Consider the following 113,498-nt stretch of genomic DNA (forward strand, 5'->3'; position numbering starts at 1 on the left):
TCCCGGCGCAACGGCGTCAGTCGGGCATTCTTATGAATGTTCATTCGCGGCGATCCTTCCGACTCGAGGTGTGATAGCTCCAGTCTCCTAAATCCGCTTTGAATGGACAACCTCCCGAAAGCTCACAGCTAGCCACAACAGATCCGCGTCTCACGGACAGCTTGGGCACGTCACTATCGGCCAGTTGCGCCCAATGACGGCGGGGCGATATCTGCAACATCCACTTGGAGCCAGCGCTTATCGGGATATCTCTGGTGCCCGCCAGGCATCCGGAGGCCGATAACCGACTTAGGGGCCTTTGTCTCACGAGACTTTTCACGTAGAAATGGCGCGGTATGCATGGTTGTGGTAACCAGACGGGATCCAATATGGACGAGATCGCTGAACAGCTTCTGCAGCTCTCTGCGAACACCTCGACGCTCATGGCGGTCTATGACTCTAGCGACCGGCTGCGCTACGCCAACCTGGCGTTCCGGTCGGCGTATTTCATCGAGCGGGACGAGACCCCGCTTTGGCCGGATCTCATGCGACGCAATTTCGAACGCGGTCAGGGCACTGTCATTCACGCAAAAAAATTCGACGAGTGGCTGCGCTCGACGCAGTCCCGCCGGGGGAAAATCGGCTACCGGGCGTTCGAAACAGACCTGATGGACGGCCGCTGGCTCTGGATGACCGAGTCTGTCCAGAAAAACGGCTGGATGCTGTGCGTTGCAAGCGATATCACAACCCTGCGTGCCGAGGAGAGAAGTGTTCGGCAGGACCGCGACTTTGCGGTCAAGGCTTCGCAGACCGATGAGCTGACCGGGGTTGCAAACCGGAGATTCGTCATGGCGCGGATAGAGGACATGCTTGTTGCCGCCAAAGACGGTAGCGAGGGATGCCTTGCCGTGCTCGACATCGACAACTTCAAGCACATCAACGACAGGCTCGGCCATCACGCCGGTGATCTCGTGCTGAAGGACTTTGCGCAACGAATCCACCAGCATGTCCGGCGCAACGACTGTTTCGGTCGCGTCGGAGGAGAAGAGTTTGTTTTGGCGATGCCGGACACGGCTTTGGAGGACGCCGTCGAGATCATCGAAAACATGTTGACGATGATCCGGTTTTCCCGCCCGCTGACGGAATCCCCCGATTTTGCCTACACCTGTTCGGCAGGCGTTGCAGCCTCCCTCAGTGAGGATACTGCGGCTGAACTCTATAGACGCGCCGATCAAGCACTTTACGCCGCCAAACTTGGCGGCCGCGATCGGGTCCGCGCCGCTTGAAACTGTCGCTGCATCCAAGCACACCGGTCGCCACGCGTGATCTGGCCCGTAATCCGTTCGAAGTATATCGCAGACCCAACCGATGAGCGTCGGCTGTGGGAAGATCAAGCAGAAACCGTCGACTTCATGCAAACACCGCCTTTCCGATCACGGGCGTCGAAGGCACGGCCATGTCGCGCGGCTCCAGCATGCCGGCGCCGAATGCCTGCCTGCCGGCATCGATTGCCTTGGCAAAGGCCTCCGCCATTGCGGCGGGGTCGCCGGCGCCGGCAACCGCGGTGTTCAGCAGCACGCCATCGAAGCCGAGCTCCATGACGATAGCAGCATGTGAAGGCCGGCCGATGCCGGCATCCACGATGAGCGGTACGTCGGGAAAATGCGCCCGCATCGATCGAAGGGCTGAAAGGTTTTGTGGTCCCGCCGCAGATCCGATCGGCGCGCACCAGGGCATCAGCACCCGGCATCCGGCGTCGATCAGACGCTCGGCAACGACCAGGTCGTCCGTCGTATACGGAAAGACCTGAAAGCCTTCGCCGGTCAGAATGCCGGCCGCTTCCACGAGCGCGAAAACATCCGGCTGCAGCGTGTCGTGATTGCCGATCACCTCCAGCTTGATCCAATCGGTGCGAAACACTTCGCGGGCCATCTTCGCCGTCAGCACCGCCTCGGACACGCCGTGGCAGCCGGCCGTGTTGGGAAGAACGTGAACGCCGAGTGCACGGATCATGTCGAAGAAAGCGCCGCCATTGCGCCCTCCGGCCATTTCGCGGCGCAGCGATACGGTGACGATCTCCGTTTTAGAGCGCGTGATGGCTTCGGCGAGGATGGCGGGTGAGGGGTAACGGGCGGTGCCGAGAAGAAGGCGTGATGCGATTTGACGTCCGTAAAGATTAAGCATGCTCAGCCTCCCTGCATCGGGGTCAGGATTTCGATCCGGTCATAATCGTTCAGCATATGCTCGCCGCGATCCTCGCGATGGACCAGTTCGCCATTGACGGCGGTCGCCAGCCAGTCGCCTTCGTAGTCGAGCGCGGCCAGAAGCTGCAAAAGCGTTGTGGCGGCGGTTGTCTGGGCTTCGCCATTGATGATCAGTTGCATTGGGTGTTCCTTTGCTTCGGCTGTTGGGAAAAAACGAGATCGGCAGCCTCGGCCGCCATGGTCGGCGCCAGCAGAAAGCCGTGGCGATAGAGGCCATTGAAAACGACGGCCTTCCCCTCCCGCAGGACGCGTGGAAGATTGTCGGGCAGGGCAGGGCGAATGCCGGCGCCGGTCTCGACGACGGCGGCGTCGGCAAAGGCCGGGTGCAGCGCATAGGCCGTGTTCAGCAATTCCATCAGCGAACGTGCGGTGATCGGGCCGTCGGAATCGGTCTCGATCATCGTTGCGCCGATCATGAACAACCCGTTGCTGCGCGGGACGATATAGACGGGGAAGCGCGGATGCAGCAGGCGGACGGGCCGGGCAAGGGTGACCTCTTCGGTATGGAGATAGAGCATTTCACCCCGCACGCCGCGCAGATCGCGCTCTTGCCCGATGCGGGCGGCACCTGTGCAGTCGACGATATCGGAGAAATCGTCATCGCTCACATCTACGCCGGTAAAGGTGACGCCGTTTGCCGTCAGTTGCTCTTTCAGCCCGTGCAGCGCCTGGCGAGGGTTCAGATGCGCCTCACCGGGGAAGAACAGACCGTGCCTGAAACGGGCGGCGAGCATGGGCTCCAGGGCGGCGATATCGTCCTCTTCAACCCATTGATAACCGGTCGTGCGGCTGGCAAATCGCTTCAGCTCGCCATGGTCGCGCGTCGAGGCAACGACCAGCGTGCCGTTGCGGACGACCTTGCCGGGCAGGATCGCTTCCCAGCGATCGGCGGCATCGAGGCCGCGCGTCAGCACTGCCTCATCGGCGCTTTCCCGCTCGCACCAGGGCGCCAGCATGCCGCCGGCGAGCCAGGACGCGGCATGGGCGAAATTCGGATGCGGGTCGAAGACCGTGACATCGGCACCGCGGGCATGCAGCTCGCGGGCGACGGTGAGGCCGGCGACGCCGGCGCCTTTGACAAGCACGCGCATGTCAGTCCGCCCCGTGCGCGGAGGTCTCGATCGGCATATAGAGATCGCCGCCCTCCCGGTATTTCGCCGCCATCGCGTCCAGCCCCTCCTTCTGCGCTTCAGCGCGGATGTCATGCGATATGCGCATCGAGCAGAATTTCGGGCCGCACATCGAACAGAAATGCGCCACCTTGTGCGCTTCCTTCGGAAGCGTCTCATCGTGGAAGGAGCGGGCCGTCTCCGGGTCGAGGGAGAGGTTGAACTGGTCTTCCCAGCGGAATTCGAAACGTGCCCGCGACAGCGCATCGTCGCGAAGGCGCGCCGCGGGATGGCCCTTGGCAAGGTCGGCCGCATGGGCGGCGATCTTATAGGTGATGACGCCGGTCTTGACGTCGCTGCGGTCGGGCAGGCCGAGATGCTCCTTCGGGGTGACGTAGCAGAGCATGGCCGTGCCGAACCAGCCGATCATCGCCGCGCCGATGCCGGAGGTGATGTGGTCGTAGCCGGGGGCGATATCGGTGGTCAGCGGCCCCAGCGTGTAGAAGGGCGCCTCGCCGCAGACGGCGAGTTGCTTGTCCATGTTTTCCTTGATCTTGTGCATCGGCACATGGCCGGGCCCCTCGATCATCACCTGGCAATCCCTGGCCCAGGCGATCTTCGTCAGTTCGCCGAGCGTCTCGAGTTCGGCAAATTGGGCCGCATCATTGGCATCGGCGATCGAGCCGGGGCGAAGGCCGTCGCCGAGCGAGAAGGAGACGTCATAGGCCCGGCAAATCTCGCAGATCTCCTCGAAATGCTCGTAGAGGAAGTTTTCGCGGTGATGATGCAGACACCACTTGGCCATGATCGAGCCACCACGCGAGACGATGCCGGTGACGCGGTTGACGGTGAGCGGAATGTAACGCAGCCGCACGCCGGCATGGATGGTGAAATAGTCAACGCCCTGTTCGGCCTGCTCGATCAGCGTATCGCGATAGATTTCCCAGCTAAGATCCTCGGCGATGCCGCCGACCTTCTCCAGCGCCTGATAAAGCGGCACCGTGCCGATCGGCAGCGGCGAATTGCGGATGATCCATTCGCGGATATTGTGGATGTTGCGCCCGGTCGACAGATCCATGACCGTATCGGCGCCCCAGCGGGCGGCCCAGACCATCTTCTCGACTTCTTCAGCCATCGACGAGGTGACGGCGGAGTTGCCGATATTGGCGTTGATCTTCACCAGAAAATTGCGGCCGATGATCATCGGTTCGCTTTCGGGGTGGTTGATGTTGGCGGGGATGATCGCCCGGCCGGCGGCGACTTCCCGGCGGACGAATTCCGGCGTCACATGATCGGGAATATCGGCGCCGAAGCTCTCGCCGTCACGCACCAGCACTTCAGCCTTGGCCTTGCGGCCGAGATTCTCGCGAATGGCGACGAACTCCATCTCCGGCGTAATGATGCCGGCCCGTGCGTAGGCGAGCTGGGTGACGGCTTTGCCGTCCTTGGCGCGCAGCGGCCGGCGCCGCCCCGGAAATTCCGGCGTCAGCCGGTCGCCGCTGACAAAGCCGTTGTCCTCGGGGCGGACATGGCGGCCGTCATAGGCTTCGACGTCGCCGCGGGCCAGCACCCAGTCGCGGCGCAGTGGAGACAGGCCCTGCTCGATGCGGATCTCCGCACCTTCGATCGTGTAGGGGCCGGAGGAATCATAGACGATGACAGGCGGCTCGCCGGCAGTCGGATGGACACTGATTTCGCGCATCGGCACGCGGATATCGCCATGAATATCTCCTGGAATATGGATCTTCCGCGATGCCGGCAACGGGCCGGTGGTGACGGTCAGGGTGAGGTTCTTTGCGGCAATGGTCATGGTTTGAGGCTCCAAGTTGTAAGTTGGAGACCCAGTCAATCAGCCGGAATGATGGAAAGACACCGGCACGGATTCCACGCGTGAATCCAAAGCCTTCGAGCGCTTGCACCGTCCCTACGCCAGTATGAACTGGATCAGGTTCAACGGGTCACTGCGCCACAACAGGCAAAGCCTCATTGTCCAGCAGTATCTCAGCCCCTTGCGGGACCCCCCTGGTGAATACCGACAGTCGTAAAGCGCGGTCGCTGGTTGTGTCAAGCTTACAGCTTTGTCGTTTCCGTAGATCGTCCGGCTCGGAGCCTGTTGCGTTACGGATCGAACTGCGGCAAATGTCAATTCACTCAACGTCAGGTGGATTTATGTCGTTTCGGATTAAACGTCTTACGCTAGAACATCTCAATGACGCCGCCACTGTGCTGGTCAGCGCCTATTCGGGACCTCCGTGGAACGAGAATTGGTCGCTTGAAGCGGCGGCTGAAAATGTAAACACCGTGCTTGGAACGCCGAAATCCATTGCGCTTGCGGCCTTTGACGGAGGCAAGGTGCTGGGGATCGCGTTGGGCATACGACAGCGGCGCCATGCCGGTCCGGTCGTTTATCTTGACGAGTTGTCGGTGCTGCCTGAAGCCCAAGGTGCGGGAATAGGGACTGCGCTGCTATCAGCAGTTTTCGAAACAGCAAAGGCCGAGGGATGCAGCAGCGTCTGGTTGGTCTCACAGCGAGAAGGGGCGTTGTCGAAATTTTATCAGGGTTGCGGGTTCGCCCTCGGCAACAACCTTGGTCTCTACTCCAAATCGAGTGCGTAGCGGCCGCGTCTGCGGTGGCCAGCCATAGCCGAGGCCGAGCGGAAGAATTCGAGGTCCGTCAGCCCGATCTTCACTTTGAACCTATCTCGGCGGCTTTTGAAGCGATACCGCTCAATCCGGTCGTAATGTCTTGCCGGATGCCGCATCGAAAAGATGAAGCTTTCCTGGCCGAGCAGCGATCGTCGCGACCTGCCCCGGTTTAAACTCGTGACGGTCGGACAGCACCGCGACAAGCTCGCCGGTCCCGTAGCGCAGGAAAACCATCGTCTCATGGCCGGTAGGTTCGGTGACGCTGACGGTCGTGTCGAGGCCGCTTGGGCTGAGCGACAGGTGCTCGGGCCGCACGCCGAGAAGCACGGCCTGCCCTTCGGACGCCTGCGGGTTAAAACCGAGCGCGATCTCGTCGCCGGTCTCGGTGACGAAGATCGCACCATCGGCCTTGTAGCGGCCTTTCAGCAGATTCATCGACGGTGAGCCGATAAAGGCCGCAACGAATGTATTGCGGGGACGATCGTAGAGTTCCAGCGGCGTGCCAATCTGTTCGACCTTGCCGCCCTGCATGACCACGATCTTGTCGGCCATGGTCATCGCTTCGACCTGATCGTGGGTGACATAGATCGTCGTGGTTCTCAATCGCTGGTGCAGTTCCTTGATCTCCTTGCGCATCTGCACGCGCAGCTTGGCGTCGAGGTTCGACAAGGGCTCGTCGAACAGGAAAACCTGCGGTGACCGGACAATGGCGCGTCCCATCGCCACGCGCTGGCGCTGGCCGCCCGAAAGCTGGCGCGGATAGCGGTCGAGATAGGGCACGAGGTCAAGCGTTTCGGCCGCCGCCTGCAGCCGCTGCTTGATGATATCGGCAGGCTGTTTCTGCAGACGGAGCGCAAAGACCATGTTTTCGGCAACGGTTTTGTGCGGATAGAGCGCATAGCTCTGAAAGACCATGGCGATGTCGCGATCCTTCGGCGGCAGATTGTTGACGACCTTTCCGCCGATCGAGATGGTGCCGCCGGTGATGCTTTCGAGCCCCGCGACCATGCGCAGCAATGTCGATTTGCCGCAACCGGACGGGCCGACGAGCACCACAAATTCGCCGTCGCGAATGTCGATATCAACGCCATGCAGGATATTTACGGCGCCATAGGCCTTGCGCGCCTCCGAAATATTGACCTCAGCCATGTGCCTCCCCACTCGCTTTCCAGCTCCCCCGGCGGTTCCGGGAGATATGCATCTCTCGACAAAATCCAAGGCATGAGGCTTGGCGAAACGCACCCTGCCGCTGCTCGTACATGCTGTCAGACCTCCTCCATGAAACGTTTCATTTCATGTTGACTTTTGCCGCTTGCCGTCTAATTCTCGCTGGCGAGGCCGAGAGGAGCGGTTTCGAACATCAATATGAAACGTTTCATTTTTTTGTTTACCAGATAGTTCTGCATGAGACCAGTGCGAAAATCGGACCGGAGCCAATCCGGAAAGACGGGCTGGCGGCAGCGCAAAAACGTGGAGGAGGAAAGTATGAAAGTCGAAATATACGATGCATTGATGCGCCGTCAGGCAAGTCGCCGCGACGTCCTGCGCGGAACTGCGAGTGCTGCGGCTCTGCTCGGTCTATCGGGCGCGATGGGCGGAATTCCCGGCATGGCGATTGCCGCCGCCGACGATCTGCGCGCCCAGATCCTGCAGATCCCGGGCGTCGGCAAGGGCTCGCCGACGGATGCGGACTGGCAGAAGGTCGGCGAACTCTGCCTCGGTCCGACCAAGGCCAACGTCAAGCAGGGCGAATTTGCCGGTGTCGAGCTGACCTTCATGGGGCTCAACAATCAAAACCTGCACAACTTCCTGTTCCGCGGCTTCCTGAAGCCCTGGGAGGCTTATACCGGCGCCAAGATCAACTGGATCGACCTTGCGCAAGCCGACTACAATGCCCGCCTTCAGCAGTCGATCGCGACCGGCACGGTCGATTTCGACATTCTGGAAATGGGCGCTCCGTTCGAAGGCGATACTGCCGGACGCGGACTGCTGGACGAGATGCCGGACTGGGCTGCAAAGCAGATCGAGGCCGACGACCTGGTGAGTTACCTGAAGCCGCCGGTCGGCACCTGGGGCGGTAAGACCTATCGCGTCACGATCGACGGCGACTGCCACACCTTCGCCTATCGCAAGGATTACTTCGGAGAGGGCTCCATCAGCGGCATGGCCGAGCCGCCGAAGACCTGGCAGGAGGTCAACGCGGCCTCGAAGGCGCTGATCGGCAAGACCGATCCTCTGACCGGCCAGCCGGCCTATGGCTATCTCGATCCGCTGAAGGGCTGGGGTGGTTTCGGCTTCTATTTCATCGAGAACCGCGCGACGGCCTATGCCAAATATCCCGGCGATCCGGCCTGGCTGTTCGATCCCGAAAACATGAAGCCGCTGGTCAATAACCCCGCATGGGTCCAGGCGATCCAGGACGTCCTGGATCTGATCGCGGCCAAGGCCTATCCGGCCGATCAGATCAATGCCGACCCCGGCACCACGGCCTTCTCGCAGTTCCTGGCGGGCACCGGCGCCATGCTGATGTGGTGGGGCGACGTCGGGTCCGGCGCGCGCACTTCGGACTCGTCGGTCGTCGGCGATGTGGTCGGCTTCGGCATCAACCGCGGCTCCAACCGGGTTTACAACCGTAAGACCGGGCAGTGGGAAGACAAGTATAACGAAGCGCCCAATATGGCCTATCTCGGCTGGGGCATCTATGTCACCAAGCAGGTCTCCGGCGACGAGAAGAAGCGAAAGGCGGCCTGGTCCGCCGCCGCCCATCTTGGCGGCAAGGATCTGTCCTTGTGGACGTCGGCCTATCCCTCCGGTTTCCAGCCTTACCGCCAGTCCAACTTCAACTACGACGAATGGGAAAAGGCAGGTTACGACCGCGCCTATATCGAGGACTACCTGGGTTCGAACGCGGACAGCTACAACCACCCGAACGCCGCCATCGAACCGCGCATTCCCGGTATCTTCCAATATTATTCCGTCGCCGAGGACGAATTGGCTAAGGGCTTTGCCGGACAGTACAAGTCGGCGCAGGAGACCGCGGATGCGATTGCGGCCGCCTGGGAAAAGATCACCGACCAGATCGGCCGCGACAGCCAGCTGAGACTCTATCGGGCGAGCCTCGGGCTCTGATCGTTTGACACCAATACGCCGGCGGACCGGAAGCGGTTCGCCGGCGCCCATTCCGTCCGGGCGAGGAAAATCATGTCGACAGTCGAAGGCGACCTGCTCCACACGGTCGAAGCCAGCTCCATTTCCGCGAGCCGTCGTTTCTGGGGCCGCACGGCTCTATGGCTGAGCGCCATATGGTTCATAACATCCTTTGTCTTGCAGGGGGCGCATGAACTCGGCTGGACCGGGTGGGGTTTTGCGAACTGGCGGCCGGTTCTTTATGCCTATTTTCTCTGGGCCGCCGTTCTTTGCGTCACGCGCGTCGTCATCTACGGCGAGCCGGGCAAGAAGGCGCTTTTTGTTCTGCCTGCCGCGCTTTTCGTCGTGTCGATGGTGGTCTTCCCGCTGCTCTTCGCGCTCTGGATCGGCTTTTCCGATTGGAACCTCGCCTCCTCGACCGGTCGGCGCTTCAATGGGCTCGACAATGTGCGCCGGATGATCGCCGATCCGTTCTATGCCAATGCCCTGCTGAACATGGTCCTTTACTGCCTGGCGATCGTGGTCGAATATGCAATCGCGTTCGGGTTGGCGCTGCTCCTCAACCAGGAAATTATCGCCCGAAAATTCTGGCGGGTCACCTTCCTCATCCCTTTGATGCTGTCGCCGGTCGCGGTGAGCTGGATGGTCGGCAAATCGATGCTGGAGACCCGTTTCGGCCCGATCGCGCGCTTCGCCCGCTGGCTCGGCTGGGAAAACCCGTCCTTCTTCGGCGATCCGCTGACGGCGAAGCTGTCGATCATGATCATGGATGCCTGGACCTTCATTCCCTTCATGATGATCATGCTGCTTGCCGGATTGCAGGGCTTGTCCAGGGAGGTGCTGGAGGCGGCCGAAGTCGATGGGGCTACCAAATGGCAGCGCTTCTGGAAGGTCACTTTCCCGCTCATGCTGCCGGTTTCGGTGACGGCGGTGATGATCCGCGTGATCTTCAAGCTCAAGCTCGCCGACATCATCATCACGGTGACGTCGGGAGGCCCGGGCGGCGCGACCGACTCCGTTACCAGTTTCATCTATCGTGAATACCGCGACCGGTCGAATGTCGGGTACGGTACCTTGCTCGCGCTCGTCTATCTGGTGATCATCGTCTTCGGGATGACAATGCTGATGAAGATCGCAGACCGTATCGTGAAGCGGATGACAGGAAGGCTCTGATGGTTCGCATCGATTTCGAAAAATACGGGCGAGCTCAGCGCATTCGCTGGTGGGCGATGCGCCTGGCCGTCTACGGGCTGCTCGTCACCTGGGCGTGTGTCTGCATCTTCCCGCTGTTCTGGACGGTTTCGACCTCGTTCAAAACGGCTGCCGATGTCATGCGCGGCAATCTGGTCCCCTGGTTCAATTTTACGCCCAATTGGCTCGGCTGGCGCTCGCTCGGGCTCTCTCCCGATACGATCTCCCAGGTATCGACGGTGCGCGATGAATTTATGCGCCGGCTCTGGAACAGCGTCATCATCTCCGTGACCGCATCCGCGCTTGCGGTCGTGCTCGGATCGCTGGCCGCCTACGGCCTCAGCCGCTTTTCCTACAAGTTCGGCCATATGCGCAATTCCGACATTTCCTTTTTCTTCCTGTCGCAGCTGATCATGCCGCCGGTCGTCCTCGCCCTGCCGTTCCTGGTTCTCTATAAGGAGCTGGCGCTGCTCGACACTTATGCCGGCATGATCGCCGTCTATACGCTGATGGTGCTGCCGATCGTCGTCTGGATCATGCGCGACCAGTTCGCCACGATCCCGGTAGAACTCGAGGAGGCAGCCCTGGTCGATGGCCTGTCGATCTGGGGCGCCTTTGCCCGCATCATCGTGCCGCTCGTTCTGCCGGGCATGGTGGCCGCCTTCCTGTTGGCGCTGATCCTGTGCTGGAACGAATATTTCTTCGCCGCACTGCTGACCTCCACCAATACCAACACGCTGCCGGTGATGATTGCCAGCCAGACAGGCAGCCAGGGCATCAACTGGTGGTCGATGGCTGCCCTTTCCACCGCCGGCATCCTGCCGCTTGTCGTCGTCGGCGTCGTCCTGGAAAAGCACATCATCGCCGGGATGACCGCGGGCGCCGTCAAGTAGCTGCGGGATGTCAAAAATGTCAAAGATGCCGACAGTCAAGGATGTTGCCGAATATGCAGGCGTCTCTGTCGGCACCGTTTCGCGTGTGCTGTCGGGCGAAACCGCGGTCAAACCCATGCTGCGGGAAAAGGTCAACGACGCTATTTCAGCGCTCGGTTACCGCCCGAACGTCACCGCGAGAGCGCTGCGCACCAGCAGAACCGACGTCATCGGCCTCATCGTTCCCGACATCACCAATCCGTTCTTCGCCCAACTTGCGGCAAGCGTCGAGCGTGCGGCGCTGGAGCGTGCGCATAGCCTTATGCTGGCAAGCTCGCATGACGACCGCGAGGCGGAGCAGAGCCACGTTTCAGCCTTCCTCCATCGGTCGGTGCGCGGCATCATCGTCGTGGCTTCGAGCGACGGTTCGGGCCTCCAGCTGCCGGCATCGGTGCCGATCATCTCGCTGGACCGGCGCTTCGGCACATTTCCTCTGGTGTCGACCAACCATGCGCAGGCAGCCGCGCTGATTGCCGACCATCTCTACGGACTGGGGCACCGACGCATCGCCTATATTGCCGGACCGGCCGATACCGAGGCGGGGCGCATGCGCAAGGAAGGCTTCGTCGGCCGCTTGGAGGAGTTCGGCAAGACCGGCGAACCCGTTGAACTGGAAATTGCCTATGGCAGGTTCGACTACGAGTCCGGGGAAAGAATTGCCCGTGACCTGCTTTCGCGCCCGCCACAGGACCGGCCGACGGCGATTGCGGCTGCCAGCGATCAGCAGGCCATCGGCGCGCTGCGCACAGCGCGCGACCTGAAGATCGACGTGCCGCGCAAACTGTCGGTGACAGGGTTTGACGATATATCGCTCGCCAATCTTGTCGTTCCCAGGCTGACGACCATACGCCAGCCGGCCGACATGCTGGCCCGGCGTGCGGTCGGCCTTCTCTTGGCGGAACCGCCGGTCGCGGAGGACGAAATGGTCGACGGATCGCTGATCGTGCGCGGTTCGAGCGGCCCAAGCCCGCAGTCCAAGGCGGAAAGCGCCGGCCATACGAATTGAAGCAGGCCGGTGCTCCGGCAACGAAAGGATGGAAGATCGATGCTCAAGGGAATTCGGGCCGAACTCAACGGCGACATTCTTCAAGCACTTTGCAATATGGGACACGGCGACTATCTCGTCATCTCAGACATGAATTTTCCGTCGGATTCGATTGCCCGGCAGACTCGCCTGGGGACGCTGCTGACCATGGAAAACATTCCCGCGCCGCAGGCAATCGATGCGATCCTTTCGGTCTTGCCGCTGGACACGCCGATCCAGCCATCGGTGGGTCGCATGGAAGTGATCGGCAAGCCGGATGAAATTCCCCCGATTCAGCAGGAAGTCCAGGCGATCGTCGATCGTGCCGAGGGCAAGCCATCGCCGATGTATCCCGTCGAACGCATGGCCTTCTACGAAATCGCCAAAAAGGCCTATTGCGTCATCGCAACGGGGGAATTGCGCTTCTACGGATGCTTCCTTCTGACCAAGGGCGTCATTCCGGCGGATGAGGCTCTGAGATGAGCAAGAAAAGCGGGATTGTCATCCTCGGCATTTTTGCAGCCGACACCGCCTATAAAGCAAAACGCCTGCCCCATATTGCCGAGACGTTGATGGGATCGGGTTTCACGCTCGGGCCGGGAGGCAAGGGTTCCAACCAGGCGATCGCCGCGGCAAAGGCCGGCGGCAAGGTGACCTTCATTTCACGGGTAGGCAACGACCCGTTCGGCGAGATGGCTCTTGCGGCCTATGCGGCGGCGGGTGTCAAAGCCAATGTGATGAAAATGGACGGCGTTTCCAGTGGTGCTGCCTTCATCTTCGTCGACGAAGTGAGCGGCGACAATGCCATCATTGTCGTGCCGGGCGCCGCGGGCCTTATCGGCATCGAAGATGTCGATGCGAACCGGGCGGCGATCGAAAGCGCTCAGATTTTCATGACGCAGCTCGAACAGCCGCTCGAGGCCGCCTTGCACGGTCTCTCGATGGCGAAAAGGGCAGGGGTCACGACGGTCTTCAACCCCGCGCCGGCGCGCGCCATCCCGGATGAGATCTACGGCCTGTGCGATTTCATCGTACCCAATGAGGTGGAAGCCGCCGAATTGGTGGGGCATGCAATCACAACCGATGAGCAGGTCCGTGCGGCGGGCCGCACCCTGCTGGATCGAGGAGCGCGGGCGGCGGTCATCACCCTTGGCGGACGCGGCGCGTATTATCACACCGTTGATCAGAGCCAATTCGTCCCTGCATTCTCGGCAGGAAATGTCATCGACACCACCGGGGCGGGGGACGCCTTTCTCGGCGGTTTCGCGACGGCGATTTCCGAAGGACAAACACCGATCGAGGCCGTCCGTTTCGGCTCTGCGACCGCTGCAATCGCCGTAACCCGGCCGGGCACCGCCCCCGCCATGCCGTCGCGCGCCGAGATCAACGCCTTGATGGCCTCCTCATGATTGAACACCGCAAGGTGCGCTTGATGGTCGGCGGCGAAAAACCAGAGTTGCCTGCGAAATTTGCCAATCGGTGAACTGCAGAAGTTGAAATCCTGCATACTTTATGTATGCAGAAAGGGCCCCGTAAAGTCGGCCGAGGAGAAGCGCAGCATGACGATGACCACCTTGACGATTGTCGACTTGCATAGCCGTATTGAAGCCATCTTCCGCAAGGCCGGCCTCAACACCTTGCAGGCCGGTGCGCTTGCCCGCGTCATCGTTGCCGGTGAGCGCGACGCCTGCAAATCGCACGGCATCTACCGTATCGAGGGCGCGCTGCGCACAGTCAAATCAGGCAAGGTGAAGCCGGACGCCGTGCCGGAACTGGATCTCAACGAAGGTTCCGCCATCGTCAAGGTCAATGCAAAAGGCGGCTTTGCCAATGCGGCCTTCGAACTCGGTCTGCCGGCGCTGGCCGAACGCACCCGCAGGCTCGGCATTGCCGCCCTCGTCATCAACGATTGCAGCCACTTCTCAGCGCTCTGGCCGGAGGTGGAGGCGGTGACCAAAGAGGGTCTTGCGGGCCTCGTTATGTGCCCGAGCTATGCGACCGTCGCGCCTGCCGGCGGCAACAAGCCGCTGCTCGGTACAAACCCCTTCGCCTTCGGCTGGCCGCGCAACGACACTTCGCCCTACGTCTTCGACTTTGCGACCTCCGTCGCTGCCCGAGGAGAAATCGAGTTGCACCGCCGCGCCGGCAAGCAGCTTCCCGAGGGCTGGGCGATCGATGCCGACGGTAATCCGACGACCGATCCGGAAGCCGCCCTTGCAGGCGCCATGCTGCCCTTCGGCGGACACAAGGGATCGGCCATCGGCACGATGATCGAACTTCTCGCCGGTATCATGATCGGCGACCTCACCAGCCCTGAGGTGCTCGACTATCTCGGCACGACGACACTCGCCCCGTTCCATGGCGAACTCATCATTGCGATGTCGCCGCAAGCCTTTGCCGCCGGCCGCCCCGGCGATCCCTTCGCCCGTGCCGAGCTGCTCTTCGAAGCGATCGTCGGCAGCGGCGCCCGCCTGCCGTCGCAACGCCGCTTTGCCGCCCGCCGGAAGTCCGAGATGGAAGGTATCGTACTGACGGCAGTCGAGTTGGAACTGCTTGATCGCCTTTTCGACAAAAGTCTCGACGCGTTCTCGTGACGACTGCATCTTTCTCGCTGGTTTACAAATGACAAGCCCTCCGAATGAACTGAACCCGAAAGTTGGACATCAACCGTCGGGGATCAGTTCAGAGAGGAGGGCCGTCAACTCAAACCGATGGATTATGCAGAGGCTTTATATGTCTGCACGGCGCCCGGCAGCTTGCTCCACTCGGCGTACCAGGTGTCAAACAGCTTCAACTGGGCTTCGACATAGCCGCGCTGGCTCTCGGAGAGCACATCCGTCTCGTTGAAGTGCAGCGTGTATTCCTTGTCGCCCTTCAGCACCATCATGTGCTTGAAGTAGAGAACTAGGTCCGGGCCCTCGTCGAAGGAGGAGAGAACGGCAAGCGCCGATTCCAGTTCCAGGGCGCGCTGGCGGGCATCCGGATCGCCGGCGGCCGCGCCCTGTGCGAGGTTGCACATGTGGATGACTTCCTTCGGCAACACGCAGCCGATGCCGGTGATCGCGCCGACGGCGCCGCAGTTGACAAAGCCGTGGAAGACGCAGGTGTCGACGCCGATCATCAGCGAGACGTCATCGTCGCGGCTGGTGATGTTTTCGGCCGCGTAGCGCATGTCGGCCGCGCCGCCGAATTCCTTGAAGCCGACGAGGTTCTTGTGTTCCTGGCGCAGCGCGAAGAACAGATCGGCGCGGGTGGCAAAGCCGTAATAGGGGCTGTTGTAGATGACGGCCGGCAGGTTCGAGGCAGCCGAAAGGATCGCCTTGAAGTGGTTCTTCTGGGCGGCAACGACTGTGCCGCGCGACAGGACGCGTGGGATCACCATAAGGCCCTGGGCACCGACCTTTTGGGCGTGCGCGGCGTGCGCGACGGCAGAGGCGGTGTTGACGGCGCCGGTGCCGACGATGACCGGAATGCCAGCCTGCACCAGACGCTCCACGCCCTGCATGCGCTGCCCATCCGTCAGCAGCGGCCAGTCACCCATCGAGCCGCAATAGACGACGGCGGACATGCCTTTTTCGATCAATTCCTTGCCCTTGCGCACCAGTGCGTCGAAGTCTGGCGTGCGGTCGTCCGTGCAGGGCGTCATCAGGGCGGGAATGACGCCGGAAAAAATTGTGGCCTTCATGTCGATCTCCTTCAGCGCTGGGCGAGGCTTGATCGGCAAAGGTCGCCGACCTGTTCACGGATGGAAATAACATCCTGTGTTCTTTTTGTCGACAAGAAAAATACAAGATCTGTTATAGTGCTATGTCGAGCTTGCCGTTGCGGCTGAAAAGCTTCTGCACCTGGGCGACGATCTGTTCGGCGTGAACCTTGCCCAGGCGATCGGCCTCCTCGACATCGCGTGCCTCGATCGCGGCAATGATCTCAGCATGTTCATCGACGAACTGCCGGGGGAAAAGTTCATCGTAGGACTGGTAATAAAGCCGGAGAATCCGCCGGCCTTCATCGAGCAGCCGGCGAAAAAGGCCGGTGAAATAGGGGTTGCGCCCGGCCTCGGCGATGGCGGCGTGGAAGGCGGCGTTGGTCGCGATCATCGCCAGCGTGTCGCGCGCTTCGATTGCCGCCGAATAGTCCTCGTGGAAGCGACGGATAGAGGGCAGGTCCTCGGGGCGATGGTTCTGTGCCGCAAGGCGCGTCGTCACCCGGTACATGAGGACGAGGGCGTCGAAGAAGGTGCTGAGATTGAGAAAGTCGATGTTCGACACCATGGTCGAGCGGTTCGGCAGCGTTTCTATCAACCCGTCACCGGCGAGGCGCACCAGCGCTTCGCGGATCGGTGTCCGCGACATCTTGAACCGCTCCGCCAACTGCACTTCGTCGATCGGGCTGCCGGGGGCGAGCTTGAGGTCGAGTATCTCATCGCGCAGCAGGTCGTAGACCATTTTCACGCCGGAGCCGCGTTTGCGTTCGGGATGAGAACCGGGGTCGATGTCGCGCATAAAAACTCCTCTTGTCGACACGACAAATACAATGGGTTTCAAGCTGCAGCAAACCGCGGGGAGATGCCAGGGAAAGGGCGACCTTCGATAAGCGTGCGATAAGCTTAATTTACAATGTTATAACATAACAAAATTGCATAAGTTCTGTTATGGAACAGGAGCTTTTGCCTGCCATGCCTCTCCATGTTGGTCGCCAATCGGCTGAGACAGCAGGGCCATCGGCTGCGGTATCGGCGCTGCCCGCAACATTGATTGTGGATGGGCCGGTTTGAAGAGCCCATTTCGCTCGCGCCCCTTGGACGCGTGCTCCATATTCTATTGCTTACGGCCAGGTGACAACGACCGCACGATTATCGGTCAGCCCGCACCTGTTACACGATCTTATCGCAACACGATTCTGTATTCATGGCTTATCGTTTCGTCCACACGGCCGATCTCCATCTCGATTCTCCCCTGCGGTCGCTGGCGCTTCGCAACGCCGATCTGGCCGATCTCGTGAGCGACGCCAGCCGGCAGGCGCTGGTGGCGATCGTTGACCTGTGCCTTGAGGAACAGGTCGATGCGCTCGTCATCGCCGGCGATCTCTATGACGGCGAGCAGACGTCGATGAAGACGGCGCGCTTCCTGGCAAGCCAGCTGGAACGGCTGCACCGAGCGGGGATTCATGTCTTCAAGATTCGCGGCAATCACGATGCAATGTCGAAGATCGCCAGGGAACTGGTAATGCCCGATACGGTGAAGATCTTCGGCGGCCATGCCGAGATCGTGGAGGTGACGAAAGGCAGCCTGTCCGTTGCGATCCACGGCATGAGCTTCGCCAAGCCGCACGCGCCGGACCCCCTTCTGCCGAAATTTAAGCCGGCGGTGGCGGGTGCGGTTAACATCGGTATTATGCACACGAGCCTCGCCGGATCGGCCGGCCATGACGTCTATGCGCCCTGCAACGTGCTCGACCTTCACGCCTCGGGGTTCGACTACTGGGCGCTCGGCCATCTCCACCAGCGCAGCCAGCATCCCGGCGCGGCGACGATCATCATGCCCGGCATGCCGCAGGGCCGCGACATCAATGAGTCGGGCGTCAAGACCGTATCGCTGGTGACCGTGGCGGACGACCGGACCGTGACGGTCGAGGAGCGGCGCACCAGCGTCGCGCAGTTCGAGCGCGTCGATGTCGACCTCACGGGTGTCGATGATTGGCGCGATGCGGCCATGGCGGTCGAAGCGGCACTGACGGCACAACGCGACCGCACGGCCTCGCCGCATCTCGTCGCCCGCCTCAGGCTTTCCGGCCGCACGCCGCTCTCCTGGCAGCTTCGCCGCGATGTCGACCTCATGCAGGCGGAAGCCGAGCAGCGCGGCGATCTGATCGGCCGGACCTGGATCGAGAAGCTGGAGCTCGCCTTCGAAGCGCCCTCGACCCTTGCAGACGCCTCCGCTGCCGATCCCATCGTGGGGCTGGCTGCGCTGATGCGGGACGAGGTCATCTCCCGTAGCGGGTTTCGCGACGATATCAGGGAGATGGTTCGGGACCTGCTCGCCGACCTGCCGGCCGAGAGCCGAGTATTCGCCGGCCATGACGAGGCGGGCTTCGAATGCTTCATCGACAACATTCTCGCCAACGGCGCCGACGACATCGCCGCCCGAATGAAGGCCGCGGACCGGGGAGAAAGCTGATGCGCCTGCGCCGCCTCGACCTCACCCGCTATGGCAAATTCACCGACCACTCGATCGATTTCGGTCCGGCCCTTCCGGGCTCGCCCGACCTGCACATCGTCTACGGCCTCAACGAAGCGGGCAAGTCGACCACCTTTGCCGCCTATCTCGATCTGCTTTACGGCATAGGCGAGCGCAGCACCTACAATTTCCTGCATCCTTACAACACGATGAAGGTTGGCGCGCGGCTGGAATTCGATGATGCGGAATACGAGCTGGCGCGGCTCAAGCTTCGGACCGGCAGCCTCGTAGACGATCGGGGGCAAGCCGTGAACGAGGCGCTGCTCGCCGGCGCGCTCGGCGGCATCGGCCGCGAGGCCTACCGTACCATGTTCTCGCTCGACGACCAGTCGCTCAAGGACGGCGGCAATGCCATCATTCAAAGCAAGGGCGAGCTCGGCGAGTTGCTGTTCTCGGCAAGCTCCGGCCTCGCAGGCCTCAGCCGTTCGCTGGTAACGGCCGCCGACGAAGCCAATGGGATCTACAAGAGGCGGTCGTCCAGCACGAAGCTCGCCGAACTTAAACGCGCGCTCGAAGCGCTGAAGGCCGAGCGCAACGCCATCGACACGCTTGCCTCCACCTATTCTGCCCTGAAATCGACCCACGAGCAGGCCGAGGCCGCCTATGCCGGGACCACGCGGGAACTGGCCGAGGCCAAGGCCCGGCATCAGGAACTCACACGCCTTCTCGGTGCCCTGCCCGCGGCGCTAGAGCTCAGGCGGCTGGACACCGATGCAGCCGGCATGGGCGATCTGCCGCGGCCGCCATCCGAATGGTTCGCGCTGCTGCCGCAGCTATCCCGCGATGAGACGCGGCTGCAGGCGCTTGTCGAAACCGTTGACCGCACGCTGCGCCAGCTTGCCGACGAGATCGAGGCGATCGCGATCGACGACAAGGCGCTGGCGGTCGCCGCCCATATGGACCTGCTGGATCAGGGCCGGGCGCGTTATCTCGCGGCTGAGAGCGACCTGCCGAAACGCCGGCTGGCGCTGGCCGAACAGGAAGGTGTGCTGGTACGGCTGCTTGCCGATCTCGAGCAGCCGGGCAATGCGACGCCCGAGGCACTGCTGCTGCCCGCCTCGCTGATCGGCACCATCCGCGACCTCATCGAACGGCGTTCCGGCGTCGAGGCGAAACTGGCTGCCGCGGGGCGCGAGCTGGTGCGGGCGCGCGAAAATCTCGAAAGGCTGAGCAAGGAAGACGGCTCGCATAACGGAGCCGCGGTGCTCGATCCGGCGCGGCTTGGCCGCATCGAGGCCGCTCTCAGCCGGCTAACCGGGTCCGATCTCGCAGTGCGGCTCACCATGGAAGAACGTTCCCTTGTCCAGGCGAAGCGAATGCAGGCAAGCCAGTTTGCCCAGCTCGCGCCCTGGACCGGCGACGCCGCGGCCTTGCAATTGACGAGCGCGGCGGAGCCTCGGCAGATCGAAACCTGGCGTGGCCAGGCGACCGCTATCGACAAGCGGATCGGGGATCACGAGGCGCGACGGCGCGATCTCGGCACCGAACAGGCGCTGACCAGAGCCCGGATCGCCGCCTTCGTCGCCGGCGGTTCGATAGACGATGCCGAGGCCGTGAGGCTGCGCGACGAACGCGATGCCGCCTGGCAGGTCCATCTCACCAGCCTGAATGCCGCCACTGCCCGGGCATTCGAGGAGCGGATGCGGAAGGACGACGTGGTGTCCGCCGGCCGGCTGTCGCGGGCGCAGGAGCTGGCGGAGCTGCGCCAGCTCCGCCAGACGGAAGCGGCAACGGCAGCGGCGATCGAACGGCAACGGGAACTGCTCGCCGAGGCGCGCGCCGAACATGAGGCGCTTGCCGAACGCATACGTGGTCTGCTGCCTGGCACCATCGAATATGACGCCGAAGCTTCAGCGCTTATTGCGACACTCGAGACCTGGAGCACCAAGCGGGCCGCGGCGCTGGCCGCCTGGGGCGATCTCCAGCGAGCCGAAGAGACGGTGGACGCGCTTCGCGGCGAACTGGACGGGCATACCGCGACGCTTTCGGCCAGTCTTGCGGATGCTGGTCTTGGTGACGCAAACCATCTGCCGGTCACCGAGCTGATGCAGACAGCAAATGAGATGCTTGCCGCCGGCAAAGCCGAGTGGGCGGCGCGGCAGGCGCATGAGAAGGCCATCGACGATCTCAGCCACGATCTCAGGGAACGGGAGCGCGACCGGCAGGAGGCGGAAGCCACTATAGCGGCCTGGGATCGGGAATGGGCGGGCGCGCTGTCACGAAGCTGGTTTGCCGACAAGGCCGGCTCGATAGCCGCCGTCCGCGCCATGCTGAACGCGCTTGGCACACTGCCCGCCATCCTGAAGGAACGGGATGACCTCGCCAGCCGCGTTGCCGCGATGGAACGCGACCAGGAGCAATTCCGCGGGGATATTGCCGGTCTTCTCGCAGACTGCGGCCTCAGCCGGTTGGCGGCGGATACGCTCGCCTCCGCCAATGCGCTCGTCGAACGCCACGAGGCGGCGCGGCATGCAGCGCAACTTCGGGCAGACCGGCAGGCGGATCTCGAAAAACACTTGGAGAAACAACGGGCGTTGGAGGAAGAACTGGCCGTTCACAATGCCCGCAGGAACGAATTGACCAGCTATTTCGGCACGGACTCGCTTGCCTCAGTCGACGCATTCCTGAGCCAGGCCCGAGAGCGCGACCGGCTGGAGCAGCGGGCTGCCACCTTGCGCGGTCAGATCACCGAAGCATTGCGCGCGACGAGTTTTTCCGAGGCCGAACGGCGCCTTGCCGATGTCGACTCCGATGCCGTCGAGCGCGATGCAATGGAGCTTGCCGCCCGGATCGAAGATCTCACCGAACGGGCGAAGCTTCTCTATTCCGACGTGTCGCTGGCATGGCAGAAGCTCGAGGCCGTCGGCGGGGACGACGCGGTGGCCCGTATCGAGGCCAAACGCCGAACCATCTTCCTCGAGATCGAGGAACTGGCCGTGCGGCATCTGACGCTGCGCGCCGGCACGCTCGCGGCCGAACAGGCGCTGCACATCTATCGCGAAAAACATCGCAGCTCGATGATGAACCGCGCATCGGAAGCCTTTCACCTGATCACCGGCGGCAACTATTCCGGCCTGACGACGCAGCCCGACCGGGACAGGGAAATACTGATCGGCGTATCACGTGATGGCGGCTCGAAACTTGCAGACGCGATGTCGACGGGCACGCAGTTCCAGCTCTACCTGGCGCTGCGGCTGGCGGGTTATGAGGAATTCGCAGCGCTTCGCCGACCCGTGCCCTTCGTCGCCGACGATATTATGGAGAGCTTCGACAATCCTCGCTCCGAAGAGGTTTTCCGCCTACTCGGCGACATGGCAAAGGTAGGACAGGTCATCTACCTCACGCATCACTGGCATCTCTGCGAGATCGCACGGGATGTCGTTCCGAACGTGACCATCCACCAACTGCCATGATTGGCCGCAAGATATGTCGCCCGCCGCATAGGTGCTTACTTACATCTGCTGTCCGGAGAATGTAGGCGAGATCAGACATCAGCAGCCGTCCTACCCGTTGCTTCGCTCGATCGGCTGAGGGATCTTAAAGCGCGACGCGAGACCTATATCGGCCCTTGGCTACCCGAACCGATCATCGAGATCGAAGAAAACCCCGAGTGATGCTGCGGATATTGGCATTGCTGGCGATCTCTGGTCTAGTCTACCCGGCGTCCAGCCGCAGGCCTCATGGCATTCGAAACGAGCGAGAGCTGTATTCTCATGACCACTCACCGCTTCATTCCGACGAGCTTTCACAATGTCATCGGCTCCCTTCCGCCAGCCCTGCGCATCGCCGATGGCGACACCGTCGTGACCGAGACTCTCGACGCCGCCGGACATGACAAGGATGGCGTCAAGCAGGCAACCGGCGGCAATCCGATGAACGGCCCGATCTTCGTGGAAGGCGCCGAGCCCGGGGATGCGCTGAAGGTCGAGATCGTCAGCATGATCCCGACCAGAGACACGGGGTTTACCCGAAGCGTCGTCGCCGCCAGTGTGGTCGATCCCGAGACGGTGCGTGACCTGCCGCCACGCGATATCGCCATCTGGGCCATCGACCGCGAGGCCTTGACCGTCCGGCTTTCCGAGCCGGTCGCAGGCCTGGAAAATTTCGTTCTGCCGCTCGCCCCGATGATTGGCTGTTTCGGCGTGGCGCCCAGCCTCGGCCAGGCGATATCGACCGCGACCAGCGGCGAATATGGCGGCAACATGGATTATCGGCTGTTCGGTCCCGGCACCACGGTTCGCTTTCCCGTGTCGGCTCCCGGCGCCTTGTTCTTTCTCGGCGATTGCCATGCCGTGCAGGGGGATGGTGAGATTGTCGGAACCGGCATCGAGACCACCTTCGAAGTCACCGTTCGCCTGACGGTGGAAAAAAAGGCCGGGTTGGTCTGGCCGCGCGGGGAAACTGCCGAAGACATCTTCACCATCGGCAACGCCCGACCGCTCGACCAGGCGCTCCAGCATGCCACCAGCGAAATGCTGACCTGGCTGGCGTCGGATTATGGCCTGGACAGAACGGCAGCCAGTCATCTGCTCGGCCAAGTCGTGCGTTACGACGTCGGCAACGTCTTCGATCCGGCCTATACGATGGCCTGCCGTGTTGCCAAGAAATGGCTGGTTCGTCGATAGGCGATCGCCAGCTGGCGATCAATGATTGGCCGGCGGCACTTCCTCAATCGTGCCGTGACAGGAAAGCGGAAACGGTCGCTAGGCAAAGCTGCTTTTCCTCGACATGCGGCATGTGGCTGGAATTTTCGAAGAGCACCCATTCGCAGCCGGGAACACGGTCGAGATAGGGCCTTACCACCAGGGGTGTCGCCTCGTCGTATTGGCCGGAGATCAGCAGCGTTGGGGCTTCGATGCGGTCGAGCCTGTTTTCGATCGTCCAGTCCTTCATCGTGCCGATGACATGAAATTCGGTCGGGCCATTCATGTTGCGGTAGACAGTGCTGTCCTCGTCCATGATTTCGAATGTCCGCGCCACTTCGGGTGGCCACGGCACCACGCGGCAGACATGGCGGTCATAAAAGACGCGGGAGGCGGCGATATAATCCGGATCGGTCAGGCTTCCCGCCAGCTCATGCTTCAGCAGCGTGTCCTGCACCTCCTTCGGCAATTCCCGCCTCAGCCGGTTCGCTTCCGAAACCCAGGTGTGCATGTTGGCCGGCGAGTTGGCGATGACGAGCGCCTTCAGGCCTGGCGGCCGGCGCACCGCATGTTCGGCGCCGAGCATGCCGCCCCAGGACTGGCCGAGAAAGGCATAACGATGCTGGATGCCGAGATGGGCAAGCAACGCGTCCAGCTCTTCGAGAAACAGGCCGACCGTCCAGAAATCCGGCCCTTTGTCGGGAAGGCGGGTAGAGTTGCCATTGCCGAGCTGGTCGTAATGAATGACCGGGCGGTCGTCGAGCGCGGCGATGTCCTTGAAGGAATCGACGTAGTCATGGGTGCAGCCGGGTCCTCCATGGGCGACGACGAGCGGCAGCTTGTCGCTTTCCAGCGATCCGGTGACACGATACCAGGTGCGATAGTCGTGAAAAGGCAAATAGGCTTCATTCGTCACGGTTTCGGCCACCGGTGTCTCCATCTCTTGGCATGTCGGAAACCATAACGCGGCGGCAGCGGCCAAGGCAGCTATCACAACTTATAGGGTGACCATTAATCGGCCGGCCGGTCCTCGAGTAGGCGGTAATGGGTGGCGCGCACCACGGCCTGGGTGCGGTTGCGCGCACCGAGCTTCTTTGCCGCGGCATTGAGATGCATCACGACGGTCGGCACCGAACGGCCGATGATGCGGGAGATTTCCTTGGCGGAAAAACCTTCCGCGGAATGGCGCAGACACTCGCGTTCCCGCTCGGTCAATCGGACCGTGCCGACGCTCAACGCCTTCTTGTCGAAAAGCGAATACGCCGTCTCGTGGAAGACATGGGCCAGCAGGTTGAAGTCGGCGATATAACGCAGCGCATGCCGTTCGAACTCACTGTTCCCACCGAAGCGGATGCCGGTAACCGTCGCATAGTCGCCGCCCGGCATATGGACCGGCACGGTGACGCCGGTCGACATGTCGCGTTCGTACAGGTAGCGCGCTACCGGCGCGGTGTCGTCGCTGATGAAGCGATTGATCAGTGTGTCGGCATCGGTGTCGTAGTTCCAGAAGAACGGCGCCGTGCTGCGCAGCGCCACCTTCTGGACAGGATCGATGCGGAAATAACCGCGGTCGAACCAATAGTCGTGCATGTCGTCGGAAATATTCCGGAGCTTCAGCAGAGATGGTATCATGATCGCGCCGTCGAGATCGTAGGGCACCGGCGTATAGTCGTAGATCAGCGCCTCGAAGCCGATCTGCTTCATCGCCTCGAAGGCCTGGTCGATCCGGCCCTCCAGCGTTTCGTGCGCCGTAAACTGCCGTCTGATCGTTCCGATGTCGTCAATCATGGCCTCGTCAAGCATGGGCGGCTCCCGGTTCGGCATGCACCCCACCCTATCACTTCTTATAGCTGGCACGGAGCGAGATTTGCGATAAAAAATTAACCATGCCCAAATATTGAGCAAGCGAAATCTTCTGCCGGAGCGATCAATGTGGCGTGAAATACGGCCGGACCAGCGGTTCGAGATCGATGTCGATGGCTATCGCGTCGTTGCCTATAGCTTCGGGGCCGGCAGCGAGACGGTTTTCTGCCTGAATGGCGGACCCGGCCTGCCCTGCGATTACCTGCGCGAGGCGCATTCCTGCCTGATCGACAAGGGCTACCGCGTCATCGCCTTCGACCAGCTCGGCACCGGCGCATCCGATCGGCCCGACGATCTCTCGCTCTGGACGATCGGCCGCTATGTCGAGGAAACGGAGACCGTGCGCAAGGCGCTGGGGCTCGGCAAAGTCCATCTGCTCGGCCATTCCTGGGGCGGGTGGCTGGCGATCGACTACGCGCTGACCTACCCCGAAAATTTGAAGACGCTGATCCTCGAGGATACCGTTGCCGACATGCCGCATCTGATTTCGGAACTGGAACGGCTGCGGGCGGCACTCGGTCCCGAAACGGTCTCGATGATGCAGAAGCACGAGGCGCAGGGCACCTACAATCACCCGGAATATCTCGCAGCCGTCACCATTCTCAACTATCGCCACGTCTGCCGCCTGGCGGAATGGCCGGCGCCGGTGCGCCGCTCGCTCGACGATTGGAACATGGCGCCCTATGAGACCATGCAAGGGCCGAACGAGTTTCTCTATACCGGCAACCTCAAGGACTGGAACCGCATCCCCGATCTGCCGCGCCTGATGCTGCCGGTGCTGATCACGACGGGAGAGCATGACGAGCTGACGCCGGCCTGTGCGCTGAGGATGAAGCTTGCCCTGCCAAATGCCGAGCTCAAGGTGTTTGCCAATGCCAGCCACATGCCGTTCTATGAGAATCCGCAGGATTATTATCCAGCACTTCTCGATTTTCTCGCCCGGCACGAGGCAGGCTGATGCAACAGGAAGCGGACCGAACCCGACGAAGACAAAGGGGCGATCGCCGTCATGCATCGCTATAAATTCGTTCTGACGCGACCGCTGCAGTTTCTGCCCGTCATCTTCGGCATTAGCGTCATCACTTTCATTCTGGTTCGGCTGATTCCCGGCGATCCGGCGCGCAACATTCTTGGCACGCGCGCGACGCCGGCGGCTCTCGCCAGCATCCGCGCCCAGTACGGTCTCGACCAGCCGATGTGGCTGCAATATGTCTATTTCCTCAAGAATCTTGCCAATGGCGAAATGGGCAAGTCGATCCTCTACAAGATCGACGTGCTGAAGCTGATCGTCACCCGCGTCGAGCCGACGCTCGCGCTCGTCGTCTCCAGCGTCGTGCTTTCGGTCCTGATCGCAGTGCCGATGTCGGCAATCGCCGCACGCAATGCCGGCCGGGCTCCGGATCATGCGGTGCGCATCATCTCGACCTTCGGCATCGGATTTCCGCCCTTCTGGCTGGGGCTGATGCTGATCATCCTGTTCAGCGTTGATCTCGGTATCCTGCCGGTCTCGGGCTATGGCGCGACGATCGGCGAAAAGCTGTCGCATCTGGTGCTGCCGAGCCTGACGGTTGCGCTGTCGCTCTCGACCGTGCTGACGCGCAGCCTGCGGGCGGCAATGATCGAGCAGCTGAAATCGGATGTGGCGACCGCGGCGCGCGCCCGCGGCATGCCCGAAGGCATCGTCTTCTGGCGGCATGTGCTGCCGAATTCGCTGGTGCCGACGATTAATCTGCTTGCCGTCAACATCGGCTGGCTGATCGGCGGCACTGTGGTAGTCGAGAGCGTCTTTGCGCTGCCCGGCATGGGACAGCTGCTCGTCAGGGCGATCTTCTCACGCGACTACATGGTGGTTCAAGGCGTCGCCATGGTCTTTGCCTGCGCCACTGTGCTTATCAATTTCATCGCCGACATCGTCACTGTCGCCGTCGATCCGAGGGTGAAGCTATGAGCATCGAGGCGGTCGCCCCCGCCTCCCTCGGCTGGCGCCGGTTCTTCGGCCGGCGGCCGATGCTTGTGCTCAGTGCCGGCCTGCTGCTGTTCTTCGTCCTGCTGGCGATCGGTGCGCCCCTCGTCGCGCCTTACGACCCGATCATGCAGAATGCCGAGGTGCGCCTGCAGGCGCCTTCATTGTTGCATCCCTTCGGCACCGACAATTTTGGCCGCGATATTCTCTCCCGCGTTATCTGGGGCGCGCGCCTCGACCTGCAGATGGCGCTGATCGGCGTCATCTTCCCGTTCCTGATCGGCACGATCGTGGGCACGATCGCCGGCTTCTTCGGCGGCATCGTCGATGCGCTGTTCATGCGTCTTGTCGATATCATCCTCGCCTTCCCCTTCCTCGTGCTGATGCTGTCGATCATCGCCATCCTCGGCCCGGGTCTTGGCAGTTTCTATATCGCCATGGCGCTGGTCGGCTGGGTCTCCTATGCGCGGCTGATCCGGGCGCAGATGCTGGTGCTGAAGGGCAGCGACTATGCCGTTGCCGCTGTCAGCCTCGGCTTCAGCCGCCCACGGATCATGTTCCGCCACCTGCTGCCGAACGCGATCGCCGGCTCGATCGTATTTTCGATGTCCGATGCGACGCTGGTGCTGCTCAGCGGCGCTGCCGTCAGCTATCTCGGCCTCGGCGTCCAGCCGCCGATTGCCGAATGGGGCGTCATGGTCGCCGAAGGACAGAGCTTCATCACCACGGCATGGTGGATCACTTTGTTTCCTGGCCTCTCCATCGTCTGCCTCGCCTTCGGCTTCAGCATGCTGGGCGATGCCCTCGGCGAACTGCTGGGGGTGCATGAATGAGCGGCTCGGTGCTATCCGTTCGCGATCTCACAGTCAGGGCGCATGTAGATTCCGGCCCGCGCACGCTGCTCGATGCGGTCTCGCTCGACCTCGGCAAGGGTGAGATTCTCGGCCTCGTCGGCGAAAGCGGCTCGGGCAAGAGCCTGTTCTGCCGTTCCCTGGTGCGCCTGCTGCCCTCCTTGCTGCTGAAGATCGAAAGCGGTAGCGTCCTGCTCGAAGGGCGCGACCTCATGCGGATCGACGATGGCGAGATGCTGAAAGTGCGCGGCGGCGAGATCGGCATGATCTTCCAGAACCCGACCAGCCATCTCGACCCGGTGATGCGGATCGGCGATCAGATCGCGGAGGGCATCCGCTATCACCAGGGCCTCGGTGCCCGCGAGGCCCGCACCGCAGCGACGGAAATCCTGGCGCAGGTCGGTTTTCCCGATCCCGTGCGCCAATATGACAGCTACCCGCACGAATTTTCCGGTGGCATGCGGCAGCGGGCGATGATCGGCGTGGCGCTGTCCTGCAATCCGAAGATCCTGATCGCCGACGAGCCGACCACGGCGCTCGACGTGACCATCCAGGCGCAGATCCTGCGGCTGCTGATGGAGATTCGCGACCGGCGCGGGCTGTCGATCATTCTGATCACCCACGATCTCGGCATCGTCGCCCAGACCTGCGACCGCATCGCCGTGCTGCGCGGCGGCAAGCTCATCGAGGAGGGGCCGAAGCGGGCGATCCTGGCGCTGCCGCAGCACCCCTATACGATCAACCTGATCAACAGCCACCCTTCCCTGCCGGGCGAGATATCAGCGCCGCGGCCGGACATTGCCGAAGCCGGCCAGCCGGTGAGGCCATTGCTTGAAATCGACGATCTCCACGTGCGCTTCAAAACCGGCGGCAGCCTGTTCAAGGGCGGTGCCAGAAATGTCAGCGCCGTTGCCGGCGTCAGCCTGCAGATCATGCCCGGCGAGACGGTCGGCATTGTCGGTGAATCCGGCAGCGGCAAGAGCACGCTTGCCCGTGCTGTGCTCGGTCTCACACGGATTTCGTCCGGTCACGTCACCTTCGACGGCGTCGATCTGGCCCAGCAGAAAAGTGCTGGCCTGGCAAAACTCAGGCGCGAGACGGCGATGGTGTTCCAGGACCCATACAATGCGCTCAATCCGAGGCTGACGATCGGGCAGATGCTGGCCGAAGTGCTGAAGGTGCAGGGCAAGGTCGCCAGGAGCGATATCCAGGCGCGGATCGGCGAACTGCTCGATCTCGTCGGCCTCGAACGCGAATTCGCCGGCCGCAAACCGCGCAGCATGAGCGGCGGCCAGTGCCAGCGTGCCGGCATTGCCCGAGCCCTCGCCGTCGATCCGAAGCTGATCATCGCCGACGAATGCGTGGCGGCCCTCGACGTCACCATCCAGGCGCAGATCATCGAGCTCTTCCGCGAGCTCACGGCGAAGATGAACCTCACGCTGATCTTCATTGCCCATGATCTCGCAATCGTCCGCAATCTCTGCGAACGCGTCGTCGTGATGTATCGCGGCGAGATCGTCGAGGAAGGTCGCTCAGAAGAAGTCTTCGCGCGGCCGAAACACCCCTATACGGCGGCGCTGATCGCCGCCATTCCCGACATCGATCCTGACAAGCGGCTGCTTCAAGACGCCGACGGCAAGGACGATCCCCATTCGATGCCGATTCAATCAATCAAACGCATGCCATAACAACGAAGGGAACGAACTCATGACAAACAGGTGGAAATCAATCGGGCTTGCAGCCTTGCTCGCCGGTCTGACGCTCAGCGCAAGCTATGCCGAGGCCGCCGGTGTACTCACCATCGGCCGCCGCGAGGATTCGACGACATTCGATCCGATCAAAACAGCGCAGAACATCGACAACTGGGTGTTCTCCAACGTCTACGACGTGCTGATCCGCGTCGACAAGACAGGCACGAAACTGGAGCCGGGCCTTGCCGAAAGCTGGACCACCTCGGATGACGGGCTGACCTACACGTTCAAGATCCGCGACGCGAAATTTTCCGACGGTTCGCCGCTGACGGCGGAGGACGCGGCCTACAGCCTGCTGCGCATCCGCGATGACGCGGCCTCGCTCTGGAGCGATTCCTACAAGGTGATCGACACGGCGGTCGCAACCGACGCCCATACGCTGACGATCAAGCTCAAGAACCCGTCCGCGCCGTTCCTTTCGACTCTGGCACTGCCGAATGCCTCCGTCATCTCCAAGAAGGGCATGGAATCGCTTGGTCCCGACGCCTATGGCGAAAAGCCGATCGCATCCGGCGCCTTCGTGGTCGAGGAATGGCGGCGCGGCGACCGCGTCATTCTCAAGAAGAACCCGAATTTCTGGCAGGCGGACCGGGTGAAGCTCGACGGTGTCGAGTGGATCTCGGTGCCTGACGACAATACCCGCATGCTGAACGTCCAGGCCGGTGAGCTGGATACGGCGATCTTCGTGCCCTTCTCCCGCGTCGAGGAGTTGAAGAAGGACCCCAACCTCAACGTCGATATCGACGCTTCGACCCGCGAGGATCATCTGCTGATCAACCATGCGCATGGCGCGCTCGGCAAGAAGGAAGTCCGCCAGGCGCTTGATCTCGCGATCGACAAGAAGGCGATCGTCGATACCGTTACCTTCGGCCAGGGCACGGTCGCCAACTCCTACATTCCGAAGGGCGCACTCTATTATTATGCCGACAATCTGCAGCGACCTTATGATCCAGAAAAGGCAAAGGAGCTGTTGGCGGCTGCCGGCGCCTCGGACCTGACGCTGAATTATTTGGTGCGCGCCGGCGACGAAGTCGATGAGCAGACGGCCGTGCTGGTCCAGCAGCAACTGCAGAAGGCGGGCATCACCGCCAACCTGCAGAAAGTCGATCCGAGCCAGGAATGGGACATGACGGTTGCCGGCGACTACGATATCTCGGTCAACTACTGGACCAACGACATTCTCGATCCGGACCAGAAGACCACCTTCGTCCTCGGCCACGATTCCAACAACAACTACTCGACCAATTACAAGAGCGAGGCGGTGAAGGAACTGGTTGCCAAGGCGCGTCTCGAGCTCGATCCGAAGAAGCGCGAACAGATGTATGTCGATCTGCAGAAGATGGCCAAGGACGACGTCAACTGGATCGACCTCTATTACAGCCCCTATATCAACGTCTCACGCAAGAATATCGAGAACTTCTACCAGAACCCGCTCGGCCGGTTCTTCCTGGAAGATACGGTCAAGAACTGAGTTCTGACAGCATGCAGATGTTCCGCCGCCGTAAAGGCGGCGGAACATAATTTGTTGCTGCGACACGTGGCTGGGGCCGCTTGCTTACTCGGCGGCAGCGAGCTTGTCCTGCGTCCTGGTGTCGAAGTCGCTGGCGTCGTGGCGCTCGTGCAACTGGCTCGAGGGCTCACCGGAGAGGCGGTTGACCATCCGGCCGCGTTGCACGGCCGGCCTGCTGTAGATGCTGTCTGCCCAGCGCAGCACGTTCTTATACTCTTCCACCTGCAGAAACTCGGCTGCACCGTAGGTCCAGCCCTTCACCAACCCGCCATACCAGGGCCAGACGGCAATATCGGCGATCGTATAATCGCTGCCTGCCAGATACTCGCTTTCGGCAAGGCGACGATCGAGCACGTCGAGCTGACGCTTCACCTCCATTGCAAATCGGTCGATCGCATATTCGATCTTCGTCGGCGCATAGGCGTAGAAATGGCCAAAGCCGCCGCCGAGATAGGGGGCGCTTCCCATCTGCCAGAACAGCCATGACAGGCATTCGGCGCGGGCGGCCGGTTCAGTCGGCAGGAAGGCGCCGAACTTTTCCGCGAGATAGGTCAAGATGGCGCCCGATTCGAAGACACGGATCGGCTTTGGCCCGCTACGGTCCATCAGCGCCGGTATCTTGGAATTGGGATTGACCGCGACGAAGCCGCTGCCGAACTGGTCGCCATCGCCGATCTTGATCAGCCAGGCGTCATACTCCGCACCTTCATGGCCAAGCGCCAGCAGCTCCTCGAGCATGATAGTGACCTTCTGGCCGTTCGGGGTGCCGAGCGAATAGAGCTGCAGCGGATGGCGGCCGACCGGAAGCTCCTTGTCATGCGTCGGCCCTGCGATCGGGCGGTTGATACTGGCGAATTGGCCGCCATTCGCCTTGTTCCAGGTCCAGACCTTCGGGGGTGTATAATCGGGAGAACCGCTCATCTTTCAAACTCCTGGCATTGATCGGACAGAGCGCGGCGCCGGTTGGGGCCGCCGCATTTTTCCTGACATAGCAGAGGCGATGAGGTTTTGTCAGAGGTGTCGGAGAAGGTTCACACAATCGTCAGAGTGTTGGAAAGCCCATGGCTCCATCTCTCATATTCGGTTGCTGCGACTATTGCTTGACCATTGCGATCAGTTTTCGGTTCCCGAGGAAGCGATGATCTCGTCCAGCCGTCCGACGAGCACGCGGCTGCCCTCCACGTCGCCAGCCATCCTGGCAAAGAGGTCCGCCATGCCGCGGAAGATGGTCGCCGCCGGATCATCGTCTCCAAGGAAATCGGCAATCTCCTGCATTTCGGCGACCCATCGATAGGCCTTCGGGTACATGTCGGGAATGGATCTCGACAGCTTGCGATCGACGTCCGGAAGGCTGTCGGAGAGTTCGGCTTTCAGGCTTTCGGCAGCACCCGAGCGCGATGCGGCAAGCAGCATGGCGGTGCCGAGGCCGGTAAATCCCTTGTTGATGCCGGCATAACACATTTTCAGGGCCGAGGCGGCGCCGAGCGGTCCGTCGAGCCTGCGGATCCTGAGGCCGCAATCCTCGAGCAGCCGGCTCCGCTCCGCGGTATCGCCGCTGATATAGATGGTCGGACCTGATTTGCCGGGGACCGGCGGCCCGCCGATGATCGCTCCGTCAAGCACCTCGATGCCGCTGCCTTCGAAGCGTGCCGCCAAAGCCTGCATCGTTTTCGGCGCAATCGCGTTGAGGTCGATGAAGGGAGGCGGCGCCTGCATCTCCGACGCTATGTCCGCGACGAGTCCGGCGACCTTGATCGCCTGCGCCGGCGGGACGATCGACAGGATCAACTCAGCCTTCGTCAGCTCCTGGTGGCCGACCGGCACCATGCCGGCTGCCTTTGCCCGCACAATCGTCTGCTCGCTCCTCCCCTCGAGATAGGTCAGCACCGTAGCGCCGTGGTCGATCAGCCGTTTGGCGACGGCACTTCCCATCGCACCCGATCCGATAATCGCAAAATTCGGCATGTGAACCTCAATCAGTGACGACACCGGGTTAGAAATGTTGCTGGAGACCGTGCCGTCAACTGCGACGATACAGCCGGAGGTTCGTTCACAAGCAGTTGGCCGTTTCATGCGCGCTGCCGTTGCGGCACTTTTTCTTGATATTCGTCAATGTCGGAATGGTCGACACCGGTATGATCGGTGTTATCATTCGCATTCGAGGATATGGATTTCAATGTATCGGACGATCATCTGCGGCATCGGCATGGGTTCCAGGGAAACGGCAAGCCGCCTTTTGCGTCGGGCTGCTGCGCTGGTGGATAAAGGCGGGAGCCTCGTCGTCGTGCACGTCATCGAGGGTATCCCCCACCGTCACCTGACGGAGCTTCCCGAAGAATTCGAAACGACCGCGATCGTCGACGCCGAAAAGAAGCTTGCATCGCTTTGTAAAGAGATGGGAGTTCCGGCAACGATCGAGGTTCGTATCGGCGTCGCCGCCTCCGTGCTCGTTTCCGTTGCAAGGGAGAAGTCGGCCGATCTCATCCTGCTTTCATCCCATGTGACGGATATCACCGACTACGTCTTCTCCTCGATCGTCGACAAGGTCGTGCGCCACGCCGGGTGCTCGGTTCTCATCGACCGGCGACCCGATCCCGCGCATGAAGGCTCGGCGCCTCAAGTGGAAGACGCGACGTTGTTTTAGTTCCGCTGCGGATTGACGAAGTCGATCGGAGCGACCGGCCTCCCCTCCCCGGCGGCGGCCCGACAACCTATATCATCCCCAAGCCAACCAGCAGTATTCGCTGCCTGACCGGAGATATGCATGAGCCAGGATCCATATGAGCTTCTGGGCGTAAAACGGGATGCGACGCAAAAGGATATTCAAAGCGCGTTCCGCAAGCTCGCCAAGAAACTTCACCCCGACCTCAACCCCGGCGACAAAAAGGCCGAGGAACGGTTCAAGGAAATTTCAACCGCCTACGAGATCTTGAGCGACGAGGAAAAACGCGGACGCTTCGATCGCGGCGAGATCGATATAACAGGCGCCGAGCGGGCGCAGCGCAATTATTACCGCGACTATGCCTCAAAGAGCGGGCCGGGCGATCCCTACCACAACAGCGCCGGCTTTGCGGATTTCAGCGATGCCGACGATATTTTCGCCAGCTTCTTTTCACGTCGTGCCGGCGGCGGCCAGACCCGTGGTCGTGGCCGTGACCGGCAATTCTCCATGGAGGTCGACTTTCTCGAGGCGGTCAACGGCACCAGGACGGAGGTCAAGATGCCGAACGGTCCGGCGCTGGACGTACAGATCCCGCCGGGGACGCGCGACGGCCAGACCTTGCGGCTGCGCGGCAAGGGCGAGCCGGGCATTGGAGGCGGGCCGACAGGTGATGCCCTGATCGAAATCCGTGTGACCCCACACCGTTTCTTCACGCGAGACGGCGACGATATCCGCCTGGAACTACCGATCTCCCTCAGCGAGGCCGTGCTCGGCGGCAAAGTCCGTGTGCCGACCCCTTCCGGACCAGTCAATTTGACGCTCCCGCCTTATTCGAACAGCGGCAAGGTCCTGCGTCTCAAGGGCAAAGGTGTTGCAAAACGTGGCGGCGAACACGGCGACGTCTACATTTCGCTGAAGATTGTGCTGCCCGACGCCCCGGATGAACGGCTGACGGCCTTGATGAAGGAATGGGCAACGGCAAACTCCTACGATCCGAGAAAGAACATGGAGGCTTGATCATGGATGATCTCGAATTCCGTCTTTACTTGAAAATCGACGTCATCCAGCTTGACCTCTGGATCGAACAGGGTTGGCTGATCCCGGAGACATCAGACGGCCGGAGGCAATTTCGCGACGCCGACGTTGCACGCGCCAGGCTGATCCTGGACCTCATGGGAAACATGGGTGTCAACGAAGCCGGCGTCGATATCGTCATGGAGCTGGTCGACGAATTGCACGGCCTGCGGGGAACGATGGGCAAGCTGATGGCGGCCATCGGCAAGCAGGAGCGGGATGTTCAGCGCCGGCTGCTCGAGAGCCTCGAGGAGATCGACCGGTTTTAGATCGGCCGAATTCTCAGGTGGTGAACCAATAGCGGACGATGTGGAAGAACAGCGGCGCTGCGAAGGTGATGGAATCCAAGCGGTCGAGCACGCCGCCATGGCCCTCGATCACATAGCCCCAGTCCTTGGCATTGAGATCGCGCTTGATGGCCGAGAGCACGAAGCCGCCGAAGAAGCCGGCGACGACGATGACGGTGCTGACGGCCGCGGCCTGCAGCGGCGAGAACGGCGTCAGGCGATAGAGCAGCGTTCCGACAAGGATCGCCGAGGCGCCGCCGCCGATCAGGCCTTCCAGCGTTTTCGACGGGCTGATGTTCGGCGAGAAGCGGTGCTTTCCGAGAAGCTTGCCCCAGACATACTGGAAGACGTCACTGAGCTGCACGACGATGACAAGATAGACGAGAAGAAGTGCCGACGGTGTGTCGGTCTGCAGCATCAGCAGCGCCGGCGCGTGGCTGATCGAATAGACCGTCAGCATCAGGCCCCATTGCACCCTGGCGCTGCGCGCCAGGAATTCGTTGACATCGCCCGTCAGGGTCGCCACCGCCGGCAGGATCAGGAAGGCATATACGGGGATGAAGATCGCAAAGAGGCCGTACCATAGCGTTCCGAGCAGCACATAGTGCACCGGCAGGACGACGAAGAAGGAGAGGAACAATGCCAGGTGGTCGCCGCGCCGCGACGGCGTCAACGTCCAGAATTCACGAAGCGCCATGAAGGAGAGGAACGCGAACAGGATGACCACCGCCGTATCGCCGAGCAGGATCGCGCCGCCGAATATGGCGACCATGATCCACCAGGAGCGGATACGGGCGTTGAGGTTGTGGACGGTGGCGACGGAGCCGGGCTCGGTCGCGCGCCGTTGCAGGATGAAGCCGATGGCCGAGGCGGCGGCAAGCAGGGCGAGGATGGCGGCAAGTACCAGGGAAAACAGGCTGGTCATCTGACAGGCCCCCCGTCTGCGAGCTCGATGACCGCGGCCCGGGCGCGGGCCAGGAAGGCATTCTTTTCCTCGCCGGGTTCGACGCGCAGCGGCTTGCCGAAACGCGCGGTGCAGGTGATCGGGACGATCAGCATGCTTCCTTTCGGCAGGATGCGCTGCAGATTGTCGAGATGGATCGGTATGAGGTCGACATCGGGAAAGCGGCAGGCCAGGCGATAGATGCCGCTGCGGAACGGGGCGATCTCTTCAGTGGCGCTTCTCGTGCCTTCGGGAAAAATCAGGATCGAACGCCCCTCTTCGAGCAGGCGCTCGAGGGGCTCCAGCGGGTTGCTGTCCGGCAGAGGCTTGCGGTCGATCAGGACGGCGCGCAGGCCTTTCTCGGCGATAAAACGGCGAAAGGCGCTGGTTCCCCAATAGTCGCGCGCCGCCACCGGATGGGTCAGCCGCCGCACCGGATACGGCAGGGCGGCCATGACGGCGACGGTATCGACATGGCTGTTGTGATTGGCGAAATAGATGCGGCGGCGCGTGTCGGGCGCACAGCCCCGCCACTCGCTTCGGGCGCCGACCACGATACGGACGAACAGCACCAGAAGACGACGAATAAGAGGAATCATGGTCTCTCCAGCGAACGGGCAAGCGTTATCGTGCGCGTGACGCAGGTGACGAGGCTGCCGGCCGCGATGATGGCGGAGGTTAGGATCAGCGATCGATGGCTGGCGAAGACCAGTGTCTCCACACTCTGGGCAACGAGGCCGGCCGTCAGCACCGCCATGCGGCGCTGCTTGGCCATGATGCCGCTGAAGTCCTGGGCAAGGCCGACCGATCCTCCGAAGACCCTGATATAGGCGGTGAGTGCGGCGAGCAGCGCAGCAAGCCAGCCAAGCCAGGCAAAACCGCAGGCATAACCGGCGGCGACGAGCAGCAGACTGTCGGCGATCCGGTCGGGGAATTCGTTATAGATCGGCCCGCTCCTGGTTTTCTTGCCGCCTTCGATTGCGACCATGCCGTCGAGCAGGTTGCAGACGAGCCGCAGCTGCACAGAGATCGCGGCGCCGATCATAGCGATTGGGTGCGTTGTGAGCAGGATCAGCGCCGCGCCGATGCCGGCAAAGAGGATCGACAGCAGCGAAATACCGTTCGGCGTGACGCCGGTGCGCGCGAGCCATGCGCTCATGCCGATCGCCCAGCGCGACGACCGGCTCGCAATCGGTCGCCGTGAGGCGGCCTCTTCTTCCCCCATTTTCATTTCCCCAAACCCGATCTCCTTGCATATCCTGCCGATGTCGTCGCGCCAAGCCGTCCCGCACTCTAAATTCCGCGCGAGGTCCCGCTCGCGCCAGGCCGCGTTCATTCGGCCGAATCCCGACGCGATACGAGTTCGGAAAAACGGCTGAAGGATCCGGGGCGATGGATCGAACAGCCTGATTTTTAAGCCCATTTGGCGCTTGACACATTTTTGGGCGCTACCTATGATTTTTGAACCAAACGGTAAAAAAAGGGGAGCAGTCAATGACCAAAGACATCCTTATTTCACGCCGGACAGTGATCGCGTCAGGCATTGCGCTTGGCGTCAGCGGCTTTGTCCCGCTGGCGAGAGCTGCCGCGCCGCTGAAGGTTGCGGGCATCCATGCATCGCCGGTCGAAAATGCCTGGAACTCCTGTTTGCACAAGGCCCTGCAGGACGCGGCCAAGGAAGGCGTCATCGAATATGTCTTCTCCGAAGGCGTCTCCGGCACCGATTATCCCCGCGCCATGCGCGAATATGCCGAACAGGGCAACAAGCTGATTATCGGCGAGGCCTATGCGGTGGAGAAAGAAGCTCGGCAGGTCGCGGCCGATTATCCCGATACAGCCTTCGTGCTCGGGTCGAGCGGCGAGCAGGCTGGCGACAATTTCGGCGTCTTCGGCACCTGGAACCATGACGGCGCCTATCTTGCCGGCATGCTCGCGGGCAAAATGACCAAGTCCAATGTCGTCGGTTCCGTCGGCGCCATTCCGATCCCCGAGGTCAACATGCTGATCAATGCGTTTGCGGCCGGCGTCAAGGCCGTCAATCCGGACGCCAAGCACCTGGTCTCGTTCATCGGCACCTTCTTCGATCCGCCGAAGGCGCGGGAAGCTGGTCTTGCCCAGATCGACGCCGGCGCCGACATCCTGTTCGGCGAGCGCATCGGCACTGCCGATGCCGCCAGGGAGCGCGGCATCAAGTCGGTCGGCTCGCTGATCGACTATACGCCGCGCTACCCGGATACAGTATTCGCCAACGCCATGTGGTACTTCCGCCCGATCCTGAATGCCGCGATTGCCGATGTCGCTGCCGGAAAGCCGGTCGGCAGAAACTACACGTCTTACGGCCTGATGAAGGAAGGCGGCAGCGATATCGTCTTCGTCAAGGGTGTGGCGCCCGCCGACGCAGAGGCTGCGATGGAGGCCAAACGGGCGGAGATCAAGGCCGGCACCTTCGAAGTTCCGAAGATGGTGGACGAGCCGAAGTAATCGGCTCATGCAGGGTGATGCGACGGATCTGGCGGTAGCGCTCAGGCATGTCAGCCTGAGCGCTACAGAGGCGATGCATGCTTCTCTTGCCGAAGCTCAGCGGCAGGAGCCTCTCGGCGCGATTGCCTATCTCGATGCCGCCATGGGTCTCGCCTCGGCAAACGGTCGCGACCGGGAGCGGCGGAGCGAGCCCGAACGCTTTTCCAACAGGCCGTTTGCCGGCGTGCCGATCTTGGCGAAGGATCTTGGCGGCCCCTTCGCTGGGTTGCCGGTGACGGCCGGCTCCCGTCTCTTCGAAAGAAGGGGCGGCGAAGCGGATTCCGATCTCGCTTCCCTTTTCCGCGAGGCCGGCTTCTGTCTGTTCGGCCTGACGACCAGCCCGGAATTCGGACTGTCGCTTGCGAGCGAACCAGCAGTCGGGCCGATCTGCCGCAATCCGCTCGATCCGGCCCGCACCGCGGGCGGTTCCTCGGGCGGTGCGGCGGCAGCGGTTGCCGCCGGGATCGTCGCGATTGCGCATGCCACCGATGCCGGCGGTTCGATTCGTGTGCCCGCTGCCTGCTGTGGCCTTGTTGGAATGAAGCCGACGCGCGGCGCCATCCCGGGCGGGCCATCTTTCGGCAATCACCTCGCCGGCATTGCGAGCGAACTCGCGGTTTGCCGTTCGGTGCGGGATACGGCGCTGATTTTCGACGAGCTGAGCGGCAATTCACGAGGTCCCTTTGCGGATCCCGCCCCTGTCGATATCGACAACGAGCGTTTGCGGATCGGCCTGTTGACCGATACCGGAGCGGCCTATCCGACCGAGGGTGATCGGCTTGCAACTGTCGAGGCTGCGGCTCGTGCCCTTGAGAGCGACGGGCACGTCATCGTTCCGCTGAGCTGGACCGAGTTCGCATGGAGTGTCACTTCAAGCGGCCGCGCCTTCGCCGATATCGTCTCCGTCAACCTTGCGGCGCTCATCGAGGCGGCGGCGCTTGATGAAAGCAGAGCCGAGCGACTGACGCAGGCTTTCGCGGCGCGCGGACGGGCGCTGTCGGCGACATCGCTCTGGAACACGCTGAACGATGCCGTCCTCGTGAGCCATAAGCTCTGGGCGCTATTCGACAGGGTCGATTGCATCCTCATGCCGATGCTTTCGTCTGCGCCTCTTGCGATCGGCTCCTTTCCGTCCGATCATGCCGACACGGATCTGCATCTCGAGCGGATGACGGCATTTGCGCCGCTTGCCTGCCTCGCCAATATTTCGGGTTTTCCTGCTTTGACACTGCCTTTCGGACAGGATGAGCACGGCATGCCGCTGCCGGTGCAGATCATGGCGCCGATGGGCCACGAGCCGCGGCTCCTGTCACTTGCCGCACGTCTGGAGACCGAGGGGCGGTGGCGCCACCGCTTTCCCGTTGCAGGGCTGCCGTCATGACCGGGCCCGTGCTGGAGATTATCGGCGTCAGCAAGCGCTTCGGCGCCAATCTTGCCAATGACGATATTTCCATGACGCTTGCCGGGGGTGAGGTCGTCGCCCTTCTCGGCGAGAACGGTGCGGGCAAGACCACGCTGATGAGCATCCTTTTCGGCCACTACATGCCGGATGCCGGCCGAATCCTGATCGAGGGCACGGAGGTGCCGCAGGGCAAGCCGCGCGCGGCGATCCGCGCCGGCGTCGGCATGGTACATCAGCATTTTTCGCTGGCGCCCAATCTGACCGTCCTTGAAAATGTCATGACCGGCACGGAAAGACTGTGGTCCTGGCGCTCAAGGACATCAGCGGCGCGGACAAAGCTCTTGGCAATTTCCGAGCGCTTCGGCCTTAAGGTCGATCCGGATGCCCGCCTTGGCGACTTGTCGGTTGGTGAGCAGCAGCGGGTCGAAATCCTCAAGGCGCTCTATAACGATGCCCGGATCCTCATCCTCGACGAGCCGACGGCGGTTTTGACCAATATCGAGGCCGAACGGCTGTTCACGACGCTGAAGGAAATGGCTCGCCAGGGCCTGTCGCTGATCTTCATCTCCCACAAGCTCGACGAGGTCATGGCGGCCGCCGATCGCATCGTCGTCCTGCGCGGCGGCAAGATGGTCGCCGAACGCAAGGTGTCGGAAACCAGCAAGGCGGAACTCGCTGAACTGATGGTCGGGCGCCGTGTGACGCGGCCCGTGCGCGAGCCGTCGACACCTGGTGCCGTTGCCCTCGAAGCGGCCGATGTGACGGTGCGCATCGGCGGCGTCGATCGGCTGAAATCGATCAGCTTCCGCCTGTACCAGGGCGAGATCCTCGGCATTATCGGCGTTTCCGGCAATGGCCAGGCGGCATTGGCGCATCTTCTCTCCGGCACGCTCTCGCGGAGTGCCGGCGACCTTCTGCTGTTCGGGGAAGCCATCGGCAATCTCGGCGTTGCCGATGTCGTCGAAGCCGGCATCGGCCGCATTCCCGAGGATCGCAACGAGGAGGGCGTGATCGGCGAAATGGCGATCTGGGAAAACGTCGTGCTGGAACGCATCATCTCACCGGCCTTTTCTCGCCGTGGCCTCGTCAACCGCAAGGCGGGCATGGCGTTCGCGAAGGAGATTATCGACGGCTTCGATGTCCGCGGCGGCGGCCCGGCCATCCGTACCCGGCTGCTCTCAGGCGGCAATATGCAAAAACTCATTCTCGGCCGCAACCTGCATCGGCGGCCGCGCATCCTGATCGCGTCGCAGCCGGCGCGCGGTCTCGATGAAGGGGCCGTGGCAGCCGTGCACGCACGCCTGCTCGAAGCCCGCCGGCAGGGTACCGCCGTGCTGCTGATCTCGGAGGATCTCGACGAGGTGATCGCGCTTGCCGATCGCATACAGGCAATCGTCGGTGGCCGCCTGTCACCGCCCGTCGAAGCCGACGGTGCGGATGCCCGCAGGCTGGGACTGATGATGGCTGGCGAATGGCAGGAAAGCCCAGAGGCCGATCATGCGATTTGAGCGCCGCGAACACCGCCCGCTTTACCTGCTGATCGTCACGCCTGTCGTCGCGGTCATCGCAGCGCTGGCGCTGGCGGGTATCCTGATATCAATTGCCGGCGCGCCGGTTCTCGATGCCTATTGGCGCATCCTGATCGGCGCTTTCGGATCCCGGCTTTCGGCTACCGAAACGCTGACGCGGGCAACGCCGCTGATGCTGACGGGGCTTGCCGCCGCCGTCGCCTTCCGGGCGCGGCTCTGGAATATCGGCGCCGAAGGCCAGTTTTATCTCGGCGCCATCGCTGTTGCGGCGGCGAGTTCGAAGCTGCTCGGCAACCTTCCCGGCCCCATTCTCATTCCGCTGCTGCTGCTGATCGGCGCCATTGCCGGCATGGTGCTGATCCTGATCCCGCTCTGGCTCCGACTGCGCTTCTCGGTCGATGAGGTCGTCACCAGCCTGCTCCTGAATTTCATCGCCGTGCTGTTCGTCTCGATGCTGATCGACGGCGTTCTCAAGGACCCGCTCGCCTTCGGCTGGCCGCAGTCGCAATCCGTTAGCGATCACGCCATGCTGCCGAAGCTGATCGCCCGCTCGCGCCTGCATATCGGTTTTGCGATCGCGATCGCGCTGGCCATCATCGTTCATTTCATCCAGTCCCGCACCGTGTTCGGCATGCAGTCACGCGCCGCGGGCCTCAATCCCGGCGGCGCGATCTTCGCCGGCGTTCCACTCGGCAGAACGCTGGTGAAGGTCGCCTGCCTTTCGGGCGGGCTTGCAGGGTTGGCGGGGGCGATCGAGGTCATGGGCGTCAAGGGTTATGTGACGACCGATCTGTCGCCCGGCTTCGGCTATGCGGGTATTGTTGTCGCCATGCTCGCCAACCTCAATCCGCTCGGCGTCGTCTTCGCCGCCATTTTCACCGCCACCATGTTCGTGGGCGCGGATGGTATGAGCCGCGGCCTCGGCATCCCCACCTATATCGCCGACGTCACGGTGGCGCTGTCGCTTTTGACGATGCTGATTGCCTTGTTCATCACCCAATACAGGATCCGGCGATGATGCAGCTCTTCGACATCATCGCTTCATCAGGGCTCTGGGCTGCAATCCTGCGGATCGCCACGCCGCTCATTTTCGGCACGCTCGGCGCCTTGCTCTGCGAACGGGCCGGCGTGCTCAATCTCGGCATCGAGGGCATCATGACCTTCGGCGCCATGATCGGCTGGCTTTCCGTCTATCACGGCGCCGATCTCTGGACCGGCCTGCTGATCGCCGCCATCGCCGGCGGCGTCTTCGGCCTGCTGCATGCGGGCCTGACGGTGACGCTCGGCCTCTCCCAGCATGTCTCCGGTCTCGGCGTGACGCTCTTTGCCTCCAGCTTCAGCTATTATGTCTTCCGGCTGATCGTGCCGCTTGCCAATACCCCACCCACCATTGTGCCCTTCCAGCCGATCGCCCTTCCCGGTCTTTCGACCTTGCCTTTCATCGGGCCGGCCTTCTTCACCCAGACGGCGCCGACCTATCTTGCGATCGCCATCGCGCTGCTGATGGCCTACATTATCTTCCGCACACCAGTGGGGCTTGCGATCCGCATGACCGGCGAAAATCCGCACGCGGCGGAAGCCCAGGGCGTCGATCCGATGAAGGTGCGCTACTGCACGGTGATCGCTGGAAGCGCGTTGATGGGAATGGGCGGGTCATTCCTGACATTGTCGGCGTTCAACAGTTTCTTCCCGACCATGGTGCAGGGACGCGGCTGGATCTGCATCGCACTCGTCGTGTTCGCCTCCTGGCGCCCCGGCCGCGCGCTTTTCGGCGCCCTGCTCTTTGCCTTTTTCGACGCCTTTCAACTTCGTCTGCAAACCGCGCTGAGCGGGCTTGTACCCTATCAGCTCTTTCTGATGACCCCCTATATCCTGTCCATCGCCGCCCTTGCCGTCATGGCCCGCCGCGCCCGCGTTCCGCAGGCGCTGATGCGGCCCTATCGACGCGGCGAACGCTGAAACCGCTCACATCCAACGAGGTTCCGATGTTCGATCTGATCGTCAAAAATGCAAATCTCCCCGATGGCTCAGAGAGTATCGATATCGGCATCCAGGGCGGCAAGATCATCGCTCTTGAGCGCAATCTCCAGGCGCAGGCGGGTGAAGAGATCGACGCGACCGGTCGGCTGGTCAGTCCGCCCTTCGTCGATCCGCATTTCCATATGGATGCCACCCTGTCCCTCGGCTTACCGCGCATGAATATCTCGGGCACGCTGCTTGAAGGGATCGCGCTCTGGGGCGAGCTGCGCCCGATCGTGACAAAAGAAGAGCTGGTCGATCGTGCGTTGCGCTATTGCGACTTGGCTGTCACCCACGGGCTGCTCTTCATTCGCAGCCACGTCGACACCAGCGATCCCAGGCTGGTGACCGTCGAGGCGATGATCGAGGTTCGCGAAAAGATCGCTCCCTATATCGACCTGCAATTGGTCGCTTTTCCTCAGGATGGCTATTACCGCTCGCCCGGCGCGATCGACACCCTAAACCGCGCTCTCGACATGGGCGTCGACATCGTTGGCGGCATTCCCCACTTCGAACGAACGATGGGCGAAGGCACGGCGTCGGTCGAGGCGCTCTGCCGCATCGCTGCCGATCGCGGCCTGCCGGTCGACATGCATTGCGACGAAACCGATGATCCCCACTCGCGCCATATCGAGACGCTGGCTGCTGAAACCATTCGTTTCGGGCTGAAAGGGCGGGTCGCCGGGTCGCATCTGACCTCGATGCATTCGATGGACAATTATTATGTCTCCAAGCTCATTCCGCTGATGGCGGAGGCCGAGATCAACGTCATCCCCAATCCGCTGATCAACATCATGCTGCAGGGCCGGCACGACACCTATCCGAAACGCCGCGGCATGACTCGCGTGCGGGAGCTGATGGATGCTGGGCTCAATGTTTCCTTCGGGCACGACTGCGTCATGGACCCCTGGTATTCGATGGGATCGGGCGACATGCTGGAGGTCGGCCATATGGCGATCCATGTCGCCCAGATGGCCGGCATCGACGACAAGAAGAGGATCTTCGACGCGCTGACCGTCAATTCGGCGAGGACGATGGGGATTGCAGGCTACGGCCTGAAGAAGGGATGCAATGCCGACCTCGTCATCCTCCAGGCGAACGATACGCTGGAGGCGCTGCGGCTGAAGCCGAACCGGCTGGCGGTGATCCGGCGCGGCAAGGTCGTCGCCCGCTCGGCGCCGCGCATCGGCGAGCTTTTCCTGGACGGGCGCCCCGCCCGGATCGATGGCGGCCTGGACTATATCCCCCGCTATTGAGAGGGGATGGCGCTGGCCGTCGGTGAGATTCGCGCGCTGTCCGCCTCTCCATTACTCCGGCGCCCGGCGAGCGGTGATGATCCACGCCCGCGAGTCGAACAGCACGCCCTCCGGGGTCATATGCGCCTCCATTAAATCGCGCAGCCGCTGCAATGGCCTGTCAGGCTGTTCGTTCGTGCGGGCGAGCGCGTCCGTCACAAGATAGAGGCCGGCAAGTGCATTGGATGCGGCATCGGCGTCCGGTCCATAGAAAACCGGCTCCCGAACGTCGATAAAGTCGATCGAGGTAAAGCCGGCCGTGCTCAGTAGCTCCGTGGCAACGCCGGGATCGCCGAGCGAATACGGATCGGGAGCACCTGCGGAAACGGCAGTTTCGGTCCCGAGGGCCTGCCGGATGGCGCCGGACCATGCGTTGCGCTCCCGGCTCTGCCACACCATCCACACAAGGCGCGCGCCCGGCCGCATCGCTCGGCCGATATTGGCAAAGGCCGCCGCCGGATTGGCAAAAAACATCACCCCGAACCGGCTGATGCAGAGGTCAAAACTGGCCGGCGGGAACATGTGGGACTGCGCGTCTGCCTGCTCGAAAGCCACATTTCGCAAACCCTCCGAAGCACTCCGCCGCCTTGCGACCTCGAGCATTTCAGCCGAAACGTCCACACCGACCGCTTCTCCTTGCGCTGCGGCGCGGGCGGCCTCACGCGTCGTTTGCCCAGCGCCGCAGCCGATATCGAGCACCCGATCATCCGAGCGCACGCCGGCGGCATTCCGCAGGTGCCGATTGTGTCTTGCCAATTCCGCATCGTAAAAGTCGGCACGATCCAACGCCATAACACTCACTCTGCGTTGTTCGATAGGGCAGTCCGAGGAGCCGTCACGCAAACAGGTTGCATGTTAGGATCAGTTTGGCAAGATGAAGACCGACCGCAATCTGCGATTGCCGGCGGAGGGGCATGAAATTCACGCTCACGACATCGACCAGTTGGTGCGTCATTGGCCGATCATACTGGGTTCTGACCCGGCGGGACGTGCCGTGCATGCCGGCGTCGCTTCCGGCATGCACGCATGGTTGCGTCAGGCGATCTTCTGGCGGGCCGGCAGCTTCCAGCCGGGCCGGACGAAGTGGCAGGTATAGCCGTTCGGGATCCGCTCCAGATAGTCCTGGTGCTCGGGTTCTGCTTCCCAGAAATCGCTCACCGGCACGACTTCGGTGACGACCTTGCCGGGCCAGAGGCCGGATGCGTCGACATCGGCGATCGTATCCTTTGCAACGCTCTCCTGCTCGGGGCTGGTGTAGAAGATCGCCGAGCGGTAGCTCGCGCCGACGTCATTGCCCTGGCGGTTGCGCGTGCTCGGGTCATGGATCTGGAAGAAGAATTCGAGGATTTCGCGATAGCTGATCTTGGCTGGATCGAAGATGATCTCGATTGCCTCTGCATGGGTTCCGTGGTTGCGGTAGGTGGCGTTCGGCACGTCGCCGCCGGTATAGCCGACGCGGGTCGAGATCACGCCTTTGTAGCGGCGGATGAGGTCCTGCATGCCCCAGAAGCAGCCACCGGCGAGCACTGCACGTTCTTCGGTCATTGGGTGTCTCCTTGTTTGCCCAGAGATAGTGTCTGCAGCCGCCGATTTCCATATGGGCGGAAATAAGCACAGCTGTGCAATTCTCTCCGAATAGCGCCGTTCCTGTCATGTCGATGTTACGCGCCGGCGCTAGCAAAGTCCTGAACAATCCTGCGGAGGCGGAGCCTCGATACCTGATGGAGATGGGTTATGAACAGGCGTGAATTTCTGATCACATCGTCGGCTGCGGCCGGTCTTCTGGCTCTTCCGCGTTTCGCATCGGCCGCGGCCGGCACGATCGACCTCTACAGCGGTTCGGATGCCAATATCATCGACCTCTGGAACAACATCATCCGCCCCGCCTTTCAAAAAGCCCATCCTGAAGTCGCCCTGAAGGTGACCGATGCCGGCGACAATAACGGCCTGCGCGCCATCGCTGATCGCGCGCTCGCAGCGCTGAAGACCAAAACCGATCCGCAGGCCGATCTTTTCGAGCAATTCGATCCGCGCCTGCCGGCGGGCGGCATCGATGCCGGCCTCTGGCTGAAACTGTCAGCCGAAAACGTCGAAGGCTATGACCATATCAATCCGCTCGCCCTCGATACTCCCTACTCCCTTCCCTATCGCGGCTCGCAGGTCCTGCTGGCCTACGACACGACCAAGCTCGACCCGAAGGACGCGCCGAAGAGCTGGGAGCAGCTCACCACCTGGATCAAGGCCAATCCGGGCCAGTTCATCTATAACAGACCCGACAAGGGCGGTTCGGGCAGCAATTTCGTCCGCCGCGCCATTCATGAGGTGAACGGCCGCGATCCGAAGAAATTCAAGGTCGACAATTACACGGCGGACTACGGTACCGAGGCACTGACGCCGGCCTGGAAGATCCTTAACGATCTCGCCCCTTCGCTCTACGATAAGGGCGCCTATACATCAGGCAACACCCAGTCGATCCAGCTGCTTGCCCAGGGTGTCGTCACCATGGTGCCGGTCTGGTCGGACCAGGTGCTGCAGGCGATCGCGCAGGGCGTGCTGCCGGAGACGACCGGCCTAGTGCAGCTTGGCGATCTCGCCCTTTGCGGCGGCTTCTCCAGCATTACCGTCTTCTCGAACGGCGCCAACAAGGATGCGGCGCTGAAGCTTGCCGCCTTCATGCTGACGAAGGAGATGCAGGAAGCGATCATCACCCAGATCGGCGGCTTCCCCGCCATCTCCTGGGATCACATCTCCGACGATCTGCGCAAGAAATACGCCGACGTCATTCCGTCGACCATTCCGACCTTCCCGAGCGGCGATTGGGAAAAGGCGATCAACGACGGCTGGTACCGCAGCGTCGCTCCCGGTATCAGCCGCACCTGATGTCCGCCGATACCGCGCTGGCGGCACCGCGCCGCCACCAACCCATTGACAGGGGGAGCTCGATCGGGCTCCTCCTCGTCGCCCTGCCGGTTTTGCTGCTGGCATGGCTGATCGTCTATCCGATCTTTTCGGCGGTCGTCGGCACCATCTTCGTTCGAGGCCCCGATGGCGCGACGGACCTGACGTTCGCCTCCTACCGCTTCTTCTTCACCGACGGCTACAGCCTCGCCAACCTGTGGATGACGCTCTGGACCACTGCCGTCTGCGGCACCCTGCTGCTGGCGATCGGCTTTCCGATCGCGCTTTATCTTCGCTTCTCGCAAGGGCGCCTTGCCGCCTATGTGCAGGCGCTGGCGATCTTCCCGATGTTCGTGCCGTCGATTATCCTCGCCTATGCGCTGATCAGGACCGTCGGGCCGAACGGCACCGTCGACCTGCTGCTGAACGCCGTCGGCCTGCCCAAGCTGCGCACGCCCTATCTGACGCCATGGGGACCGGTCATCGGCCTCGTCTGGGACAATCTTCCGCTGACGGTACTGATGCTGACGGCCGGCCTCTCCTCCGTTTCGAACAGCGCCGTCGAGGCGGCCCGCGACGTCGGCGCAAGGCCGCTTCGGGTCTTCGTCTCGATCATCCTGCCGCGCATGGGCAATTCCATGCTGGTTACTGCATCCTTTGCCGTGCTCGGCATCTTCTCCGCCTTCACCCTTCCCTATGTGCTCGGCCCGGCATCGCCTGAAATGATGGGGCCGTTCATGCAGCGCACCTTCGCCGACATGAACGATCCGCTTGATGCCATGACCCAGGCCGTCATCACATTCGGCTTCTGCCTGGTCTTCGGCATCTTCTACATCCGGTCGATCGCCCGCAACCGTGAGGCCCGGCCATGAGTGCCGGCGGATCGCGCATCACCCTTCGCTTCGACTGGGTCGGCCTCGTCTTCGCCTGTCTGCTGACGCTGTTGATCGCCCTGCCGCTGATCGTCGTCGGCACCTGGGCCTTCACCGAGATCTGGCGTTATCCATCGGTGATCCCGCAGCAGTTCGGCCTGCGTTTCTGGGGCCAGACGCTGGCGCGGCCGGATGTCTGGGATGCCCTGTTTCTCAGCCTGCGGTTGACGACGACCGTAACGTTCCTATCCGCCGTCATCTGCCTTCCCGCGGCCTACGCCTTCGCGCGCCTGCGTTTTCCCGGAAGAAACATCCTGTTCCTGTCGTTTCTCGCATCGCATGCCTTTCCGAAATTCGGCCTGCTGGTCGCCATTGCCGGCATCTTCCTGCAGCTCGGCCTGATCAGTACCTTCTGGGGCGTGGTGCTGATCCAGCTCGTCGGCACGCTGATGCTGATGATCTGGATTCCGGTCGCAGCCTTCCAGAATGTCGACCGGCGCATGGAAGAGGCGGCCCGCGATGCCGGTGCTGCGCCGCTGCGCGTCTTCTGGTCGATCACCCTGCCGCAGGCCGCACCGACGATATCAGCCGCCCTGCTCTTGACCTTCGTCGGCACCTTCTACGAGACCGAAGGCGCCTGGCTGATCGGGGCGCCTGGGATCCGCACTATGCCGGTGCTGATGATCAGCTTCATCAACAATCAAATCGTCGTGCAATACGGCGCCGTGCTTTCCGTCATGCTGTGGGTGCCGTCCTTCATCGCGCTGATGTTTGCCCGCCGCGTTATCGGCACCGGCGCCTTTGCCAGAGGTTTTGGCGCCTGAGAAGCCTCAATCGAGGAAAGGGTTTGAGAATGGCACATCTGGCAATCGAGAGCGTTTCGAAACTGTTCGGAACCACCTTTGCCGTCAACGACTTTTCGCTCGAAGTCGGCGACGGCGAGCTTGTCTGTCTGCTCGGCCCCTCCGGCTCCGGTAAGTCGACGCTTCTCAGAATGATCGGCGGCTTCGAGCGGCCGAGCGGCGGCACGATCCGCATCGATGCCAGTGATGTGACGAACCTGCCACCCGAGCGGCGCCCGACCGGCATGGTGTTTCAGAGCCACGCGCTCTGGACGCATATGGATGTCTTCAACAATATCGCATTCGGCCTGAAGCTGCGGCGCCTGCCGAAATCCGAAATCCGTGAGCGCGTCGAGAACGCGCTCGATATGGTCGGCCTTGCCGATTACGGGCGGCGGATGACGACGCAACTGTCGGGCGGACAGCAGCAGCGCGTCGCGCTTGCGCGTTCGCTGGTGCTCGAGCCCAAGATCCTGTTGCTCGACGAACCCTTCGCCAGCCTCGACCAGCATCTGCGCGAGAGGCTGCGGGAGGAAGTGCGCGATATCCAGCAGCGCCTCGGCATTACCACGCTCTTTGTTACCCATGGCCAGGACGAGGCCTTGGCGCTTGCCGACCGCATCGTCGTCATGCGTGATGGGCGCACCGAGCAGATCGCGCCACCGAGCACCATCTATCGGCAGCCGCAGACGGCCTTCGTCGCCGGTTTCATCGGCTCGATGAACTTCGTCCAGAGCCGCACCCGAAACGGCGTCTGCGACCATCCGCTCTTCCCGCTTGCCGTTCCCGTCGAGGACGGGCCGGTGACGCTGGCCACCCGCCCGGAAGCGCTGACGATCCGTCCTTCGTATCGAGCAGACGCGGCCAGCGTCCATCGCATCGTCGATTTCGGCACGCACAAGATCGTCGATATCGATCTTGCGGACGGCAGCCGCCTGAAGGCAATGGTGGCGCCCGACGATCGGATGGAGGCCGGGATGAAGGTCGAGCCGAATTTTACGAGTTTCTTCGTCTTCCGCGACAATACACTCGTTCACCAGGGAGCCCCGGCAACGACCGGTGCGCAGCTCGGACGGTTGCTGCCGGTCTGAAGCAATTACGCCTTCGCCAGGAAGCCTTCCCTAAGCCAGGGGTGCAGCACCTTGCTGGCGGCAAGGATATCGCCCTTCCCGTCGACGGCGGCGCCGGAAAAACGGGTGACGATGCCGCCTGCCTCTTCGACCAGCAGCGCCGAGGCGCCGAAATCATGGACCGCGAGCCCGTCCTCGAAGAAACCGTCCAGCCGGCCGCAGGCGACATAGGCGATCGACAACGCCGCCGAACCGAGGCGGCGCACGCCTGCCGTATTGGCCATCAGCCGTTTGATGGCGTCGAAATAGACCTCTTCCGTAACCGCCTTGACCTGGCCCGGAATCGGCAGGCCGGCGCCGACGAGCACGTTCTCGATATCGCCGACATCGGCGCAGCGGATGCGCTCGCCGTTAAGATAGGCGCCGCCGCCGCGCTCGGCACTGAACAGCTCGTCCTGCATGGCGTCATAGACGACGCCGGCGACCAGCCGACCACCCTCGGCGATCGCGATCGTCATGCCGAAATGCGGGAGGCCCCAGGCGTAATTGGTGGTGCCGTCGATCGGGTCGATGTAGATGATCGGCGTTTCCGGCCCCGCCGTGCGGTTGCCGACGGCTTCCTCGCCCTGGATGGCGTAGTCCGGGAAGGCCTTGGTCATTTCGTCGACGATGATCCGCTCGACGGCGACATCGATCTCGGTCTGATAGTCTCGCGGCGCCTTGGCGAGCATTTCCTGAGAGGTTCGCCGCCGCAGCGAGCGGCGGGCGATTTCGCCCGCCTTCACCACCGCTTCGGCAAGCACGAGGAGGCGGGACGACGCCGTGGGGGAAAGGCGCGCTGAAATCAGGGAGGATGTCATGATGAAGATCCGGATGCTGCAGATGTGACGGAGTGACTCGTGCGGGAGCAATCCCTTCGCAGAGGCTGATGATGGTTTTATGAAACCGTCAGCGTCTCTGCGCCGGCGATGTTATATCACACGGTCCGTCGATGCGTCGAACAGATGGATCTGCCCCGGATCGATCGAAAGTCCGATCCTGTCTCCCGTCTTGACCCTGTCGCGGCGCGTCTCGACGATCGTCAATTCCGGTTGGGTCTCCGCGACGATGAAGGTCGACGAGCCGGTCGATTCGACGAATGCGATCGGGACGTCGAAAGTGCCATGCCCGGGCTCGACGACGCCGATATGTTCCGGCCGGATGCCGGCGACGAGCTTGCGCCCTGGCTCGACGGTGCGGGTGAGCGCAAGCGACTGTTTCACCGCGCCGAAATCCAGGATCAGGCTCCTGCCGTCTTCGGCGGCAATCGCGGGAATGAAATTCATCGCCGGCGAGCCGATGAAACCGGCGACGAAGCGGTTTGCCGGCCGGTCGTAAAGATCGAGTGGCGCCCCCTGCTGTTCGATGACGCCGTCGCGCATCACCACCACATGGTCGGCCATCGTCATCGCTTCGACCTGATCGTGGGTGACGTAGACGAAGGTTGCGTTCAGCCGGTCGTGCAGCGACCGGATTTCCTTGCGCATATGGACGCGCAGCGCCGCGTCGAGGTTGGACAGCGGCTCGTCGAACAGGAAGGCCTTGGGATGGCGGATGATGGCGCGGCTCATGGCGACGCGCTGGCGCTGGCCGCCGGACAGTTCGCGCGGGTAGCGCTTGAGGAGATGCGAAAGACCGGTCGTCGCCGCCACCTCTTCGGCCGCCTTCTTGGCTTCCGCCTTGGCGATGCCGCGAATGCGCAGGCTGTAGGTCAGGTTCTCCTCGACCGTCATATGCGGATAGAGCGCATAGGACTGAAACACCATGGCGACGTCGCGCTTGCGCGGAGGCACGCCGTTCATCAGCTCGCCGGCGATCCGCAGATCGCCGGTCGAGATGCTTTCGAGGCCGGCAAGCGAGCGCAGCAGCGTGGACTTGCCGCAGCCAGACGGGCCGACGAGCGCGACGAAAGTACCCTTGGCGATCGACAGGTCGATGTTCTTCAGGGCGTGGAAGGCGCCGTAATATTTATTGACGCCTCTGAGCTCGATCTGTGTGGTCATTTGAGGGCTCCAGAGGTGAGGCCGGATACGATGCGGCGCTGCAAGAGAACGAAGATGGCAAGGATGGGTGTCACATACATCGTGGCGTAGGCCATGATGTTGTTCCACTCGTTGGTGTTCGGTCCCATGAAGGAGTTGAGACCGACGCTTGCCGGCTGAAGGTCGACCGCCTGGATCATCGATTTCGAATAGACGAATTCGCCGAAGGCCTGCATGAAGATCAGGATGGCGCTGACGAGGATGCCGTTGCGGGCGAGCGGCAGCACGATGTTGAAGAAGGCGCCGACGCGCGAATTGCCGTCGACGAGGGCCGCCTCCTCCAGCTCCTGGGGCACGCTCATGAAGGTGGCGCGCACCAGGATGACGAAGAAGGGCATGCTCTTGGCGGCGACCGCAATGATGACGGCGAGCCGCGGCGTGGAGAGCATGCCGATCTGCGAGAAGCCGACGAAGATTGGCGTGATCATCAGCGATGCCGGCAGGACCTGCAGCATCAGGATCAGGAACAGGCCGATATCCACCCAGACGTTGCGGTATCTGGCGAGCACATAGGCGCAGCCGACGCCGAGCACGGTGATCAGCGCCATGGAGCCGAGAGCGATAACCAGCGAATTCCAGAGGTAGCGGCCCATGTCGCGGCTTTCCCAGACATAGGTGTAGGTGCCCCATTGGGGTGCTGCCGGCCAGAAGCTCGGCGGCGTGGCGAACATCTCCGAGCCGCTTTTCAGCGCGGTGATGTACATCCAGTAGAGTGGGAAGAGATAGATCGCCGCCATGACGATCGAGATTGCCAGCATCAAGCGGTCGCGATTGGTCGTCGTGCTCATCCGCGCACCTCATGGCGTGTGGACCGGACATAGACGACGGAGGCGAACATGACGAAGACGATCATGATGACGGAGATCGTCGCGCCCTTGGCGAAATCATACTGCCGGAAGGAAAGATCCCAGGCCCAATATTGGGTGACGTTCGACGAATTGTTCGGCCCGCCCGAGGTGATCGCGGCGAAAAGATCGAACTGCTGCAGGGTGAAGATCAGGCCGAGCGCGATGATGGCGCCGATGGTCGAGCGCATCATCGGCAGCGTGATCGTCCAGAAGCGCTGCCAGACATTGGCGCCGTCGAGTTCGGCGGCTTCATAGAGATCGGCGGGAATGCCGGCAAGGCCAACGGACAGCAGGATCATGTTGAACGAGGTGCCGAGCCAGATATTGGCGATGATCACGGCATAGAGCGAATAATGCGGATCGGAGCGCCAGAAGATATTGCCGGAGATGATGCCGCTTTCCCTGAGGATGAAATTCAGGACGCCGAAATCGCCCGAGAGAATCCAGTTCCAGATGGCGCCGACGACAAGGCCGGGCATCACCCAGGAGACGAGGAACAGGCCGCGCATCCATGAGGCGCCGGGAAAATTGACCCAGAAGAACAGCGCCAGCCCGAAGCCGATCAGGAACTGGCCGGCGATCGAGCCGGTGACGAAGATGACGGTATTGTAGAGGATCGGCAGCGTTTCCGGCTGCGCGAAGAGGTCGGTATAATTCTTGAAGCCGACGAAAGGACGCGAGAAGGTTCCGAGGCTGAACATGTCGACCTCCTGGAAACTCATCACCACATTGTAGATGAGCGGCAGACCCGCCATCAGGAACAGAAAGCCGAGCGGGAAAGCGACGAGCACGATATCGAAACCACGGCCGTCCCTGACGCTCATCAGGATCCTCTTCATGCGTCCTCCGATGCTCCGATCGGGGCCGCCTGGCGCATGATGCGGAAGACGGCCCCTGCCGGGAGGAAATGGTTGATGGCCTTCGCCATCGGTGGGTAGTCCCCTTCTCCCCCGCGGGGAGAAGGTGGCGGCAGCCGGATGAGGGGGCGCCGAGTTCGGCGCTTGCTATTCTTCACTTGCGTTCAGAATGCTCGTCGCTTGCGCTCCTCACCCCCCTCATCTGCCCTTCGGGCATCTTCTCCCCGTTGGGGAGAAGAGGGAGCGAACGGCCGGCTCGACGCTGGCTAGCCTAAAACAGCCTTAATCTTATCCGCGGCCTGGTCGAGTGCGTCCTTCGGGCTCATCTGGCCGGTCAGCGCCGCCTGGATGGCGTCCTGGATCGCCTTGGAGATCTTCGGCCATTGCGGATGGGGCCCACGCGGCTTGGCGTATTTCAGCTGTTCGAGGAAGACTTTGAGGGCGGCGTCCTTCAGCGGCTGGCCGGTCTCGGGAATGGTGATATCGGAACGGGCCGGAAGCTGGCCGAAATTCTTGAACATCTTGTCGTCCTGCGAGGCGAAATATTCGAGCGCCTTGAAGGCTTCGGCCGGATGTTTGCTGCTGGCGAAAATCGCCCAGTTGAAGTCGCCCATGGCCGACGAGCGTTCGGCCCCTTCCTTGGGAACCGGAAGCAGGGTGACGCCCCAGTCGAACTTCGCTTCCTGGGTCATGCGGTCGAGCTCCCAGGGACCGGAAATCGCCATGGCCGCATTGCCGGAGTTGAATGTGCCGGTGGAATCCCACTGGCCGCGCGTCAGCGTATCCGGAGACGCGAGCTTCTCGTCCATGATCGTCTTCCAGATCCCGAGTGCCTTCACCGCGCCGTCGGCATTGACATGCTCATAGCTGCCGCCGCCCATCTGCGCCCAGGGAAGGAACTGGAAGGTGCCCTCCTCATTGGCCTTGGCCGAGAAAGCGAGGCCGTAGACGTTCTTGGCAGGGTCGGTCAGCTTGCGCGCATCCTCGACCAGCTCATCCCAGGTCTGCGGCGGCTTCGCCGGATCGAGGCCCTTGGCCTTGAACATGTCCTTGTTGTAGTAGAGCGCGATCGTGTTCGTCGCTTTCGGCACGCCGTAATATTTGCCGTCCCATTCGACCGATTTCAGCGGCCCGGGGAAATAATTATCCGGCTTGATGACGCTCGACTTGGCGATCATGTCGGTGAGGTCGAGGAAGGCGCCGCGCGACGAGAACATCGCATGCTCCGGATTGTCGACGGCAATGATATCGGGCGCCTGGCCGGTGGCGTAGGCGCGCATGGCCTCGGTGACGACGTCGTCGAACTGGATCAGCCGATATTCGATCTTGATGCCGTTGTTCTGGGCGTTGAACTCCTTGACGAGGTTCGGCGCCGGCTGGGTGTCCTTATCCAGCGACCAGAGCGTCAGCGTGACGTCCTCGGCCTTGGCCGAAAGGCCGAAGAGTGAAACGCCTGCAAGCGCCAGAGCGCCGAGAATTGCATATTTGCGGATAGCCATGGTTCTCCTCCTTTGTGGTTATCCCCGTGTCCGGCAATTCCTCCTTGCCGGAAACGATATCATCAGACCGGATCGACGACGAATTCGCCGCCCCGGGCATGCTTGAGGTGGTTGAGCGCATAGACCTGGCCGGTCATTTCGAGTTCGTCGCGATAGACCGGGTCGTGCCAGCCTTCGATGTCGATCGAGCCGGACCAGCCGGCAAGGCGCAGCTCGGAAATGATGTCGGTCCAGTTGCTGTCGCCGAAGCCCGGCGTACGCATGAAGACGAATTTCTCCTTGCCGAAGATGCCGTGTTCCTTGATGATCTCCCAGCGGATGGTCGCGTCCTTGCCGTGGACGTGAAAGAACTTGTGCGCCCATTTGCGGATCTGCGGCATGGGGTCGATCAGATAGACCATCTGATGGCACGGTTCCCATTCCAGCCCGATATGGTCGTCCGGCGTCTCGTTGAAGATTAGCTCCCAGGCATCCGGATTATGGGCGATGTTCCAGTCGCCGGTCGCCCAGTTGCCGTCCATGGCGCAGTTCTCGAAGGCGATCTTGATGCCCTTATCGGCGGCGCGCTTGGCGAGCTCGCTCCAGATCTGCTTGTAGCGGGGTAAACTGTCGGTCAGCGGTTTGCCGCGGACGCGGCCAGTGAAGCCGGCGACGCAAGATGCGCCGAAGTGATGGGCATTGTCGATGCAGTCCTTCCAGCCCTGCAGTGTTTCCAGGTCGATGGCGCTCTCTTCCAGCGGATTGCCGAACATGCCGAGCGTCGAGATGGTGATGTCGCGGTCGCCGATCACCTCGAGGCAGCGCTTGCCGAGTTCGGCGAGGTTCTGCCCCTTGGTCGTCTGCCAGAAGAAGGGTTCGAAGCTTTCGAAGCCCATGTCGGCAATCTCGCCGATGCGCGTGGCGGCATCGCCCTTGTTGCCGCTGACCATGGTGCCGATGCGAATGGATTTTGCAGGGTTGCTCACGTCACGTCATCCTATGCTGAAATTTCGATACGCTTGCCGGTCTTGGCGCTTTCGATCGCGCCGAAGACCATGGCGAGGCTTCGGATATTGTCGGAATTGACCGTTTCGGGATGTTTGCCGGTGCGGATCGCCGCGATGAAATCGGCGATGACGCTGGCATGGCCGTGGGTTTCCGCCTCATGTTCCGGACCGGGAACGTTTACGGCGGCAGAGCCGCGCAACAGGCCGGGCTCCTCGCCGGCAACGGTCGCCTTGAAATTTTCCTCGCCGTCCCAGGTGAGCATGCCCTTCGAGCCGACGAGACGCCATTGGCTTTCCCAACTGGTGCGCTCGCCCTCGGCGCACCAGGAGCCGCGATAGGTGAAGACGATGTCGTCGGAGAATTCGAAGATGGCGTTCGCCGAGGCTGCGTGCCGGTACCACGACCCCTTCGGATTGCGCTCGACGCAATAGACGGCGAGCGGTTTCCGGTCGGCGACGTAACGAGCCGCATCGAAAGTGTGGATCGCCATGTCGAGCAGCAGGACATTGTCCATTTCTTCACGGAAGCCGCCGAAATGCGGCGCGAGGAAGAAATCGCAATGAATGCCGGTGAGTTCGCCGATCGCGCCGCTGTCGACGAAGCGGCGCAGGCGCCGGATGCCCGAGATGAAACGGCGGTTCTGGATGACGGCGTGGATCCGGCCTGTTTCGGCGGCAAGGTCGATCAGCGCGGCGCCCTCGGCAAGCGAGGCGGCCATCGGCTTTTCGCTAAGCACGTGGCAGCCAGCCTTGAGCGCCGTCGAAACGACATCGTAACGGGCGGCCGGAATGACGATGTCGAAGACCAGATCGGCCTTGGTGGCGGCGATGACCTCGGAGAGATCCGAGCCGATGACGGCGCTCTCGAGTCCGAACTCGGCAGCGAGCTTTTCCGCCGTCTCTCGGTTGAGGTCGACGAGGCCGACGATATCGATGGAGTCAGCCAGTTGAGGGTTGGACGCAATGGCGCGCAACCAACCTTTGGACATAGCTCCGCACCCGCACAGAATGGCACCGAATTTCACGATTTCCTCCAGGGAATGGCGCCAACTCTCCTCGTGACACGCACTCCGTAAACGTTTACGACTGTAGGCGAAAACATTTTGCGGTGTCAATAGACGCCAAATGGGAAATTACGGACGGGAGGAAAATCGTCAGCGATGAAGGGGATTCGCCAGCTTGCCGAACAGTTGAATATCTCGATCGGCACGGTCTCCCGGGCGCTGAACGGCAAGCCCGATGTCAATCAGGAAACCCGCCGGCGGGTGTTGGCGGCGGCCGAGGAACTCGGTTACGTCGCCAACCAGTCGGGACGGAGTCTCAGACAAGGAGAGACGAAGGTCATCGGGCTGATGATCGAATCCAGCATGGAGGCGGTCGAAAATGCCGACAACTTCTTCCTCGGCGTCACCAGCGGCCTGCAAAGCGTCTTTGCCTGCCACAAACTCGACCTGATCATGCTACCCTGCCCGAGCGACGAGGATCCGCACGAATATCTGAAGCGAATGGTGGCGCGCCGGATCGTCGATGCGATGATCATCTCCAATACGCAGCGCTTCGACCGGCGCATCGATCTTCTGTCGCGGGCAAAGATCCCCTTCGTTGCGGTCGGCCGCAGCCTTTCCCCAGGCAATTTCCCCTGGATCGACCTCGATTTCGAAGGCGTGGCCGAACGCGCCGTCGACCGGCTGGTCGCGCGCGGCCACCGCCGGATCGCGATCACGGCGCCGTCGAGCGATGTCAACCTGGGCCATGTCTTTCTAGAGAGTTATCGCCGCGCGCTCGCGCGGCACGGTATCGCTTTCGATCCGTCTCTCGTCATTCGCGTCAAGTCGAGCGAACAGGGCGGCTACCAGGCGGCCCATGAGCTGCTGCTGCTCGAAGAGCGGCCGACGGCGGTGATCCTGATCTACGAGCTGATGGCGATCGGCCTTTACCGCCGCCTGATGGAATCGGGCGTCATGCCCGGCCGCGACCTTGCCGTGATCGGCTTCCGCGATGCCCCGCGCGCACGGTTCCTAAACCCTTCGCTCAGCTGCTTCCGTATGTCGCTCTACGATCTCGGCGTCGCGCTCGGACAGACGCTTCTCGCCCATGTGCCGGCCTATCGCGCGTTCTATCCCGAAGGGGGGCGCAATATTGTCTGGCCGCTCGAACTGGTGCCGGGGGAAAGCGACGCGTTTGAGATCGCGACGGCGAAAAGGAGTTCGAGCGGTTGACACGCCTCACGTGGGGGGTGCGAAAAACCGGTTCTCCGGCCGCGGCAAACCAAGATGCTCACGCAGCGTCGTGCCGTCATATTCGCTGCGGAACAGGCCGCGGCGCTGAAGCTCCGGAACCAGTCGCTCGGTGACGTCAAGAAGACCCTGCGGCAGATAGGGGAAGACGATATTGAAGCCGTCCGAGCCTTCCTCCTCCAACCAGCGTTCCATCTCGTCGGCAATGCTTGCCGGCGTGCCGACGAAGGCGAGGCCGGCATAGCCGCCGTAACGCTGCGCCAGCTGGCGGACGTTCAGCTTCTCCTCGGCGGCAAGCTTCAGCACCTGGGCGCGGCCGGTCTTGCTGGCATTGGTGTCGGGAATATCTGATGGTAGCGGTGCGTCGGGATCGAAGCCGGAAACGTCATGGCCGAGCGCGATCGAAAGCGAGGCGATGGCGCTGTCGTAGTGCACCAGGCTGTCGAGGGTGGCGCGTTTGGCCCGCGCTTCATCGATCGTATCGGCGACGATAACGAAGGCGGCGGGCAGGATCTTCAGATGGTCGCGGTTGCGGCCGATCGTTTCCATGCGTCCCTTGATATCGGCATAAAGCGCCTTGCCGGCGGCAAGATCGCGCGGCGAACAGAAGACCATTTCGGCAGTCTCGGCGGCAAGCTGGCGGCCGGGGTCCGACTGGCCGGCCTGGACGATGACAGGCCAGCCCTGCGGCGGCCGGGCGATATTGAGCGGTCCGCGGACGCTCAGTTCCTCGCTCTTGTGGCCGAGCACATGCATCTTCTCCGGATCGAAGAACAGGCCGCTTTTCCGGTCGCGGATGAAGGCATCGTCGGCGAAACTATCCCAAAGCCCGGTGACCACATCATAGAATTCCCGGGCGCGATGATAGCGCTCGCCATGCTCCACATGTTCGTCGAGGCCGAAGTTGAGCGCGGCATCAGGGTTCGACGTCGTAACGATGTTCCAGCCGGCGCGGCCGCCGCTGATATGGTCGAGCGAGGCGAAACGCCGGGCAATGTGATAGGGCTCGTCGAACGTGGTGGAGGCCGTGGCGACGAGGCCGATGCGCTCCGTCACCGCCGCCAGCGCCGAGAGCAGCGTAAAGGGCTCGAAGGAGGTCACGGTGTGGCTGCGCCTCAGCGCCTCGACCGGCATGTTGAGCACAGCAAGATGATCGGCCATGAAGAAGGCGTCGAATTTCGCCCGTTCCAGCGCCTGCGCGAAGGACTTCAGATGGGCGAAATTGAAATTGGCGTCGGGATAAGAACCGGGATAGCGCCAGGCGCCGGTATGCAGGCTGACGGGGCGCATGAAGGCGCCGAGGCGCAACTGCCGTGAACGGGTCATGATTTTCCTCATGGATCGGGCAAGGCGGCCGCCCTGCCCCGCATTGGGCGTTCTTTCTGCAACCGGCGCGGTGACGCACCTGACATCGGTTACGTAGGAGGTCGCCGTCGTCAAATCGAGACCGGGAACGCCGGTTCTGGGCAGGAATTTTATCGCTTCCCAGGCGATGTCGTCGCACGAGTGTCCGACCGCAACACTAATCGCGGCGATCCAAGCCCGATGAGCAAACACTTTTCATTTTCTATCGCATCTATAGAATTTGTGCTCTTATCTCGACGCTTAATTTCTTTCACCGATAGGCTCGTCAGAATTGGAGACATCGATGAACACCGTGCTGAGGCAAGCAGATCAGATCCGGCCCCTGGCCGACCGTATCGGCAGCGATGATGAGGCGATCGCCACCGCCCGCAGACTGGCGGCGCAATTTGCCGCACGCGCAGCCGAGCGCGACGCCGACCGGATCCTGCCGTTTAGCGAACTGGATCTTCTCGCCCAGTCCGGCCTTCTGGCGATCACCGTGCCGGCGCAATATGGCGGGCTCGACGTCTCCAACGCCGTGCTTGCCGAGATCACGGCGATCCTGTCTGAGGCGGATGGTTCGATCGGCCAGATCCCGCAGAACCATTTCTATATCCTCGAGGCGCTCAGAACCGACGGCGGCGAGGAGCAGCAGCGCTATTTCTTTGGTCGCGTGCTGGCCGGCGATCGTTTCGGCAACGCGCTATCCGAGCGCGGCACCAAGACGGTCGGCCACTACAATACGCGCATCACCCGCGACGGTCCGGGTTACCGGATCAACGGCCGCAAGTTCTATTCCACAGGCGTGCTCTTCGCCGACTGGATCACTGTCTTCGCCCTCGATCCGGAGGAGCGGCTGACCATGGCCTTCGTGCCGAAGGGCACCGAAGGTGTCGAGATCGTCGACGATTGGGACGGTTTCGGCCAGCGCACCACCGGCAGCGGCACGACGATCCTCGACAATGTCTATGTCAGCGCCGATTCCGTCGTCTTCCATCACAAGGGTTTCGAGCGGCCGACGACGATCGGCTCCGTCGGCCAGATCATCCATGCCGGCGTCGATCTCGGCATCGCCAGGGCTGCCTTCGCCGAAACGCTTGATTTCGTCAGGACGAAATCGCGCCCCTGGATGGATAGCGGCCTCGACCGGGCTTCCGACGATCCGCTGACGATCGCTAGGGTCGGCCAGATCGCCATCCGGCTCGAAGCGGCAACCGCTCTTGTCGAGCGCGCCGGCCACAAGGTCGATGCCGCGCAGATCGAGACGACGGAGCAAAAAGTGATCGAGGCAACGCTGGCAGTCGCTGCGGCGAAGGTGCTGACGACCGAAGTGGCGCTTGAGGCCTCGAACACGCTTTTCGAGCTTGCCGGAACCTCGTCGGTACAGACAGGCCTCAACCTCGACCGCCACTGGCGCAATGCCCGCACCCATACGCTGCACGATCCCGTGCGGTGGAAATATCACGTCGTCGGCAACTACCATTTGAACGGCGTAACGCCACCGAAGAACGGCGCGCTCTGAAATCTTCCCCTCTTTCAACCGAAAACCCCACCGCCGGTGCCGGCAGTGGGGTTTTTGCTTTCGATGAAAGATGACCGCCTCAGCTATAGAGGCTGACCTCCGGTATCTTGTCGTTCAGCGCGAATTCACCGACTTCCTTCGCCTTGTAGAAGACGGGATCGTGCAGCGTATGGGTGCGGACATTGCGCCAGAACCGGTCGAAACGGTATTTGTCGGCCGTTGAGCGTGCGCCCGTCAGCTCGAAGACGCGCGAGGTGATGTCGAGCGAAACATGAGTGGCGTGGACTTTGGCGGCATAGGCTTCCGCCGCCGCTTCGCCACGCTCGCGCGCCGTCACATCGCGGCCGCGGGCAAGGCCCGCCTGCACGGCGGCTGCCGCACTGTCGGCAAGGGCCGCCGATGCCTTCAGCGCGGCGGTGAATTCGCCGACGCGTTCGAGGATATAAGGATCATCCGCCGCCCGCTCGACACCCGAGGTGATCCATGGCCGGGTCGTGTTGCGGACGTAATCGACGGCCGCCTGCAGCGCGCCCTCCGCGGTGCCGAGATAGAAATTGACGAAGACCAGTTGGATGAACGGCGTATTGAAGGTCGACAGCACCGGCGGCGCCACATCGGGTGCAGCCGGCGCGTCGACGAAATCCTCCTCGTAGACGGGAAAGTCGCGGAACTCGACGCTGCCGCTGTCCGACAGGCGCTGGCCAATATTGTCCCAGTCGTCGTTGGCGACGTAGCCTGGACGATTGGTCGGCACGGCGAAGCCGGCGATCTTGTCGTCGAGCGCCGCATTGGCATTGATGTAATCGGAAACCCGCGCCGCCGTGGAGAAGGACTTGCGCCCGTTCAGCACATAACCGTTGCCGCGCCTCGTCAGCACCAGCCCGGGATCGCGCGGGTTGACGGCGGCACCCCAATAAAGGTTCTTCGCTACCGTCTCGCTGCCCAGCGCATGGGCGCGTGCCGGATCGAGCGCCCAGTAGATATACTGGCTGTTGACATAGTGGTAGCCGAGCAACTGGCCGATCGAGCTTTCGCCGCGGGAGAGAATGCGCACCAGCTTCAGCCCGTCGACCCAATCAAGGCCGCCGCCGCCGATTTCGCGGGGGTGCAGCGCATTGAGCAGCCCGGCATTCTTCAATTTGACGATTTCGCCAAGCGGCGTGCGGCCTTCGCGGTCGAGGTCTGCGGCGCGCCGCGACAGGTCGGCAGAAATCTCCTCGGCACGGGCAAAGAGGTCTTCGCGCGTCGGGTTGCGGCTGGCCGCGAAGATGACATTGGATTGGCTCATGGGCGGAACTCCAATTCTCCAAAAAGATGATCCGGCGGAAGCCGCAGAGGCTTCCGCCGGAAGGATCGAAGTGCGTGGTCTCAGAACAGCTTGTCCGGGATCCAGCTGGCGGTCGCCGCATCGCTCGTGCTGAAGGCCGGGATCTTTTCGGCCAGTTCCTCGACCGTCTTGACGCCGGCTGCGCGCAGGCTTTCCTGCGTCAGAAGCGTCGGCTTCACGGTGATTTGGTGAGGAACCGTCTGCCCGGCGATTTCGAGGGCGGCGGCGCGAATGGAGACGGCGCCGACGACGGCAGGATTGGTCGCGACGGTCGCAACCCAAGGGCTGCCTTCCTCGGTGATTTCCTGGATATCGGCCGTCGAGACGTCGGCCGAATAGATCTTGAGCTTGTTTGCTATGCCGAGGTCGTTGGCGGCAAGCTTCACGCCGCGGGCGAATTCGTCATAGGGGGCAAAGACCACGGATATATCCGGATTGGCGGTGAGCGCGGCCTTCGCCTGGTCGGCGGTCGAGGTCGCGGTCGTGTCGCTGACATTGCCGAAGCGGGCCTTTTCGACCACGCCTGAATTGTCCGACTTGAACTTGTCCCAGACCTCGTTGCGGCGGTCGAGCGGCGCAAAGCCGGCGACATAGACATAACCGGCGTTGAAGCTGTTGCCGTTGTCCTTCACCACCTGCTCGAGTGCCAGCGAGGCAAGCTCGTGGTCGCTCTGCTCCACCTGCGGGATTTTGGGATTGTTGAGGTTGACGTCGAAGGCCACGACCTTGATGCCCTTGTCGAGCGCCTGCTGCACGACGTCGCCCAGCGATTCCGGCAGGCCGTGGTCGATGACGATGCCGGAGACGCCGAGATTGATCGCCTGGAGGATCTGTTCGCGCTGTTCTGCGGCATCCTGCCGTCCCGGGAAGATGCGCAGGTCGATATCCAGCGCCTTGGCCTGGGCTTCAGCGCCCGCCTGATAGGCCTGGAAGAAGTCGCCGGCCGAGATGTAGCTGATCAGCGCGACCTTGACGCCGCCCTTGTCGAAGGGGGCCGGGGCGCCGGACAGGCCGTCGGCCTTTGCGCCTTGAATGAAAATGAACGGAATGACGGCGGCAGACAGTGCGAGCCGTGCGAGGGATTTCATCGTCGCGTTCCTTCTAGCAAATCGGAGGCGTCGTCTGACAGGTCTGGAAGCCCTCGCGACGTGTTGAATTATTAGATATAATCTCTATGTATTTAGTAGAGTAAATGATCCGATTTTACCGGCTGCGGGAGATTCTTTGTTCCCCGAGCGCCGCTCGCCGGGGAAAGCCGTGCCTGGAGTTCGACCGCCCGGACGGGGCACACTCCGGCTTCGAATGCAGTCCCGGACACTATCGATGCCGCTTCTTCACATTGAAAATATCACCCGCAGTTTCGGGTCGACGCGGGCGCTTGCCGGTGCCGATCTTTCGATAGAGCGCGGTGAGATCGTGGCGCTGATGGGTGCAAACGGTGCGGGCAAATCGACGCTGGTCAAGATTCTTTCCGGCGTGCTTCCGGCCGATAGCGGCGCGATCAATCTGGATGGTCGTCCGTTTGCGCCGCGCAGTCCGGCCGAAGCGGCAAAGGCCGGCGTCGTCACCGTGCATCAGTCGACGGATCTCGTCGGTGCCGCCGGCCTGACGGTTGCCGATGCCCTGCTGCTCAACCGGTTCGCCGATCGCAGCACGCCCTTCTTCGTCTCGCGTGTCGGCATCCGCCGTGCCGCGCAGTCCATGCTCGATGCCGCCGGCTTCAGTCTGCCGCTGGACCGTGATTTCGGTGAACTCACCAGCGCCGATCGGCAGCTGGTGGCGATCGCCCGGGCGCTTGCCAACCACGCCGATCTTCTCATTCTCGACGAGCCGACGGCATGCCTTTCCGGAGAGGAAAGCCGGCGCCTCTTCGATATTCTGCTTAGGCTTCGCAAGCGCGGACTGGCGATCCTTTATATCTCGCATCGTACCGCCGATCTCGAAGCCATCGCCGACCGCGCGCTCGTCATGCGCGGCGGCCGCGTCGTCGGCACTTTCTCGCGGCCGATGGATTTTTCGAGCGCCATCGAGACGATGATCGGCCGCAGACTGGAGGCGGCTCGGCCGGATGCGCGGCCTGCGACCGGTCCGGCGATTTTCGAGATGCGCGATATTAGACTGCTCTCTGGGGCCACCTCCTTCAATCTGTCATTACATGAGGGTGAGGTGGTGGCGGTGACCGGTGTGCTCGGCGCCGGCAAGAGCCGGCTGCTCCAGGCGATCTTCGGCGTGACGGCGCTTGCCGGCGGCACAATGTTCCTCGATGGCCGGCCGTACCGGCCGAAAGGCCCGGTTGATGCAATCGCGGCGGGTGTCGCCATGGCCGCCGAAGACCGTCATCGCTCCTCGCTGATGCCGCCGGCATGGCCGGGCCATTCGCTGTCGGCGACGATCAGCCTGCCGCACCTTGGCAAATGGTATCCGAGCGGCTTCCTTGTCGGCGGCCGTGAACGACGCGAGGCCGAACAGGCAATCGCGCGTCTCGGCATCAAGGCCGCGGGTCCGCTCGCCTCGGTCTGGTCGCTGTCCGGTGGCAACCAGCAGAAGGCGGTGATCGCTCGCTGGGAGGCCGAACCGAGCCGGCTTCTGTTGCTCGACGAACCCTTCCAGGGCGTCGATGTCGGTGCCCGTCACGACATCATCCGGGCAATCCGGGCCCGCACCGACCGGGCGACGCTGATTGCGACCTCCGACCCGGAGGAGGCCTATGAGGTGGCCGACCGCTTCCTCGTCATCGACCGCCACGTGTTGAGGCCCGCGGCAGACGGGGCCGCTCTTGCCTCTGCCATCCAGGGAATATCCGCATGACGACGATCGACGACGACACACTTCCACAGGCAAGCGTCCGGCCGAAGGCATCGCCGCAAGCCGATAACGGCCGTCTCGCCGCCCTCGGGGCGTTCCTGCGGGCGGGCGCGGTGTTCATCCTGCTGGCACTGCTCGTCGTCGGTTTCACCTTCGCCCAGCCCGCTTTCATCAATATCGCCAATCTGATGAGCATCCTGCAGGCGGTTTCCGTCGTCGCCATTCTCGGCGCCGGCGTCACGGTCACGCTGGCCGTCGGCGGTTTCGACCTGTCGATCGGCGCGGTCGCCGCATCCAGCGTGATGGCGGCCAGCTATGCGATGATCGTCTGGGGCCTTGATGCCTATGCGACGGTGCCGCTGGTGCTCGCCTTTGGCGCTCTGGTCGGTCTCGTCAACGCCTTCCTCATCGTCCGCCTGAAGGTGCCGGATCTCTTGGCGACGCTGGCGATGATGTTTCTGCTTTCCGGCCTGCAGTTGATCCCGACCGCCGGCCGGTCGATTTCGGCCGGCCTCACTCTACCCGACGGGTCGAAGGCGACCGGCGCCTACGATCCGGCCTTCCTGCTGATCGGCCGCTACAGCATCCTCGGCACCCTGCCCGTTTCCGTGGTGCTGATGGCGGTGGTCGCCATCGCACTCTTCATCCTCACCGAACGCACCCGCATCGGTCGGCTGTTGTTTGCGACCGGCGGCAACGAGGTCGCGACCCGGCTTGCCGGCGCTTCGACGGTGCGGCTGAAGACGCTCGCCTATGTCCTATCGGGCACGCTGGCATCGCTCGGCGGCATCGTGATCGCCGCCCGCGTCGGGCGCGGCGACATTTCCTCCGGCGGTTCGCTGCTGATGGATTCTGTTGCTGCCGCGTTGATCGGTTTCGCGGTCTTCAATCTCAGGCGTCCCAACGTGCTCGGCACCATTGCCGGCGCCGTCTTCGTCGGCGTCCTGCTGAACGGCCTCACCATGCTGAACGCTCCCTACTACACCCAGGATTTCGTCAAGGGCGCCGTGCTCGTCGGCGCACTCGCCCTCACCTATGGCCTCGGCCGCAGCAATCCCTAATTCCAAGGAAGAAAGACATGACCCGCGAAATCAGGCTGAACGCCTTCGATATGAATTGCGTCGGACACCAGTCGCCGGGGCTCTGGCGCCATCCGCGTGACAAGTCCTGGACCTACAAGGATCTCGACTATTGGGTGCATCTGGCAAAGACGCTGGAGCGCGGCAAGTTCGATGGACTGTTTATCGCCGACGTGCTCGGCGTCTACGATGTGCTGAACGGCAATGTCGACGCCGCACTTCGCCATTCGGCGCAGGTGCCGGTCAATGATCCGCTGCAGCTGATCCCCACCATGGCCTACGAGACCGAGCACCTCGGCTTCGGCCTGACGGCGTCGCTCTCCTTCGAGTACCCCTACACCTTCGCCCGCCGCATATCGACGCTCGACCATCTAACGAAAGGGCGTGTCGGCTGGAATATCGTCACCTCCTACCTCAACAGCGGGGCGCTCAATATCGGCCAGCCGGCGCAGACGAAGCATGATGACCGCTACGATCTTGCCGAGGAATATCTCGAGGTCTGCTACAAGCTCTGGGAGGGAAGCTGGGAGGACGGCGCCGTCGTCCGCGACCGGGAAAGCGGTATCTTCACCCATCCTGACAAGGTCCACCCGATCCGCCATTCCGGCAAGCATTTCAACGTGCCCGGCATTCACTTGAGCGAACCCTCGCCGCAGCGTACGCCAGTGCTCTACCAGGCCGGCGCCTCCAGCCGCGGCAAGGATTTCGCCGGCGCCCATGCCGAGTGCATCTTCGTCGCATCCCCGTCGAAGCCTGTGCTGAAGCGTTACGTCGCCAATGTCCGCGAGGCGGCCGAACGCGTCGGCCGCAACCCGCGCGAAATCCTTGCCTTCAACCTGCAGACCGTCATCCTCGGCGAAACGGATGCGGAGGCACAGCGGAAGTTTAATGAATACCGCAAATACGCCTCCTTCGAGGGTGCGCTGACGCTGATCTCCGGCTGGACCGGCATCGATTTCGGCCAGTTCGGGCCGGACGAGGTGCTGCGGCACCGCCATACCAATGCGGTGCAATCGGCCGTCGAAACCTTCACCACCATCGATCCCACCAAGGAATGGACGGTGCGCGAAATGGCCGACTGGGTCGGCATCGGCGGTTTCGGCCCGGTTTTCGTCGGCTCGCCGCAGACGGTCGCCGATCTGATGCAGGAATGGATCGAAGACACCGATGTCGACGGCTTCAATCTTGCCTATGCTGTGACGCCCGAAAGTTTCGAGGACGCGGTCGATCTGCTGGTACCGGAACTGCAAAAGCGCGGTGTCTACAAGACCGAATACGCCAAAGGAACGCTGCGCGAAAAGCTCGGGGGAGCAGGGCCGCGGCTCGTCGCGCCACATCCCGGCGCCGCATATCGCAATCTCTTCGACGCGCCCGCACGTGTCGCCGCCAACGGCTGAGCGAATAATGGCTGGGTGACAAAAAATATCTCGCCCAGTCCGACTATTCGAATCTAACCTCTATGACAATTTGCATTTCGCCCTGAATATGGGCACTCGAATTTCACCGATCAGGAGAGGTCATGACCGTACCATCTATCTCGCGGCGCACGCTGATGAAGGGCACCGCCCTGCTCCTTGCCTCGACGGCGCTCGCCCGGCAGGCGCTCGCGCAGACCGCGCCCGCCGGCGGCCGGCTGATCGTTGCAGCCGATTCCGAGCCGAAGAACCTCAATCCCGCCATCGTCGCCTCGAACGGCGTCTTCTTCGTCGCCAGCAAAGTGATCGAGCCGCTCGCCGAAGCGTCGTTCGACGGCAAGGATGGGCTTTCGCCGCGTCTCGCCACCTCCTGGGAAGGCTCGGCCGATGGCCTCTCCGTCACCTTCAAGCTCCGCGACGGCGTCACCTGGCATGATGGCAAGCCGTTTACCTCGGTCGATGTCGCCTTCTCGGCGCTCAACGTCTGGAAGCCGCTGCAGAATCTCGGCCGCCTGGTCTTCGCCAATCTTCAAGCCGTCGATACACCTGACGATTACACCGCCATCTTCCGCTTCTCCAAGCCGACGCCGTTCCAGCTGATCCGTAACGCGCTGCCTGTTGTCACCAGCGTCGTCGCCAAGCACATTTTCGACGGCACCGACATCGCGACCAACCCTGCCAATAACACGCTGATCGGCACCGGGCCGTTCAAGTTCGCCGAACACAAGCCCGGCGAATATTACCGGCTGACGCGCAACGAGAATTACTGGGACAAGGAGCAGCCGAAACTCGACGAGATCATCTTCCGCGTGCTGCCCGATCGCGAAGCGGCGGGTGCAGCGCTCGAAGCAGACGAAATCCAGCTTGCCGCCTTCTCGGCGGTGCCGCTCGCCGATCTCGACCGCATCTCGAAGGTCGCCGGGATCAAGGTGGTTTCGAAGGGCTACGAGGCATTGACCTACCAGCTCGTCGTCGAGATCAATCACCGCCGCAAGGAGCTCTCCGACCTCAGGGTCCGTCAGGCAATCGCCCAGGCGATCGACAAGAAATTCGTGGTCGACACGATCTTCCTCGGTTACGCCGCAGCCTCGACCGGCCCGGTGCCGAAGAATGCGCCGGAGTTCTATACACCCGATGTCGCGACCTATGCGTTCGACCCTGCTGCCGCCAACGAAATCCTCGACAAGGCGGGTTACAGCCAAGGGCCTGACGGCAACCGCTTTTCGCTGAAGCTTCGCCCCGCGCCCTATTTCAACGAGACCCGGCAGTTCGGCGATTACCTTCGCCAGGCGCTCGCCGTGATCGGCATCAATGCGGAGATCGTCAATGCCGATGCGGCCGCGCACCAGAAGGCTGTTTATACCGACCACGACTTCGACCTTGCCGTCGGTCCGCCGGTCTTCCGCGGTGATCCGGCGATCTCCACCACCATTCTCGTCCAGTCCGGGACGCCAGCCGGCGTGCCCTTCTCCAATCAGGGCGGCTACGTCAATCCGGAGCTCGACAAGATCATCAAGCAGGCCTCGGAGACTGTCGACACGGCGGCGCGCACCGATCTGTACCGCAAGTTCCAGCAGCTCGTCGTCGCCGATCTGCCGCTGATCAACGTCGCGGAATGGGGTTTCATCACCGTCGCACGCGACAGCGTGCTCAACGTCGCGGATAACCCGCGTTGGGCTGTCTCGAACTGGGGCGATACGGCGCTGCAATCGTGATAGGATCGGCGGCAATTCTCTTCCAGAGGCCCTGTCCGGCGTGAGACGTGCAATCATCCTCCTGAGGCGCAGGGCGATCAGCAGCATTCCTGTGCTGCTGATCGTGGTGATCTTCACCTTTTTCCTGCTTGAATCCGCCTCGGGCGATGCCGTCGACGCCTATCTTGGCTCGATCGGCGGCGGCGATGCCGCACTTAGGCAGTCGCTGCGCGAGAGCTACGGCCTCGACCAATCGATGTTCGCGCGCCTCTGGCTCTATCTTTCCTCGCTCGCACGCTTCGATCTCGGCTGGTCGGTCGCCTTCGGCCGGCCGGTCGGTGCGCTCATTGCCGAACGCCTGCCCAATACGCTGCTGCTGATGGGCAGCGCGACGGCGCTATCCTTCGGCCTCGGCTCAGCGCTCGGCATCCTTGCCGGAGCGCGGCCGGGCGGTCTGCGTGAGCGGCTGCTGTCGATCGGCTCATTGATCGTCTATGCCATTCCGAGCTTCTGGCTCGGCCTGGTGCTGAGCATCGCCTTTTCGGTGAAGCTGCGCTGGTTTCCGATCGCCGGCGTCGAGACGATCGCTTCCGGCAAGACGGGTTTTTCGCGCGCGCTCGATATCGCCGATCATCTGGTTCTGCCGGTCGGCGCGCTCGCCCTGATCTATCTCGCCTTGTTCCTGCGGGTGATGCGCAGCGGCATGGCCGAGGCCTGGAAGCTTGAATTCGTGCTCTTCGCCCGGGCCAAGGGTCTGTCGCGCAGCCGGATCGTGCTGCGCCATGTCGCGCGCAACGCGCTGCTGCCGCTCGTCACCATGCTCGGGCTGCAATCGGCGGCCATGCTCGGCGGCAGCGTGGTGATCGAGAGCATCTTTGCGATCCCGGGATTCGGGCGGCTGGCGCAGGAGGCGGTCAACGGCCGCGACGCGCCGTTGTTGATGGGCATCATCGTCACCAGCGCCGTCTTGGTCATCTCGGTCAATTTCCTCGTCGATCTCGTCTATGCCGCACTCGACCCGCGCATCGGCGCATCGGAGGGCGGCGCATGAGCTGGCTGCGGCGACTGCTGCGCACGCCGGAAGGTGCTGCAGGATTTGTGATCCTTCTCGTCCTGCTTTCGGCCGGGCTGCTCGCTCCGGTTATTTCGCCGGGCGATCCGCTGAAAATTGCCGGCCGCGCCCTGCTGGCGCCGTTCACCGATCCCGCCTTTCCGCTCGGCACCGACCGTCTCGGCCGCGACTTGCTGGCGGGCCTGCTTTATGGCGCGCGAACCTCGCTGGCCGTCGGCATGGCGGCGGCGTTTGCGGCCATGGTGCTGGGGCTTTGCGTCGGCCTGGCTGCCGGTTTTGCCGGCGGGCTCATCGATGAGGCGCTGATGCGAGTGGTCGACGCCTTCCAGATCGTGCCGGCCTTCCTGCTCGCCTTAGCTTTCGTCAGCACCATCGGCGTGTCGACGCCGGTTGTCGTCCTTGCCATCGCACTCGGCACCTGGGCCGATCCGGCGCGGCTGACGAGGGCGCAGGTGCTGGCGATCCGCGAGCAGGATTACGTCGCCTCGGCAAGGGTAATCGGCATGCATCCGGCCGAGATCGCCTTCCGGGAAATCCTACCCAACGCGCTGCCGCCAGTGCTGGCGCTTTCGGCCACCATCGTCGCCGGTGCGATCCTCACCGAGGCTGCGCTGTCCTTCCTCGGCCTCGGCAATCCCAATATCGCCACCTGGGGTTCGATGATCGCCGAGGGCCGCAGCGTGCTGCGTTCGGCATCCTATCTCTCGGTCATACCGGGTGCGGCACTCGCCGTCACCGTGCTCGGCGTCCATCTCTTCAGCGAGGGTCTCGGCAAGGCGCTTGGCGATGACGGCGTGAGGGCGGCATGAGCGGGATTTTTTTGAGCCTGCGACAGCTTTCGGTCACCTATGGGCGCGGCAGCAGCGGTGCGGCCGCGCTCGACGATATCGACCTTGATATCGTCGCCGGCGAAAGGCTGGCGATCATCGGCGAAAGCGGTTCCGGCAAGAGCACGCTTGCCCGCGCGATTGCCGGTCTGCTGCCGGAGGGAGCGACAGTCCGCGGCGAGATACTTTGGCCCGGCCTTGGCCATCCGACCCGCGCAGGCCGCGATTTCGGCTTCGTCTTCCAGGATCCGGGCTCCAGCCTCAATCCCGTTTTGACGATCGGCGAGCAGATCGCCGAGGGCGCCAGGCGCCATCTCGGCCTCAGCTGGAAACAGGCCTATGTCAGGGCCGAAGAATTGCTTGAGCGGGTACGGATACCGCAGCCCGACAAGGCGATGCGGGCCTTTCCGCATCAGCTCTCCGGCGGCCAGCGCCAGCGCGTGGCGATCGCCGCAGCCATTGCCGCTAGACCTGCGCTGCTGATCGCCGACGAGGCGACCAGCGCGCTCGATGTTGTCGTCCAGGCCGAGATCGTCCGCCTGCTCGACGGGCTGGTGCGCGAGGACGGCATGACGCTGCTCTTCATCACCCACGACATCGCGCTGGCCTCCGGCTTCGTCGACCGCATCGCCGTCTTCCGCAATGCGAGGCTGGTCGAGGCAGGCCCCGTCCGTTCGGTGCTTTCGGCGCCCAAGAGCGACTATACCGCCGCCCTGATCGCCAGCCATCGAGACCTCGCGACGCCGCCGCTGATCGTGGAGGTGCCGTCATGAACGACAGGCTGCTTTCCATCGAAAACCTGTCGAAAGGTTTTTGGTCTGCGGGACGCCGGATTGCCGCTCTCGATAATGTGTCGCTCACCATCGCGGCCGGGGAAACGCTCGGCCTCGTCGGCGCTTCCGGCAGCGGAAAATCGACATTGTCGCGCATCCTGCTGCGGCTCCTCTCGGCCGATGCCGGTTCGATCCGCTTCGAGGGAGAGGATTGGCTCGCGCTGAATGGCGCGCCGTTGCGCCGCCGGCGGGCGCGTATGCAGATGGTGTTTCAGGATTCGCTCGCCGCCTTCAATCCGTTGGCGAGCGTTGGTGCGGTGCTCGACGATCCGCTTCGCATCCACGGCGTCGCACAAAACCGGCGCTCGGGCGAGATCGTCGAGCTGCTGGAGCGCGTCGGCCTTACCGCAGATCATGCCGCCCGGCCGGTGCGGGTACTCTCCGGCGGCCAGCGGCAGCGTGTGGCGATTGCGCGTGCGATTGCGACACGGCCCTCGTTGCTGGTGCTCGACGAGGCAGTCTCGGCGCTCGATGTGACCGTGCGTGGCAGGATCCTCGAGATCCTGGTCGATCTGCAGAAAGAACAGGGCATTGCCTGTCTGTTCATTTCGCACGATCTTGCCGTGGTCCGGGCCGTCTCCCACCGTATCGCCGTCATGGATGGCGGGCGGATCGTCGAGACCGGTCCGGCCGCGGCGGTCGTCGCAGCGCCGCAATCCGAGGCTGCCCGTGCGCTCGTTGCCGCCGTCCCCCGTCTCGTGACCGATCCCTGCTGAAGGAAGTATCCATGTCCGATCTTGGTTGGAATCCCCTGCATGGCGTGCCCTCCTATCCCGCGGAGCGCTACGCCGTCCTTGCCGACAGGATCGGCGGCATCTTGCGCAGCCGCAACGATATATTGCTGGTGCAGGCCGAGGCGGTGGTGGCGCTGGAGGCGGCGGCGGTCAGCCTTGCGCGCCCGGGCCTCACAGCACTGAACATCATCACCAGCTCCTATGGCGGCTGGTTCGGGCAATGGCTGCGACGGGGTGGCGCGGCGGTCGCCGATATCGTCGCCGAACCGGGCCTGCCGATCGAGATCGAAGCAGTCGCCAAGGCGCTCCAGACGGGTCCGAAGTTCGATATGCTCGCTCTTGTGCACGCGGAATCCGCGAGCGGCATTCTCAATCCGCTGCCCGAGATACTGGCGCTTGCCCGGGCTCGTGGCATCGTCACCGTCGTCGACGCCGTCGCCTCGGTCGGTGGCCACGGGCTCGATGTCGGCGACCTCGGCATCGACATCGCCGTGATCGGTCCGCAGAAGGCGCTCGGCGGGCCGGCCGGCGTCTCCGCGCTCTCGGTCAGCCGTAGCGCCTGGGATCTGATTCTCAGAGATGGTGCACCGCGCGATTCGATCTTGTCGTTGGCCGATCTGAAGACCTGGGTCGACAGCGGGCGACGCGGCCTGCCGGGAACGCCGGCGCCGCTGGAATTCTTCGCACTGGAAACGGCGCTCGACCGCGTCGAGGCTGAGGGCATGGGGAATATCGTCGCCCGTCATGTGCTTGCGGCAGCGGCGACACGGGCGGGACTTGCCGCACTCGGAGCCCCGGCCTGGGTGCCGGCAGCAAGGGCGTCGAACCTGGTGACGGCGGTACCGGTGCCGGAGGCACTGGCGCCTGCCGCGCTGATCGCAGCCGCCGGGCAGTTGGGAGTCGAGCTGACCGAAGGCGTCGGAACTGGGCCGGCCCGTCTCTTGCGGCTGAACCACACTGGTCCGCGCGCCGCATTCCAGACGGTGCTCTCGAACGTCGTGGCGTATGGCGCGGCCCTCAGGCAGACCGGCCATCCCTCGGATATATCAGCCGCTGCGGAGGCAATATCCGCAGCCTACAGCCGATGAAAGCGGTATTCGGCCCTTGATAATCATGGCTCATCAAGGCAGGAGAGTGGTATCGCGGAGACTTGGTGCAAATGACGAAATTGCTGGATGCGCAGGGCCTGGAGATTTCACATGAGGGGCATCGCACCCGCCTGAAATGGCACCGATTGCGCAAGCGGTTTTCCGACCCGCTGTTTTCCGCCGAAGTAATGGCGGAGGGCTTTGCGGCGGGCGCCTCGATGGAGCTCGATCTGCGCGTCCGCGCCGACGGTGGGTTCGTCGTGCTGCACGACAGGGAACTCGAAGGCGAGACGACAGGACATGGACCGGTCGCCGAAAAGAGCGTCAGTGACCTCAGCGATATCAAGATGCAAGAGGGCGACCGGCCGCTGATCCTCAGCGAGGATCTGGCTGCCATGATGCAATCGACGCATCCAGCCGCATTGCTGCAATTCGACATGAAGGACGACTACGAAGCGATCGGCGCCAGGGGCGTCGCGCATCTGGCCACGCATTTCCGCGATATCGCCGCCTCGGTGATCGTCAGTGGCGACAGTCTCGACCTCATCGTCGCGGTCAAGGAGAAGCTTCCCCATCTCCTGCGCGGCATCGATCCGACCAACAAACTCTACGATATCAGGATGGCCGACGGCTGGAAGGCGGTCGAGACGGAACTGCGCGCTGACCTGCGCGGCCCGTCCGAACCGGACACGATCTATCTGCACTGGCCGCTGATCCTTGATGCCGCCAATGCGGGGCTGGATATGATCGCGCTTTGCCAGGACGAAGGCAAACGTGTCGATGCCTGGACTTTCACCCTGAAGGATCGGGAGGCCGGCTTCAGCGAAGAGGAATGGCAAAGCTTTTCGGCGCTGACGGCCCTGAAGCCGGATCAGATCACCACCGACGAGGCGCCGGCGACCGAACGCGCCTGGCGCCGCCGCATGGCGGTTTAACCGGCGAGCGTTGGAGCATGATGTCGTCCAAAAACTGATCACACTTTTCAGCATCATGCACTTAGTCGCATGTTTTGCGTAATTTGCATCATTTTAAACTTCTGATGCTATCCATAACCAGCAGACAACTGTTGGTGCCCGATATGCAAGTTGTTGATACTAAAGCAATTGCGCAACAAGCAAATTCCAGCTTGCAGGAAGCGTGGCATTTTGGGTGTACGGGCCGATCGGTTGAGGCACTCACACTGGCCGGCGAAATTCTTGCGGATGCCAAAGCGCGGGGCGACGATCGGCTCGCCGCGCAATGCGACACCGACATTGCTTGGTATTGTTTTCAGATCGGCAAGGCCGAACTTGGACTGACGCATGTCCGCCGGGCGGTAGACTTCTGGAAATCGACCGGGGAGCGCAAACAGGAATCCTGTGCCCGCGCTTATTTCGGATGGCTGCTCTTGGAACTGGGCTTGCCGGAGGAAGCAATCGAAGAAGCGACCCGCGCCTTGGATCTGGCCGACAAAGCCGCGGACCCGCAAGCACAAAGCCTGGCCACTAACGTCATCGGAATTATCTTCTGGTGCAACAAACAGCCCGATCGGGCCATCTTAATGAGCGAGAGGTCCGTCGAGCTCGCCAGATCGATCGGAAATAAGAACTATGAATGCTGGTGGCTCATCAATCTCGGCGGCGCTCATTCGGAAGGCGGGTATATCGCGCGGGCGCTCGGCCAGCCGGAGGAAGAACACCAGATGCTGGTCAGAGCGCTGGAACTGACCGAACAAGCGCTCGACATCGCAATCGAGATCGGCGACAGCTGGGCCGCTCGCCTCTGTCTCGGCAACCAAGCCGAGTTCTACAGCCACCTGGGCGAGCATGACAAGGCGCTCCGATGCATGGGCCGCTATAGGCTGTTTCAAGAGAACAGCTATGTCAGGGACAGGCAGCAATATCTCTACACTTTGGGCCAGATCTACAACAATTCCGGAAAATTCACCGAAGCCCTGTCGCCGCTTCTCGAGGCGGTGGAGCTGATCGACGCCGGCGGCAGTTTCGATTCCTATGTGCAGATCTATCTTTATCTGTCGCAGGCCTATGAGGGGCTGGGGCAGTTCGATCAGGCGCTGGAGGCCCATAAGAAATACCACCAGGCCTATTTGCGCAATAGCGCCGAGAGTACCCAGCGGCGCGCACGTCTCGCCGAAATCTACTATGAAACCAAACGGTTCAAGGAAGTTGCCGAAACGGAGTCGAAGCGCGCAGAAACGCTGGAGGCCTCCTATCAGAAATTGCAGGAGCAAACCGATATCCTTGCCAATGCCGTCTATCTGGACGCACTGACCGGGCTCTATAATCGCAAATATCTCGACAGCCGCTTTAAAGCGCTGACATCTGAGAAACGTCCATATTCGATCGCGATGCTGGATGTCGATCACTTCAAGTCGATCAACGATAACTTCTCTCACATGATCGGCGACCGGGTCCTGAGTGCCATTGGAACTATACTGCGCGGCCAGCTGCGCATTACCGATCAGGCAATTCGCTTTGGCGGCGAGGAATTCGTCGTCTTGCTCGCCGGCACTCCCCGAGGCGCTACCGATATCTGCGAGAAGTTGCGTTCGACCATTGAGCGGTGGGACTGGTCCGAGGTCTGCAACGGGCTGCATGTGACGATCAGCATCGGTGTCGCCGGTAGTACTCTATCCACCAATTCTCCGAACGAGATTTTGGCGATCGCAGATCAGAATCTTTATGCGGCGAAAAAGAGCGGCCGCAATCGCGTTGTTGCGTAACGGGCGTTCCGTAACTTTCGGGCGAAGTTTGCAGTCTCACAAATCGGGCGGATCGCGTCTGGGGAGAGGTGTATCTATAGCCCCTCGATGTCGAGAATGAACGCGAATTCGCCGGCAAGCCCCGGCGAGTAGGCGATGACGGGTCCGCCCTGCGCAAGCAGCCTATCGACCGGCGGCATCGCCACCACAGCGCCGGCCTCTTCGGCGATCAGCGCGCCGGCGAGCATGTCCCAGGCATTGAGGTGGCGTTCGTAATAGAGATCGGCAGCACCCTCGGCGACACGAACGAGGTCGATCGCGGCCGCGCCCATGCGGCGATAATCCATGCCGCGTTCGTGGAGCCGCCGCGAGAGCGCGAGATGGTCGTCGAAGCTCGTCTTCCGGGAATGGCCGAGAATGACAAGCGCATTGGCTGGATCGGCGGTCGCCGCCGCATGGACCGGAACCCCGTCCTTGAAGGCGCCGCCGCCGCGGACGGCGTGAAAGACCTTGTCCTCGGTGGCGTCGTAGACGACGCCGATCTCGACCTTGCCGGCGGCGACGAAGGCGATCGAGACGGCCCAATGCCGGAAGCCCCTGATATAGTTGGTCGTGCCGTCGATCGGATCGACGACCCATGTGCCGCCCTCGCCCGATCGCCCGCCGCTTTCCTCGCCCATGAACATATCGCCCGGAAAGCGTGAAAGCAGCCCGTCACGGAGCGCCTGTTCGGCGTTCCTGTCGGCGATGGTGACGAAATCCTGCAATCCCTTGTTCTCGACGGTCAGCGTGCCGGGATTGGAGTCGCGCCGAAACCGGGCCGCTTCCCGTCCGGCCTCGAGGGCGGCTGTGACGGCGACCTCCGCCCGTTCACGGATGGCGGCGGCATCGAATGCGGGATTCATCAGGCAGTCCTTCTTCTTATCAGCGTTATCGGCGTGAATTCGACGCGCGCCGTCAGGTCCGGTTCAGCCATCCGGCTCATCAGCAGATCGACCGTTTGTTCGGCCTGGAGATCGCAGGGTTGGCGGATGGTCGTGAGGTCGTAGGCGGTCCAGCTCGCCTGGGGGATGTCGTCATGGCCGATGATGGCGAGCGGCGGCGCATCGTCGCGGCTGCGGCCCTGCATGACCCGGTCGACAACGCCGCAGGCCATGTAGTCGTTGGCACAGAACAAGCCGTCGATGCCGGATGCGGCAAGCTCGCCGGCCGCATCATAGCCGCTCTTGTAGTCGTTGATCCTGACCTGCAGCAGCTGCGCATCGACGCCAAGCTGCTTGCACCGCGCGATGAAGGCTTCGCTCCGCCGCCGCGCCGTATAGGATATTGCGGGTGCGGCCATGACGGCGAGCTTTCGCGCGCCGCTGTCGATCAGATGGGCGGCGGCGAGATAGCCGGCCATGCGATCGTCGGAGATGATGCGGTCGACGAAGGGGATATCGTTGCCTTTGTTGATCAGCACGATCGGCACGCCTTCGGCAGCACATTGTTCGCAGATTTCGGTCGGCGGTGCGTCGGAGGTGACGATGACGCCGGAGACGGCGTAATGCAGCAGCTGGCCGATGACTGTCGAGGTATCCGCCTCCTGAGAGGTCGGCAGCAGGATGGGGCGGAAATTGCGGGCGATCAGCACTCTCGCCAGGTTCTCGATCTGCAGCGTCCGGAACGGGTTGTCGAGGCCGGCGGCAACGACGCCGACGAGATCGGAACGTTTGTTGGTGAGGCTTCTGGCAAGATAGTTTACCCGATAGCCGAGATCCTTGGCGGCTTGGAAGACCTTCTCACGCGTTTTCGGCGAGACGCTGGCATCCGGCGTGAAGGCGCGCGACACGGCGGCGCGCGAAACACCGGCCACACGCGCCACGTCGAAGGAGGTTACCTTGCGCGGTCCCTTATCCCTGTCTGCCAACTGCTTTTTCCCTCTCTGCCGACGGCCGCATCAGATCGGGCAAATCCGTGCAGATGCCGAGAACCGGAAGCTTCATGATGTCGTCGAGAATACTCCGCCGTTCCTCGTGCCAGAGCACGATCTCGCGGCCGGCCTCGAAGGCGCGGTGCATCAGTGCCTCGGTCACCAGATCCTGCGGCCGCTCGCCTGCCCTTTCCCAGCAGAGATGGAGGATATCGGCGCCGGCCTCGTCACCTAGTGCATGCGGATCATGGCCGACGCGGATCAGCACCGAAAGCGGGAAGTCGCAGCCGGCGTTGCGGAGTTCCCGCACCTGCGCCGTGTCGAAGGAGCCGAGGCAGGCAAATCGCTGGTTCATCTCGGCAAGATGGCGCCAGCAGAGCAGGCCGGTTCCGGGCGCCTTGAGCTCGACATAGAGACCGGTGCCGGTCTCGCGGCCGAGGGCGGCGACCTCCGAAAAACTCGGGACATCGACGCCGTCGAGGGCGGCGAGCTCGGCGGCCGTCATTTCCGAAATGCGGCGGTCGATGCCGAAGACGCGCTCGAGATAGTCGTCATGCGAGACGACGACCACGCCGTCGCGGGTCAGCTGCGTATCGAGTTCCCACATCTCGGCGCCGAGTTCGGCAGCGCGGCGGAAAGCGGCGATCGTGTTCTCGCGCTCATGGCCGCTTGCGCCGCGATGGCCAATGCAGAAGGGCAGCCGGCCCTTGGCCGACGGCCAGCCGTTACGCTCGAAAAATGCCTGGAAATCGCGCCTCATCAGAGCCTCCTGCCATTTTCGTCGAAGACGAAGACGCCACGGCTGTCGATCGCCCAACGGACATCGTCGCCGACGTGAATATCGTTGCGCACCGGCTGGATCGAGCGCAGCAGCGGACCGCCGGCAAGACGTACATCGTAAAGGTTTTCGCGCCCTTGCGTTTCGGCGAAGGTGACCTTGCCGCACACCGGTGTATCGCCTGAAGGCGTGAAATGCTCCGGCCGGACGCCAAGCATCAGCTTGGTGCCCTCGGCGGCGCCGATGGATCCCGGCAGCGGCACGCGGATTTCGCTTTCCGGGATGACGAAGACGCCTTTGTCGACGATGCCGCGCAGGAAGGTGATGGGAGGGTTGCCGAGGAAGCCGGCGACGAAGGCGGTCTTCGGATCATTGTACATTTCGGCCGGCGTGGCGATCTGGACGATCTCGCCTTCCTTCATGATGGCGATGCGGTCGCACATGCTCATCGCTTCCACCTGGTCATGGGTGACGAGGATGGCGGTGATTCCGGTCTCACGCTGCAGCCGGCGGATTTCCGAGCGCATTTCGAGGCGCAGCTTGGCGTCGAGATTGGCGAGCGGTTCGTCGAGCAGCAGCACGTCGGGCTTGCGGATCAGCGCGCGCGCCAGTGCCACGCGCTGCTGCTGGCCGCCAGAAAGCTGCGCCGGACGGCGCTCCATGAGGTTGCTGATATGAACAAGCTCGGAAATGCGCTCGACCTCCTTGCGGATGTCGGCGGCAGGCACGCCCTTCACCTTCAGGGGAAAACCGATGTTTTCGGCAACCGTCATGTGCGGGTAGAGCGCATAGGACTGGAAGACGACGCCGACATTGCGGGCCTGGCTCGGCAGGTCGGTGACGTCGCGGTCGCCGAAGAGGATGCGCCCGCTGGTCGGCCGGTGAATGCCGCAGACCGCAAAAAGCGTCGTCGATTTGCCGCAGCCGGAAGGGCCGAGCAGCGCCAGCATCTCGCCGTCGCCGACTTCGAGCTGCATGTTTTCGATGACCTTGGTGGAGCCGAAGCTCTTCGAGAAATTGTCGAGGAGGATGCGCATCAGCCTTTGCTCCCGCCGCCGTAGATGTTCATGAGATATTTGTTGAAGAGTGCGTAAGCAATCAGCACCGGGATGAGGTAGAAGAGGCCGACCGCCTTGAACATATTGAAATCGTAATTGTTGTCGTCGGCGAGGAAGCCCGCGAGATAGACCGACAGCACCTGCACCTGATTGCCCGGCGCCAGCACCTGCGGCAGGATGAACTCGCCCCAGCCGGCGAGGAAAGAGAACAGGCCGAGCGCCATGATGCCGGGCTTGACCTGCGGCAGCACGAGGCTGCGCCAGACGCGGAAACGCGAGGCGCCGTCGACGACGCCGGCCATTTCGATTTCCCAGGGCACCGTATCGTAAAAACCCTTCATCAGCCAGATGCCGAGCGGCAGGTCGATCGCCGCCTTCACCAGAATGACGCCGATCAGCGAATTATAGAGGCCGATCATCTGCAGGACGATGAAGATGGCGATGATCAGCGTCACCGACGGGAAGGCGTGCAGCACCATGACGCCGGCGAGGAAGAAGCCGCGCGCCGGCACGTTCAGCCGCGACAGCACGTAACCGGCCATCGACGAGACGATGAGCACCAGGCTGGTGGTGCAGGCCGAAAACAGCAGCGTATTCAGCGTCACGTGCCAGATATTTGCCTTGCCTGCCGTCGTCTGCCACAGGAAGCGCCAGTGATTGATCGTCAAACCGGAGGGCAGCAACGCATCCGGTTGTTTCACCGTCACGGTGTCGAGGAAGAGATAAACATACATCAGGAGCAGCGGCAGGCTGACGATCGTCAGCGCCGTGATGACGGGCCAGCTGCGATAATTTGCCGAGGGCTGCGAGCGTTCGGCCATGGTCAGTCCTCGATCAGGGGCTTGGCGACGAGCGTGCCGTAGTTGAAGACGCGCAGATAAAGGAGCGACAGCATCACGCCGATGACGACGAGCACCAGCGCCATGGCCGCGCCCAACCCGTATTCGAGGTTGCCGGCATAATTCCTGAGCGCGGTGTGATAGGCGGAGAGCGCCCAGACCTCGGTGGCGTTGCCCGGGCCGCCATTGGTGGCGAGCAGGATTTCATTGAAGGAGGCGAGCAGCGACAGCGTCTGGTAGCAGGTGACGAAGAGGATCGGCCAGCGCATTTGCGGCAGGATGATATAGCGGATCTGCTGCCAGCGCGAAGCGCCGTCCACCTCGCTTGCGTAGAACTGGCTCTTCGGAATGGCCTTCATCGCCGAGGAGAACACCAGCATGCCCATCGAAGCGCCGATGAAGCCGTTGATCAGCACGACGAAGAACCAGGCATTATAGGCGGTATCGAGCAGGTAGTTCTTCGGGGGGTAGCCGAACTTGCCCATCAGGACAGAGATGAAGCCGCTGTCCCAGGCAAGCCACTTCCACAGCAGTACGTAGATGACCACGGGCGTGATGCGCGGCAGGAGCCAGATGCCGCGAAAGATCGAGGCGGGCGTCGGCGGCATGTAATGCGTCCAGATCGCGAGCAGCAGGGCATAACCGACGTTGAAGAGCGTCAGCACCAGCGCGACATAGAGCACGGTGTTGAAAAGCACACGCGCCATATCGGGCGACCTGGCCATGCGTGCGAAATTGTCTGTCGTCCAGGTCCAGCCGGTATAGGTGGTCTTGGCGACGGTTTCCTTCTGTTCCGGCGTCAGCCTGAACCCCAGACTGTCCAGCGCCGAAAACAGCTGCTCCTTGCTGTCGAAGCGGGTGTTGAGGACGGAGCGGTTGAACTGTTCGGAGATCTGCTTGACCTCACGTGTCGAAGGCCGCTCGGCAAGATCCTTGATCATCCGCTCGACATCGCGGCGTGCCGGGAAGACCTCGCCTGCATGTTTGGCGCGCAATTCCGCGGCAATCCCCGGCGCAAGCCCGAGACCCTCGACGGCCGTGAGGCCCGCCTCGTCGATGGTGTAGCGCGGTTCGGCCATCTCGGTGGCGATCTCGGGCATCGCCGATTTCAGCGCGATCAGGGAGTTCGGCGCGATCTGGTAGACGCCGCCGGAAATGCCGGTCGCCGTCGTCATGTTGGTCATCGAAAAGACCGCCGTCAGAACCACCGGCATCAGGAAGAACAGCACGATCATGATCGCCGCAGGGGTGATCATGATCAGTCCGAGCGTTCTGGACGATTTCATGGGAGGCCTCCTCGCGGAACCGACCGGGCGGCGGGTTTGCCGCCACCCGGAGGCGTGTTTCAGCGAATGACGATCTTGTCGCCGAGCGTGCTCTTCAGCTCGCTCTCTGCGTCACCGACCGCAGCGTCTACGGTCTTGGCGCCGGTCCACGATGCTTCGAGGTTCTTCCACATGATGTTCCAATATTTGCCGAAATCGGAGTTGTTCGGCATCGCATTGGCATGCGGCAGCAGGCGCTCGGTGGCTTCGCGGGTCCAGCGGTCGGCCGAGTAGAATTCGACGGTGGATTCCGATTTGGAGATGCCGAGATGGGCTGATTTGACCGCATGCAGCGCATTGGTGCGCGGCTCGGAGGCGATCTTGACCAGTTGGGCGGCGATCTCGGTGTCTTCCTGGTCGTGACCTGCGGTCAAGAGGTAGACAAGCGGATGGGTCAGCGTGTTGGCCTTGCCGCCTTCGCCGGCGGGGATCAGCGTGAAGATCACGTTGCCGAAGAAGTCCTTCAGGCCTTCCTGGTTGACAAGACGGGCATAGTGCCAGGTGCCGCCGTCCCAGATGCCGGCCTTGCCGGTGGCGACTTCCTTCCACCACTGGTCGCCTGGCATACCGATATGGTTCTTCTTGGTGACACCTGATTTAACGGCGTCTGCGAAGAACTGATAGGTGCGGGTCATCGCCGCCTTGTCGAAAACGAGCTTGCCGTCTTCTTCCATCGTGCCGCCGAACGAGGTGTAGAACTGCCAGTAGTCGGGGCCGTTGCTGGTGCGCGGATAGAAACCGTATCCGGGCTGGACGAGGCCCTTGTCCTGCATCTTCTTGGCGTCTTCGAGCAGGTTCTTCATGGTGTACTTGCCGTCCTGGACGCTCTGCGGCAGCGCGTCCAGATCGGCATCGCTGTAACCGATCGCCTTCATGTAAGGCTTCCAGAAGAACATCGGGCGGGATTCGGCATCCTGCGGAATGCCGTAGACGGTGCCGTTGTAGGATGCGATCTTCAACAGGTTTTCATAGATGTCGCTGAGCGGCCATGAGTCGAGATCGACGTAATCCTCGATCGGGACGATCAGTCCGGCCTGCGACCAGGGTGCGATGTCTTCATGGCCGCTGACGACGATATTCGGGGCGGTCTTGGCTTCGGCGGCAAGGGTCAGCGCCTGCTTGAAGTCTTCCCAGGCGGAATAGGGCTTCTTCTCGACGGTAATTTTCAGGTCTTCGCCCTTGAGGGCGGCTTCGCGCTGCAGCTGCTGGGCTGCGATTTCGATGGCGTCGAGACGATAGACGTCGTTCGGGCCGGTGCCGCCGGCCCAGACGCTGATGTGAACGTCCTTGGCAAGCGCAATTGCAGAGCTCGAGGCCAGGATGGTGGCAGCAATGGTGAGGGATTTCAGTGTCGGCAAAATGGTCATCTTCTTCGTCTCCCTAGAAGAGCAGTGTGAAGCCTCTTGGCGGGTCAGCACTGCTGATGATGGCCGCTCCGAAACCCCACGAAAACGTGACGATGTCCGCTCTAGGGGTTTGTTGTAACGGCCGAATGACAAAATTGAGCACGTGTGCAAAATTATTATGACGATGTCTTTAAGACTTGCAAGCGGCGGTTTTCGGGAGTGCATTTTACGCTTCAAATCGTGCTTGCCCTCCTGCGGACCTGCATGTCTTTCGAGACGCGCAAAGCAGGCTTCCACGCTTTCGATCCTCGCGTCCCTTCCGAAAAGCGGTTCCGATTTTTGGGCCGATGCGCTAGCATGTCGCCATGAGCCTTGAATCTGTCCGCGCTTTCCTGCGTGCGCACGCACCCGATATCGACATCATCGAAACCGCCGAGAGCTCCTCGACGGTGGCGCTTGCTGCCGAGGCCCATGGCGTCGAGCCGGCCCAGATCGCCAAGACGATCTGTCTGCGTGTCGGCGAGCAGATGATGCTGGTCGTTGCCGGCGGCACGGCAAGGCTTGACAATCGCAAGTTCAAGGACACGTTCGGCGCCAAGGGGCGCATGCTCGACGCCGAGGAGGTCGTGGCGGTCACCAGCCATCCGGTCGGCGGCGTCTGCCCGTTCGGCCTGCCCTCGCCGCTACCCATCTATTGCGATATCTCGCTGAAACGCTTCGATGAAGTCGTGCCGGCGGCCGGCTCGACGAATTCGGCCGTGCGCATCGAAACCGGACGGCTGGCCGAGCTGACCGGCGCCAGTTGGGTCGATGTCTGCCAGTAAGCGGCAAAAGAACTTCAAACGGCGGAAAGAGTACCTATATTCTTTCCCGACATGCCGTGACTGCGCATGACAGGAGATCAGGAATGCCGAGTGCCATTTCGCGTTTTGCCAAGTTCGCGGCAATTGCCGCTCTGACGGGCGCTACCGTTTTTGCTTCCCTTGACGATGCAGAAGCGCGCCGGGCCGGCAGCAGCGGTTTCGGAAGCCGCGGTACCCGCACCTTCCAGGCTCCGCCTGTCACCAGCACGGCGCCCGGCCCCGCCGCGCCGATCGAACGGTCGATGACGCCGCGCCCGCAGACCACGGCACCAGCGACCGCGCAGCAGTCCTTCGGCGCCCAGCGCCCCGGTCTCTTCGGCGGCTTCGGCCGTTCGATGATCGGCGGCCTGATTGCCGGCGGCCTCCTCGGCATGCTGCTCGGTCACGGTTTCGGCGGCGGCTTCGGCTTTCTCGGCATGCTGCTGCAGATCGCGCTGATCGGCGGCGCCGTCATGCTCGCCATGCGTTATTTCGCCAATCGCCGCCAGCCCTCCTACGGCGCCGGCGGCCAGAGCGGCTCCTTCAGCCGGTCCTACAACATGTCGCCCGCCAACAATTCGTCCTTCCATATCCCGGCGATCGGTTCGGGTGCCGGTTCAGGGGCGTCCTCACGCGGCCACCGGCCGAGCGACGAGATTGGGCTGGCGCAGGCCGATCTCGATCAGTTCGAGGAATTGCTGACCAGCATTCAGACCGCTTACGGTGCCGAAGATTACGCCGCGTTGCGCCGGCTGACGACGCCTGAGGCGATGTCTTATCTTGCCGAGGAACTCGGCGAAAACGCCACCAACGGCGTGCGCAACCGAGTCTCCGACGTCAAGCTGCTGCAGGGCGACATTGCCGAGGCCTGGCGCGAAGACGGCCAGGAGTATGCGACGCTTGCCATGCGCTACTCCTCGATCGATGCCATGGTCGAACGCGACAGCGGTCGCGTCGTTTCCGGCGACGATCGCCGCCCGAGCGAAAGCATCGAGGTCTGGACCTTCGTGCGCAAGCCCGGCGCCGACTGGAAGCTCGCCGCGATCCAGGGAAGCGAGCAGCGCGCCGCCTGAGGCGGCGCGCGTCTGCCGGCTTAATTCACTGCGACAGGCTTGGAACGCATGCGCGAAACCGTTTCGCGTTCCGCCCGCTTGCAGCGCATCGGCGGCAGGCCGCGATCCATCAGGTCCATGTCCTCGAGCACCATGTCGCCCATCTTCTTGAAGGCGCTGTCGAGCGCGCCGGCCCGATGCGCCGAGCGGATGAAGCCTTTCAGGCTCCGCACCGGGTGGTCGGGCGGCAGCGGCTCTTCCGGGTAGACGTCGCTTGCCGCGACAATATGACCGGACGAGACGGCTGCCATCAGCGCTTCGAAATCGACGACGTCGGCGCGGCTGAGCAGGATGAAGGCGGCGCCCCTGCGCATGCCGGCGAAGGCATCGGCGCCGAGGAATCCCTTGTTTTCACTGGTGACGGCCGCGACGACGAAGACAAAATCGCTCTTCGTCAGCACCTCCTCCAGGCTTGCGGGTTCGACGCCGTTTTCCTCGAGGATCGAGCGGGGCAGCCAGGGATCGAACACCCTAATGCGGGCCCTGAAGCCGGAGAGCAGCCGGCGCAGCGCCTTGCCGAGATCGCCGAAGCCGACAATGCCGATCTCGGAGCCGGCGATCAGCCGCGCATCCGCATTGCCCTCCCCGCCCCAGAGTTCGTCTCCCTGGCAGAACGCGACATCCGCATCGACGATGCCGCGCGCCAAGGCCAGTGCGAAGCCGAGACCGATTTCGGCGACCGGCTCGGCAAAGACCTGGCCTGTCGTCACGACATGAATGCCGCGCTCAAAAAGCACCTCATAAGGCATATTATTGAGAAGATTGCTCTCGACGTTAAGGATCGAGCGCAGGGCCGGCATTCTCGCGAGCGTTTCCCTCGAAAGCGGTGGCTGGCCGATAATGTAACGGGTCTTGCCGAGGATTTGGTCGCCGAGGCCGGCGATATTGTCGGGGTCGGCCTCGACGATATCGTATTTCGCATGCAGCTCGGCGCGCGCCTGATCGCTGAAGATCAGATCGAGCGTGCGCGGTTCGGGCGCGCTGATCGCCAGCGGCCGCTCGTTGTTCGTCATGGGCGTCTCCTCCATTGCGGGCGATTTGCGCTGGCTCCGCCGGATGATTGATAGCCCCTGTGCCGGGAGGTTTCCAGGCGGATCTTGGAGCAATGGAAGAAGCTATCGAAAACGGCATTTGCCTATCAGATAAGCAATTGAATTGCCTTGCTATTTTATGGCATTTACGTTGACGGAACGGGCTCCTTGAATTAGCGTGATCCGCGCAGCTTGAAATCGCGGCGGTCTTCGACGGCCGCAGGATATTCGAAAACTTACGAGGGATGAGCATGAAATCAGCACTCAAGAGCGGCCTGCTTGCTTTGGCTGCCACCGCGCTTCCAGCCGTAGCCTACGCCCATCCCGCGACCGGCGAGGCTGCGGGCTTCAGCCATGGTTTTGCCCATCCGATGTCCGGCGTCGATCATATCCTCGCGATGGTGATGGTCGGCGTTTTCGCATTTCAGCTCGGCGGTCGCGCCACCTGGCTCGTGCCGGCGACCTTCGTTCTGGTCATGGCGCTCGGCGGCGCTCTCGGCGTTGCCGGGACTGATCTTCCCTTCGTTGAGACCGGCATTGCGCTTTCCGTCGTCGTTCTCGGCGCCGTCATTGCCCTTGATGTCAAGGCGCCGCTTGCCGCAGCGCTCGGCGTCATCGGCCTCTTCGCCGTCTTTCATGGTCATGCGCACGGCGCCGAAATGCCGGAAGATGCGAGCGGCGCCGCCTATGCCGCTGGTTTCATGGTCGCGACCGCGCTGCTGCATGCCGCCGGCCTCGCCCTCGGCTATATCATCGGCCGCGCCGGTGAACGTCAGGGCGCCTTCGTAACGCGCGCGGCTGGCAGTGTTGCCGCCATTGCAGGCGTCGGTATCCTGGCCGACTTGATTTGAGCCGACAATATCTGAGCCGCCTGCGAAAGCGGTATCCTATCTATCATCGCATTCCGATCAGAACGCCCGGTAACCCATAACCGGGCCTTTCTGCGTCATCGCGGCAAAGTGCGGCGGACTTGATCCAAATCAAATCCAGCCATGCTGCGGCGGGCTATATCCGACCCACGATCAACGAACGGACATCCAAATTGACGCAGGGCCGCCTTGCCGATTGTCGGCGAGGCGCGAAAGTCAGTATAGTGATTTCAGAAATTTATGAAATCACAGACACAACGGAAACAACGATGAACCTTCCGCCTCTCGTCCAGTCCTTCGTCCTCCATTTCGGCGAAATGGGATCGCGCTGGGGAATCAACCGCACGGTTGGCCAGATCTACGCTCTGCTCTTCGTCTCGCCGGCGCCGCTCTGCGCCGAGGAGATCGCCGAGTCGCTCGGCATCTCCCGCTCCAACGTGTCGATGAGCCTGCGAGAATTGCAGGCCTGGAACCTTGTCCTTCTCAAACACAAGCCGGACGATCGCCGCGATTTCTTCACGACGCCGGATGATGTCTGGCTGATCTTGCGGACGCTTGCCGAGGAACGAAAGAAGCGTGAAGTCGATCCGACGCTGTCGGTTCTGCGCGAAATCCTGATGCAGCGCCCCGCCAGCGAGGCCGAACGCCATGCGCAGCAGCGCATGAGCGAAATGCACACGTTGATCGAGCAACTGACCCATTGGTATGAAGACGTAAAACAACTTGAAACCGAAAGGCTCGCAACGCTACTCTCGTTGGGCGCGAAAGTGACAAAGCTTCTGGAGGCCAAGGACCGGGTCGTTTCGCTCGGCCGCAGCCGCCGGCCGAATCCTGCGAGCAAGAGTTAGCGCCATGGGCAATGCTTTCTTCGACGCGACAGACAAACAAGAAACGCGGTCGCTGGACGGCGATGCCGTTTCGCCTCGCAGTGACGCGGCGATTGTTGGACTGCGCAGGGCGGCGATACTGCAGGCGCTAGCCGCCGCCATCTGGATCCCACAGGCCGGCTTGCTCGCCATCTCGGTCGGCCGCATTGCCGATGGCGGCGGATTGCACGACGTGCTTTGGCCGGCCTTCGGCATCCTCCTCCTCGGATTGGCAAGAAGCTGTCTCGACGCGGCTGGCGGCCGCCTGGCCTTTCATGTGGCGCGCGCCGAGCTCAGCCGCAGGCGGCAGGCCGCCGTCGCCGCCCTTTCCCTGTCGTCGCCGATCGATCGCGGCCGGCCGGCGTCCGGCAAAGCCGCAAGCGTCATCGGCGAGCAGGCCGAACTGATCGTGCCCTATCTCGCCCGTTTCCAGCCGGCGCGGATGAAGGCGAGCCTCGTGCTGCTCGTCATCCTTGCCTTCGTCCTTCCGGTTTCCTGGATCGCCGCGCTGGTTTTGCTGTTCGCTGCGCCGCTGATCCCGATCTTCATGGCCCTGATCGGCTGGCGCGCCCAGGCAGCCAGCGAAAAACAACTTGTTGCGACCGGTGGCCTCAATGGCTTCCTGCTCGATCGGCTGCGCGGACTGGCGACGATCCGGGCGCTCGGCGCGGTGGATGCCACCGCGCTCAGACTGCGCCGCGAGGCGGAATCGCTGCGGCTGCGAACCATGGCGGTGCTGAAGATCGCCTTTCTCTCCTCGGCCGTGCTCGAGCTTTTCGCCGCACTCGGCGTGGCTATGATTGCCGTCTATGTCGGTTTCAGCCTGCTTGGCGAAATCCGCTTCGGCACCTGGGCAGGCCGACTCGACCTGACTGAGGGATTGTTCATCCTGCTGCTGGCGCCGGCCTTCTTCGAGCCATTGCGCGAGCTTTCGGCCGTCTGGCACGACCGGGCGGCCGGCGAAGCGGCGCTGAAAGCGCTGGATGCCCTTGCCGCCGGTGGCCTGCCCATCCGAGGGTCGGCCGAAGCCGCGACAGCTGCCGGTACGGAGGCGCCGGCCATCCGCCTTGAAAATCTCGCTTTTCGCTATGGCTCCGACGAACCGCTGATCTATGACGGTTTCAACCTCGATATCGCTGCCGGGGAACATCTGGCGTTTCTCGGTGCCAGCGGCTCCGGCAAATCGACGCTTCTGTCGCTGATGGCGGGGCTGGCACCCTGCACCGGCGGCCGCATCGTCATCGGCGGCGTCGAGCTCGCGGATGAGACTGCCGCCAACCTGCGGGACGGTATGGCGTGGATCGGTCAGAAGCCGCATATTTTTGCCGGCACCATAACGGGGAATATCGCGCTTGGCAGACCCGGCGTGCTGCGCGGCGATGTGACCGACGCACTGGATGCCGCGAGACTCGGAAAGGCGGCCGAGGCCTATGGCGGCCGGTCCCTCGGCGAAGGCGGTATCGGGCTTTCCGGCGGCGAGGCGTTGCGGCTGGCGATCGCGCGAGCGGCCTGTAATCCGCATCTGAGGATCATCCTCGCCGACGAGCCGACCGCGCATCTCGATGCCGCCACCGCCGCCGAAGTGACCGAGAGCCTGCTTTCGCTCGCGAGGGGGCGGACGTTGATCGTTGCCACCCACGATCCGCGGCTGGCCGCGCGCATGCAGCGCAGCATCCGCATCGACGCCGACATCATGATCAGGGAGGCCGCCGAATGAGCACATTTGCTGCAGACCTCAAGCCGATCCTGCGTCTGTTTTTGGCTGAGCGCCGGCGCGCTCTGCTGCTCGGCGCCGCACTTTCGGCGGCGACGGTGACGGCGGGCATCGCCCTGCTGGGCCTGTCCGGCTGGTTCATCACCGCCACCTCGCTTGCCGCCCTTTCCGCCGCAGCCATCACCTTCGATGTCTTTGCGCCCTCGGCCGGCATCCGCCTGCTCGCCATCGTCCGAACCGCGGCGCGTTACGGGGAAAGGCTTGCGACCCATGATGCGACGCTCGGCGTGCTCGCAGCCTTGCGCGAAAGACTGTTTCGCGGCTTCGCCGAACCGGGCGCGGCGCGCATGCTTCTGCATCGTCCGGCACGGCTGCTCTTCCGTCTGACGGCCGACATCGATGCGCTCGACAGCCTCTATCTCAGGATCCTCGTGCCGGGGGCGGTAGCGCTCGGCGCTACCTTCGCGGCAAGCCTGGTGCTGGGGTTTATGCATCCCCTGTTCGGCCTGTTCTCCGGTCTCTTTCTCATTGGTGCCGGCCTCGGTCTGCCCTTGATCGCCGCCCGGGCGGCGCGCAAATATGCACGCCGGCGCACCCATGGCATCGAGGCGCTGCGGTCGCGGACGATCGATCTCGTCGCCGGCCAGACCGACCTGCTGATGGCCGGACGGCTTGCGGCGCAAAGGCAGGCCATCGCTGCGGCAGACCACTACACCGCCGGCGCCGACGATCGGTTGAACCGCGTCGAGACCGGCCTGACCTTTGGCTTCGGCCTGGTCTCCACCCTGCTGTTGACGGCATCGCTGCTTGCCGTCGCCGCTCTTGCGGAGACGAAGGCGATTACCGCTCCCGTGGCAGCGCTTGGCCTGCTGGTTGCCTTCGCGGCGACCGAACCGTTCGCGGCACTGCGCCGCGGCGCCCTGGAACTTGGGCGGACGCTGCTTGCGGCAAAGCGGGTCGCGCCGCGGCTTGCCGTCGCGCGGGCACCCGAGCCATTGGCGGCGGCGTTGCCGGGATATGCTTTATCGCTGAAGGATGTCTCCGCCTTCCATGAAAATTCCGCCGTGCCGGCACTCCAAACCATCGACCTGATGCTCCGGCCAGGCGAGCGGCTGGCCGTGGTCGGCGGCAGCGGCGCCGGCAAGTCGAGCCTGCTCGCCCTGCTTTCCGGCGAATTGCCGGCGAGCGCGGGGCGTGTTGCGGCGACAAGAGCGACCTTGCTGACACAGCGGACGGAACTCTTCGAGGACAGCCTGCGCGGCAATCTCGCTCTGGCCAACCCGGATGCGAGCGAGGCCCGCCTTCGAGACGCGCTCGCCGCTGCCGGTCTGCTTGCCGATATCGAGGCCATGCCGCGTGGGATCGATACGCCGCTCGGTGAAGGCGGGCTCGGTCTTTCCGGCGGCCAGTCGCGCCGGGTGGCGCTTGCCCGGCTCTTCCTGCGGGACACGCCGCTCTGGCTGCTAGATGAACCCACAGAGGGCCTCGATGGCGCCACCGCCCGCGATGTGCTTGGCCGCCTGTCGGCAATGGCGGCCGGCCGCTCATTGGTCATCGCCACCCATATCCGCCGCGAGGCTGCCATCGCAGACCGCATCGCCGTCATCGAAGGCGGCCGCATCACAGAGGTTTCGCGCCGTGGAGAGGCGGCGTTCGAAAAGGCACTCGACCGGCTTCGGCCGGATTGAGCGAAACCGCATGCCCTCACGCCATCCGGCGCTTGAGGAACGCTCCGGCCCCGTGGGACCGTGGGAGAAAGACAATGGAACTAGATATCGTAGCACTTTCGCGCTTCCAATTCGCGCTGACGGCGCTTTACCACTTTCTGTTCGTACCGCTGACGCTCGGCCTGTCCGTGCTCCTGGCGATCATGGAAACGGTTTATGTGATGACCGGCCGCCAGATCTGGCGGCAGATGACGAAATTCTGGGGCACGCTCTTCGGCATCAATTTCGTGATCGGCGTCGCCACCGGCATCGTCATGGAATTCCAGTTCGGCATGAACTGGAGCTATTACAGCTATTATGTCGGCGACATCTTCGGTGCGCCGCTGGCGATCGAGGGCTTGATGGCATTCTTCCTCGAGGCGACCTTTGTCGGCCTGTTCTTCTTCGGCTGGGACAAGCTGTCGAAGGTCGGCCATCTCGTCGCCACCTGGGCGGTGGCGCTGGGCTCGAACTTCTCGGCGCTGTGGATCCTGATTGCCAATGGCTGGATGCAGAACCCGGTGGGATCGGCGCTCAATCCGCAAACGATGCGCATGGAGATCACAAGCTTCTTCGATGTGGTCTTCAACCCGGTGGCCCAGGCGAAATTCGTCCATACGGTATCGGCAGGTTACGTCTGCGCTTCGATCTTCGTGCTCGGCGTCTCGGCCTGGTATATAATCAAGGGCCGGCATATCGAGCTTGCCAAGCGTTCGATGACGGTCGCCGCCTCCTTCGGCCTCGCTTCGGCGCTTTCGGTCGTCGTCCTTGGCGATGAGAGCGGTTATCTCGCGACCGAGAACCAGAAGATGAAGCTCGCGGCAATCGAGGGCATGTGGAAGACGGAACCGGCGCCGGCCGCCTTCACCGCCTTCGGCTTCCCCGACCAGGTAGCCCGCGAAACGCATTTTGCCGTGCACATTCCCTGGGTCATGGGCCTGATCGGCACGCGGTCGCTGACCACCGAAATCCCCGGCATCGACAAGCTCGAACAGCAGGCCGAAACCCGCATCCGCGATGGCATCAAGGCTTACGACGCGTTGATGCAGATCCGTTCGGCACCGGCGCAGGATCAGGTTGCGCTGGAAGTGCGCAGCTCCTTCGAGGATCTCGGCCATGATCTTGGTTATGCTCTTCTTCTGAAACGCTACGTCGACGATCCTCGCCAGGCGACCGACGAGCAGATCGTTCAGGCCGCGCGCGATACCATCCCGCACGTGCCGACGCTCTTCTGGTCCTTCCGCATCATGGTCGGCCTCGGTATCTTCTTCATCCTGCTGACCGCCACCTTCTTCTGGCTGTCGGCGCGCCGCCATCTCGACAAATATCCGTTGCTTCTGAAGATTGCCGTGCTGGCGATCCCCCTGCCCTGGGTTGCCATTGAACTCGGCTGGGTCGTCGCCGAGTTCGGCCGCCAGCCCTGGGTGATCGAAGGCGTGTTGCCGACGGCCGCCGCCGTCTCCAGCCTTGGCGCCGGCACCGTGCTTCTGACCATCATCGGATTTGCGGCACTCTACACGACGCTGATCGTCATCGAGATGGGCCTGATGATCAAGGCAATCAAGCAAGGACCGGAGCCGGACGACGAGCCGGAAGCGGTTCTGATTTCCGAAACCCTCGTCTCGGCCGCGGAGTGACCTGCCATGATCCTTCACGAACTCATCGACTATGAAACCCTGCGTCTCATCTGGTGGCTGCTGCTCGGCGTGCTGCTGATCGCCTTTGCGACAACAGGCGGTTTCGATCTCGGCGTCGGCACCCTTCTGCCTTTCGTCGCCCGGACCGACACGGAACGGCGCGTGGCGATCAACACCATCGGCGCCACCTGGGAGGGCAACCAAGTGTGGCTGATCCTCGGCGGCGGCGCCATCTTCGCCGCCTGGCCGCCGCTTTATGCGGTGTCCTTCTCGGGCTTCTATCTAGCGATGTTCGCGATCCTCTTCGCGCTCATCCTGCGCCCGGTCGGCTTCAAATATCGTTCGAAGCGGGAAAGCGCCAGTTGGCGGAACGGCTGGGACTGGGCGCTCTTCGTCGGCGGTTTCGTGCCGTCGCTGATCTTCGGCGTCGCCGTCGGCAATGTGCTGCAGGGCGTGCCCTTCCGCTTTGCCGACGATATGCGGATCTTCTACGAGGGCTCGTTCTTCGCCCTGCTCAACCCCTATGCGCTGCTCTGCGGCCTGCTTTCGCTAGCCATGCTGACGATGCATGGTGCGGCCTGGCTGGTGTTGAAGTCGAGTGGCCCGGTCGCGGTGCGTGCCAGAAGCTATGGCAGCATCGCCGCCCTTGCCGTTATCGTGCTTTTCGCACTCGGCGGCCTCTTCCTGTGGATCGGCGTCGGTGGCTATCGCATCACCAGCGATATCAGCCCGATCGGTCCCTCCAATCCGCTGCTGAAGACCGTGGCGCTGGAGAAAGGCGCGTGGCTCACCAACTACACCACCCACTCGTGGATGATCATCGCGCCCGTCCTCGGCTTCGTCGGCGCGGCACTGGCCTTCATTGCCATGCGGGCAAGGCGCGAGGTCATGACGCTGCTCTTCAGCAAGGTGGCGATCTTTGGCATCATCTCGACGGTCGGCCTGTCGATGTTCCCGTTCATCCTGCCCTCCTCGCTCGATCCGCGATCGAGCCTGACGGTCTGGGATGCATCCTCCAGCCACATGACGCTGTTCATCATGCTTGTGGTGACGGTGATCTTCCTGCCGATCATCTTCGCCTACACAGCCTGGGTCTACAAGGTTCTGTGGGGCAAGGTCGATGAGAAGTCGATCACCGACAAGAACAGTCACGCTTACTAGAGCGATTCAGGAGAACCGCTCTAACCTTTTGTTTCTACGCAATTCCGGACGGAAAACCGCTTCGCACTTTTCCTGGAATTGCTCTGAGGGAGACCAAACGATGTGGTATTTTGCATGGATCCTCGGCCTGCCGCTGGCCGCGGCCTTCGCTGTCCTCAACGCCATGTGGTACGAGTTGATGGACGATGCGGCCAGGAAGAAAGCTTCCGAGCCGCGCAAGTAGAAAAGCAAAGGGCGCGGTTTGAACCGCGCCCTCTCTATTGCTTCAGCCTTCCAGCCACTTCACCTGATCAGGTGTCAGCTTGATGTCGAGCGCCGAGAGGCTGTCTTCCAGCTCGGCGACGGTGCGCGGCCCGATCAGCGGAATGACCGGGAAAGGCTGGGCGATCACATAGGCGAGCGCGATGTGGATCGGATTGCGGCCAAGCTTGTTGGCAAGCTCGATGGCGCGGTCGCGGCGTCCGAAATTGCGCTCGGAATACCAGACCCGGACGATCTCCTCGTCATCTCTCTTGTCGCGGCCGGCGCGGTCGGTAAAGAAGCCGCGACCCTGGCTCGACCAGGCGAAGTTCGGAATCTGCTTCTCGTTGAGCCACTTTTTCCAGTCGTCATCGGAAGCGGCGACGCAGCCGGCCCAGATCGGATCGAGCATCTCGGCAAGCGAGAAGTTGTTGGAGAGAGCCGCCGGCGCCGCCTTGCCTGATTTTTCGGCATAGGCGATCGCCTCGTCGAAGCGCGCCCGCGTCCAGTTCGATCCGCCGAAGATGCCACGGATGCGCCCGCGCTTGACCTCGGCATCCATGGCATCGACGAACTCGCCGACGGGCACGTCGGTATTGTCGCGATGCATGAAGTAGATGTCGACATAGTCGGTCTTCAGCCGGTCGAGAGACTGGTCGAGCTGCTTGGCGATCATGTCGGGATAGCAGAGGGGCGAATGCGCGCCCTTGCCGATCAGCACGATCTCCTCGCGCGGGACCTTTCGGCTCATGTGCCAGTCGCCGAAGATGGCTTCCGTCTTGCCGGCTCCATAGACAAAGGCCGTATCGAAGGCATTGCCGCCGGCCTCGTAGAAGGCGTCGAGCGTCAGCGAGGCGGCGGCGAAGTTCGGGAAGAATTCGAAGCCGAGTGTCACGACCGAGGCCGGCTTGGAAATGCCGGGTATCTCACGCTGCGGAATGCTGTTGCCGCGCGTGACAGCACCGCCGGCAATGTTGGCCGTTCGCTTTGCCGCTTTCTCGACGCCGTATTCGAGGCCGACCGAGGCGCGCCACTGGTCGAGCACGCGCAGGTTTCCGATCGAATCCGCCCAGCTCATGCCGGGAGAGCTGAACTCGGTTCTGCCGGCGCGGATGGCATCGCCCGCCGCATCTGCCTCAAAGGAATAGAGCCAGCGATCCTCCCTGAGTTCGACGGTTTCTCGGCTGCCGCCCTTGAAGATCTCGATCTTGCCCACGCCGCCCTTATGGCCGGAGGCGAACCAGAAGTCGGCGACTTCGATCCGGCCCTCGGAGCCGATGATACGCAGCACATTGTCCTGCTGCGCCATGATCGAGCAGGAGACCTCGGCAATGATCTCGTTCGGGAATTTGAGCACGGCGGAGGCCCATTCATCGACGCCGCTCTGGCCGAGATGGGCGACGCCCGAAACCTTCTCCGGGTCGAGGAAGGCCTTGCCGTCCGCGGCGCCGGCGATCAGCCTTGCCATCGAGACCGGGTAGCCGCCGACATCGAGAATGCCGCCGCCGGCGGTATCGTTGGCGAACAGCCGGTGCTCCGGCCTGTAGCTGCCCATATTGAAGCCGAAGCTCGAGCGAATGATGCGCAGCGTGCCGATGACACCGCTCTTGATCAGTTCGACCAGCTTCTCCGTCTGCGGATGCACGCGGTACATGAAGGCCTCGCCGGCAAAGACGCCGGCCTTCTTGGCCTCGTAATAAACGGCTTCGGCATCATAGGCCGAAAGCGCGATCGGCTTTTCCACAAGGATATGCTTGCCGGCGCGCGCGGCCTTGATCGCCCATTGGGCATGACCGGTATGAGGCACGGAGATATAGACCGCATCAATCTCGGGGTCGGAAAGCAGCGCCTCATAACCGTTGACGATGCGGGCGCCGGGGAAGTTTTCTGCCAGTCCCGGCTTTGAAGGGTCGCGGGTGGCGATCGCCACCAGTTTGCCGGTGCGCGAATGAGCGACGCCGTCTGCAAAGGTGCGGGCGATGGTGCCGGGGCCGATGATGCCCCAGCGGATCGGTTGATCGGAAGTCATGGAAACCTCTCTCGTCTTTCTGCCTTGGGATTTGTGGTTTAGCGAAGCCGTTTGCCGACGCCGTCGAAAAGGAATGTGTGGCGTGCAGGAAGGCCGACGGTCAGCGTCTCGCGATTGCCGGCGGTGCGCGATTCCGGCCGCTCGATGATCAGCTGCTCGCTGCCGATGGCGGCATAGATGTAGCTGGTGTTGCCGAGATGTTCGGCGACGTCGATGGCGACGGTGAGATCGGCGTCACCCATGCCTGCATCGACGAAATGTTCGGGACGGATGCCGAGCGTCACCTTCGTGCCGGCTTCGATGGGTTCGGTGACGGGCAGCGGCAGGCGCATATTGGCATCGCTTTCCAGCGCGATCACCGCCCCGCCCGGCTGCGTTTCGACCACCACGGCTTTGAGGAAATTCATCTTCGGCGAGCCGACGAAGCCGGCGACGAACTGGTTGGCGGGATCGTCATAGAGGTCGAGCGGGGCGCCGATCTGTTCGATATTGCCGGCGCGCAGCACGACGATCCTGTCGGCAAGCGTCATCGCCTCGGTCTGGTCGTGGGTGACGTAGATCATCGTCGTGCCGAGCTGCTTGTGCAGCCTGGAGATTTCGACGCGCATCTGGACGCGCAGTTCGGCGTCGAGGTTCGACAGAGGCTCGTCGAACAGGAAAACCTCCGGTTCGCGCACGATGGCGCGGCCGATTGCGACGCGCTGGCGCTGGCCGCCGGAAAGCTGCTTCGGCCGCCGCTTCATCAGCTCGGTGATCTGCAGGATCTCGGCGACGTGGCGCACACGCCGCTCGGTATCGGCCTTCGGGTTGCCGTTCATCCGCAGGCCGAAGCTCAAATTCTCCTCGACGGTGAGGTGCGGATAGAGCGCATAGGACTGGAAGACCATGGCGATGCCGCGATCGGCCGGTTCGACGTCGTTGACGACCCTGCCGCCGATCCGAAGCTCGCCTGAGGTGATGTCCTCGAGACCTGCGATCATCCTGAGCAGCGTGGACTTGCCGCAGCCGGAGGGGCCGACGAAGACGACGAATTCGCCGTCCTTCACCTCCAGATCGGCGCCATGGATGATCTCGAAGCCGCCGAAGCGCTTGACGATATTGCTGAGTGAAAGCTTTGCCATGCAGCCTCCCTATTGTTCGATTATTTGATTGCGCCGGCCGCGATGCCGGCGATGAAATGGCGCTGGAGAGCCACGAAGACGACAAGGATCGGCGCTGTCAGCAGCACCGCGCCGGCCATGATGCCGCCCCAGGAGACCTTGGTGAGGCCGATCAGCGTTCCCAATGCCACCGGCGCCGTCATCATTCCCGGTTTGGAATTGATCAGCAGCGGCCAGAGGTAGTTGTTCCACGAGGCGAGGAAGAGGATGATCGACAGTGCCGCCATGGTCGGACGCGCCAGCGGAAGGGCGATGCGCAGGAAGATCTGCCATTCCTTGACGCCTTCGACCCGAGCGGCATCAAAGAGCTCGCCTGGCATCATCGAGAAGGATTGCCGCATGAACAGAACGCCGAGCGAATTGAACAGCGGCGGCACGATCAGCGCCACCCAGGTGTTTGCCAGCTTGAATTCGCGTGCCACCATGATGAACTGCGGGATGACGACCACCGAAAACGGCAGCGTGATTGTGCCGAGGATGATGGCGATGACGATGGAGCGGCCGACGAAACGGTACCGCGCCAGCGCCCAGCCCGCCATCGAGGTCAGCAGTACCGACAGGACCGTATAGATGAGCGCGACGCCGACGGAGATCACCATGGCGCCGATGAAATCGGTATCGGCCTGCAGGTTCTTGAAATTCTCGATGAAGTTGGTCGATGGCCAGAGCACGATGTCAGGGCTGAAGATGCCGTTGTCGGGCATCGTCGAGAAGACGAACATCATCCACAGCGGAAACAGCCAGATCAGAGCAAGCGGTGCCAGTGCGGCATGCAGCGCGATCTGACGCAGCAGAAGGGATTGCGATTTGGATCTCATTTCGGATCCCTCCCGACCCAGAGATTGAGAAGCGAGATCGCCACGGCAAGGGCAGCCATCGTATAGGCGATCGCCGAGGCATAGCCGAAGTTCAGCGAGGTGAAGCCTTGGCGATAAAGTAGCAGGCCGAGCGTCTCGGTGCCGCCGCCGGGACCGCCACGATTGGTGATCAGGAAGGGCTCGGTGAAGAGCTGCATGGTGCCGATCACTGAAAGAACCACGCAGAAGAGGATGATCGGTTTCAGAAGCGGCAGGGTGATATGAAAGAATTGCTGGATCTTGCTCACCCGGTCGAGTGTCGCCGCCTCATAGACATCGTCAGGAATCGACTGTAGGCCGGCGAGGATGATGATGGCGTTGTAGCCCGCCCAGCGCCATGTGACGGCAAGGATGATCAGCGCCATGGCGGCATTTGCATTGTCGAACCAGGAGACCGGGCTGAGACCGACGGCCGAGATCAGCTTGTTGATGATGCCGAAATCGAGGCTGAACATCAGCCGGAAGACGGCAGCATAGGCGACCTCGCCGACGACGACGGGCGCAAAGAAGGCGAAGCGGAAGAGCGGCCGCGCTTTCAGCAGCGGCGAATTGAGCATTACCGCCATGACCGTCGCGAGTGCGATCATCACCGGCACCTGAATCAGCAGGATGATCAGCGTATTGTAAAGAGCATTGTAGAAGGCCGGGTCATAGAAGAGCCGGCCCCAATTGGCCTGGAAACTGAATTTCCACGGATTGATTCGCGTGTTCTGAAACGAAATCAGGAACGAATTGATGATTGGCCAGACCCAGAAGGTGGCAAAGACCAGCAGATAGGGGGCGAGGAACGCGTAGGCGCTCCGGGTTCTGAACGGCATCAAGCCTCCTCCTCACGAATGAATGACCGGCCGCTTTGCAAACCGGGGGAAAGCCGGGCGCCTGAAGCGCCCGGCATCGTCATTCATTGCGCGATAGGGAGGCCGGTCGCCGAAGCGATCTGCTTGGCGGCGTCGTCGAGAGCCGCCTTCGCATCGGGATAGCCGCCAGCGAAGAACTTCGTCTGCGTCGCCTTGAAAATGGCTTCCGCATCACTCTGGAAGGCGGTGCCGCGGCTCGGTACGATCTTCGGCAGTGTCGCCAGAATATCCGCCCAGACCTTCTGGCCGCCCCAATAGGGCTGCGGCTCATTGACGAAGGGATCCTTCTCAGCCGAAAGCAGCGACGGAACCAGACCGAACTCCTTCAGCATGGTGATCTGACCCTCATCCGTGCCGAGGGCGTAATTGACAAATTTCCAGGCGGCTTCCTTATTCGCGGATGTCGCCGAAATGGCGAGCGACGAACCGCCGAGATTGGCCGCATGCGGGCCATCGGCGGTCAGGCTCGGCATTCTGTAGACGCCCCACTTGCCCTTGAGATCGGGAGAGGTCGAGCGCACGGTGCCCTCATACCAGCCGCCATACAGCTGGCTTGCGGCCTTGCCGGCGGTATTGGCCTGGATCTTTTCGTCCCAGTTGGCCGACGTCAGCGTCCCGGCATCCTTCATCTCCTTCACCTTTTGCAGCGAGGCGACGCAGGCCGGCTGGTTGATGGTGATGTTCTGACCGTCGGTCGAGTAATAGCCGCAGCCCTGTTCGTTGGCGATCATGCGAAACCATTCGCTGTCGCCGTTGAAGTCGGCCTGCGCCATGACGACGCCGGGGTTGGCGGCGGAAATCTTCTTGCCGGCAGCGATGAAATCGTCCCAGGTGCTGATCGTGCTCGGATCGACGCCGGCCTTTTCGTACAGATCGCGGCGGTAGAAGACGGCGACAGGACCGGAATCCCACGGCATGGCATAGGCGACATCGCCGACTTCAAGCTCGGTGCGCTTGAAATCAGGGAATTTCGCCTGGATCTCGGGCGTGTAGCCGAGCTCCTTCAGATTGGCGAAGCAATCCGGGAAACGGCTCCAGAAGATTTCAGCCTCGAAATTTTCGATACTGACAATGTCAGGCAGGCCGTCGCCGCCGGCGGCGCAGGCAGCCAGCGTCTTGTCGAAGACCTGGCTGTTGCCGAGGTCCTCGACGGTGATCTTGATATCGGGAAACTGTTTGTTGAAGCCTGGAAGCGTGGACTTCAATGCCGATGCGGCGACATTCCAGCTCCAGATGGTCAGATTGGCCGACTCAGCGAATGCGGAGCCGGAAGCAAGCAGTGCGACAGCTGCGGTCGCAGCGAGAAGTTTGAAGCGCATTGAAAATCCTCCCTTTTCAATTGCCGATTTTTCACGAACGCGGTTAGACTATCCGCAAGGGAGCGGCTGTCTCCTAAAAAGGGAACATGGATTTGGCGGAAAGTAAGGTCGGCACGAGTGCAATCTATCAGCCCGGCGCAAGCAGCATAGAGGGTTCGCCGACGGCGCTGCAGATGTTTCATGACCATCCGCTGGTCATGGCTATGCCGCACTGGCATGCGCAGGTTGAGGTCAACTTCGTCATGCGCGGCACTGTCCATTATCGGATGAGCGACCACGAATTTCGGCTGAACGCCGGCGAAATGTGCCTCTTCTGGGGTGGCCAGCCGCATCAGATGGATGAATCCTCGGATGATTCGCTCTATGCCGGCGCCCATCTGCCGCTCATTTATTTCTTCCGGTTGCGCCTGCCGATCAGCATTTCCAGCCGGCTGATGAAGGGCGAGACGCTGCTGACCTCGGCGACCGATGCTGCCGACAACGAGAATTTCGCCCGTTGGTTCCGCTATTCCAAGTCCGGTGATTCCGCCAAGGCTCAGCACGCGGTCGACGAATTGCTGCTGCGCATCGAGCGTATCGCGCTCGAACCCTATTCGATGACGACATCGAAGACGGTCGCCAGCCTTGAAGGCGATCAGCCGCATCCGAATTCCTCGCGCAACGTTGCACGCATGTGCGATTTCATCGCCGCCAATTTCCTGCAGGACATCGATTCGGTCGACATTGCCCGCGCCGCCGACCTGCATCCGAAATATGCGATGAACCTCTTCAAGCGATCGACCGGCATGACGCTGAGCAAATATGTGACGCTGCTCAGGCTGTCGCGCGCCCAGGCGATGCTGATGAGCGAAGGCGCCAACGTGCTGCAGGTGGCGATGGACAGCGGCTTCGGCTCGATCAGCGCGTTCAACAAATCCTTTCGCCATATCGCCGGCATGTCCCCATCGGACTTCCGCCGCGATATCCGGCTGGTGACGACGGTCCCCGCCGGCGCCTTCCGGAACTAGATCGGGGACGTGTCGCACTTCGGCGTTTTACCTGTTCTGCCGCTTGCCTTTCCTCTGAGCAGAAAGACGTCGGCGCTTAAGATGGTGGCAGAAAGTGCGCATTTACTGTGCAAGTGCATGCACTATTCAGGCTGCGGGCGAAAGACAGCCTGTTCACCGTCAATGAATTCAACAATTTATAGTTTGGCACGCCCTTTGCTTCGATAGCTGCAGAGTTGGTGGCTAGGGTTCCGGCGTCGCAGGGCGCGGCTGGTCCGAGAGCTGCCACCGGCGGGGGAGACATCCCGCCGGGTGCACGGCGGGACAAAAGCCCGGGAGACCTCGTAAGCCAAGGGATTGGCGGCACGATGGTCATTGCCGATCCCTTTTGACGAAAAGCAAAAGGGGAATTTCAATGCAGACTTTTTCGAAGCTTCTTTCAATCACCGCACTGACGGCATCCTTGGCGCTGGGCGTCGGCTCCATCGCGAAAGCCGAACAGAAGACCGATTTCAAGGTCGCCTGGTCGATCTATGTCGGCTGGATGCCGTGGGGATACGCGGCCGATCACGGCATCGTCAAGAAATGGGCTGACAAATACGGCATCAAAATCGAGGTCACCCAGTTCAACGACTACGTCGAATCGATGAACCAGTACACGGCCGGTGCCTTCGATGCCGTGACGCTGACCAATATGGACGGACTGTCGATCCCGGCCGCCGGCGGCGTCGATACCACAGCCGTGATCGTCGGCGACTTTTCGAACGGCAATGATGCGGTCATCCTGAAAGACAAGGCGAGCCTTGCCGACATCAAGGGCCAGAACGTCAATCTCGTCGAATTCTCCGTCTCGCACTATCTGCTGGCCCGGGCGCTCGAAAGCATCAAGATGACCGAGCGCGACGTCAAAGTGGTCAACACTTCCGATGCCGACATGGTCGCTGCCTACAAGACGGCTGACGTAACGGCTGTCGTCACGTGGAATCCGCTGGTCTCGACCATCCTCGAAGATCCCACGGCCAAGAAGGTTTTCGACAGTTCGCAGGTGCCGGGCGAAATCATCGACCTGATGGTCGCCAATTCAGGCGTGCTGAAGGACAACCCGAATTTCGGCAAGGCGCTCGCCGGCATCTGGTATGAAACCGCAGCACTGCTGACATCAGACAGTGCCGACGGCAAGGCCGCCCGCGAGGCGATGGGCCAGGCATCGGGCACCGATCTCAAGGGTTTCGAATCCCAACTCGCAGCCACCAAGCTGTTTGCCAAGCCGGCCGATGCCGTTGCCTTCACTGCCTCGGGCAGCCTGCCGAAGACAATGGATCTCGTCCGCAACTTCCTGTTCGAAAAAGGCCTGCTCGGCAATGGCGCGCCGTCCGCCGACGTCATCGGCATCGAAATGCCGGACGGCAAGATCCTCGGCGATAGCGGCAACGTCAAGCTGCGGTTCACCGAGACCTACATGAAGGCGGCCGCTGACGGTTCGCTCTGAGCGATTTTTAAGCAGCGACGCGGCCTTCCCTGCGCCGCCCATCCTTCATCAGCGGAGCTTTCCCTATGCGCTGGATCAACACGAAGCCGAGCCGGGGCGCGCAGCTTGCCTTGACGCTGCTGCCCTTCGTGCTGCTGGTCGTTGCCTACACGTTCGGCTCGGCGGCGCGGCTGGCGGAAAATGCCAACGACAAACTGCTGCCCGGTCTTGCCGGTTTTGCCGATGCGATCGATCGCCTGGCCTTCATCGCCGATCCGCGCACCGGCGAATACCTGCTCTGGTCCGATACCGGAGCGAGCCTGGTGCGCCTGTTTGCCGGCCTTGGCATCTCCACTATCACCGCGCTCGTCATCGGCATGCTGATCGGCATGCTGCCTTATATGAGGGCGCTGCTCTCCCCTTTCGTCGCCGTTATCTCAATGGTGCCGCCGCTGGCGCTGCTGCCGATCCTGTTCATCGCCATGGGGCTCGGCGAAGCCTCGAAGATCGCGCTCATCGTCATCGGCGTTGCGCCAACGATGATCCGCGACCTTGCGCTGAAGGCGCTGGAGCTGCCGCGTGAGCAGATCGTCAAGGCTGAAACGCTCGGCGGCTCCTCCTGGCAGATCGGCCTTCGTGTCGTGCTGCCGCAGATCTTGCCGCGGCTGATCACCTGCCTCAGGCTTCAACTCGGTCCTGCCTGGCTATTCCTGATCGCGGCAGAAGCGATCTCGTCGGATTCCGGTCTCGGCTACCGCATCTTCCTCGTCCGCCGCTATCTCTCGATGGACGTCATCTTTCCCTATGTCGTCTGGATCACGCTGCTCGCCGTGATCATGAACTATATCCTCGATCGCATCCGCATCGCCGTCTTCCCCTGGTCGGAGCTGGAGAAGCAGGCATGAGCGAGTTGGTGATCGAAAAGGTCTGGAAAGAGTATGGCGACCAGATCGTCCTCGAAGATGTGTCGCTGATTGTCGCCGCGCGCGCCTTCGTGGCCCTTGTCGGACCGTCCGGCTGTGGCAAGTCGACGTTCCTGCGCATGCTGCTCGGCCAGGAGCGGCCGACGCGGGGCACGATCCTGCTCGACGGCGAAGCGCTGCCGCAGGAGCCAGGCCCGGATCGCGGCGTCGTCTTCCAGCGCTACTCCGTCTTCCCGCATCTGACGGTCCTCGGAAACGTGCTGCTCGGGCGCGAACTCTCGGCGTCCCGCTACAAGGCCAAGCTTTTTGGCGCTGCCCGCCGCGATGCCGTCGACGAAGCTCGGCGGCTGATCGGCGAAGTCGGCCTTTCCGGCGCCGAGGACAAATATCCGGCGCAACTATCAGGCGGCATGCAGCAGCGCCTTGCGCTGGCGCAGGCGCTGATCATGAAACCGAAGGTGCTGCTGCTCGATGAGCCATTCGGCGCACTCGACCCCGGCATCCGCGCCGAAATCCACACATTGATGAAGCGGCTCTGGCACGAGACGCAGATGACCGTCGTCATGGTGACGCACGACATGCGCGAGGCATTCACGCTGGCGACGCGGGTCGTCGCCTTCGAGCGCAAGCGTGACCGCCCGGAGGAAAAGGAGCGCTACGGCGCGACGATCACCAAGGACATTTCGATCTGGCCGCCGAGGCTTGCCGGCGCGCCCACCATCTTCAGCCCCGACCGGGACGGCCCGGTCATTTCTCTGGGCCTTCGCCGGGACGACCCGGCTTCCAGTCCGTCAGGAGAAAAGCCATGATGCATGTCAGACGTTCGCCCGAAGAGATCGCCGCCAACCGGCAGCGTTACGAGGAACATCAGAAAAAGGGGCTGGAATTCGCGCCGAAGGCCCTACCGGCGCCGAGCCCCCTGCCCGCCCCCGGCATCGATGCGGCTGCGATCATCCATCAGGAAACCATCCCCGGCGGCTGGTACTGGTCGACCGCGCTGAAGCGCGGCGAGGCGCTCCGCATCGATCAGGGCGAAGGCGGATCGACTGTGGTGCTCGTTGCCTGGAACGCCACTGATACAAGCGAACGGCTCAATCTGGTCGATACGGTCAAGGTTCAGTGGACGACCGCCCTCGGCAAGGGCCGCGTCATCTTCTCAGATATGGGCCGGGTGATGTTTTCGCTGATTGAGGACAGTTCCGGCGCCCATGACTGCCTGATGGGTGGTTCGACGGCAGCTTCGAACGCCGCAAAATATCCTGGCGTGAAGACCCGCAACACTCGCGACAATCTCGTGCTCGTCGCCGGCAAGCTTGGTCTCACCAGACGCGATATTCCTGCGATTCTCAATCTCTTCGCCCCGGTTCGCGTCGACGACAACGGTGGCTTCCACTGGCGCGGCAAACTCTCCAACAGCGGCGATTATGCCGAACTGCGCGCCGAGATGGACATGATCGTCGGCTTCTCGAATTGCCCGCATCCGCTCGATCCCGACCCGGTCTATGCGCCGAAGCCGGTGATCGTCACGCGCTTTCGCGCGCCCGCACCCGCAGTGGACGATCTCTCGCGCACAGCAACCGCCGAAGCCCTTCGCGGCTTCGAGAACAACGCCTCGATGCTGGCCTGAGGGAGAATGACGATGACCGATTTCATCAAGACTTCAGCTTCGCGCAGCCTCGAAAACGCCGTGCAGGAACATTTCATCCCGGCCGAAGCGCCGTGGTCCGGCATCGTGCGCAAGGGTCAGACCATCCGCATCGAGGACAGCTACGGCCAACAGGCAATCGATACGCTGTTTTATCGCGCCGATGACTTTGCCGAGCGTTATTCCAACCAGGATACGATGCGGGCACAAGGCGGCGCCTATATCGGCACCGGCACGAAGATCATTTCGAACGAGGGCAACGTCATGCTGGTCATGACGGCCGATAGCTGCGGCCGCCACGATACATCAGCCGGCGCCTGCTCCTGCGAGAGCAACACGGTGCGTTTCGGCCACGGAACCAAATACCTGCATGCCTGCCGCGACAATTTCGTGATCGAGGTGACAAAACACGGCATGAGCAAGCGCGACATCGTGCCGAACATCAATTTCTTCATGAACGTGCCGATCAAGCCGAACGGCGAGATGACTATCGTCGACGGCATTTCCGCGCCTGGCGATTATGTCGAACTGGTGGCGGAGATGGACGTGCTCTGCGTCATCTCCAATTGCCCGCAGATCAACAATCCCTGCAACGGCTTCGATCCCACGCCGATCCGGGTGCTGATCTGGGACGGCGAGGACTGATCGATGTTCACCAAAGTCCTTATCGCCAATCGCGGCGAAATCGCCGTCCGCGTCATCCGCACATTGAAGAGGATGGGCATTGCCTCCGTTGCCGTCTATTCCGATGTCGATCGATTCTCGAAGCCGGCACTGACCGCCGATGAGGCCATGCGCCTCGGCACGGCGCCCGCTGCCGAAAGCTATCTTGATGTCGACGCCGTCATTGCCGCCTGCAAGGCGACGGGCGCTGAGGCAGTGCACCCAGGCTACGGCTTCCTCTCGGAGAATATCGGCTTTGCCGAGCGGCTCGCCGCTGAAGGCATCGCCTTCATCGGCCCGCGCCCAGAGCATCTGTCGGCCTTCGGCTTGAAGCATACGGCGCGCGAATTGGCGAAAGCGAGCGGCGTGCCGCTACTGCCCGGCACCGATCTCTTGCAGAGCGTCGACGAGGCGCTTTCGGCTGCCGAGACCGTCGGTTATCCCGTCATGCTGAAGAGCACGGCCGGCGGCGGCGGTATCGGCATGCAGCTCTGCGCCGATGCGGCCGGCCTCAAGGCTTCCTTCGAAAGCGTGCAGCGGACCGCGCGCGCCAGCTTCGGCGATGCGCGCGTCTACATCGAGCGTTTCGTTGCCGAAGCGCGCCATGTCGAGGTGCAGATCTTCGGCGACGGCAAGGGCGGCGTGATCGCGCTCGGCGAACGCGACTGCTCGCTGCAGCGGCGGAACCAGAAGGTCGTCGAGGAGACGCCTGCGCCTGGCCTTTCTGCGGAGACAAGGGCGCGGCTGCACAAGGCGGCGGTCGACTTGGGAAGCTCGGTCTCCTATGAATCGGCCGGCACTGTCGAGTTCATTTATGATCCCCAGCGCCAGGAATTCTATTTCCTCGAGGTCAATACCCGCCTGCAGGTCGAACATCCCGTCACGGAAGCTGTCTTCGGCATCGACCTCGTCGAATGGATGATCCGTCAGGCGGCCGGCGAGGATGTGCTCTCGGGTGCTGGGGGTCTGACGCCGAAGGGTGCGGCGATCGAGATGCGGATCTATGCCGAGATGCCGCATGCCGATTTCCGCCCGAGTGCCGGCCTTTTGACCGAAGTCATTTTTCCGGAAAGCACCCGCGTCGACGGCTGGATCGAGACGGGAACCGAGGTCACGCCCTTCTACGACCCGATGCTTGCCAAGCTGATCGTGGCGGCGGCAGACCGGCCGGCGGCGATCGAGAAGCTTAAGGCGGCACTCGCCGAAACATCGATATCGGGCATCGAGACCAATCTCGCTTACCTGAGGGCGATCGCCGCTTCCGAATTGCTGGCCAGCGCCAAGGTGGCAACGACGGCTCTACGCGACTTCGCCTTCGTTCCCGATGTCGTCGAGGTTCTCGCGCCCGGGGCGCAGTCAAGCATCCAGGAACTTCCGGGCCGGCTCGGCCTCTGGCATGTCGGCGTGCCGCCGAGTGGGCCGATGGACGAGCGCTCCTTCCGCCATGCCAATCGGCTGGTCGGCAATGCCGATGTGACGGCTGCGCTGGAGTTGACCGTTTCCGGTCCGACATTGCGATTTTATGCCGACCAGACGATCGCGCTTGCTGGCGCGCGGATGCCAATGACATGCGACGGCGTAAAATTGCCGCATGACGCCCCGGTGACAATCCGCGCCGGTCAGGTTCTGTCGATCGGTACCATCGAAGGACCGGGACAGCGCGCCTATCTCGCCGTCGCCGGTGGTTTAGCCGCTCCCGTTGTGCTCGGCTCGCGCGCGACCTTCGGCCTTGGCCAATTCGGCGGTAACGCCACCGGCACACTGAAGACAGGGCACGTGCTGCATTTTGCCCGACAGGTACCGGCCGAACCGGTGAGACCGGCGACGGAGCCAGCCGCCTTGACGCGCGAATGGGATGTCGGCGTCGTCTATGGCCCGCACGGGGCTCCCGATTTCTTTCAGGACAGCGATATCGAGACGCTGTTTTCGACGGCTTATGAGGTGCATTTCAACAGTGCCCGCACCGGGGTGCGCCTGATCGGCCCAGCCCCGCAATGGGCACGAAGCGACGGCGGTGAGGCGGGGCTGCATCCCTCCAACCTGCACGACAACGCCTATGCGATCGGGGCGATCGATTTCACCGGCGATATGCCGATCATTCTGGGGCCCGATGGTCCAAGCCTTGGCGGCTTCGCTTGCCCGGCGGTGATCGCCCGCGAAGAGCAGTGGAAGATGGGCCAGTTCAAGCCCGGCGACAGAATCCGTTTTCATGCGCTGGCTCGGCCGGAAGACCCGATCGCCGGCCCGGCGGTGCGGCGGCCCTCGGAAGAAACAGGTTCGCCGATCCTCGGTATCAGCGAGGATGGCCCGGTTTCTGTCGTTTATCGCCGCCAAGGCGACGACAATCTGCTCGTCGAATATGGGCCGATGACGCTCGATATCGCGCTGCGGCTGCGGGTGCACCTGCTGATGCAGGCGGTCGTGAAGGCCCGCCTCCCTGGCGTCGTCGACCTCACCCCCGGTATCCGCTCGCTGCAGATCCATTACGACGGCACGCAGTTGACGCGCCGGCGCCTGCTTGGGCTGCTCTCCGAGATCGAGGCGACGCTTCCGGCAGCGCAGGAGGTCAAGGTGCCGAGCCGCATCGTGCACCTGCCGCTTTCCTGGAACGATCCGGATGCCGAGCTTGCGATGCGCAAATATCAGGAGCTCGTGCGACCGAATGCGCCCTGGTGCCCCTCGAATATCGAGTTCATCCGCCGCATCAACGGTCTTCCCGATGAACAGGCCGTCCGCGATATCGTCTTCGACGCAAGCTACCTCGTGCTGGGTCTCGGTGACGTCTATCTCGGCGCGCCGGTTGCGACCCCGACCGACCCACGCCATCGCCTCGTGACGACGAAGTATAATCCCGCCCGCACCTGGACGCCGGAGAATGCCGTCGGCATCGGCGGCGCCTATATGTGCATTTACGGCATGGAGGGACCGGGCGGCTACCAGCTCTTCGGCCGCACCATCCAGGTGTGGAACACATGGCGGGAGACGCCGGCCTTTACCAGGGGCAAACCCTGGCTGCTGAACTTCTTCGACCAGATCCGTTTCTTCCCAGTCAGTAACCAGGAGTTGACGGAGGCGCGGGCCGCCTTTCCGCATGGAGGTTATCCCATCAGGATCGAGGAGACGGAATTCTCCTATGCCGCCTATGAGAGGGAATTGCAGGCGAATTCGGCGTCGATCAGCCGCTTCAAGGCAACGCAGCAGGCTGCCTTCGATGCCGAACGCCAGCGCTGGAAGGACGCCGGGCTCGACAGTTTCGTCACCGACGAAGGCACGGGCGAAAGTCCCGATGGGGATATTCCCGACGGCTGCTTCGGTGTTGCCAGCGCCGTGCCCGGCAATATCTGGAAATTGCTGGTCGAGCCGGGCTCCCCGGTTGCGGCCGGCGATACACTCGCCATCATCGAATCGATGAAAATGGAAATCAACGTCACCGCCCATGCGGCAGGCCGCGTTCGCGACCTGCGCGCCGGGCCGGGAAGAAACGTCAAAGCCGGCGATATTATCGTCGTCCTGGAGGAATGCTGACATGCTGCCGACCATTCTCGATCTCTCAACCCTTCGCGCCGCCTATCAATCCGGCCTGACGCCGCTCGATGCCATCGAAGAGGTGATCTCCCGCCGCGCCGCCTCTAGAGATGCGGCAATCTTCATCACTCCGGTGCCGGATGAGGAGCTGCGCGCTGCCGCCAAAGCCTTGATGGCACGCGCGCCTGAGGCAAACAGCCTGCCGCTCTGGGGCGTGCCCTTCGCCGTGAAAGACAATATCGACGCCGCTGGCCTGCCGACGACGGCCGCCTGCCCGGCCTATGAGTATCGGCCGGAGGCGGACTCCACGGTCGTTGCTCGGTTGAAGGCAGCCGGCGCCATCATCATCGGCAAGACCAATCTCGACCAGTTCGCCACCGGTCTCAACGGCACGCGCTCGCCCTATGGAGCGCCGCGTTCGGTCTTCGATGCGGCCTATATTTCAGGCGGTTCGAGCTCCGGATCATCAGTTACGGTCGCTTCGGGCCTGGCGGCCTTCGCGCTCGGCACGGATACGGCAGGCTCCGGCCGCGTGCCGGCTGCTTTCAACAATCTGGTCGGCATCAAGCCGACGCCGGGCCTCTTGCCGAATACCGGCGCCGTTCCGGCCTGCAAGAGCGTCGACTGCATCACGATCTTTGCCGCAACCGTCGGCGATGGCGTTGCGATCCGCAAAGTCGCCGAAGGCTTTGATGCCGCAGATCCCTTCTCGCGCCCCGCCAAGCCGGCGAAGCTGCCGGTATCGGGCCTGCGCATCGGCGTCCTGGCCGGCGCCGAACGGGAATTCTTCGGGGACAAGGAGGTGGAGGCGCTCTACGATCAGGCGATCGAGCGGGCAAAAGCGCTCGGAGCGACCATCGTGCCCTTCGATTACACGCCGTTCCGCGAGGCTGCCGCCCTTCTCTATGACGGGCCGTGGGTTGCCGAACGTCTGGCGGCGGTCGAGGATTTCCTCGCCACCAACGCCGCCGATTTCGATCCGACGGTCAGAGGGATCATCGAAGGCGCCAAGGGCAAGACCGCGGTCGAGGCCTTCAACGGCCGTTACCGGCTGGAGGAGCTGCGCCGCAAGACCGAGGCCGAATGGGAAAAGGCTGATGTTCTGCTGCTGCCGACCGCGCCAACCACCTATACGGTCGCCGACATGCTGGCCAATCCCGTCGTGCTCAACGGCCGCCTCGGCCGCTACACCAATTTCGTCAACCTGCTCGATTGCGCGGCAATCGCCGTTCCGGCCGGCTTCGGGAAAGGCGGCTTGCCGGGTGGCGTCACCGTCATCGCACCCGCTTTCACCGACGATGCGCTGGCGCCGCTTGCCGATGCGCTGCACCGCGCAGCGGGTTCCGGCATGGGCATCGACCGGCAGGCGGCGATCCCCGAAGCAAGCCGTGTTGTGCCTGGCGATGACGGTTTCATCGAAATCGCGGTCGTCGGTGCGCATCTGACCGGCATGCCGCTCAATCACGAACTGGCAGGCGCCGGCGGGCGTCTGGTCAAGACCTGCCGCACGGCCGGCGATTATCGCCTCTTCGTCTTGCCCAATACCACGCCAGCGAAACCAGGGCTGCTGCGCGAACCCGGCCACAAGGGTCAGGGGCTGGAGGTCGAGGTCTGGGCACTGCCGGCCGATGCTTTCGGCAGGTTCGTCCAGAAGATTCCGGCACCCCTCGGCATCGGTAAGCTGACGCTCGAAGACGGTTCCAGCGTCTCCGGCTTCGTCTGCGAGGCCCATGCGGTGAAAGGTGCGGAGGAAATCACCGCGCTTGGCGGCTGGCGCAACTACATCAGCGCCAAGCTGGCGAGCTGAGGAGAGCTTTGCATGGCGGCAAAACTTGTCAGGCGCCTGATCGATCTGCTGCGGTACGGTCTGACCGCCCGCAGCGAAGCGATCGGCAGCGCCTGTGTCAGCCCTGGCGGTTCTGAGAGCGTTCGGCAAGCTCGACGATGATGCCATCGGGATCGCGAACGAAGGCGATCTTGTTCAGCATCTCGGAGTGGACGGCGAAGCGCGGCCGCTCCTTGATCTCGACGCCCGCCTGTTCAAGGCGGGCGAAGGCCTCGTCGACACTGTCGAAATGAAAGGTGAGGTGGCGGACGCCGGCCGTATCTTCAGGCACGTCGACCGCTCTCGACGCGCCGCCGGGCGGCGCAAAGACCTC

Annotated in this window: 100 protein-coding genes and 2 riboswitches (1 of these 102 running past the window's edge); of the genes, 60 read left to right on the plus strand and 40 right to left on the minus strand. The window is 62.5% G+C overall.

What is annotated here, in order from left to right:
- Positions 1 to 368 precede the first annotated feature (368 nt).
- Complete coding sequence (locus K6N12_RS20715) at positions 369 to 1,265, plus strand: GGDEF domain-containing protein (protein ID WP_097627948.1); 897 nt, start codon at positions 369 to 371, stop codon at positions 1,263 to 1,265.
- Between the two features lie 124 nt (positions 1,266 to 1,389).
- On the opposite strand, the gene K6N12_RS20720 is transcribed toward K6N12_RS20715, so the two are convergent.
- From K6N12_RS20720 to thiC, 4 genes are read right to left on the minus strand one after another with little or no spacing between them, the layout of a single operon-like run.
- Positions 1,390 to 2,163 carry a thiazole synthase gene (locus K6N12_RS20720; protein ID WP_097627947.1) on the minus strand — a complete coding sequence of 258 codons (774 nt, stop codon included), beginning with the start codon at positions 2,161 to 2,163 and terminating at the stop codon, positions 1,390 to 1,392.
- Positions 2,164 to 2,165: 2 nt separating this feature from the next.
- On the minus strand, positions 2,166 to 2,363 hold the full coding sequence (gene thiS, locus K6N12_RS20725) for a sulfur carrier protein ThiS (RefSeq protein WP_097627946.1): 198 nt from the start codon (positions 2,361 to 2,363) through the stop codon (positions 2,166 to 2,168).
- Positions 2,354 to 3,334 carry a glycine oxidase ThiO gene (gene thiO / locus K6N12_RS20730; RefSeq protein WP_131711324.1) on the minus strand — a complete coding sequence of 327 codons (981 nt, stop codon included), beginning with the start codon at positions 3,332 to 3,334 and terminating at the stop codon, positions 2,354 to 2,356. The genes thiS and thiO overlap by 10 nt, the downstream gene beginning before the upstream one ends.
- Position 3,335: 1 nt before the next feature.
- A complete protein-coding gene (thiC, locus tag K6N12_RS20735; RefSeq protein WP_097627944.1) occupies positions 3,336 to 5,162 on the minus strand; it encodes a phosphomethylpyrimidine synthase ThiC in 1,827 nt (608 codons plus the stop codon).
- Positions 5,163 to 5,255: 93 nt separating this feature from the next.
- Positions 5,256 to 5,386: riboswitch (TPP riboswitch) on the minus strand.
- A gap of 135 nt (positions 5,387 to 5,521) precedes the next feature.
- Here thiC and K6N12_RS20740 point away from each other — a divergent pair.
- Positions 5,522 to 5,968, plus strand: a complete 447-nt coding sequence (locus tag K6N12_RS20740) for a GNAT family N-acetyltransferase (RefSeq protein WP_097627943.1) — start codon at positions 5,522 to 5,524, stop codon at positions 5,966 to 5,968.
- Positions 5,969 to 6,079: 111 nt separating this feature from the next.
- Here the strand turns inward: K6N12_RS20740 and K6N12_RS20745 are convergent, their stop codons facing one another.
- On the minus strand, positions 6,080 to 7,147 hold the full coding sequence (locus K6N12_RS20745) for an ABC transporter ATP-binding protein (RefSeq protein ID WP_097627942.1): 1,068 nt from the start codon (positions 7,145 to 7,147) through the stop codon (positions 6,080 to 6,082).
- A gap of 336 nt (positions 7,148 to 7,483) precedes the next feature.
- On the opposite strand from K6N12_RS20745, the gene K6N12_RS20750 reads away from it, so the two are divergent.
- The 7 genes from K6N12_RS20750 (at position 7,484) to K6N12_RS20780 (ending at position 14,886) form a co-directional block, all read left to right on the plus strand.
- A complete protein-coding gene (locus K6N12_RS20750; protein ID WP_097627941.1) occupies positions 7,484 to 9,127 on the plus strand; it encodes an extracellular solute-binding protein in 1,644 nt (547 codons plus the stop codon).
- A gap of 72 nt (positions 9,128 to 9,199) precedes the next feature.
- A complete protein-coding gene (locus K6N12_RS20755; protein ID WP_097627940.1) occupies positions 9,200 to 10,318 on the plus strand; it encodes a carbohydrate ABC transporter permease in 1,119 nt (372 codons plus the stop codon).
- Entirely contained in the window at positions 10,318 to 11,229 is a 912-nt protein-coding gene (locus K6N12_RS20760; RefSeq protein ID WP_088936811.1) for a carbohydrate ABC transporter permease, read from the plus strand. Before K6N12_RS20755 ends, K6N12_RS20760 begins: the two co-directional genes overlap by 1 nt.
- Positions 11,230 to 11,245: 16 nt before the next feature.
- Positions 11,246 to 12,274 carry a LacI family DNA-binding transcriptional regulator gene (locus K6N12_RS20765; protein ID WP_097627939.1) on the plus strand — a complete coding sequence of 343 codons (1,029 nt, stop codon included), beginning with the start codon at positions 11,246 to 11,248 and terminating at the stop codon, positions 12,272 to 12,274.
- Between the two features lie 39 nt (positions 12,275 to 12,313).
- On the plus strand, positions 12,314 to 12,775 hold the full coding sequence (locus K6N12_RS20770) for an RbsD/FucU family protein (RefSeq protein ID WP_097627938.1): 462 nt from the start codon (positions 12,314 to 12,316) through the stop codon (positions 12,773 to 12,775).
- Positions 12,772 to 13,701, plus strand: a complete 930-nt coding sequence (rbsK, locus tag K6N12_RS20775; RefSeq protein ID WP_097627937.1) for a ribokinase — start codon at positions 12,772 to 12,774, stop codon at positions 13,699 to 13,701. The genes K6N12_RS20770 and rbsK overlap by 4 nt, the downstream gene beginning before the upstream one ends.
- Positions 13,702 to 13,851: 150 nt before the next feature.
- Complete coding sequence (locus tag K6N12_RS20780; protein ID WP_097627936.1) at positions 13,852 to 14,886, plus strand: Ldh family oxidoreductase; 1,035 nt, start codon at positions 13,852 to 13,854, stop codon at positions 14,884 to 14,886.
- A 122-nt stretch (positions 14,887 to 15,008) separates the two neighbouring features.
- Here K6N12_RS20780 and K6N12_RS20785 read toward each other — a convergent pair whose 3' ends face one another.
- Together K6N12_RS20785 and K6N12_RS20790 are read right to left on the minus strand one after the other, a co-directional pair.
- A complete protein-coding gene (locus K6N12_RS20785) occupies positions 15,009 to 15,977 on the minus strand; it encodes a dihydrodipicolinate synthase family protein (RefSeq protein WP_097627968.1) in 969 nt (322 codons plus the stop codon).
- Between the two features lie 112 nt (positions 15,978 to 16,089).
- On the minus strand, positions 16,090 to 16,794 hold the full coding sequence (locus K6N12_RS20790) for a GntR family transcriptional regulator (protein ID WP_097627935.1): 705 nt from the start codon (positions 16,792 to 16,794) through the stop codon (positions 16,090 to 16,092).
- 405 nt (positions 16,795 to 17,199) lie between these two features.
- Between K6N12_RS20790 and K6N12_RS20795 the strand changes: the two genes are divergently transcribed.
- The 3 genes from K6N12_RS20795 to K6N12_RS20805 all read left to right on the plus strand — a co-directional run bounded on the left by K6N12_RS20795 (position 17,200) and on the right by K6N12_RS20805 (position 23,153).
- Positions 17,200 to 18,468: a metallophosphoesterase family protein gene (locus K6N12_RS20795; protein ID WP_097627934.1), complete on the plus strand. Its 1,269-nt coding sequence runs from the start codon at positions 17,200 to 17,202 to the stop codon at positions 18,466 to 18,468.
- On the plus strand, positions 18,468 to 21,941 hold the full coding sequence (locus K6N12_RS20800) for an ATP-binding protein (protein WP_097627933.1): 3,474 nt from the start codon (positions 18,468 to 18,470) through the stop codon (positions 21,939 to 21,941). Before K6N12_RS20795 ends, K6N12_RS20800 begins: the two co-directional genes overlap by 1 nt.
- A gap of 300 nt (positions 21,942 to 22,241) precedes the next feature.
- Entirely contained in the window at positions 22,242 to 23,153 is a 912-nt protein-coding gene (locus K6N12_RS20805) for an acetamidase/formamidase family protein (RefSeq protein ID WP_097627967.1), read from the plus strand.
- A 43-nt stretch (positions 23,154 to 23,196) separates the two neighbouring features.
- Here K6N12_RS20805 and K6N12_RS20810 read toward each other — a convergent pair whose 3' ends face one another.
- Together K6N12_RS20810 and K6N12_RS20815 are read right to left on the minus strand one after the other, a co-directional pair.
- Positions 23,197 to 24,099, minus strand: coding sequence for a proline iminopeptidase-family hydrolase (locus K6N12_RS20810; RefSeq protein WP_097627932.1), 903 nt, complete (start codon positions 24,097 to 24,099; stop codon positions 23,197 to 23,199).
- Between the two features lie 83 nt (positions 24,100 to 24,182).
- A complete protein-coding gene (locus K6N12_RS20815) occupies positions 24,183 to 24,959 on the minus strand; it encodes a helix-turn-helix transcriptional regulator (protein WP_097627966.1) in 777 nt (258 codons plus the stop codon).
- A 142-nt stretch (positions 24,960 to 25,101) separates the two neighbouring features.
- On the opposite strand from K6N12_RS20815, the gene K6N12_RS20820 reads away from it, so the two are divergent.
- From K6N12_RS20820 to K6N12_RS20840, 5 genes are read left to right on the plus strand one after another with little or no spacing between them, the layout of a single operon-like run.
- Positions 25,102 to 25,992 (plus strand): proline iminopeptidase-family hydrolase, encoded by an 891-nt coding sequence (locus tag K6N12_RS20820; RefSeq protein WP_097627931.1) that lies wholly within the window; start codon positions 25,102 to 25,104, stop codon positions 25,990 to 25,992.
- A 51-nt stretch (positions 25,993 to 26,043) separates the two neighbouring features.
- Positions 26,044 to 26,982, plus strand: coding sequence for an ABC transporter permease (locus K6N12_RS20825; protein ID WP_097627930.1), 939 nt, complete (start codon positions 26,044 to 26,046; stop codon positions 26,980 to 26,982).
- Positions 26,979 to 27,830 carry an ABC transporter permease gene (locus tag K6N12_RS20830; RefSeq protein ID WP_097627929.1) on the plus strand — a complete coding sequence of 284 codons (852 nt, stop codon included), beginning with the start codon at positions 26,979 to 26,981 and terminating at the stop codon, positions 27,828 to 27,830. Before K6N12_RS20825 ends, K6N12_RS20830 begins: the two co-directional genes overlap by 4 nt.
- Entirely contained in the window at positions 27,827 to 29,536 is a 1,710-nt protein-coding gene (locus tag K6N12_RS20835; protein ID WP_097627928.1) for a dipeptide ABC transporter ATP-binding protein, read from the plus strand. Before K6N12_RS20830 ends, K6N12_RS20835 begins: the two co-directional genes overlap by 4 nt.
- A 19-nt stretch (positions 29,537 to 29,555) precedes the next feature.
- Positions 29,556 to 31,070 carry an ABC transporter substrate-binding protein gene (locus K6N12_RS20840; protein WP_097627927.1) on the plus strand — a complete coding sequence of 505 codons (1,515 nt, stop codon included), beginning with the start codon at positions 29,556 to 29,558 and terminating at the stop codon, positions 31,068 to 31,070.
- An 84-nt stretch (positions 31,071 to 31,154) separates the two neighbouring features.
- On the opposite strand, the gene yghU is transcribed toward K6N12_RS20840, so the two are convergent.
- Together yghU and K6N12_RS20850 are read right to left on the minus strand one after the other, a co-directional pair.
- Positions 31,155 to 32,030, minus strand: coding sequence for a glutathione-dependent disulfide-bond oxidoreductase (gene yghU, locus K6N12_RS20845; RefSeq protein WP_097627926.1), 876 nt, complete (start codon positions 32,028 to 32,030; stop codon positions 31,155 to 31,157).
- Between the two features lie 192 nt (positions 32,031 to 32,222).
- Positions 32,223 to 33,074 carry an NAD(P)-dependent oxidoreductase gene (locus K6N12_RS20850; protein WP_097627925.1) on the minus strand — a complete coding sequence of 284 codons (852 nt, stop codon included), beginning with the start codon at positions 33,072 to 33,074 and terminating at the stop codon, positions 32,223 to 32,225.
- 211 nt (positions 33,075 to 33,285) lie between these two features.
- Between K6N12_RS20850 and K6N12_RS20855 the strand changes: the two genes are divergently transcribed.
- The 3 genes from K6N12_RS20855 (at position 33,286) to K6N12_RS20865 (ending at position 35,114) form a co-directional block, all read left to right on the plus strand.
- Complete coding sequence (locus K6N12_RS20855; protein WP_097627924.1) at positions 33,286 to 33,753, plus strand: universal stress protein; 468 nt, start codon at positions 33,286 to 33,288, stop codon at positions 33,751 to 33,753.
- Between the two features lie 120 nt (positions 33,754 to 33,873).
- The gene (locus K6N12_RS20860; RefSeq protein WP_097627923.1) at positions 33,874 to 34,788 is read left to right on the plus strand and encodes a DnaJ C-terminal domain-containing protein; all 915 of its coding nucleotides are present in this window, start codon (positions 33,874 to 33,876) and stop codon (positions 34,786 to 34,788) included.
- Between the two features lie 2 nt (positions 34,789 to 34,790).
- On the plus strand, positions 34,791 to 35,114 hold the full coding sequence (locus K6N12_RS20865; RefSeq protein ID WP_097627922.1) for a chaperone modulator CbpM: 324 nt from the start codon (positions 34,791 to 34,793) through the stop codon (positions 35,112 to 35,114).
- Between the two features lie 13 nt (positions 35,115 to 35,127).
- On the opposite strand, the gene K6N12_RS20870 is transcribed toward K6N12_RS20865, so the two are convergent.
- Genes K6N12_RS20870 through K6N12_RS20880 form a run of 3 tightly spaced genes read right to left on the minus strand, consistent with a single transcriptional unit; the run spans position 35,128 to position 37,300 of the window.
- The gene (locus tag K6N12_RS20870; protein WP_097627921.1) at positions 35,128 to 36,057 is read right to left on the minus strand and encodes a phosphatidate cytidylyltransferase; all 930 of its coding nucleotides are present in this window, start codon (positions 36,055 to 36,057) and stop codon (positions 35,128 to 35,130) included.
- Complete coding sequence (locus K6N12_RS20875; RefSeq protein WP_097627920.1) at positions 36,054 to 36,674, minus strand: lysophospholipid acyltransferase family protein; 621 nt, start codon at positions 36,672 to 36,674, stop codon at positions 36,054 to 36,056. The genes K6N12_RS20870 and K6N12_RS20875 overlap by 4 nt, the downstream gene beginning before the upstream one ends.
- Positions 36,671 to 37,300: a CDP-alcohol phosphatidyltransferase family protein gene (locus tag K6N12_RS20880; RefSeq protein ID WP_097627919.1), complete on the minus strand. Its 630-nt coding sequence runs from the start codon at positions 37,298 to 37,300 to the stop codon at positions 36,671 to 36,673. Before K6N12_RS20880 ends, K6N12_RS20875 begins: the two co-directional genes overlap by 4 nt.
- A 269-nt stretch (positions 37,301 to 37,569) precedes the next feature.
- On the opposite strand from K6N12_RS20880, the gene K6N12_RS20885 reads away from it, so the two are divergent.
- The 6 genes from K6N12_RS20885 to K6N12_RS20910 are packed head-to-tail and all read left to right on the plus strand — an operon-like array spanning position 37,570 to position 44,801.
- A complete protein-coding gene (locus K6N12_RS20885; RefSeq protein WP_097627918.1) occupies positions 37,570 to 38,556 on the plus strand; it encodes a BMP family protein in 987 nt (328 codons plus the stop codon).
- 7 nt (positions 38,557 to 38,563) lie between these two features.
- The gene (locus K6N12_RS20890; protein ID WP_097627917.1) at positions 38,564 to 39,976 is read left to right on the plus strand and encodes an amidase; all 1,413 of its coding nucleotides are present in this window, start codon (positions 38,564 to 38,566) and stop codon (positions 39,974 to 39,976) included.
- Positions 39,973 to 41,505, plus strand: coding sequence for an ABC transporter ATP-binding protein (locus K6N12_RS20895; protein WP_097627916.1), 1,533 nt, complete (start codon positions 39,973 to 39,975; stop codon positions 41,503 to 41,505). Before K6N12_RS20890 ends, K6N12_RS20895 begins: the two co-directional genes overlap by 4 nt.
- On the plus strand, positions 41,495 to 42,544 hold the full coding sequence (locus K6N12_RS20900) for an ABC transporter permease (protein ID WP_097627915.1): 1,050 nt from the start codon (positions 41,495 to 41,497) through the stop codon (positions 42,542 to 42,544). The genes K6N12_RS20895 and K6N12_RS20900 overlap by 11 nt, the downstream gene beginning before the upstream one ends.
- A complete protein-coding gene (locus tag K6N12_RS20905) occupies positions 42,541 to 43,485 on the plus strand; it encodes an ABC transporter permease (RefSeq protein WP_097627914.1) in 945 nt (314 codons plus the stop codon). Before K6N12_RS20900 ends, K6N12_RS20905 begins: the two co-directional genes overlap by 4 nt.
- A 26-nt stretch (positions 43,486 to 43,511) precedes the next feature.
- The gene (locus K6N12_RS20910) at positions 43,512 to 44,801 is read left to right on the plus strand and encodes an amidohydrolase family protein (RefSeq protein ID WP_097627913.1); all 1,290 of its coding nucleotides are present in this window, start codon (positions 43,512 to 43,514) and stop codon (positions 44,799 to 44,801) included.
- A 51-nt stretch (positions 44,802 to 44,852) separates the two neighbouring features.
- Here the strand turns inward: K6N12_RS20910 and K6N12_RS20915 are convergent, their stop codons facing one another.
- Both K6N12_RS20915 and msrA read right to left on the minus strand, forming a co-directional pair.
- Positions 44,853 to 45,632 carry a class I SAM-dependent methyltransferase gene (locus tag K6N12_RS20915; protein WP_097627912.1) on the minus strand — a complete coding sequence of 260 codons (780 nt, stop codon included), beginning with the start codon at positions 45,630 to 45,632 and terminating at the stop codon, positions 44,853 to 44,855.
- 243 nt (positions 45,633 to 45,875) lie between these two features.
- Complete coding sequence (gene msrA / locus K6N12_RS20920; protein WP_097627911.1) at positions 45,876 to 46,385, minus strand: peptide-methionine (S)-S-oxide reductase MsrA; 510 nt, start codon at positions 46,383 to 46,385, stop codon at positions 45,876 to 45,878.
- Positions 46,386 to 46,574: 189 nt separating this feature from the next.
- Here msrA and K6N12_RS20925 point away from each other — a divergent pair, with 189 nt between their 5' ends.
- From K6N12_RS20925 to K6N12_RS20940, 4 genes are read left to right on the plus strand one after another with little or no spacing between them, the layout of a single operon-like run.
- A complete protein-coding gene (locus K6N12_RS20925; protein WP_097627910.1) occupies positions 46,575 to 47,720 on the plus strand; it encodes an extracellular solute-binding protein in 1,146 nt (381 codons plus the stop codon).
- Positions 47,720 to 48,610, plus strand: coding sequence for an ABC transporter permease (locus K6N12_RS20930; RefSeq protein WP_097627909.1), 891 nt, complete (start codon positions 47,720 to 47,722; stop codon positions 48,608 to 48,610). Before K6N12_RS20925 ends, K6N12_RS20930 begins: the two co-directional genes overlap by 1 nt.
- Positions 48,607 to 49,434, plus strand: coding sequence for an ABC transporter permease (locus K6N12_RS20935; protein WP_097627908.1), 828 nt, complete (start codon positions 48,607 to 48,609; stop codon positions 49,432 to 49,434). Before K6N12_RS20930 ends, K6N12_RS20935 begins: the two co-directional genes overlap by 4 nt.
- A gap of 29 nt (positions 49,435 to 49,463) precedes the next feature.
- Positions 49,464 to 50,543, plus strand: coding sequence for an ABC transporter ATP-binding protein (locus tag K6N12_RS20940; protein WP_097627907.1), 1,080 nt, complete (start codon positions 49,464 to 49,466; stop codon positions 50,541 to 50,543).
- A 5-nt stretch (positions 50,544 to 50,548) separates the two neighbouring features.
- Here the strand turns inward: K6N12_RS20940 and K6N12_RS20945 are convergent, their stop codons facing one another.
- From K6N12_RS20945 to K6N12_RS20975, 7 genes are all read right to left on the minus strand, one after another.
- Positions 50,549 to 51,382, minus strand: coding sequence for an inositol monophosphatase family protein (locus K6N12_RS20945; protein WP_097627965.1), 834 nt, complete (start codon positions 51,380 to 51,382; stop codon positions 50,549 to 50,551).
- Between the two features lie 111 nt (positions 51,383 to 51,493).
- A complete protein-coding gene (locus K6N12_RS20950) occupies positions 51,494 to 52,564 on the minus strand; it encodes an ABC transporter ATP-binding protein (RefSeq protein ID WP_097627906.1) in 1,071 nt (356 codons plus the stop codon).
- Entirely contained in the window at positions 52,561 to 53,391 is an 831-nt protein-coding gene (locus tag K6N12_RS20955; RefSeq protein ID WP_097627905.1) for a carbohydrate ABC transporter permease, read from the minus strand. Before K6N12_RS20955 ends, K6N12_RS20950 begins: the two co-directional genes overlap by 4 nt.
- Positions 53,388 to 54,290 carry a carbohydrate ABC transporter permease gene (locus K6N12_RS20960; protein WP_003595640.1) on the minus strand — a complete coding sequence of 301 codons (903 nt, stop codon included), beginning with the start codon at positions 54,288 to 54,290 and terminating at the stop codon, positions 53,388 to 53,390. Before K6N12_RS20960 ends, K6N12_RS20955 begins: the two co-directional genes overlap by 4 nt.
- Positions 54,291 to 54,574: 284 nt before the next feature.
- Positions 54,575 to 55,807, minus strand: a complete 1,233-nt coding sequence (locus K6N12_RS20965; protein ID WP_097627904.1) for an ABC transporter substrate-binding protein — start codon at positions 55,805 to 55,807, stop codon at positions 54,575 to 54,577.
- Between the two features lie 62 nt (positions 55,808 to 55,869).
- Positions 55,870 to 56,772: a sugar phosphate isomerase/epimerase family protein gene (locus K6N12_RS20970; RefSeq protein WP_131711321.1), complete on the minus strand. Its 903-nt coding sequence runs from the start codon at positions 56,770 to 56,772 to the stop codon at positions 55,870 to 55,872.
- Positions 56,773 to 56,783: 11 nt separating this feature from the next.
- On the minus strand, positions 56,784 to 57,818 hold the full coding sequence (locus K6N12_RS20975; RefSeq protein ID WP_097627902.1) for a Gfo/Idh/MocA family protein: 1,035 nt from the start codon (positions 57,816 to 57,818) through the stop codon (positions 56,784 to 56,786).
- 135 nt (positions 57,819 to 57,953) lie between these two features.
- On the opposite strand from K6N12_RS20975, the gene K6N12_RS20980 reads away from it, so the two are divergent.
- The gene (locus K6N12_RS20980; protein WP_097627901.1) at positions 57,954 to 59,012 is read left to right on the plus strand and encodes a substrate-binding domain-containing protein; all 1,059 of its coding nucleotides are present in this window, start codon (positions 57,954 to 57,956) and stop codon (positions 59,010 to 59,012) included.
- 6 nt (positions 59,013 to 59,018) lie between these two features.
- On the opposite strand, the gene K6N12_RS20985 is transcribed toward K6N12_RS20980, so the two are convergent.
- Positions 59,019 to 60,356: an LLM class flavin-dependent oxidoreductase gene (locus tag K6N12_RS20985; RefSeq protein WP_097627900.1), complete on the minus strand. Its 1,338-nt coding sequence runs from the start codon at positions 60,354 to 60,356 to the stop codon at positions 59,019 to 59,021.
- Positions 60,357 to 60,678: 322 nt separating this feature from the next.
- Between K6N12_RS20985 and K6N12_RS20990 the strand changes: the two genes are divergently transcribed.
- A complete protein-coding gene (locus K6N12_RS20990) occupies positions 60,679 to 61,896 on the plus strand; it encodes an SfnB family sulfur acquisition oxidoreductase (RefSeq protein WP_097627899.1) in 1,218 nt (405 codons plus the stop codon).
- A gap of 79 nt (positions 61,897 to 61,975) precedes the next feature.
- On the opposite strand, the gene K6N12_RS20995 is transcribed toward K6N12_RS20990, so the two are convergent.
- Both K6N12_RS20995 and K6N12_RS21000 read right to left on the minus strand, forming a co-directional pair.
- Positions 61,976 to 63,184 (minus strand): acyl-CoA dehydrogenase family protein, encoded by a 1,209-nt coding sequence (locus K6N12_RS20995; RefSeq protein ID WP_097627898.1) that lies wholly within the window; start codon positions 63,182 to 63,184, stop codon positions 61,976 to 61,978.
- Between the two features lie 80 nt (positions 63,185 to 63,264).
- A complete protein-coding gene (locus K6N12_RS21000; RefSeq protein ID WP_097627897.1) occupies positions 63,265 to 64,311 on the minus strand; it encodes a substrate-binding domain-containing protein in 1,047 nt (348 codons plus the stop codon).
- Positions 64,312 to 64,546: 235 nt separating this feature from the next.
- On the opposite strand from K6N12_RS21000, the gene K6N12_RS21005 reads away from it, so the two are divergent.
- The 11 genes from K6N12_RS21005 to K6N12_RS21055 all read left to right on the plus strand — a co-directional run bounded on the left by K6N12_RS21005 (position 64,547) and on the right by K6N12_RS21055 (position 77,492).
- Positions 64,547 to 66,031, plus strand: coding sequence for a sugar ABC transporter ATP-binding protein (locus tag K6N12_RS21005; RefSeq protein ID WP_097627896.1), 1,485 nt, complete (start codon positions 64,547 to 64,549; stop codon positions 66,029 to 66,031).
- A complete protein-coding gene (locus tag K6N12_RS21010; RefSeq protein WP_097627895.1) occupies positions 66,028 to 67,089 on the plus strand; it encodes an ABC transporter permease in 1,062 nt (353 codons plus the stop codon). Before K6N12_RS21005 ends, K6N12_RS21010 begins: the two co-directional genes overlap by 4 nt.
- 17 nt (positions 67,090 to 67,106) lie before the next feature.
- Complete coding sequence (locus K6N12_RS21015) at positions 67,107 to 68,504, plus strand: LLM class flavin-dependent oxidoreductase (protein ID WP_097627894.1); 1,398 nt, start codon at positions 67,107 to 67,109, stop codon at positions 68,502 to 68,504.
- A 122-nt stretch (positions 68,505 to 68,626) separates the two neighbouring features.
- Entirely contained in the window at positions 68,627 to 70,237 is a 1,611-nt protein-coding gene (locus tag K6N12_RS21020; RefSeq protein WP_097627893.1) for an ABC transporter substrate-binding protein, read from the plus strand.
- Between the two features lie 40 nt (positions 70,238 to 70,277).
- Entirely contained in the window at positions 70,278 to 71,267 is a 990-nt protein-coding gene (locus K6N12_RS21025; protein WP_097627892.1) for an ABC transporter permease, read from the plus strand.
- Positions 71,264 to 72,097: an ABC transporter permease gene (locus K6N12_RS21030; RefSeq protein ID WP_097627891.1), complete on the plus strand. Its 834-nt coding sequence runs from the start codon at positions 71,264 to 71,266 to the stop codon at positions 72,095 to 72,097. Before K6N12_RS21025 ends, K6N12_RS21030 begins: the two co-directional genes overlap by 4 nt.
- Positions 72,094 to 72,888 carry an ABC transporter ATP-binding protein gene (locus K6N12_RS21035; protein ID WP_097627890.1) on the plus strand — a complete coding sequence of 265 codons (795 nt, stop codon included), beginning with the start codon at positions 72,094 to 72,096 and terminating at the stop codon, positions 72,886 to 72,888. Before K6N12_RS21030 ends, K6N12_RS21035 begins: the two co-directional genes overlap by 4 nt.
- Positions 72,885 to 73,664: an ABC transporter ATP-binding protein gene (locus K6N12_RS21040; protein ID WP_097627889.1), complete on the plus strand. Its 780-nt coding sequence runs from the start codon at positions 72,885 to 72,887 to the stop codon at positions 73,662 to 73,664. Before K6N12_RS21035 ends, K6N12_RS21040 begins: the two co-directional genes overlap by 4 nt.
- Before the next feature lie 11 nt (positions 73,665 to 73,675).
- Positions 73,676 to 74,770, plus strand: coding sequence for an aminotransferase class V-fold PLP-dependent enzyme (locus tag K6N12_RS21045; RefSeq protein WP_097627888.1), 1,095 nt, complete (start codon positions 73,676 to 73,678; stop codon positions 74,768 to 74,770).
- Positions 74,771 to 74,841: 71 nt separating this feature from the next.
- Positions 74,842 to 75,705 carry a glycerophosphodiester phosphodiesterase gene (locus K6N12_RS21050; protein WP_179867144.1) on the plus strand — a complete coding sequence of 288 codons (864 nt, stop codon included), beginning with the start codon at positions 74,842 to 74,844 and terminating at the stop codon, positions 75,703 to 75,705.
- Positions 75,706 to 75,833: 128 nt separating this feature from the next.
- A complete protein-coding gene (locus tag K6N12_RS21055; RefSeq protein WP_097627964.1) occupies positions 75,834 to 77,492 on the plus strand; it encodes a tetratricopeptide repeat-containing diguanylate cyclase in 1,659 nt (552 codons plus the stop codon).
- 74 nt (positions 77,493 to 77,566) lie between these two features.
- On the opposite strand, the gene K6N12_RS21060 is transcribed toward K6N12_RS21055, so the two are convergent.
- From K6N12_RS21060 to K6N12_RS21090, 7 genes are read right to left on the minus strand one after another with little or no spacing between them, the layout of a single operon-like run.
- Positions 77,567 to 78,376, minus strand: a complete 810-nt coding sequence (locus tag K6N12_RS21060; protein ID WP_097627886.1) for an inositol monophosphatase family protein — start codon at positions 78,374 to 78,376, stop codon at positions 77,567 to 77,569.
- Complete coding sequence (locus K6N12_RS21065) at positions 78,376 to 79,380, minus strand: LacI family DNA-binding transcriptional regulator (RefSeq protein WP_097627885.1); 1,005 nt, start codon at positions 79,378 to 79,380, stop codon at positions 78,376 to 78,378. Before K6N12_RS21065 ends, K6N12_RS21060 begins: the two co-directional genes overlap by 1 nt.
- Complete coding sequence (locus K6N12_RS21070; protein WP_097627884.1) at positions 79,364 to 80,143, minus strand: glycerophosphodiester phosphodiesterase; 780 nt, start codon at positions 80,141 to 80,143, stop codon at positions 79,364 to 79,366. Before K6N12_RS21070 ends, K6N12_RS21065 begins: the two co-directional genes overlap by 17 nt.
- Complete coding sequence (locus K6N12_RS21075) at positions 80,143 to 81,198, minus strand: ABC transporter ATP-binding protein (protein ID WP_097627883.1); 1,056 nt, start codon at positions 81,196 to 81,198, stop codon at positions 80,143 to 80,145. The genes K6N12_RS21070 and K6N12_RS21075 overlap by 1 nt, the downstream gene beginning before the upstream one ends.
- Positions 81,198 to 82,040 (minus strand): carbohydrate ABC transporter permease, encoded by an 843-nt coding sequence (locus tag K6N12_RS21080; RefSeq protein ID WP_003595691.1) that lies wholly within the window; start codon positions 82,038 to 82,040, stop codon positions 81,198 to 81,200. The genes K6N12_RS21075 and K6N12_RS21080 overlap by 1 nt, the downstream gene beginning before the upstream one ends.
- A 2-nt stretch (positions 82,041 to 82,042) precedes the next feature.
- On the minus strand, positions 82,043 to 83,344 hold the full coding sequence (locus tag K6N12_RS21085; RefSeq protein WP_097627882.1) for a carbohydrate ABC transporter permease: 1,302 nt from the start codon (positions 83,342 to 83,344) through the stop codon (positions 82,043 to 82,045).
- Between the two features lie 59 nt (positions 83,345 to 83,403).
- Positions 83,404 to 84,750, minus strand: coding sequence for an extracellular solute-binding protein (locus K6N12_RS21090; protein WP_097627881.1), 1,347 nt, complete (start codon positions 84,748 to 84,750; stop codon positions 83,404 to 83,406).
- A 344-nt stretch (positions 84,751 to 85,094) separates the two neighbouring features.
- Here K6N12_RS21090 and K6N12_RS21095 point away from each other — a divergent pair, with 344 nt between their 5' ends.
- On the plus strand, positions 85,095 to 85,553 hold the full coding sequence (locus K6N12_RS21095) for a YbaK/EbsC family protein (RefSeq protein WP_054184262.1): 459 nt from the start codon (positions 85,095 to 85,097) through the stop codon (positions 85,551 to 85,553).
- A gap of 83 nt (positions 85,554 to 85,636) precedes the next feature.
- Complete coding sequence (locus tag K6N12_RS21100; RefSeq protein WP_097627880.1) at positions 85,637 to 86,644, plus strand: Tim44 domain-containing protein; 1,008 nt, start codon at positions 85,637 to 85,639, stop codon at positions 86,642 to 86,644.
- A gap of 20 nt (positions 86,645 to 86,664) precedes the next feature.
- On the opposite strand, the gene K6N12_RS21105 is transcribed toward K6N12_RS21100, so the two are convergent.
- Positions 86,665 to 87,696, minus strand: coding sequence for a hydroxyacid dehydrogenase (locus K6N12_RS21105; protein WP_097627879.1), 1,032 nt, complete (start codon positions 87,694 to 87,696; stop codon positions 86,665 to 86,667).
- A gap of 269 nt (positions 87,697 to 87,965) precedes the next feature.
- On the opposite strand from K6N12_RS21105, the gene K6N12_RS21110 reads away from it, so the two are divergent.
- The 7 genes from K6N12_RS21110 (at position 87,966) to cydX (ending at position 95,890) form a co-directional block, all read left to right on the plus strand.
- Complete coding sequence (locus K6N12_RS21110) at positions 87,966 to 88,565, plus strand: HupE/UreJ family protein (protein WP_097627963.1); 600 nt, start codon at positions 87,966 to 87,968, stop codon at positions 88,563 to 88,565.
- Positions 88,566 to 88,852: 287 nt separating this feature from the next.
- Positions 88,853 to 89,431, plus strand: coding sequence for a GbsR/MarR family transcriptional regulator (locus tag K6N12_RS21115; RefSeq protein ID WP_097627878.1), 579 nt, complete (start codon positions 88,853 to 88,855; stop codon positions 89,429 to 89,431).
- A 4-nt stretch (positions 89,432 to 89,435) separates the two neighbouring features.
- Complete coding sequence (gene cydD, locus K6N12_RS21120; protein WP_097627877.1) at positions 89,436 to 91,166, plus strand: thiol reductant ABC exporter subunit CydD; 1,731 nt, start codon at positions 89,436 to 89,438, stop codon at positions 91,164 to 91,166.
- Positions 91,163 to 92,851 (plus strand): amino acid ABC transporter ATP-binding/permease protein, encoded by a 1,689-nt coding sequence (locus tag K6N12_RS21125; protein WP_131711319.1) that lies wholly within the window; start codon positions 91,163 to 91,165, stop codon positions 92,849 to 92,851. The genes cydD and K6N12_RS21125 overlap by 4 nt, the downstream gene beginning before the upstream one ends.
- A 74-nt stretch (positions 92,852 to 92,925) precedes the next feature.
- Positions 92,926 to 94,506 carry a cytochrome ubiquinol oxidase subunit I gene (locus K6N12_RS21130; protein ID WP_097627875.1) on the plus strand — a complete coding sequence of 527 codons (1,581 nt, stop codon included), beginning with the start codon at positions 92,926 to 92,928 and terminating at the stop codon, positions 94,504 to 94,506.
- A gap of 6 nt (positions 94,507 to 94,512) precedes the next feature.
- A complete protein-coding gene (cydB, locus tag K6N12_RS21135) occupies positions 94,513 to 95,667 on the plus strand; it encodes a cytochrome d ubiquinol oxidase subunit II (RefSeq protein ID WP_097627874.1) in 1,155 nt (384 codons plus the stop codon).
- A gap of 100 nt (positions 95,668 to 95,767) precedes the next feature.
- Entirely contained in the window at positions 95,768 to 95,890 is a 123-nt protein-coding gene (cydX, locus tag K6N12_RS21140; RefSeq protein ID WP_017957645.1) for a cytochrome bd-I oxidase subunit CydX, read from the plus strand.
- 42 nt (positions 95,891 to 95,932) lie between these two features.
- On the opposite strand, the gene K6N12_RS21145 is transcribed toward cydX, so the two are convergent.
- The 5 genes from K6N12_RS21145 to K6N12_RS21165 all read right to left on the minus strand — a co-directional run bounded on the left by K6N12_RS21145 (position 95,933) and on the right by K6N12_RS21165 (position 102,129).
- The gene (locus K6N12_RS21145; protein ID WP_097627873.1) at positions 95,933 to 97,936 is read right to left on the minus strand and encodes an aldo/keto reductase; all 2,004 of its coding nucleotides are present in this window, start codon (positions 97,934 to 97,936) and stop codon (positions 95,933 to 95,935) included.
- A gap of 38 nt (positions 97,937 to 97,974) precedes the next feature.
- Positions 97,975 to 99,057 (minus strand): ABC transporter ATP-binding protein, encoded by a 1,083-nt coding sequence (locus K6N12_RS21150; RefSeq protein ID WP_097627872.1) that lies wholly within the window; start codon positions 99,055 to 99,057, stop codon positions 97,975 to 97,977.
- Positions 99,058 to 99,077: 20 nt separating this feature from the next.
- A complete protein-coding gene (locus tag K6N12_RS21155; RefSeq protein WP_097627871.1) occupies positions 99,078 to 99,914 on the minus strand; it encodes a carbohydrate ABC transporter permease in 837 nt (278 codons plus the stop codon).
- The gene (locus tag K6N12_RS21160; protein WP_017992298.1) at positions 99,911 to 100,771 is read right to left on the minus strand and encodes a carbohydrate ABC transporter permease; all 861 of its coding nucleotides are present in this window, start codon (positions 100,769 to 100,771) and stop codon (positions 99,911 to 99,913) included. The genes K6N12_RS21155 and K6N12_RS21160 overlap by 4 nt, the downstream gene beginning before the upstream one ends.
- Positions 100,772 to 100,854: 83 nt before the next feature.
- Positions 100,855 to 102,129, minus strand: coding sequence for an extracellular solute-binding protein (locus tag K6N12_RS21165; protein ID WP_097627870.1), 1,275 nt, complete (start codon positions 102,127 to 102,129; stop codon positions 100,855 to 100,857).
- 86 nt (positions 102,130 to 102,215) lie between these two features.
- Between K6N12_RS21165 and K6N12_RS21170 the strand changes: the two genes are divergently transcribed.
- From K6N12_RS21170 to atzF, 8 genes are all read left to right on the plus strand, one after another.
- The gene (locus tag K6N12_RS21170) at positions 102,216 to 103,136 is read left to right on the plus strand and encodes a helix-turn-helix domain-containing protein (RefSeq protein WP_097627869.1); all 921 of its coding nucleotides are present in this window, start codon (positions 102,216 to 102,218) and stop codon (positions 103,134 to 103,136) included.
- Between the two features lie 211 nt (positions 103,137 to 103,347).
- A riboswitch (guanidine-I (ykkC/yxkD leader) is annotated at positions 103,348 to 103,456 on the plus strand.
- 74 nt (positions 103,457 to 103,530) lie between these two features.
- Positions 103,531 to 104,604, plus strand: coding sequence for a putative urea ABC transporter substrate-binding protein (locus K6N12_RS21175; protein ID WP_097627868.1), 1,074 nt, complete (start codon positions 103,531 to 103,533; stop codon positions 104,602 to 104,604).
- Between the two features lie 65 nt (positions 104,605 to 104,669).
- Positions 104,670 to 105,488 carry an ABC transporter permease gene (locus K6N12_RS21180; RefSeq protein ID WP_097627867.1) on the plus strand — a complete coding sequence of 273 codons (819 nt, stop codon included), beginning with the start codon at positions 104,670 to 104,672 and terminating at the stop codon, positions 105,486 to 105,488.
- The gene (locus tag K6N12_RS21185) at positions 105,485 to 106,315 is read left to right on the plus strand and encodes an ABC transporter ATP-binding protein (RefSeq protein ID WP_097627866.1); all 831 of its coding nucleotides are present in this window, start codon (positions 105,485 to 105,487) and stop codon (positions 106,313 to 106,315) included. The genes K6N12_RS21180 and K6N12_RS21185 overlap by 4 nt, the downstream gene beginning before the upstream one ends.
- On the plus strand, positions 106,312 to 107,133 hold the full coding sequence (locus K6N12_RS21190) for an urea amidolyase associated protein UAAP1 (RefSeq protein ID WP_097627865.1): 822 nt from the start codon (positions 106,312 to 106,314) through the stop codon (positions 107,131 to 107,133). Before K6N12_RS21185 ends, K6N12_RS21190 begins: the two co-directional genes overlap by 4 nt.
- 12 nt (positions 107,134 to 107,145) lie before the next feature.
- Positions 107,146 to 107,796, plus strand: a complete 651-nt coding sequence (locus tag K6N12_RS21195) for an urea amidolyase associated protein UAAP2 (protein ID WP_018516560.1) — start codon at positions 107,146 to 107,148, stop codon at positions 107,794 to 107,796.
- A gap of 3 nt (positions 107,797 to 107,799) precedes the next feature.
- The gene (uca, locus tag K6N12_RS21200; RefSeq protein WP_097627863.1) at positions 107,800 to 111,339 is read left to right on the plus strand and encodes an urea carboxylase; all 3,540 of its coding nucleotides are present in this window, start codon (positions 107,800 to 107,802) and stop codon (positions 111,337 to 111,339) included.
- Between the two features lies 1 nt (position 111,340).
- The gene (gene atzF / locus K6N12_RS21205; RefSeq protein ID WP_097627862.1) at positions 111,341 to 113,146 is read left to right on the plus strand and encodes an allophanate hydrolase; all 1,806 of its coding nucleotides are present in this window, start codon (positions 111,341 to 111,343) and stop codon (positions 113,144 to 113,146) included.
- Positions 113,147 to 113,243: 97 nt separating this feature from the next.
- Here atzF and K6N12_RS21210 read toward each other — a convergent pair whose 3' ends face one another.
- On the minus strand, positions 113,244 to 113,498 hold the 3' portion of the coding sequence (locus K6N12_RS21210) for a VOC family protein (protein ID WP_047622188.1). The gene runs 156 nt beyond the window's last position; the window shows 255 of its 411 coding nt (coding positions 157-411); its start codon lies beyond the right edge, outside the window — the gene reads right to left on this strand; it ends in the stop codon at positions 113,244 to 113,246.

The sequence above is a fragment of the Rhizobium redzepovicii genome (assembly GCF_019793435.1).
GTDB lineage: Bacteria > Pseudomonadota > Alphaproteobacteria > Rhizobiales > Rhizobiaceae > Rhizobium > Rhizobium redzepovicii.

What these genes read in the sequence shown, in the direction of transcription:
- K6N12_RS21155 (WP_097627871.1), bottom strand. Translation starts at nt 99,914, where the DNA reads ATGAGATCCAAATCGCAATCCCTTCTGCTGCGTCAGATCGCGCTGCAT.
- K6N12_RS20895 (WP_097627916.1), top strand. Translation starts at nt 39,973, where the DNA reads ATGACCGGGCCCGTGCTGGAGATTATCGGCGTCAGCAAGCGCTTCGGC.
- K6N12_RS21020 (WP_097627893.1), top strand. Translation starts at nt 68,627, where the DNA reads ATGACCGTACCATCTATCTCGCGGCGCACGCTGATGAAGGGCACCGCC.
- K6N12_RS21045 (WP_097627888.1), top strand. Translation starts at nt 73,676, where the DNA reads ATGTCCGATCTTGGTTGGAATCCCCTGCATGGCGTGCCCTCCTATCCC.
- cydB (WP_097627874.1), top strand. Translation starts at nt 94,513, where the DNA reads ATGATCCTTCACGAACTCATCGACTATGAAACCCTGCGTCTCATCTGG.
- K6N12_RS20880 (WP_097627919.1), bottom strand. Translation starts at nt 37,300, where the DNA reads ATGGGGGAAGAAGAGGCCGCCTCACGGCGACCGATTGCGAGCCGGTCG.
- K6N12_RS21090 (WP_097627881.1), bottom strand. Translation starts at nt 84,750, where the DNA reads ATGACCATTTTGCCGACACTGAAATCCCTCACCATTGCTGCCACCATC.
- K6N12_RS21050 (WP_179867144.1), top strand. Translation starts at nt 74,842, where the DNA reads ATGACGAAATTGCTGGATGCGCAGGGCCTGGAGATTTCACATGAGGGG.
- K6N12_RS20930 (WP_097627909.1), top strand. Translation starts at nt 47,720, where the DNA reads ATGTCCGCCGATACCGCGCTGGCGGCACCGCGCCGCCACCAACCCATT.
- K6N12_RS20850 (WP_097627925.1), bottom strand. Translation starts at nt 33,074, where the DNA reads ATGCCGAATTTTGCGATTATCGGATCGGGTGCGATGGGAAGTGCCGTC.
- K6N12_RS20720 (WP_097627947.1), bottom strand. Translation starts at nt 2,163, where the DNA reads ATGCTTAATCTTTACGGACGTCAAATCGCATCACGCCTTCTTCTCGGC.
- K6N12_RS20995 (WP_097627898.1), bottom strand. Translation starts at nt 63,184, where the DNA reads ATGAGCCAATCCAATGTCATCTTCGCGGCCAGCCGCAACCCGACGCGC.
- K6N12_RS21145 (WP_097627873.1), bottom strand. Translation starts at nt 97,936, where the DNA reads ATGACTTCCGATCAACCGATCCGCTGGGGCATCATCGGCCCCGGCACC.
- K6N12_RS21125 (WP_131711319.1), top strand. Translation starts at nt 91,163, where the DNA reads ATGAGCACATTTGCTGCAGACCTCAAGCCGATCCTGCGTCTGTTTTTG.
- K6N12_RS21085 (WP_097627882.1), bottom strand. Translation starts at nt 83,344, where the DNA reads ATGAAATCGTCCAGAACGCTCGGACTGATCATGATCACCCCTGCGGCG.
- K6N12_RS21150 (WP_097627872.1), bottom strand. Translation starts at nt 99,057, where the DNA reads ATGGCAAAGCTTTCACTCAGCAATATCGTCAAGCGCTTCGGCGGCTTC.
- K6N12_RS21190 (WP_097627865.1), top strand. Translation starts at nt 106,312, where the DNA reads ATGATGCATGTCAGACGTTCGCCCGAAGAGATCGCCGCCAACCGGCAG.
- K6N12_RS20760 (WP_088936811.1), top strand. Translation starts at nt 10,318, where the DNA reads ATGGTTCGCATCGATTTCGAAAAATACGGGCGAGCTCAGCGCATTCGC.
- K6N12_RS20805 (WP_097627967.1), top strand. Translation starts at nt 22,242, where the DNA reads ATGACCACTCACCGCTTCATTCCGACGAGCTTTCACAATGTCATCGGC.
- K6N12_RS21070 (WP_097627884.1), bottom strand. Translation starts at nt 80,143, where the DNA reads ATGAGGCGCGATTTCCAGGCATTTTTCGAGCGTAACGGCTGGCCGTCG.
- K6N12_RS20860 (WP_097627923.1), top strand. Translation starts at nt 33,874, where the DNA reads ATGAGCCAGGATCCATATGAGCTTCTGGGCGTAAAACGGGATGCGACG.
- thiS (WP_097627946.1), bottom strand. Translation starts at nt 2,363, where the DNA reads ATGCAACTGATCATCAATGGCGAAGCCCAGACAACCGCCGCCACAACG.
- K6N12_RS20855 (WP_097627924.1), top strand. Translation starts at nt 33,286, where the DNA reads ATGTATCGGACGATCATCTGCGGCATCGGCATGGGTTCCAGGGAAACG.
- K6N12_RS20825 (WP_097627930.1), top strand. Translation starts at nt 26,044, where the DNA reads ATGCATCGCTATAAATTCGTTCTGACGCGACCGCTGCAGTTTCTGCCC.
- K6N12_RS20960 (WP_003595640.1), bottom strand. Translation starts at nt 54,290, where the DNA reads ATGAAGAGGATCCTGATGAGCGTCAGGGACGGCCGTGGTTTCGATATC.
- K6N12_RS20885 (WP_097627918.1), top strand. Translation starts at nt 37,570, where the DNA reads ATGACCAAAGACATCCTTATTTCACGCCGGACAGTGATCGCGTCAGGC.
- K6N12_RS21080 (WP_003595691.1), bottom strand. Translation starts at nt 82,040, where the DNA reads ATGGCCGAACGCTCGCAGCCCTCGGCAAATTATCGCAGCTGGCCCGTC.
- K6N12_RS21130 (WP_097627875.1), top strand. Translation starts at nt 92,926, where the DNA reads ATGGAACTAGATATCGTAGCACTTTCGCGCTTCCAATTCGCGCTGACG.
- K6N12_RS20745 (WP_097627942.1), bottom strand. Translation starts at nt 7,147, where the DNA reads ATGGCTGAGGTCAATATTTCGGAGGCGCGCAAGGCCTATGGCGCCGTA.
- K6N12_RS20980 (WP_097627901.1), top strand. Translation starts at nt 57,954, where the DNA reads ATGAAGGGGATTCGCCAGCTTGCCGAACAGTTGAATATCTCGATCGGC.
- K6N12_RS21115 (WP_097627878.1), top strand. Translation starts at nt 88,853, where the DNA reads ATGAACCTTCCGCCTCTCGTCCAGTCCTTCGTCCTCCATTTCGGCGAA.
- K6N12_RS20990 (WP_097627899.1), top strand. Translation starts at nt 60,679, where the DNA reads ATGAACACCGTGCTGAGGCAAGCAGATCAGATCCGGCCCCTGGCCGAC.
- K6N12_RS20925 (WP_097627910.1), top strand. Translation starts at nt 46,575, where the DNA reads ATGAACAGGCGTGAATTTCTGATCACATCGTCGGCTGCGGCCGGTCTT.
- K6N12_RS20955 (WP_097627905.1), bottom strand. Translation starts at nt 53,391, where the DNA reads ATGAGCACGACGACCAATCGCGACCGCTTGATGCTGGCAATCTCGATC.
- K6N12_RS21160 (WP_017992298.1), bottom strand. Translation starts at nt 100,771, where the DNA reads ATGCCGTTCAGAACCCGGAGCGCCTACGCGTTCCTCGCCCCCTATCTG.
- K6N12_RS21110 (WP_097627963.1), top strand. Translation starts at nt 87,966, where the DNA reads ATGAAATCAGCACTCAAGAGCGGCCTGCTTGCTTTGGCTGCCACCGCG.
- yghU (WP_097627926.1), bottom strand. Translation starts at nt 32,030, where the DNA reads ATGAGCGGTTCTCCCGATTATACACCCCCGAAGGTCTGGACCTGGAAC.
- K6N12_RS20780 (WP_097627936.1), top strand. Translation starts at nt 13,852, where the DNA reads ATGACGATGACCACCTTGACGATTGTCGACTTGCATAGCCGTATTGAA.
- K6N12_RS21100 (WP_097627880.1), top strand. Translation starts at nt 85,637, where the DNA reads ATGCCGAGTGCCATTTCGCGTTTTGCCAAGTTCGCGGCAATTGCCGCT.
- K6N12_RS21010 (WP_097627895.1), top strand. Translation starts at nt 66,028, where the DNA reads ATGACGACGATCGACGACGACACACTTCCACAGGCAAGCGTCCGGCCG.
- K6N12_RS20965 (WP_097627904.1), bottom strand. Translation starts at nt 55,807, where the DNA reads ATGGCTATCCGCAAATATGCAATTCTCGGCGCTCTGGCGCTTGCAGGC.
- rbsK (WP_097627937.1), top strand. Translation starts at nt 12,772, where the DNA reads ATGAGCAAGAAAAGCGGGATTGTCATCCTCGGCATTTTTGCAGCCGAC.
- K6N12_RS20765 (WP_097627939.1), top strand. Translation starts at nt 11,246, where the DNA reads ATGTCAAAGATGCCGACAGTCAAGGATGTTGCCGAATATGCAGGCGTC.
- K6N12_RS20750 (WP_097627941.1), top strand. Translation starts at nt 7,484, where the DNA reads ATGAAAGTCGAAATATACGATGCATTGATGCGCCGTCAGGCAAGTCGC.
- K6N12_RS21105 (WP_097627879.1), bottom strand. Translation starts at nt 87,696, where the DNA reads ATGACGAACAACGAGCGGCCGCTGGCGATCAGCGCGCCCGAACCGCGC.
- K6N12_RS21035 (WP_097627890.1), top strand. Translation starts at nt 72,094, where the DNA reads ATGAGCGGGATTTTTTTGAGCCTGCGACAGCTTTCGGTCACCTATGGG.
- K6N12_RS20870 (WP_097627921.1), bottom strand. Translation starts at nt 36,057, where the DNA reads ATGACCAGCCTGTTTTCCCTGGTACTTGCCGCCATCCTCGCCCTGCTT.
- K6N12_RS20800 (WP_097627933.1), top strand. Translation starts at nt 18,468, where the DNA reads ATGCGCCTGCGCCGCCTCGACCTCACCCGCTATGGCAAATTCACCGAC.
- K6N12_RS20985 (WP_097627900.1), bottom strand. Translation starts at nt 60,356, where the DNA reads ATGACCCGTTCACGGCAGTTGCGCCTCGGCGCCTTCATGCGCCCCGTC.
- K6N12_RS21060 (WP_097627886.1), bottom strand. Translation starts at nt 78,376, where the DNA reads ATGAATCCCGCATTCGATGCCGCCGCCATCCGTGAACGGGCGGAGGTC.
- cydX (WP_017957645.1), top strand. Translation starts at nt 95,768, where the DNA reads ATGTGGTATTTTGCATGGATCCTCGGCCTGCCGCTGGCCGCGGCCTTC.
- K6N12_RS20875 (WP_097627920.1), bottom strand. Translation starts at nt 36,674, where the DNA reads ATGATTCCTCTTATTCGTCGTCTTCTGGTGCTGTTCGTCCGTATCGTG.
- K6N12_RS20915 (WP_097627912.1), bottom strand. Translation starts at nt 45,632, where the DNA reads ATGGCGTTGGATCGTGCCGACTTTTACGATGCGGAATTGGCAAGACAC.
- K6N12_RS20890 (WP_097627917.1), top strand. Translation starts at nt 38,564, where the DNA reads ATGCAGGGTGATGCGACGGATCTGGCGGTAGCGCTCAGGCATGTCAGC.
- K6N12_RS21030 (WP_097627891.1), top strand. Translation starts at nt 71,264, where the DNA reads ATGAGCTGGCTGCGGCGACTGCTGCGCACGCCGGAAGGTGCTGCAGGA.
- K6N12_RS21005 (WP_097627896.1), top strand. Translation starts at nt 64,547, where the DNA reads ATGCCGCTTCTTCACATTGAAAATATCACCCGCAGTTTCGGGTCGACG.
- uca (WP_097627863.1), top strand. Translation starts at nt 107,800, where the DNA reads ATGTTCACCAAAGTCCTTATCGCCAATCGCGGCGAAATCGCCGTCCGC.
- K6N12_RS20755 (WP_097627940.1), top strand. Translation starts at nt 9,200, where the DNA reads ATGTCGACAGTCGAAGGCGACCTGCTCCACACGGTCGAAGCCAGCTCC.
- thiC (WP_097627944.1), bottom strand. Translation starts at nt 5,162, where the DNA reads ATGACCATTGCCGCAAAGAACCTCACCCTGACCGTCACCACCGGCCCG.
- K6N12_RS20840 (WP_097627927.1), top strand. Translation starts at nt 29,556, where the DNA reads ATGACAAACAGGTGGAAATCAATCGGGCTTGCAGCCTTGCTCGCCGGT.
- K6N12_RS21095 (WP_054184262.1), top strand. Translation starts at nt 85,095, where the DNA reads ATGAGCCTTGAATCTGTCCGCGCTTTCCTGCGTGCGCACGCACCCGAT.
- K6N12_RS21015 (WP_097627894.1), top strand. Translation starts at nt 67,107, where the DNA reads ATGACCCGCGAAATCAGGCTGAACGCCTTCGATATGAATTGCGTCGGA.
- K6N12_RS21000 (WP_097627897.1), bottom strand. Translation starts at nt 64,311, where the DNA reads ATGAAATCCCTCGCACGGCTCGCACTGTCTGCCGCCGTCATTCCGTTC.
- K6N12_RS20770 (WP_097627938.1), top strand. Translation starts at nt 12,314, where the DNA reads ATGCTCAAGGGAATTCGGGCCGAACTCAACGGCGACATTCTTCAAGCA.
- K6N12_RS21170 (WP_097627869.1), top strand. Translation starts at nt 102,216, where the DNA reads ATGGATTTGGCGGAAAGTAAGGTCGGCACGAGTGCAATCTATCAGCCC.
- K6N12_RS20785 (WP_097627968.1), bottom strand. Translation starts at nt 15,977, where the DNA reads ATGAAGGCCACAATTTTTTCCGGCGTCATTCCCGCCCTGATGACGCCC.
- K6N12_RS20815 (WP_097627966.1), bottom strand. Translation starts at nt 24,959, where the DNA reads ATGATTGACGACATCGGAACGATCAGACGGCAGTTTACGGCGCACGAA.
- K6N12_RS20740 (WP_097627943.1), top strand. Translation starts at nt 5,522, where the DNA reads ATGTCGTTTCGGATTAAACGTCTTACGCTAGAACATCTCAATGACGCC.
- K6N12_RS21185 (WP_097627866.1), top strand. Translation starts at nt 105,485, where the DNA reads ATGAGCGAGTTGGTGATCGAAAAGGTCTGGAAAGAGTATGGCGACCAG.
- msrA (WP_097627911.1), bottom strand. Translation starts at nt 46,385, where the DNA reads ATGACCGAAGAACGTGCAGTGCTCGCCGGTGGCTGCTTCTGGGGCATG.
- K6N12_RS20715 (WP_097627948.1), top strand. Translation starts at nt 369, where the DNA reads ATGGACGAGATCGCTGAACAGCTTCTGCAGCTCTCTGCGAACACCTCG.
- K6N12_RS20830 (WP_097627929.1), top strand. Translation starts at nt 26,979, where the DNA reads ATGAGCATCGAGGCGGTCGCCCCCGCCTCCCTCGGCTGGCGCCGGTTC.
- K6N12_RS20865 (WP_097627922.1), top strand. Translation starts at nt 34,791, where the DNA reads ATGGATGATCTCGAATTCCGTCTTTACTTGAAAATCGACGTCATCCAG.
- K6N12_RS20910 (WP_097627913.1), top strand. Translation starts at nt 43,512, where the DNA reads ATGTTCGATCTGATCGTCAAAAATGCAAATCTCCCCGATGGCTCAGAG.
- K6N12_RS21075 (WP_097627883.1), bottom strand. Translation starts at nt 81,198, where the DNA reads ATGCGCATCCTCCTCGACAATTTCTCGAAGAGCTTCGGCTCCACCAAG.
- K6N12_RS20790 (WP_097627935.1), bottom strand. Translation starts at nt 16,794, where the DNA reads ATGCGCGACATCGACCCCGGTTCTCATCCCGAACGCAAACGCGGCTCC.
- K6N12_RS20935 (WP_097627908.1), top strand. Translation starts at nt 48,607, where the DNA reads ATGAGTGCCGGCGGATCGCGCATCACCCTTCGCTTCGACTGGGTCGGC.
- K6N12_RS21180 (WP_097627867.1), top strand. Translation starts at nt 104,670, where the DNA reads ATGCGCTGGATCAACACGAAGCCGAGCCGGGGCGCGCAGCTTGCCTTG.
- thiO (WP_131711324.1), bottom strand. Translation starts at nt 3,334, where the DNA reads ATGCGCGTGCTTGTCAAAGGCGCCGGCGTCGCCGGCCTCACCGTCGCC.
- atzF (WP_097627862.1), top strand. Translation starts at nt 111,341, where the DNA reads ATGCTGCCGACCATTCTCGATCTCTCAACCCTTCGCGCCGCCTATCAA.
- K6N12_RS20900 (WP_097627915.1), top strand. Translation starts at nt 41,495, where the DNA reads ATGCGATTTGAGCGCCGCGAACACCGCCCGCTTTACCTGCTGATCGTC.
- K6N12_RS21165 (WP_097627870.1), bottom strand. Translation starts at nt 102,129, where the DNA reads ATGCGCTTCAAACTTCTCGCTGCGACCGCAGCTGTCGCACTGCTTGCT.
- K6N12_RS20950 (WP_097627906.1), bottom strand. Translation starts at nt 52,564, where the DNA reads ATGACCACACAGATCGAGCTCAGAGGCGTCAATAAATATTACGGCGCC.
- K6N12_RS20940 (WP_097627907.1), top strand. Translation starts at nt 49,464, where the DNA reads ATGGCACATCTGGCAATCGAGAGCGTTTCGAAACTGTTCGGAACCACC.
- K6N12_RS21175 (WP_097627868.1), top strand. Translation starts at nt 103,531, where the DNA reads ATGCAGACTTTTTCGAAGCTTCTTTCAATCACCGCACTGACGGCATCC.
- cydD (WP_097627877.1), top strand. Translation starts at nt 89,436, where the DNA reads ATGGGCAATGCTTTCTTCGACGCGACAGACAAACAAGAAACGCGGTCG.
- K6N12_RS20835 (WP_097627928.1), top strand. Translation starts at nt 27,827, where the DNA reads ATGAGCGGCTCGGTGCTATCCGTTCGCGATCTCACAGTCAGGGCGCAT.
- K6N12_RS21195 (WP_018516560.1), top strand. Translation starts at nt 107,146, where the DNA reads ATGACCGATTTCATCAAGACTTCAGCTTCGCGCAGCCTCGAAAACGCC.
- K6N12_RS21040 (WP_097627889.1), top strand. Translation starts at nt 72,885, where the DNA reads ATGAACGACAGGCTGCTTTCCATCGAAAACCTGTCGAAAGGTTTTTGG.
- K6N12_RS20945 (WP_097627965.1), bottom strand. Translation starts at nt 51,382, where the DNA reads ATGACATCCTCCCTGATTTCAGCGCGCCTTTCCCCCACGGCGTCGTCC.
- K6N12_RS20820 (WP_097627931.1), top strand. Translation starts at nt 25,102, where the DNA reads ATGTGGCGTGAAATACGGCCGGACCAGCGGTTCGAGATCGATGTCGAT.
- K6N12_RS20905 (WP_097627914.1), top strand. Translation starts at nt 42,541, where the DNA reads ATGATGCAGCTCTTCGACATCATCGCTTCATCAGGGCTCTGGGCTGCA.
- K6N12_RS20795 (WP_097627934.1), top strand. Translation starts at nt 17,200, where the DNA reads ATGGCTTATCGTTTCGTCCACACGGCCGATCTCCATCTCGATTCTCCC.